Annotated in this window: 126 protein-coding genes and 3 tRNA genes (2 of these 129 running past the window's edge); 118 read left to right on the plus strand and 11 right to left on the minus strand. The window is 57.3% G+C overall.

Translation table 11 applies throughout. The features are described from left to right. The 3 genes from R2R70_RS01970 to R2R70_RS01980 all read left to right on the plus strand — a co-directional run. Positions 1-1,560, plus strand: the 3' portion of a protein-coding gene (locus R2R70_RS01970; protein ID WP_410977066.1) for an EAL domain-containing protein. It extends 792 nt beyond the left edge of the window; the window shows 1,560 of its 2,352 coding nt (coding positions 793-2,352); its start codon lies off the left edge, out of view; it ends in the stop codon at positions 1,558-1,560. 199 nt (positions 1,561-1,759) lie between these two features. After that, positions 1,760-1,818: transfer RNA gene (locus R2R70_RS01975), tRNA-Arg, on the plus strand. A 218-nt stretch (positions 1,819-2,036) separates the two neighbouring features. Further along, positions 2,037-2,113, plus strand: a tRNA-Arg gene (locus tag R2R70_RS01980). Between the two features lie 313 nt (positions 2,114-2,426). Here R2R70_RS01980 and R2R70_RS01985 read toward each other — a convergent pair. After that, the gene (locus R2R70_RS01985) at positions 2,427-2,822 is read right to left on the minus strand and encodes a helix-turn-helix domain-containing protein (protein WP_410977067.1); all 396 of its coding nucleotides are present in this window, start codon (positions 2,820-2,822) and stop codon (positions 2,427-2,429) included. Between the two features lie 364 nt (positions 2,823-3,186). Here R2R70_RS01985 and R2R70_RS01990 point away from each other — a divergent pair, with 364 nt between their 5' ends. The 48 genes from R2R70_RS01990 to R2R70_RS02225 all read left to right on the plus strand — a co-directional run bounded on the left by R2R70_RS01990 (position 3,187) and on the right by R2R70_RS02225 (position 44,204). Next, positions 3,187-3,351 carry a hypothetical protein gene (locus R2R70_RS01990; RefSeq protein WP_410977068.1) on the plus strand — a complete coding sequence of 55 codons (165 nt, stop codon included), beginning with the start codon at positions 3,187-3,189 and terminating at the stop codon, positions 3,349-3,351. Between the two features lie 62 nt (positions 3,352-3,413). Then, positions 3,414-5,852, plus strand: a complete 2,439-nt coding sequence (locus tag R2R70_RS01995) for a cobaltochelatase CobT-related protein (RefSeq protein WP_410977069.1) — start codon at positions 3,414-3,416, stop codon at positions 5,850-5,852. A gap of 100 nt (positions 5,853-5,952) precedes the next feature. Continuing rightward, positions 5,953-7,185: an AAA family ATPase gene (locus tag R2R70_RS02000; protein WP_410977070.1), complete on the plus strand. Its 1,233-nt coding sequence runs from the start codon at positions 5,953-5,955 to the stop codon at positions 7,183-7,185. A 124-nt stretch (positions 7,186-7,309) separates the two neighbouring features. After that, positions 7,310-7,744 (plus strand): hypothetical protein, encoded by a 435-nt coding sequence (locus R2R70_RS02005; protein ID WP_410977071.1) that lies wholly within the window; start codon positions 7,310-7,312, stop codon positions 7,742-7,744. After that, a complete protein-coding gene (gene dnaE / locus R2R70_RS02010; RefSeq protein ID WP_410977072.1) occupies positions 7,741-10,053 on the plus strand; it encodes a DNA polymerase III subunit alpha in 2,313 nt (770 codons plus the stop codon). Before R2R70_RS02005 ends, dnaE begins: the two co-directional genes overlap by 4 nt. Before the next feature lie 26 nt (positions 10,054-10,079). Further along, entirely contained in the window at positions 10,080-10,604 is a 525-nt protein-coding gene (locus R2R70_RS02015) for an NUMOD4 domain-containing protein (RefSeq protein ID WP_410977073.1), read from the plus strand. Between the two features lie 10 nt (positions 10,605-10,614). Further along, complete coding sequence (locus R2R70_RS02020; protein ID WP_410977074.1) at positions 10,615-11,796, plus strand: uracil-DNA glycosylase family protein; 1,182 nt, start codon at positions 10,615-10,617, stop codon at positions 11,794-11,796. Between the two features lie 137 nt (positions 11,797-11,933). Continuing rightward, positions 11,934-12,251 (plus strand): hypothetical protein, encoded by a 318-nt coding sequence (locus R2R70_RS02025; protein WP_410977075.1) that lies wholly within the window; start codon positions 11,934-11,936, stop codon positions 12,249-12,251. 9 nt (positions 12,252-12,260) lie between these two features. Continuing rightward, positions 12,261-12,566: a hypothetical protein gene (locus R2R70_RS02030; protein WP_410977076.1), complete on the plus strand. Its 306-nt coding sequence runs from the start codon at positions 12,261-12,263 to the stop codon at positions 12,564-12,566. 226 nt (positions 12,567-12,792) lie between these two features. Continuing rightward, positions 12,793-13,317 (plus strand): hypothetical protein, encoded by a 525-nt coding sequence (locus R2R70_RS02035; protein WP_410977077.1) that lies wholly within the window; start codon positions 12,793-12,795, stop codon positions 13,315-13,317. Between the two features lie 117 nt (positions 13,318-13,434). Beyond that, positions 13,435-14,517, plus strand: coding sequence for a hypothetical protein (locus tag R2R70_RS02040; RefSeq protein ID WP_410977078.1), 1,083 nt, complete (start codon positions 13,435-13,437; stop codon positions 14,515-14,517). Between the two features lie 59 nt (positions 14,518-14,576). Further along, a complete protein-coding gene (locus R2R70_RS02045; protein ID WP_410977079.1) occupies positions 14,577-15,536 on the plus strand; it encodes a 5'-3' exonuclease H3TH domain-containing protein in 960 nt (319 codons plus the stop codon). Beyond that, positions 15,533-16,579 carry a hypothetical protein gene (locus R2R70_RS02050; protein ID WP_410977080.1) on the plus strand — a complete coding sequence of 349 codons (1,047 nt, stop codon included), beginning with the start codon at positions 15,533-15,535 and terminating at the stop codon, positions 16,577-16,579. The genes R2R70_RS02045 and R2R70_RS02050 overlap by 4 nt, the downstream gene beginning before the upstream one ends. A gap of 37 nt (positions 16,580-16,616) precedes the next feature. Continuing rightward, on the plus strand, positions 16,617-17,231 hold the full coding sequence (locus R2R70_RS02055; protein WP_410977081.1) for a hypothetical protein: 615 nt from the start codon (positions 16,617-16,619) through the stop codon (positions 17,229-17,231). Further along, the gene (locus R2R70_RS02060) at positions 17,188-17,595 is read left to right on the plus strand and encodes a hypothetical protein (protein WP_410977082.1); all 408 of its coding nucleotides are present in this window, start codon (positions 17,188-17,190) and stop codon (positions 17,593-17,595) included. The genes R2R70_RS02055 and R2R70_RS02060 overlap by 44 nt, the downstream gene beginning before the upstream one ends. Before the next feature lie 30 nt (positions 17,596-17,625). Next, entirely contained in the window at positions 17,626-18,015 is a 390-nt protein-coding gene (locus tag R2R70_RS02065; protein ID WP_410977083.1) for a hypothetical protein, read from the plus strand. Between the two features lie 23 nt (positions 18,016-18,038). Then, positions 18,039-19,109: a metallophosphoesterase gene (locus R2R70_RS02070; protein ID WP_410977084.1), complete on the plus strand. Its 1,071-nt coding sequence runs from the start codon at positions 18,039-18,041 to the stop codon at positions 19,107-19,109. Further along, a complete protein-coding gene (locus R2R70_RS02075; RefSeq protein ID WP_410977085.1) occupies positions 19,099-21,012 on the plus strand; it encodes an AAA family ATPase in 1,914 nt (637 codons plus the stop codon). Before R2R70_RS02070 ends, R2R70_RS02075 begins: the two co-directional genes overlap by 11 nt. A 3-nt stretch (positions 21,013-21,015) precedes the next feature. After that, positions 21,016-21,243: a hypothetical protein gene (locus R2R70_RS02080; protein WP_410977086.1), complete on the plus strand. Its 228-nt coding sequence runs from the start codon at positions 21,016-21,018 to the stop codon at positions 21,241-21,243. Positions 21,244-21,347: 104 nt separating this feature from the next. Next, complete coding sequence (locus R2R70_RS02085; protein ID WP_410977087.1) at positions 21,348-22,088, plus strand: hypothetical protein; 741 nt, start codon at positions 21,348-21,350, stop codon at positions 22,086-22,088. Positions 22,089-22,098: 10 nt separating this feature from the next. Continuing rightward, on the plus strand, positions 22,099-22,671 hold the full coding sequence (locus R2R70_RS02090; RefSeq protein ID WP_410977088.1) for a hypothetical protein: 573 nt from the start codon (positions 22,099-22,101) through the stop codon (positions 22,669-22,671). Between the two features lie 127 nt (positions 22,672-22,798). Next, positions 22,799-25,123, plus strand: a complete 2,325-nt coding sequence (gene nrdA / locus R2R70_RS02095) for a class 1a ribonucleoside-diphosphate reductase subunit alpha (protein ID WP_410977089.1) — start codon at positions 22,799-22,801, stop codon at positions 25,121-25,123. A gap of 19 nt (positions 25,124-25,142) precedes the next feature. Next, complete coding sequence (nrdB, locus tag R2R70_RS02100; protein WP_410977090.1) at positions 25,143-26,303, plus strand: class Ia ribonucleoside-diphosphate reductase subunit beta; 1,161 nt, start codon at positions 25,143-25,145, stop codon at positions 26,301-26,303. Positions 26,304-26,434: 131 nt separating this feature from the next. Further along, on the plus strand, positions 26,435-27,274 hold the full coding sequence (locus R2R70_RS02105; protein WP_410977091.1) for a hypothetical protein: 840 nt from the start codon (positions 26,435-26,437) through the stop codon (positions 27,272-27,274). 171 nt (positions 27,275-27,445) lie between these two features. Continuing rightward, a complete protein-coding gene (gene thyA / locus R2R70_RS02110) occupies positions 27,446-28,498 on the plus strand; it encodes a thymidylate synthase (RefSeq protein WP_410977092.1) in 1,053 nt (350 codons plus the stop codon). Between the two features lie 8 nt (positions 28,499-28,506). Next, a complete protein-coding gene (locus tag R2R70_RS02115) occupies positions 28,507-28,905 on the plus strand; it encodes a hypothetical protein (protein ID WP_410977093.1) in 399 nt (132 codons plus the stop codon). A gap of 94 nt (positions 28,906-28,999) precedes the next feature. Beyond that, complete coding sequence (locus R2R70_RS02120; protein WP_410977094.1) at positions 29,000-29,359, plus strand: hypothetical protein; 360 nt, start codon at positions 29,000-29,002, stop codon at positions 29,357-29,359. A 185-nt stretch (positions 29,360-29,544) separates the two neighbouring features. Continuing rightward, positions 29,545-30,051 carry a hypothetical protein gene (locus R2R70_RS02125; RefSeq protein ID WP_410977095.1) on the plus strand — a complete coding sequence of 169 codons (507 nt, stop codon included), beginning with the start codon at positions 29,545-29,547 and terminating at the stop codon, positions 30,049-30,051. 10 nt (positions 30,052-30,061) lie between these two features. Beyond that, positions 30,062-30,271: a hypothetical protein gene (locus R2R70_RS02130; protein WP_410977096.1), complete on the plus strand. Its 210-nt coding sequence runs from the start codon at positions 30,062-30,064 to the stop codon at positions 30,269-30,271. Positions 30,272-30,337: 66 nt separating this feature from the next. Further along, positions 30,338-30,841, plus strand: a complete 504-nt coding sequence (locus tag R2R70_RS02135; RefSeq protein ID WP_410977097.1) for a dihydrofolate reductase — start codon at positions 30,338-30,340, stop codon at positions 30,839-30,841. Between the two features lie 9 nt (positions 30,842-30,850). Next, positions 30,851-31,459 carry an AAA family ATPase gene (locus R2R70_RS02140; RefSeq protein WP_410977098.1) on the plus strand — a complete coding sequence of 203 codons (609 nt, stop codon included), beginning with the start codon at positions 30,851-30,853 and terminating at the stop codon, positions 31,457-31,459. A 10-nt stretch (positions 31,460-31,469) separates the two neighbouring features. After that, entirely contained in the window at positions 31,470-31,787 is a 318-nt protein-coding gene (locus tag R2R70_RS02145) for a hypothetical protein (protein ID WP_410977099.1), read from the plus strand. A 57-nt stretch (positions 31,788-31,844) separates the two neighbouring features. Further along, entirely contained in the window at positions 31,845-32,276 is a 432-nt protein-coding gene (locus R2R70_RS02150; RefSeq protein WP_410977100.1) for a hypothetical protein, read from the plus strand. Next, a complete protein-coding gene (locus R2R70_RS02155) occupies positions 32,273-32,824 on the plus strand; it encodes an exonuclease domain-containing protein (RefSeq protein WP_410977101.1) in 552 nt (183 codons plus the stop codon). Before R2R70_RS02150 ends, R2R70_RS02155 begins: the two co-directional genes overlap by 4 nt. A 10-nt stretch (positions 32,825-32,834) precedes the next feature. Then, positions 32,835-33,152 carry a hypothetical protein gene (locus R2R70_RS02160; RefSeq protein ID WP_410977102.1) on the plus strand — a complete coding sequence of 106 codons (318 nt, stop codon included), beginning with the start codon at positions 32,835-32,837 and terminating at the stop codon, positions 33,150-33,152. Between the two features lie 104 nt (positions 33,153-33,256). Beyond that, the gene (locus R2R70_RS02165; RefSeq protein ID WP_410977103.1) at positions 33,257-34,168 is read left to right on the plus strand and encodes a hypothetical protein; all 912 of its coding nucleotides are present in this window, start codon (positions 33,257-33,259) and stop codon (positions 34,166-34,168) included. A gap of 210 nt (positions 34,169-34,378) precedes the next feature. After that, positions 34,379-34,978, plus strand: coding sequence for a hypothetical protein (locus tag R2R70_RS02170; RefSeq protein WP_410977104.1), 600 nt, complete (start codon positions 34,379-34,381; stop codon positions 34,976-34,978). A gap of 240 nt (positions 34,979-35,218) precedes the next feature. Then, a complete protein-coding gene (locus R2R70_RS02175) occupies positions 35,219-35,629 on the plus strand; it encodes a hypothetical protein (RefSeq protein ID WP_410977105.1) in 411 nt (136 codons plus the stop codon). Between the two features lie 221 nt (positions 35,630-35,850). Beyond that, a complete protein-coding gene (locus R2R70_RS02180) occupies positions 35,851-36,123 on the plus strand; it encodes a hypothetical protein (RefSeq protein WP_410977106.1) in 273 nt (90 codons plus the stop codon). Between the two features lie 2,436 nt (positions 36,124-38,559). Further along, positions 38,560-38,958 carry a hypothetical protein gene (locus tag R2R70_RS02185; RefSeq protein ID WP_410977107.1) on the plus strand — a complete coding sequence of 133 codons (399 nt, stop codon included), beginning with the start codon at positions 38,560-38,562 and terminating at the stop codon, positions 38,956-38,958. Positions 38,959-39,470: 512 nt separating this feature from the next. Continuing rightward, complete coding sequence (locus tag R2R70_RS02190; RefSeq protein ID WP_410977108.1) at positions 39,471-39,815, plus strand: hypothetical protein; 345 nt, start codon at positions 39,471-39,473, stop codon at positions 39,813-39,815. Between the two features lie 3 nt (positions 39,816-39,818). Continuing rightward, entirely contained in the window at positions 39,819-39,992 is a 174-nt protein-coding gene (locus tag R2R70_RS02195) for a hypothetical protein (protein WP_410977109.1), read from the plus strand. 479 nt (positions 39,993-40,471) lie between these two features. Then, positions 40,472-40,744, plus strand: a complete 273-nt coding sequence (locus R2R70_RS02200) for a hypothetical protein (protein ID WP_410977110.1) — start codon at positions 40,472-40,474, stop codon at positions 40,742-40,744. 786 nt (positions 40,745-41,530) lie between these two features. Continuing rightward, a complete protein-coding gene (locus R2R70_RS02205; RefSeq protein WP_410977111.1) occupies positions 41,531-42,169 on the plus strand; it encodes a hypothetical protein in 639 nt (212 codons plus the stop codon). 773 nt (positions 42,170-42,942) lie between these two features. Next, positions 42,943-43,293: a hypothetical protein gene (locus R2R70_RS02210; protein ID WP_410977112.1), complete on the plus strand. Its 351-nt coding sequence runs from the start codon at positions 42,943-42,945 to the stop codon at positions 43,291-43,293. Beyond that, positions 43,280-43,600: a thioredoxin family protein gene (locus tag R2R70_RS02215; protein ID WP_410977113.1), complete on the plus strand. Its 321-nt coding sequence runs from the start codon at positions 43,280-43,282 to the stop codon at positions 43,598-43,600. The genes R2R70_RS02210 and R2R70_RS02215 overlap by 14 nt, the downstream gene beginning before the upstream one ends. Beyond that, entirely contained in the window at positions 43,593-43,958 is a 366-nt protein-coding gene (locus R2R70_RS02220; protein ID WP_410977114.1) for a hypothetical protein, read from the plus strand. Before R2R70_RS02215 ends, R2R70_RS02220 begins: the two co-directional genes overlap by 8 nt. A 3-nt stretch (positions 43,959-43,961) precedes the next feature. Continuing rightward, entirely contained in the window at positions 43,962-44,204 is a 243-nt protein-coding gene (locus R2R70_RS02225; RefSeq protein ID WP_410977115.1) for a hypothetical protein, read from the plus strand. A gap of 56 nt (positions 44,205-44,260) precedes the next feature. On the opposite strand, the gene R2R70_RS02230 is transcribed toward R2R70_RS02225, so the two are convergent. Together R2R70_RS02230 and R2R70_RS02235 are read right to left on the minus strand one after the other, a co-directional pair. Continuing rightward, a complete protein-coding gene (locus R2R70_RS02230) occupies positions 44,261-44,542 on the minus strand; it encodes a hypothetical protein (RefSeq protein WP_410977116.1) in 282 nt (93 codons plus the stop codon). A gap of 38 nt (positions 44,543-44,580) precedes the next feature. Next, the gene (locus R2R70_RS02235) at positions 44,581-47,226 is read right to left on the minus strand and encodes a Hint domain-containing homing endonuclease (protein ID WP_410977117.1); all 2,646 of its coding nucleotides are present in this window, start codon (positions 47,224-47,226) and stop codon (positions 44,581-44,583) included. 107 nt (positions 47,227-47,333) lie between these two features. On the opposite strand from R2R70_RS02235, the gene R2R70_RS02240 reads away from it, so the two are divergent. The 62 genes from R2R70_RS02240 (at position 47,334) to R2R70_RS02545 (ending at position 101,401) form a co-directional block, all read left to right on the plus strand. Further along, a complete protein-coding gene (locus R2R70_RS02240) occupies positions 47,334-47,996 on the plus strand; it encodes a ParB/RepB/Spo0J family partition protein (RefSeq protein ID WP_410977118.1) in 663 nt (220 codons plus the stop codon). Further along, on the plus strand, positions 47,989-48,669 hold the full coding sequence (locus R2R70_RS02245; protein ID WP_410977119.1) for a ParB/Srx family N-terminal domain-containing protein: 681 nt from the start codon (positions 47,989-47,991) through the stop codon (positions 48,667-48,669). Before R2R70_RS02240 ends, R2R70_RS02245 begins: the two co-directional genes overlap by 8 nt. A gap of 3 nt (positions 48,670-48,672) precedes the next feature. Next, positions 48,673-49,332, plus strand: a complete 660-nt coding sequence (locus R2R70_RS02250; protein ID WP_410977120.1) for a hypothetical protein — start codon at positions 48,673-48,675, stop codon at positions 49,330-49,332. Next, complete coding sequence (locus R2R70_RS02255) at positions 49,322-49,756, plus strand: hypothetical protein (RefSeq protein WP_410977121.1); 435 nt, start codon at positions 49,322-49,324, stop codon at positions 49,754-49,756. The genes R2R70_RS02250 and R2R70_RS02255 overlap by 11 nt, the downstream gene beginning before the upstream one ends. Next, the gene (locus tag R2R70_RS02260; RefSeq protein ID WP_410977122.1) at positions 49,749-50,654 is read left to right on the plus strand and encodes a hypothetical protein; all 906 of its coding nucleotides are present in this window, start codon (positions 49,749-49,751) and stop codon (positions 50,652-50,654) included. Before R2R70_RS02255 ends, R2R70_RS02260 begins: the two co-directional genes overlap by 8 nt. Further along, positions 50,651-50,914 (plus strand): hypothetical protein, encoded by a 264-nt coding sequence (locus R2R70_RS02265; RefSeq protein WP_410977123.1) that lies wholly within the window; start codon positions 50,651-50,653, stop codon positions 50,912-50,914. The genes R2R70_RS02260 and R2R70_RS02265 overlap by 4 nt, the downstream gene beginning before the upstream one ends. Before the next feature lie 281 nt (positions 50,915-51,195). Beyond that, positions 51,196-51,819, plus strand: a complete 624-nt coding sequence (locus R2R70_RS02270; RefSeq protein ID WP_410977124.1) for a hypothetical protein — start codon at positions 51,196-51,198, stop codon at positions 51,817-51,819. After that, positions 51,819-53,063, plus strand: a complete 1,245-nt coding sequence (locus R2R70_RS02275; protein WP_410977125.1) for a terminase large subunit domain-containing protein — start codon at positions 51,819-51,821, stop codon at positions 53,061-53,063. Before R2R70_RS02270 ends, R2R70_RS02275 begins: the two co-directional genes overlap by 1 nt. A 66-nt stretch (positions 53,064-53,129) precedes the next feature. After that, positions 53,130-54,665: a hypothetical protein gene (locus R2R70_RS02280; protein ID WP_410977126.1), complete on the plus strand. Its 1,536-nt coding sequence runs from the start codon at positions 53,130-53,132 to the stop codon at positions 54,663-54,665. Positions 54,666-54,719: 54 nt separating this feature from the next. After that, entirely contained in the window at positions 54,720-55,586 is an 867-nt protein-coding gene (locus R2R70_RS02285) for a DUF6651 domain-containing protein (protein WP_410977127.1), read from the plus strand. Positions 55,587-55,602: 16 nt separating this feature from the next. Next, positions 55,603-56,493, plus strand: coding sequence for a major capsid protein (locus tag R2R70_RS02290; RefSeq protein ID WP_410977128.1), 891 nt, complete (start codon positions 55,603-55,605; stop codon positions 56,491-56,493). A gap of 83 nt (positions 56,494-56,576) precedes the next feature. After that, complete coding sequence (locus R2R70_RS02295) at positions 56,577-57,056, plus strand: hypothetical protein (RefSeq protein WP_410977129.1); 480 nt, start codon at positions 56,577-56,579, stop codon at positions 57,054-57,056. A gap of 2 nt (positions 57,057-57,058) precedes the next feature. Next, entirely contained in the window at positions 57,059-57,844 is a 786-nt protein-coding gene (locus R2R70_RS02300; protein ID WP_410977130.1) for a hypothetical protein, read from the plus strand. Next, the gene (locus tag R2R70_RS02305) at positions 57,837-58,547 is read left to right on the plus strand and encodes a hypothetical protein (RefSeq protein WP_410977131.1); all 711 of its coding nucleotides are present in this window, start codon (positions 57,837-57,839) and stop codon (positions 58,545-58,547) included. Before R2R70_RS02300 ends, R2R70_RS02305 begins: the two co-directional genes overlap by 8 nt. Before the next feature lie 369 nt (positions 58,548-58,916). Beyond that, positions 58,917-59,411 carry a hypothetical protein gene (locus R2R70_RS02310; RefSeq protein WP_410977132.1) on the plus strand — a complete coding sequence of 165 codons (495 nt, stop codon included), beginning with the start codon at positions 58,917-58,919 and terminating at the stop codon, positions 59,409-59,411. After that, complete coding sequence (locus R2R70_RS02315; protein ID WP_410977133.1) at positions 59,408-59,791, plus strand: hypothetical protein; 384 nt, start codon at positions 59,408-59,410, stop codon at positions 59,789-59,791. Before R2R70_RS02310 ends, R2R70_RS02315 begins: the two co-directional genes overlap by 4 nt. Before the next feature lie 14 nt (positions 59,792-59,805). Beyond that, entirely contained in the window at positions 59,806-60,288 is a 483-nt protein-coding gene (locus R2R70_RS02320; protein ID WP_410977134.1) for a hypothetical protein, read from the plus strand. A gap of 89 nt (positions 60,289-60,377) precedes the next feature. Continuing rightward, complete coding sequence (locus R2R70_RS02325; RefSeq protein ID WP_410977135.1) at positions 60,378-60,716, plus strand: hypothetical protein; 339 nt, start codon at positions 60,378-60,380, stop codon at positions 60,714-60,716. Between the two features lie 86 nt (positions 60,717-60,802). Continuing rightward, positions 60,803-61,060: a hypothetical protein gene (locus R2R70_RS02330; protein WP_410977136.1), complete on the plus strand. Its 258-nt coding sequence runs from the start codon at positions 60,803-60,805 to the stop codon at positions 61,058-61,060. Beyond that, positions 61,053-64,250, plus strand: a complete 3,198-nt coding sequence (locus R2R70_RS02335) for a tape measure protein (protein ID WP_410977137.1) — start codon at positions 61,053-61,055, stop codon at positions 64,248-64,250. Before R2R70_RS02330 ends, R2R70_RS02335 begins: the two co-directional genes overlap by 8 nt. Beyond that, positions 64,247-64,630 (plus strand): hypothetical protein, encoded by a 384-nt coding sequence (locus R2R70_RS02340; RefSeq protein ID WP_410977138.1) that lies wholly within the window; start codon positions 64,247-64,249, stop codon positions 64,628-64,630. Before R2R70_RS02335 ends, R2R70_RS02340 begins: the two co-directional genes overlap by 4 nt. Continuing rightward, on the plus strand, positions 64,631-65,257 hold the full coding sequence (locus R2R70_RS02345; RefSeq protein ID WP_410977139.1) for a hypothetical protein: 627 nt from the start codon (positions 64,631-64,633) through the stop codon (positions 65,255-65,257). It abuts the gene before it with no gap. 12 nt (positions 65,258-65,269) lie between these two features. After that, positions 65,270-65,722, plus strand: a complete 453-nt coding sequence (locus R2R70_RS02350) for an NlpC/P60 family protein (RefSeq protein WP_410977140.1) — start codon at positions 65,270-65,272, stop codon at positions 65,720-65,722. After that, entirely contained in the window at positions 65,703-70,175 is a 4,473-nt protein-coding gene (locus tag R2R70_RS02355; RefSeq protein ID WP_410977141.1) for a phage tail protein, read from the plus strand. The genes R2R70_RS02350 and R2R70_RS02355 overlap by 20 nt, the downstream gene beginning before the upstream one ends. Before the next feature lie 33 nt (positions 70,176-70,208). After that, on the plus strand, positions 70,209-70,670 hold the full coding sequence (locus R2R70_RS02360; protein ID WP_410977142.1) for a hypothetical protein: 462 nt from the start codon (positions 70,209-70,211) through the stop codon (positions 70,668-70,670). Position 70,671: 1 nt separating this feature from the next. Beyond that, positions 70,672-71,544, plus strand: coding sequence for a tail fiber domain-containing protein (locus R2R70_RS02365; protein WP_410977143.1), 873 nt, complete (start codon positions 70,672-70,674; stop codon positions 71,542-71,544). Beyond that, on the plus strand, positions 71,541-71,789 hold the full coding sequence (locus R2R70_RS02370) for a hypothetical protein (protein WP_410977144.1): 249 nt from the start codon (positions 71,541-71,543) through the stop codon (positions 71,787-71,789). The genes R2R70_RS02365 and R2R70_RS02370 overlap by 4 nt, the downstream gene beginning before the upstream one ends. A gap of 3 nt (positions 71,790-71,792) precedes the next feature. Continuing rightward, entirely contained in the window at positions 71,793-72,749 is a 957-nt protein-coding gene (locus R2R70_RS02375) for a hypothetical protein (RefSeq protein WP_410977145.1), read from the plus strand. Further along, positions 72,742-73,740 carry an SPASM domain-containing protein gene (locus tag R2R70_RS02380; protein WP_410977146.1) on the plus strand — a complete coding sequence of 333 codons (999 nt, stop codon included), beginning with the start codon at positions 72,742-72,744 and terminating at the stop codon, positions 73,738-73,740. Before R2R70_RS02375 ends, R2R70_RS02380 begins: the two co-directional genes overlap by 8 nt. Further along, positions 73,741-74,469 (plus strand): hypothetical protein, encoded by a 729-nt coding sequence (locus R2R70_RS02385; RefSeq protein ID WP_410977147.1) that lies wholly within the window; start codon positions 73,741-73,743, stop codon positions 74,467-74,469. 9 nt (positions 74,470-74,478) lie between these two features. After that, entirely contained in the window at positions 74,479-75,780 is a 1,302-nt protein-coding gene (locus R2R70_RS02390; RefSeq protein ID WP_410977148.1) for a radical SAM protein, read from the plus strand. Next, positions 75,777-76,379, plus strand: coding sequence for a putative 2OG-Fe(II) oxygenase (locus R2R70_RS02395; protein ID WP_410977149.1), 603 nt, complete (start codon positions 75,777-75,779; stop codon positions 76,377-76,379). The genes R2R70_RS02390 and R2R70_RS02395 overlap by 4 nt, the downstream gene beginning before the upstream one ends. A 61-nt stretch (positions 76,380-76,440) precedes the next feature. Further along, complete coding sequence (locus R2R70_RS02400) at positions 76,441-76,785, plus strand: hypothetical protein (protein WP_410977150.1); 345 nt, start codon at positions 76,441-76,443, stop codon at positions 76,783-76,785. 10 nt (positions 76,786-76,795) lie between these two features. After that, positions 76,796-77,275, plus strand: a complete 480-nt coding sequence (locus R2R70_RS02405; protein ID WP_410977151.1) for a D-Ala-D-Ala carboxypeptidase family metallohydrolase — start codon at positions 76,796-76,798, stop codon at positions 77,273-77,275. A 24-nt stretch (positions 77,276-77,299) separates the two neighbouring features. Continuing rightward, the gene (locus R2R70_RS02410) at positions 77,300-77,683 is read left to right on the plus strand and encodes a hypothetical protein (RefSeq protein ID WP_410977152.1); all 384 of its coding nucleotides are present in this window, start codon (positions 77,300-77,302) and stop codon (positions 77,681-77,683) included. Continuing rightward, the gene (locus R2R70_RS02415) at positions 77,680-77,928 is read left to right on the plus strand and encodes a hypothetical protein (protein WP_410977153.1); all 249 of its coding nucleotides are present in this window, start codon (positions 77,680-77,682) and stop codon (positions 77,926-77,928) included. The genes R2R70_RS02410 and R2R70_RS02415 overlap by 4 nt, the downstream gene beginning before the upstream one ends. 3 nt (positions 77,929-77,931) lie before the next feature. Next, on the plus strand, positions 77,932-79,224 hold the full coding sequence (locus tag R2R70_RS02420) for a hypothetical protein (RefSeq protein ID WP_410977154.1): 1,293 nt from the start codon (positions 77,932-77,934) through the stop codon (positions 79,222-79,224). A 55-nt stretch (positions 79,225-79,279) separates the two neighbouring features. Further along, positions 79,280-81,265 carry a hypothetical protein gene (locus tag R2R70_RS02425; RefSeq protein ID WP_410977155.1) on the plus strand — a complete coding sequence of 662 codons (1,986 nt, stop codon included), beginning with the start codon at positions 79,280-79,282 and terminating at the stop codon, positions 81,263-81,265. Position 81,266: 1 nt separating this feature from the next. Next, positions 81,267-83,747, plus strand: coding sequence for a LamG-like jellyroll fold domain-containing protein (locus R2R70_RS02430; protein WP_410977156.1), 2,481 nt, complete (start codon positions 81,267-81,269; stop codon positions 83,745-83,747). Between the two features lie 97 nt (positions 83,748-83,844). Then, positions 83,845-87,438 (plus strand): tail fiber domain-containing protein, encoded by a 3,594-nt coding sequence (locus R2R70_RS02435; protein WP_410977157.1) that lies wholly within the window; start codon positions 83,845-83,847, stop codon positions 87,436-87,438. After that, positions 87,438-87,941 carry a hypothetical protein gene (locus tag R2R70_RS02440; RefSeq protein WP_410977158.1) on the plus strand — a complete coding sequence of 168 codons (504 nt, stop codon included), beginning with the start codon at positions 87,438-87,440 and terminating at the stop codon, positions 87,939-87,941. Before R2R70_RS02435 ends, R2R70_RS02440 begins: the two co-directional genes overlap by 1 nt. A 9-nt stretch (positions 87,942-87,950) precedes the next feature. After that, positions 87,951-88,631: a hypothetical protein gene (locus tag R2R70_RS02445; RefSeq protein ID WP_410977159.1), complete on the plus strand. Its 681-nt coding sequence runs from the start codon at positions 87,951-87,953 to the stop codon at positions 88,629-88,631. Positions 88,632-88,699: 68 nt separating this feature from the next. After that, positions 88,700-88,870, plus strand: a complete 171-nt coding sequence (locus R2R70_RS02450; protein WP_410977160.1) for a hypothetical protein — start codon at positions 88,700-88,702, stop codon at positions 88,868-88,870. 40 nt (positions 88,871-88,910) lie between these two features. Further along, the gene (locus R2R70_RS02455) at positions 88,911-89,723 is read left to right on the plus strand and encodes a PhoH family protein (protein WP_410977161.1); all 813 of its coding nucleotides are present in this window, start codon (positions 88,911-88,913) and stop codon (positions 89,721-89,723) included. A gap of 454 nt (positions 89,724-90,177) precedes the next feature. Continuing rightward, the gene (locus tag R2R70_RS02460; protein WP_410977162.1) at positions 90,178-91,017 is read left to right on the plus strand and encodes a hypothetical protein; all 840 of its coding nucleotides are present in this window, start codon (positions 90,178-90,180) and stop codon (positions 91,015-91,017) included. Between the two features lie 45 nt (positions 91,018-91,062). Further along, positions 91,063-91,371: a hypothetical protein gene (locus tag R2R70_RS02465; protein ID WP_410977163.1), complete on the plus strand. Its 309-nt coding sequence runs from the start codon at positions 91,063-91,065 to the stop codon at positions 91,369-91,371. Positions 91,372-91,373: 2 nt separating this feature from the next. Next, positions 91,374-92,762, plus strand: coding sequence for a DnaB-like helicase C-terminal domain-containing protein (locus R2R70_RS02470; protein ID WP_410977164.1), 1,389 nt, complete (start codon positions 91,374-91,376; stop codon positions 92,760-92,762). A gap of 17 nt (positions 92,763-92,779) precedes the next feature. Further along, a complete protein-coding gene (locus R2R70_RS02475) occupies positions 92,780-92,971 on the plus strand; it encodes a hypothetical protein (protein ID WP_410977165.1) in 192 nt (63 codons plus the stop codon). Positions 92,972-93,068: 97 nt separating this feature from the next. Then, positions 93,069-93,644 carry a hypothetical protein gene (locus tag R2R70_RS02480; RefSeq protein WP_410977166.1) on the plus strand — a complete coding sequence of 192 codons (576 nt, stop codon included), beginning with the start codon at positions 93,069-93,071 and terminating at the stop codon, positions 93,642-93,644. A gap of 57 nt (positions 93,645-93,701) precedes the next feature. Further along, entirely contained in the window at positions 93,702-94,073 is a 372-nt protein-coding gene (locus R2R70_RS02485; protein WP_410977167.1) for a hypothetical protein, read from the plus strand. Next, positions 94,070-94,489 (plus strand): hypothetical protein, encoded by a 420-nt coding sequence (locus tag R2R70_RS02490; protein ID WP_410977168.1) that lies wholly within the window; start codon positions 94,070-94,072, stop codon positions 94,487-94,489. The genes R2R70_RS02485 and R2R70_RS02490 overlap by 4 nt, the downstream gene beginning before the upstream one ends. 43 nt (positions 94,490-94,532) lie before the next feature. Next, a complete protein-coding gene (locus R2R70_RS02495) occupies positions 94,533-95,612 on the plus strand; it encodes a toprim domain-containing protein (RefSeq protein WP_410977169.1) in 1,080 nt (359 codons plus the stop codon). Positions 95,613-95,688: 76 nt separating this feature from the next. Then, positions 95,689-96,483, plus strand: coding sequence for a hypothetical protein (locus tag R2R70_RS02500; protein ID WP_410977170.1), 795 nt, complete (start codon positions 95,689-95,691; stop codon positions 96,481-96,483). Then, positions 96,483-96,980 (plus strand): hypothetical protein, encoded by a 498-nt coding sequence (locus R2R70_RS02505; protein ID WP_410977171.1) that lies wholly within the window; start codon positions 96,483-96,485, stop codon positions 96,978-96,980. The genes R2R70_RS02500 and R2R70_RS02505 overlap by 1 nt, the downstream gene beginning before the upstream one ends. A 73-nt stretch (positions 96,981-97,053) precedes the next feature. After that, on the plus strand, positions 97,054-97,197 hold the full coding sequence (locus tag R2R70_RS02510; protein ID WP_410977172.1) for a hypothetical protein: 144 nt from the start codon (positions 97,054-97,056) through the stop codon (positions 97,195-97,197). A gap of 1 nt (position 97,198) precedes the next feature. After that, the gene (locus R2R70_RS02515; RefSeq protein ID WP_410977173.1) at positions 97,199-97,444 is read left to right on the plus strand and encodes a hypothetical protein; all 246 of its coding nucleotides are present in this window, start codon (positions 97,199-97,201) and stop codon (positions 97,442-97,444) included. 80 nt (positions 97,445-97,524) lie between these two features. Further along, positions 97,525-98,175, plus strand: coding sequence for an Nmad5 family putative nucleotide modification protein (locus R2R70_RS02520; protein ID WP_410977174.1), 651 nt, complete (start codon positions 97,525-97,527; stop codon positions 98,173-98,175). Continuing rightward, complete coding sequence (locus R2R70_RS02525) at positions 98,165-98,347, plus strand: hypothetical protein (RefSeq protein WP_410977175.1); 183 nt, start codon at positions 98,165-98,167, stop codon at positions 98,345-98,347. Before R2R70_RS02520 ends, R2R70_RS02525 begins: the two co-directional genes overlap by 11 nt. Beyond that, the gene (locus R2R70_RS02530) at positions 98,344-99,168 is read left to right on the plus strand and encodes a TAXI family TRAP transporter solute-binding subunit (RefSeq protein WP_410977176.1); all 825 of its coding nucleotides are present in this window, start codon (positions 98,344-98,346) and stop codon (positions 99,166-99,168) included. Before R2R70_RS02525 ends, R2R70_RS02530 begins: the two co-directional genes overlap by 4 nt. Before the next feature lie 69 nt (positions 99,169-99,237). Further along, positions 99,238-99,702, plus strand: coding sequence for a hypothetical protein (locus R2R70_RS02535; RefSeq protein WP_410977177.1), 465 nt, complete (start codon positions 99,238-99,240; stop codon positions 99,700-99,702). Beyond that, complete coding sequence (locus R2R70_RS02540; RefSeq protein WP_410977178.1) at positions 99,699-100,004, plus strand: hypothetical protein; 306 nt, start codon at positions 99,699-99,701, stop codon at positions 100,002-100,004. The genes R2R70_RS02535 and R2R70_RS02540 overlap by 4 nt, the downstream gene beginning before the upstream one ends. 29 nt (positions 100,005-100,033) lie before the next feature. Then, positions 100,034-101,401, plus strand: a complete 1,368-nt coding sequence (locus R2R70_RS02545; protein WP_410977179.1) for a hypothetical protein — start codon at positions 100,034-100,036, stop codon at positions 101,399-101,401. A 126-nt stretch (positions 101,402-101,527) separates the two neighbouring features. Here the strand turns inward: R2R70_RS02545 and R2R70_RS02550 are convergent, their stop codons facing one another. After that, entirely contained in the window at positions 101,528-102,829 is a 1,302-nt protein-coding gene (locus R2R70_RS02550) for a tyrosine-type recombinase/integrase (protein WP_410977180.1), read from the minus strand. Between the two features lie 211 nt (positions 102,830-103,040). On the opposite strand from R2R70_RS02550, the gene R2R70_RS02555 reads away from it, so the two are divergent. Both R2R70_RS02555 and R2R70_RS02560 read left to right on the plus strand, forming a co-directional pair. After that, a tRNA-Arg gene (locus R2R70_RS02555) sits at positions 103,041-103,117 on the plus strand. 161 nt (positions 103,118-103,278) lie between these two features. Then, entirely contained in the window at positions 103,279-104,523 is a 1,245-nt protein-coding gene (locus R2R70_RS02560) for a tyrosine-type recombinase/integrase (protein WP_410977181.1), read from the plus strand. Here R2R70_RS02560 and R2R70_RS02565 read toward each other — a convergent pair. Continuing rightward, positions 104,492-104,725 carry a helix-turn-helix transcriptional regulator gene (locus R2R70_RS02565; protein ID WP_248379218.1) on the minus strand — a complete coding sequence of 78 codons (234 nt, stop codon included), beginning with the start codon at positions 104,723-104,725 and terminating at the stop codon, positions 104,492-104,494. The two genes, R2R70_RS02560 and R2R70_RS02565, sit on opposite strands and share 32 nt — an antisense overlap. A gap of 13 nt (positions 104,726-104,738) precedes the next feature. Further along, the gene (locus tag R2R70_RS02570) at positions 104,739-104,888 is read right to left on the minus strand and encodes a hypothetical protein (protein ID WP_215824070.1); all 150 of its coding nucleotides are present in this window, start codon (positions 104,886-104,888) and stop codon (positions 104,739-104,741) included. A 296-nt stretch (positions 104,889-105,184) separates the two neighbouring features. Between R2R70_RS02570 and gvpU the strand changes: the two genes are divergently transcribed. Then, positions 105,185-105,586: a gas vesicle accessory protein GvpU gene (gene gvpU / locus R2R70_RS02575; RefSeq protein WP_410977182.1), complete on the plus strand. Its 402-nt coding sequence runs from the start codon at positions 105,185-105,187 to the stop codon at positions 105,584-105,586. A 490-nt stretch (positions 105,587-106,076) separates the two neighbouring features. Here gvpU and R2R70_RS02580 read toward each other — a convergent pair whose 3' ends face one another. The 5 genes from R2R70_RS02580 to R2R70_RS02600 form a co-directional block, all read right to left on the minus strand. After that, the gene (locus R2R70_RS02580; RefSeq protein WP_410977183.1) at positions 106,077-106,991 is read right to left on the minus strand and encodes a DNA cytosine methyltransferase; all 915 of its coding nucleotides are present in this window, start codon (positions 106,989-106,991) and stop codon (positions 106,077-106,079) included. After that, positions 106,988-107,575: a hypothetical protein gene (locus R2R70_RS02585; protein ID WP_410977184.1), complete on the minus strand. Its 588-nt coding sequence runs from the start codon at positions 107,573-107,575 to the stop codon at positions 106,988-106,990. Before R2R70_RS02585 ends, R2R70_RS02580 begins: the two co-directional genes overlap by 4 nt. A gap of 947 nt (positions 107,576-108,522) precedes the next feature. Beyond that, entirely contained in the window at positions 108,523-108,798 is a 276-nt protein-coding gene (locus R2R70_RS02590; protein ID WP_410977185.1) for a hypothetical protein, read from the minus strand. Between the two features lie 180 nt (positions 108,799-108,978). After that, entirely contained in the window at positions 108,979-109,443 is a 465-nt protein-coding gene (locus tag R2R70_RS02595; protein ID WP_410977186.1) for a hypothetical protein, read from the minus strand. A gap of 263 nt (positions 109,444-109,706) precedes the next feature. Further along, a complete protein-coding gene (locus tag R2R70_RS02600; protein ID WP_410977187.1) occupies positions 109,707-110,615 on the minus strand; it encodes an XRE family transcriptional regulator in 909 nt (302 codons plus the stop codon). Between R2R70_RS02600 and R2R70_RS02605 the strand changes: the two genes are divergently transcribed. Then, a complete protein-coding gene (locus tag R2R70_RS02605) occupies positions 110,505-110,735 on the plus strand; it encodes a Cro/CI family transcriptional regulator (protein WP_054557097.1) in 231 nt (76 codons plus the stop codon). The two genes, R2R70_RS02600 and R2R70_RS02605, sit on opposite strands and share 111 nt — an antisense overlap. 92 nt (positions 110,736-110,827) lie before the next feature. Continuing rightward, on the plus strand, positions 110,828-110,833 hold the start of the coding sequence (locus R2R70_RS02610; protein ID WP_410977188.1) for a phage regulatory CII family protein. Its footprint extends 459 nt past the window's final position; the window shows 6 of its 465 coding nt (coding positions 1-6); its start codon is at positions 110,828-110,830; its stop codon lies beyond the right edge, outside the window.

A 110,833-nucleotide genomic window follows, 5' to 3' on the forward strand; every position in this document is an offset into this window, starting at 1 on the left:
GATGGCGAGGATAACCCCCTGGGCAGCTTTGCCTTCTATGCCGAGACAGGCGAGGTCTTCGATGCGACTCACCATGGCTTGCTCGAAGTGGCGGTCAAAGTGGCCAGGCTGGCGATCGAACGCTATCGACGTGACCAGCAACTGATGCATCAGGCCTTGCACGATTCGTTGACCGGCTTGCCCAACCGGCGTCTCGTGCGTCGTCATCTCTGTGAGCTGGCGGAGCAGGCCCAGCCCGGCGATATGGGCGCGCTGATGTTCCTGGATCTCGATCACTTCAAGCGTCTCAACGACATCCTCGGACACGATGCCGGTGACCTGGCGCTCAAGCAGGTCGCCTCGCGTCTGGCAGAGATGCTGGGCCCGCAGGACTTCCTCGCGCGCCATGGGGGAGACGAGTTCATCGTGCTGCTGGCACCGAGAGCCGGTGGGCCGCGCGAAGCGGCTAGCCGAGCGCGCCAGGTGGCGGAGCAGATGCTGGAGCGACTGCAGGAGCCGCTGGAGCTTGAAGGGCGAACGCATCAGTTGACCGGCTCGTTGGGCATCACGCTCTATCCGCGTCACGAGGAAGGCTATGGCGCCTGCTCTCAGCAAGTGTTGCCGGCCGGCAAGGTGGAGCACACCGAGATCGAAAGAGAAGAGGGCGATGCCTGGAGTCACCTCCTGCATCAAGCGGATATCGCGCTCTATGAGAGCAAGGGGGCCGGGCGTGCACGGCTGTGTTTCTTCGCGCCCGAGATGCGCCAGCGCATCATCGATGCCGCCCGGATGGAACACGCGTTGCGTGAGGCCGTGTCTCGCCAGCAGCTGAGTGTCCACCTCCAGCCGCAATTTTCCCTGCCCGAAAGTGGTGAGCCGCAATTGTGTGGCGCCGAGGCATTGCTGCGTTGGCATGACCCGCAGCTGGGGATGGTCTCGCCAGCGACCTTCATCCCCATCGCGGAGGAGTCCGGACTGATTCTCGAGCTGGGGCATTGGGTGCTGGAGCAGGTCTGTCGCGAGCTTGCCGCCATGACCGCTCGAGGCTATGCGCTACCGATGGCGGTCAATGTCAGTCAGGTGCAGTTCCGTAGCAGCGAGTTCGTGCCGCAGGTCACCAGGCTGTTGGCGCAACATGACTTCGCGCCTGAGCTCTTGCGTATGGAAATTACCGAGAGCCTGGCGACGGATGATGAAGCGGCAATGCTCGAGAAGATTGACCAGCTGGCAGCCTTGGGCCTGAGCTTCTCGATTGATGATTTCGGCATCGGCTACTCGAATCTGTCGCGTTTGCGTCGTATGCCGCTCAAGGAGCTGAAGATAGATCGCAGCTTCATTAATGACCTGTCTCTTGAGGAATCGCCAGACACGCATAGCACGGGCAATGAGATCGTGCGTGCCATGCTGATGATGGCGAGCGCCCTGTCACTCGATGTCGTGGCGGAAGGCGTGGAAGAGACGGAGCAACTCGAAGTCTTGCGGCGCATGGGTTGCTCGCGAGTTCAGGGCTACCTACTGGGGCGCCCACGCCCGATGGCAGAGGTGATTGGCGACGCGGAGGTCCGATTGTCGAAAGGATAGGGAAGGCATGTTCATGAGGCTGTCTCAGCCAGCCAGGGAGCATGACACCGAAATCAGGCGTGGAGCATGCCTTCAGGTTATTGCTCCAGCGCCTCCAGCATGTGGATGACGACGAAGGGGCGTGAAGCAGGCGGTGCAGCAATTGTCGGGTTTATCTCGCCACTTCAATGGCTTATACTTCCGCTCGCTACGCCCCCTTAGCTCAGCTGGATAGAGCGGCCCCCTCCTAAGGGGCAGGTCGCAGGTTCGACTCCTGCAAAAAGGCAATAGTTTCAGGTAGTTAGGTGAGGTCGTTCATAAGCAAAAGCTGGGTGGAGCTATTTAGCGCCACTTTTAGCGCCACTTAGCTCCACTTTGCCAGAATTAGCGCCACTCGCCGGATGTAGTCGCAAGCCCTTGATTAGAAAAAAAGTGGGTCTAGTCCTACGCAAAATCTGGAGCGTCTGGTAAGGTTCTGTCCCGCAGATTTCAAAACTGTCCCCGTAGCTCAGTTGGATAGAGCGGTCGCCTCCTAAGCGACAGGCCATAGGTTCGATTCCTATCGGGGACGCCATCATCGAAAGCCAGTTTTTCCGTGGCCCTGTCTCCCAGGAACCGCGACCCTCCCCGCAGTCACGTCTCCCCGAGCGCCTTGATATACGAGAAATTAAGTCCCGCGTGCCCTGGTATACGGAAAATTAAGTCCGTGCCCGGCATCTGGTGGTGGGATGAAAATTGATTTTTCGGTGTCCGCAGCTCTCTCACAGCCGTCCAGCAGCTGCCCGAAGCCTCGGAGCGGGGTGTTATACGCAAAATTAAAGGGGCGTCGCATGTGCGAAGCCCCTTCCGATCAACCTAGAAGTTAATTTTCAACAAATGGTTGATTTTTAAGCGTTACTCATCATCGTCTTGAAGCCAGCGTGAAGCCCCTGAATCGCATCTTCAGGGATTTCGGGGTCGTTGTTGTCTGTCGCGTCGCGCCAGATTTCAATGAGAGCCAGTTCGTTTCTGGTGACAGTGCTTCCGAGGCAGGTTTCGATGGCTTTCAGGGTGTCCGGCATGTATTCACGCATCACCATCCGCATCAGCTTTGCCTTGTCTACTGCCAGAGCCTCTGCCATCGCGGGAACCCGCTCAAGAGGTAGCTTGGTGCGCCCCTTCTTGATCATGCTCATGACGTTGCCGTTCGGATATCCCACCAGATCGGCCACTTCCTGATTTGTCATGCCCAACATTGACTGTCGATTGTCAATGAAGGTCGCAACTGATGTCTGACTCGCCATTTCCTCTTACCCCTTCTCTTTGGTGTTTGCATCCTGCACACAAGGAAGAACTTGCGCTTTTGCGCCTCTGCGCTTTTGCGTCCCTGCTCGCTTTTAATTCTTATAGTAAGGACATACTTAGTCAAGCATCGGTGACTTATTTTTGCGAATAATATTGTCAAGTGCTTGGGTATCGACTTTCGGTGACATCAACTGTCAGCTTTTGGAGACGCGGATGTTACTAATGTAAAGTTTTTTTGTCCGAACGGTCACATTTTCGCCACATTTGGGTTGCCAACCTAATGCCCTGGTCTTACTATAAGAGCACTTCAGGAAGCCACCGCTTACTTATCCTAGTAACTAGGGAAATGGAGAAGCCGCCCTAATGAAAACAATAGCCCAGCAGATCGACCACGCCACCTTCTGCCAGCTGATCGACGAAGCCGAATCAGTGGTTGATTTGCCTGATGGTGGACAGATTGCCTTCTTGGGAGAAGGCCGTGTGGCGCACTTCAGCGTCATGTCTGGGGAGGGTTGTATCATTGAGTAATCAACCGCTTGGACGCTCGTAGCGGTGGGAAAATCTAGCAGCACAGAAAAGGACTGAGCGTTTTGCGCCAGTCCTTTTTTGTTATCCTTTCAGTAAGTCAACGATTACTGCTTTTCATAACGGATGGGGAAAAGGAAATGGCAAAAGCAATTGCGAAAGGCAACAACATCAGCGAGTTACGTGATGCCATCGAAATGGTTGTGCGAATGTTAGCCAACAAAGGCATCAAAGTTACACAGTCCGGCATACAAGCGTTCGTATCCTACGACAAGACAACCCTAGAGCCGGAGCGGGTTAACATCCCGATGATCAGCGAGAAGTCGTCGCCGGAACTGGTCATCGCGATCAAGGGCTTCGTAGACCACGAAGTCGGCCACCTGCTGTTCACCGATCCGAAGGTCATCAAGCGTGCGGTGGAGGAGAAAGTCGGTAATCTTCACAACATCTTCGAAGACACCTTCATCGAGGCCCAGATGAAGAAAGCCTTCGCTGGCTCCACTCGCAACATCGACAAGACCGTCGAGTTCGCCATCAAGCACTTCTTCCAGAAGAGCTTCGACGAGGCGCTGAAGGCCAGGCAGAGCAATCCTGAGATGTCGGAAGCCAAGTTCTTCATCGCCGGGCTTGTCGTTCCTGCCATCCGCGCAATGGCCGGTCAGGAGGCCGCTATAGAGTTCATGGCGGACAAGTGGGTGCATATCGAGAACGTCTACGCCGAACTCAAGCTGCTGGAGCCACAGATCGTCGGCATCAACTCGTCCCTGAAGGCGCTACAGATGGCGAACACCTTCCGCGACATTCTCTGCGAGGTGGATCAGCGCGAGCGTGACGAGCGGGCCAAAGCTGCTGAGGAGGCTGCCAGGGCTGACGAGGATGACGAGGATGATGGCAGCGGCTCCTCTTCCTCTTCATCCAGCAGCAGCGGAGCACCGGAAGACAGTCGCAGCATGGGCGATGACATTTTCAATCCAGAGGAAGGTGATGAGAGTCAGGCGTCAGGCGGCTCAAAATCCAAGTCCAAGTCCAGCTCCAAGCCGGAGAAAGACGGGCCGGAAGACGAAGACAAGCCGGATGAGGGCGGTTCGGAAGCGGAAGGTGAGCCGGAAGAAGACGACTCAGATGGCAAGGGTTCGTCCGGTGAAGAAGGTGAAGAGGGCGAGGCTGACCAGGAAGGTGAAGGCGCTGGTGAATCCGAAGGTGACTCGGAAGAGGAGCCTGAAGGTGAAGGTGCCGGCAAGGGGGCAGGCGAAGGCGACTCGGAAGAGGAAGAGGCTGAAGGTGAGAGTGGTGGCACTGGAGGCGAGGAAACTGAGTCTGACAGCAGCGGTGGCGACAAGGAGTCAGAGAAGAGCACCGATTTCGAAGGCGGCGACGGCGGTGAGCGACTGGGTGATGACGGAGACGAGCGCAACCGAGACACGTCGGGATGGCACGGAGGCGCTACGACACGCTCTGCTGGTGAGCGTGAAGACCTCTCACTGTTGAAGGATATTGAAGAGGTCGATACCTACGACAGCGCCTTGGAAAATGCCCTGACGGAAGGCGCCTTGCAGTCTCTCCAAGACCGCTCCTACATGGCCTTCTCGAATGAAAACGACAAGATCGAAACCTACTCGGTGCCAGACAACCGGATGCGTGAGGTGAAGGAGCGCCGGAACAGACTTCGCCAAGAGAACAGTGAGCGAATCGGCGTGATGGCGAAGGCGCTGGAGAGGATCATTGCTGCCCGCAACCGCTCCACCTATGTCCCAGGCTTCAAAAGCGGCCGTCTGCACTCGTCGAGCCTCTACAAGCTCAAGACCGGCGACAATCGTGTCTTCCGCCGCCAGGAAGTCTCGCGCACCAAGGATACAGCGGTGATGCTGCTGGTTGATTGCTCGGGGTCGATGTCCAACCGAAACCGCATCTACAAGGCAGCTGAGGCCGCGTATGCGCTTGCCACCAGTCTTGAACGGATCAACGTGAAGACACAGGTGATGGGCTTCACGACCATCGAGAACTACGCATTCTTCTCGGAGGCCAGAGATCAGCTTGCCGAGCTGGCAGCGACAAGGCCGGACTTCAAGGGCGGGTTTGATCGTGTCTCGCCACTGTTCATGCCCATCTTCAAGACCTTCGATGAGCGCATGACGCCGGAGTGTGAGACGCGCATTGCAGGACTGCCGACAGTGGATATGGCGAACAACGCCGACTCGGAGTCAGTGGAGATCGCCGCAAACATACTGGCAGCCAGGCGAGAAGAGCGGAAGATTCTGGTTGTGCTGTCGGATGGGCAGCCCGCTCAGCAGCGCATCTACACCTATGAGGAGCGGGCTGATCGTGCCAAGCAGCACCTCCACCACGTTGTAGATCGCGTCGAGAAGGCCGGCATCGAGATTCTGGGTATTGGCATCGAGGCTGATGCGGTCAACGAGTATTACCCCAAGAGCATCGTGCTGGACAACGTGGCCGAGCTGCCCACCAAGATCGTTTCTGAAATGACCTCAATGCTTTTGAAGTAAATCCCCGCATCGAGCGTTTATCACCAGCGCTCGATGTCTTATGATGCATCTGTGCTTAGCAGTAAGTCACAGATTACTTATCCCATACAGGAACCAACCAATGTCTGAATCTAACTCTGCCGCCGCCTCTCTGCCTTACGATCTGACTGCTCAAGATGGTCGCGTGATCTGCCAGCTGGACGGCCAGCCGGTTCACGTCATCCAGACTCACCTCAAGAAGAACCACCCGACTGTCTCCGCCAACGACTATCGTGCCCAATTCCCAGGCGCTCCGATGCTGTCCGAGAAGGCTCAAGCGGCTCTGGCAAAGAAGAAGGCCGAGCGCGAGTCTGTCACCGCGAACATGTCCGGTGTTGCTGAGGCCAAGTCGAGCAAGGTTGTCAGCCTGAAGACTTCCAAGGTGCCGGATTACGGTGTCCGCTCTGCTGACTTCATGAAGCTGGCCGAGAACGTGAAGGGTATGGCGGCCGGCATCGCAATTCCGGTATCCGTCTTCGAGCGTCACGACCATCAGGACATGGTGCCGGCGACCGACGACGAATACATCTGGACGCCCGAGACGCTGCGTGACGCCATCGCTGCCCTCGATTACGACATCCCGTCCTACTTCTGGGGTCACGCTGGAACCGGCAAGTCTACCGCCTGGGAACAGTTCTGCGCCTTCACGAACCGTCCGTTCATGCGTGTCCAGCACACCGCGAACACGGAAGAGGCCCATATCGTCGGTCAGATGCTCGCGAACGAGAACGGCACCTACTTCGAGCCTGGCCCGCTGACACTCGCCATGAAATACGGCTGGGTCTATCTGGCTGACGAATACGACTTCGCATTCCCGCAGGTGCTGGGCATCTATCAGCCGGTGCTTGAGGGCAAGGCGCTGATCATCAAGGAGGCTCCTGCAGAATGGCGTCGCATTGAGCCGCACCCTCAGTTCCGCTTCGTTGCAACCGGCAACACGAACGGATCGGGCGATGAGACGGGTCTGTATCAGGGCACCAACCTTCAGAACGCAGCCAACTACTCTCGCTTCGGCATCGTCAGCAAGCTCGGCTACATGGCCCCGAAGGACGAAGCCCAGATTCTTGAGCGCAAAGCCAAGATTTCTGAACAGCAAGCGGCTCAGCTTGTTGATTTCGCCAATCGCATTCGAGGTTCCTATGAGCGAGGTGAAATTACCAACACCATCGGCCCGCGTGAACTCCTGTTCGCCGGAAAACTCGGTGCGCTGTTCGGAGGCGACTTCAAGGCAGGACTGGAGCGAGCCTTCATCAACAAGCTCCCCAGCACATCAGCTGTCGCAGCTGGTGAAGTCGCGTCCCGCATTTTCGTCTGATTCAACAGTAAGAGGTTACTTACAGATGCTCGGTTGCCAGGGTAGTGCCATCGTCTTTTCTCCCGAATCGAGCATCTGCTCTGCCTGCCCCAAGTTCGAGGGGTGTCACAAGGATGCGCTGGACATGACCGTCAGCAAGCGCAAGAACGCCAGCGCAACCTTCCTCTCGACGAAGTTCGCCACTGTCGCAGTTGACCAGGACGACCTTGTTGCCATCGAAGCAGCCAACGTCAGCGAACGCATCAAGACCCACGCAAAACGCCTCGTCATCAAAGGCATCAGCCTGGCCAAAGCCAGAGAAATGATCCGCGCGGGCAAGAATCCCTTCAAGTGTCTCGATAGCCGCTCCAACTCCGCCTTCATTCTGGTTTTCGACGAACTCATCAAGCGCCAGATGATACGCAAGAGCGACGTAGCCGAAATGATCATGAAGGAGAAGAGGTGCGGAAAGGTCAGCGCTTCCAGCCGAGTCTCGGATGCACTGGGCGTCGGTCAGCTGATAGGCGTCGTGACACTCACAAAATACACCGCCGCTCTCACGCTAGAGGAAACCGCATGATTCTGTTTGCCAGAAGCCATTTCAGTATCGGGGAGAGCACGCTGTCCCCCAGAGATATCGTCAACGAGGCCGCCAAGCACGGCTACCAGGCTGCTTGCCTGATGGACACCATGAATATCTCGGGAATGATCGAGTTCAGCCGTGCAGCCAAGCAAGTCGATATCAAGCCGCTGATTGGCGTCCGTGTCCGCTGCGTCCCCGATCCGCTCCATCGCCCACCCAAGAAGGGCGAGACACACGCCGACAAGCCGAACCCGATCAGTTACCACGACATCATCATTCGCAACGACGAAGGCTTGCGAGACGTGTTCGAGCTGCTGTCCCAGGCATACTCTCGGGAATTCTTCTATTACAAGGCCCGCACGGGCTTCGCGCAGCTCGATGAGGTCATCAAGCGTGGCAACGTGGTATCGCTCAATAGCGACGCATACAGCGCGTTTCACGCTCCAGACTATGCAGATGTCATCTCACAGCTCCCAAGCGCTCACAACGCAAATCTGAGCGTTCTAGCGATACAGCCATTCAGCACTCCTTACTACGATCAGCACAATTTGCGCGTGCTGGCTCATGCAGAGAAGACGGGGCAGAAAGTGATCGCCTATCTGCCGAGCTTCTACAAGCAGGGCGAGGGGGAAGCCGACACGCGGGACGTTTATCGGATCATCGCTGACGGCTCCAGTGTCGGAAACACCTTCAACCTCACCCCGTTCCTGCGCGACATGCACCCCAAGAAGATCAAGTCGGTCGCGGAAGAGCTGAAGGCATTCGCGAGTCGCACCGGAGCCAAGATCAGTAGCGATATGCTGCGTGACCATCAGTGGATCATGGATCAGGTGACGTATGAGTGGCACAAGCTCGACATCTGCCTGCCGGTGCTTGCTGAGGACGAGAACGCCGAGCTGATCCGCCTGGCAAAAGAAGGCTGGAAAGAACGCTTCTCGGCGGAGGTGATGGGGCACAAGCCGAAGGGCTCAGAAGTGACCGTCTACCGCGACCGCCTCAAGTATGAGCTTGGCGTCCTGAATGAAATGGGCTTTGCCGGCTACTTCCTGCTGGTGCGTCAGATCGTCATCTGGTCGAAAGAGAACAATATCGCCGTTGGGCCTGGTCGTGGTTCTGTTGGGGGTAGCCTGGTCGCCTATCTGCTTGGCATCACGGACGTTGACCCGATCCGCTTCGGCTTGATCTTCGAGCGATTCATCAACCCCGAGCGTCTTGACCTTCCTGACGCGGACCTCGACTTCATGTCCTCCCGCCGAGAAGAGGTGATCACCTATCTGCGCGATGCTTTCGGCATGGATCGTGTAGCGGGGATCAGCAACTACTCCATGCTGGGTGCTGCATCGGCATTGCGTGATGTGGGGCGTGTTCATGGCATGTCCGGCCTCGACCTGTCTGTCTCCAAGAGCGTCCCCGCGGATACCTCACTGGAGGAAGCGGCAGAGACGGTGGCTGCGATCAAGGCGTATTCCGAGCGGTGTCCTGAATACTGGGCGCACAGTGTCCGCCTTCAGGGGGCAATGCGCTCCTATGGCAAGCACGCAGCGGGTGTGATCGTTGGCGGCCGGCCACTCAAGGAGATGGCTGTCGTGGAGGCGCGAGACGGAGAGCCGGTCATCAACTGGGACAAGCGTGTCTGCGAGGACATGGGCATGGTCAAGCTGGACGTGTTGGGGCTATCGACCCTCGACATCATCCAGCAGACCGTTGATCGCGTGCGGGACACTCATGGCGTCGAGCTTGACCTTCTTCGTGAGCCGCTTGACCAGAAGGACGTGATGGAGGCGTTTTCCCAGGGGCAGACGACCGCCATCTTCCAGTTCGAGTCGCCCGGCATGAAGGGTCTGCTCAAGGGCTTGGCCTATGCCGGAACGCTGACCTTCGAGAACATCGTTGCCGCGACCGCACTGTATCGCCCTGGCCCTATGGAATCGGGGATGCTTGAGCAATACGTCGCTGTCACCAAAGGGTTCGAAGCACCCTCATTCCCCCATGAGGCTGTCAAGGAGACGCTGAACGAGACAAAAGGCGTTTGGGTGTATCAGGAACAGACCATGCAGTCTCTCCGTGACCTCGCCGGATTCTCGATGGCTGACGCAGATTTGGCGCGCAAGGCAATTGGTAAGAAAGACCCGAAGCTCATGGCCAAAGTCGGTGATCAGTTCAAGGTCGGTGCGAAAGCTGGATGGGTGACTGTCGAGCTGGATGATGGCAGCAAGCGCACCTTCCATCGCGCTGAGAAAATAAAGTGCAAGGACGGAAAGTTCCGAACCATCGACGAGATCATCGCCGACGAAGCAGAGTTTTGACCAAATCACACAGTAAGAGGTGACTTATGGCTGAAGAGTGGAGGGACATTCCTGGTTATGCGGGCTATCAAGCGTCTTCGCTTGGTCGAGTCAGGAGTCTTGATCGAGAAGTTGCCTATGCGAGCAAGAACGGGCTTCGATTTACGAGAAAGAGGAAGGGTAAGGTGCTTTCTCCCTGTCGTCATTCAGATAAGCACCCTTATCCGTATGCCCAGCTAGGCAAGGGCAACAGCTTAGGTGTTCATGTGGCGGTATGCCTAGCGTTTCATGGAGAGCGTCCGCCTGGCTGCTATGCCTGTCACCTCGACGGAAATCCTGAGAATAACATCCCGTCCAACGTCTACTGGGGCACACCGAGTCAGAATCAGGAGGATAGGAAGCGACATGGGACTTCCAATCAGGGGCGCGGGCACAAGCTGACCCCCGAAAAAATTGCCGAGATTCGAGCAAGGCTAGTAGACGGCTGCAAACAGAGTTCGATAGCCAAAGAGTTCGGCATCAGTCAGTCAATGGTCAGCGTCATCAAGAGCGGCAAGCGTTGGGCCGCATGAGGAAAACCACATGAAAGTTACACGCGTCATCGAAGAGCAGCCGGGACTGTCGGAAGAGTCCATTGACCAAATCTGGGACGCTCTTGAGAAAAACGGCGGATATCAGTTCAATAAATCCCACTCAGTCGCCTATACCATGCTTTCCTACTGGACAATGCTGCTCAAGGTTCGCTATCCAGCCGAGTTCTTCGCCTCGTGCATGTCCATTCTGGATTCTGACCGTATGCCTGGCCTCGTGGCTGACGCGGCACGTTTCAATCTCCGTGTCGGCCCGCCTGACATCAACACCTCCACCGACAAGTTCGAGGTGCTGACTGATCCGGCGACAGGACATTCCCTGCTGGTGGCTCCGTTCAACTCTGTTGCCAACATCAGCGAGAAGGGTGCAGCGGCTATCGTGTCCGGTCGAGAAGATGCCGGCGGTGCATTCGCTGACCTGACCCAGTTCCAGATGTCAGTGAACCGTCGGATCGTGAACAAGCGCGTGGTGGATCATCTGGAGCGCGTGGGGGCGTTTGCCAGCATCACCCCTGGCTCACCCCCTGCAACAGACAGATCGCGCCTGAAAGACCAGCTGACGCTCATGGCCGGTGTCATGCAGCAAGTCGCCCAGATTGATCGTGACATGACGGTCGGGAAGGGGGCGAAGGCCAAGCTGCTGAATCTGGTCAACGAGTGGGCCGACGATTACGACGACCGCTGGACATGTGCCCCGCGCATCGGAAAGAAGGCCAACAAGATCATGGTCGTCTTCGATGCCCCCAACTGGTCAGACGAGAACGCCGGAAAGCTCGTCTCGGGCAAGCCCTACACCTCATGGGCAGAAGCGATCAAGGAGGCCGGACTGACCAACGAGGACTTCTACTACACCACTCTGATCAAGTTCGTGAAGGACAAAGAGGCTCAGGGCTTCGAAATGGACGACATCACCAAGTGCTCGGGATACCTTGATCGCGAGGTAGCAGAGCTGAACCCTCCGGTGATCCTGACGATGGGGTCGCTGGCGACACGTCACTTCAGCGACGACACCAAGAAGAAGCCCGGCGAGCTGATCGGCAAGTCGATCTACGACAAGGACAATGACCGGACGGTGGTGCATGGGTTCAGTCAAGGCAGAATCTACTTTTCACCCGAGATGATAAACGACCTGAAGAAGTGCCTGAGCATGGCAATTGAGGCCGCTGGAATGTGACCGACTGGTAGACCAAAGAAGCTCCGCTACGGCGGGGCTTTTTTTATGGCCCGATGCCACTGGTGCTATGATGTGCCGATAGACATCAAACAGGGACGTTTATGGCTGTCACAAGGAATGTGGTGGGGTGGGGCGCGATGACCGCCGCCAGGGTGGTAATGGATGCAGGCGACCGCGTGGGTGTAGGGCTGATCATGCTGTCAGCCATCGGCATCTACGTGAAATCCGAGCCGAATGAACTGACCGGCTGGTTTGGGTTGATGGCCTCGGGGTTGGTCTTGGCCTTCTTTGGGGGCTATGCTAAGCACTGGTGTGAGGCATATCTTGAAGAGCAGCAGCGGGAGCTTGATGCCAAGGGTGACAAGAGTAGCCCCCAAAAAAACTTGTCCGCAGAAGAGCTGCTTGAGATCCGCCAAGCTGCCAGAGATCAACAGGCTGGTGGCACGAACCCATAGGAGGTTCACATGATTGACTTTATTGCCAATGCCAATGGATTCGCACCGCTGATCCTGCTGTCGCCGCTCATTCTGGCGATGATAGGGGCCGGCGCCTACCTGGTCAGGCTGAACCATCGCACAAACTCTGCGGCTCCGAGTCCTGCGCCAGCCGAAGATGACCTGTTCATGCGAGTCATGCCCTTCGAGAACGAACTGGAGAGGGAGCTGGAGAGCGAGCCGTTCCGGTTTGTCATCTTGAGAAGGCCGCTGAAAAGGCGCATCTACACGTCCAAGGCAAGAACGCACGACCCCGAAGGTCACACGGCTCGATAGTCGCCGATGTCATGAAGAACCCCGCCACTGAGCGGGGTTTTTTGTGTCTCGTGCCCCACGAAGCGCGGATGTATTCTGTATTTGCTGGATGTGATGAGCGATGTCTACGACCGACAGGGACTCACAAAAAATAGTAAGTAACAGGTGACTTCCCGATTTGCCATGTATAAGATTGCGCAGTCGGAGCAAGACAGCATCCGCCGCGCTCTTTAACAAGGAGAACCCCATGAGTGAGGTCAAGAATCTCATCGACCCTCGCCAGCTCAAAAGCGATGTGGCTTTTGACTCGAACAACCTCGACGGCATGTGGGCAACACAAGCCGGCCTGTATGTTCGATATGGCGTGATTGCTGCCCGCGCAGAACACCAGGCTGTCGCATTCAAGAACCGTCTCGGCGTCATCGAGGCGGGCCTGGGAAAAGAAGCCCGCGACTCCCTGGCTGCCAGCGGACAGAAAGTCACTGAGGGCACGGTGAAAGAGTTCGTTTCCAGCCATCCGAAGATGGTTGAGGCGAACAGCAACTACAACAGCGCCTTGCTGATCCTGAATCTCGCGAAGACTGCCCTTGAGGCACTTCGTCACCGTCGGGACATGATCGTGCAAGCCTCCAAGCATCACCTTGAACAAGCCGTCATGCGTGACAGCTACAAGGGTGGGGCAGCCGGAACAGCCGCAGCTCGCGGTGAGAGCCGGCAGGCAATGATGCAGGCGCTGGCTGAACAGAAGCGCGACGAAGCGGTAGCTGAATAACATTTTTTTTGTGATTCACTACCAGTAAGCGCTGACTTATTATAGTGTCTCCGCTGAGCGGAAAACGTGAACACAAAAGACGAACACCACTGATAACACTGAACTGAGGAAATACCTATGTCTTCACTGGCCGATATGCGTTCCAAACTGAACAAGCGCAAGGTTGAGCAGCAGAAGAAGAAGGCGCAATACATCCGTCCGACCCGCATGCAGGCGGGCAAGAACCGCATCCGCCTCCTGCCGTCCTGGCAGCTGGGCGCTGATGGAAAGCCGGATGTCAGCGGCGATTTCTATCAGGACTTTGGCATGCACTTCGTCAAAGACAAGGAATCCAAGCTGGCTGCGGTCTACATCTGCACCGAGCGCACCTATGATCGCGAGTGCCCTGTCTGCGAGGCGATCCGCGAAGGTATCGGCAAGGCCAAGCAGTCCGGCAACGTCGGTATGGAAAAGCTGCTGGGTCAGGCTCGTGCCGGGCACCGTGTCCTCGTCAATGCGCTTCTGCGTGACGGCGAGACTCCGAACCAGCCTGTCATCCTTGAGCTTCCGGCTTCCGTGTTCGACACGATGGTTGAGCAGATCGGGGCGTTCCTCGACGACGACCTCAACATGCTCGATCCGGCTACTGGTCAGGACTTCATCGTCAACAAGACCGGCACCGGCCTCGACACCGAATACTCCGTCTCTGTTGCTCCGAAGGCCACTGCTGTCACCTATGACCAGTCTGCCGTCACCGATCTTCGTGCCTACGTCGATCAGGAGTCCGAGCAGGGTCTGCTCAAGGCGACTGGTGCCGTCACTGCTGTCACCGGCCTCGCTGCTCCGGCCTCTGTTGCTCGCATCGCAAGCTCTGCTGGTGCTGCGACTGGCACCACTGGTTCCGCGGTTGGTTCCGCTGGCCTCGTGACTCCGCCTGCTGCCGCTGCTGCTGCGACTGCTGCTGCTGCGACTGCCTCCGGCGCTTCTCTCCTGTCCTCTGCCTCTGAGGTTGCGGATGAGGCTGAAGCCGAACTTGACGCGCTCGATGGCGAGCTTGTTGATGACGATGCGCCTTTCGAGACTGACGCTGAGGTCGAGGCTGAGACTCCGGCCCCGACCACTGCGAATCCTGCTGCTGCCGAAGAGATTGACCTGGCCAGCGAGATCGAGGGTGACGCCGATGACCTCGACGACATCCTGAACGACCTCGACGACCTCTAAGAGTCGATCAACTAAGGGGACTCTTCGGAGTCCCCTTTCTTATCTCTGGAGGTTGTGAAATGAGAAACGTGATCTTTGATAGTCATGCGGTGGGCTATGCAGCTCAAAGTGGAATGAAGCTGACCGTAGGCGACCGCGAAGTCCAGTCCATCTTCGGCTCCATCAAGACTGTCCGCCGCTATGTCAACGAGCTGAAGGCTCGTCCGGTGATGCTGTGGGATGGGAAAGCGAAGTGGCGCTACGAACTCTTCCCCGACTACAAGGCCAAGCGCGGAAAGGAACCTGACCCGCAGGTTCAGCACATGCGCGAGTGCTTCCGTGACTGCCGAGAAGACATCAAGCGTGGACTCGGGATGCTGGGGGTGCCCTCGCTGTTTGCTGCTGACTTTGAGGCTGACGATCTTGCCGGCCATCTGGTTCGCAACAACGCAAAGCGTCAACACCAGACCTACATGGTCACTGGCGATCACGACTGGAAGCAGCTGATCAACGACTACACCACTTGGGTCAATCACAAGGATGGCCGGATGGTGCATGGCATCACTTTCGCTGAAGACACCGGCTACCTGACACCCGAAGCCTTCGTTCAGGGCAAGGCGCTTGTTGGCGACAACTCTGACGAGATCCCAGGCGTTGGCCGGATCGGTGAGAAGAGTGCGCCGGAAATCCTGGCTCAATACGGAAGCGTGTCTGCCTTCGTTCGCCGCATCCGTGATGACGTGGAGAACGGGCGCAAGGTGCCGAAAGCCCATCGTGACTTTGCAATGGGTGAGCCTTCTCCGAAAGAGCCTCACATGACCCGAATCGAGGTCTTCAAGCGCAACGTCAAGCTGATGAACCTGCTGACCGGCCCGAAGCCCACCGATGTTCAGGTGCTCTATCGCAATGCCATGAACCTCGATGCCTTCCATGCCTTCTGCGAAGAGTTTGCCTTCCGGTCGATCCTCGAAGACTTCGACAACTTCACCGCTCCCTTCATTGACTACTCCGCCGCTACCCAACTGAGGAAATCCGCATGAGCGATCTGGCACGCGAAATCATGGGCGCTATTGGCTCCAACGATGAGGTCAGCACTGTCAAGCTGTGGCTCGACACTGGCTTCCCTCCCCTCAATCGCATCATCAGCGGTCGCTACGATGGCGGCATGCCGGTGGGTCGTGTTGTTGAACTCTCGGGGGCTGAGTCCTCGGGCAAGACCGCTATTGCCAACGAGGTCATGAAGGCAGCACAGCGCGCTGGAGGTATTGCTGCATTCTGGGATCACGAGCGCAGCTTTGACACTGACATGGCAGAGAAGGGCGGTCTTGATCTGACGCCTGGCCGGTTCGTGTTCAAGCGCGGCCAGACCTACGAGCAGACGGTTGTGGAAACGATCAAGCTGCTGCGTGTGGTGCGCGAGAAGAAGCTGATCAAGAAAGAGGCACCGATCGTGCTGGTCTGGGACTCACTGGCCTCTATGGTGCCTCAGCAGATCGCTGAGAAGAGTGCCGATGCGTTCAACATGAACGACAACACCGCGCTGGCCCGAGCCACCTCCGCCTCCTTCAAGATGATTGCCCAGGCGTGTGATGACTATGGCGCCACGCTGATCATCCTGAACCAGACGCGCACGAAGATTGGCGTGATGTTTGGTGATCCTACGACGACCCCCGGCGGCGACGCGGTGAAGTTCTACTGCTCGGTGCGCATTCGTCTGGGTCGCACGATGCTCAAGAAGTCAGCCAGCGACAGCACGAAGATCGGCCAGCGTATCGGTGCCGAGTGCATCAAGAACAAGGTGTCCGCGCCGTTCCGCAAGTGCAAGTGGGACTTCATGTTCAATGACGACGGCTCCGGCAGCTTCGAAGTGGAAGGCTCCCTGGTCGAATACATGTGCGAGCATGAGCTGATCAAGCCCAACGGCAAGAAGTCCGCCTACTGCTTCTGGGAAGGCAACAAGATCACCAAGACGAAGCTGGCGCGGATGATCCGTGATGACGCGGCAATCCGTAAGCAGGTGATGGACATCCTCGAAGGTTCTGATGTGGATGACCAGAAGGACGACGAGGGGGACGACGCGTAAAAATACTGGATGCCTAATCAGGCAGGAAAGTATAGTCATGGTCGGAATCACTGAAAGGAATCTGGCCATGACTGTCAACCTCAAGCGCTCTCGCTGGGTAAAGCGCACCGAATCTGGACGCTTCACCATTGAAACTGCCGCAGAAAAGAAGCGCGAGGTGTTGCTTTGCGATACCTGCGGCATCAACAGCAAGTGTCCCGTCAAGCAGGTCATGGATAAGGCAGACAGCTTCGTCACCTTGTCGGTTCGTCACTGCGAGAAATACATCCCCTGCATCGGCTTCATGCCACCCATTGTCGGTTTGACCCGGCAGTTCAATACGCTTCGTGTTGGCAAGGGCTGGTATGAGCGTCTGAAGGCAGGGGATACCGTCGCCCTGGTGAACACCAAGACTTCCGAGATCGAGTGTTATGCCGAAGTGGTTCGGCTGGATCACGGACAGTATCGACCCATGCTTGAGAAGCACGCACCGCACAATCACACCGCATGTGAGCGAGGGCCGGATATGTCCTCCATCGAGCATGTCGGCAATGTCATGCAGCGTGCTCACGGTCACTTCCTTAGCGAGAACTCCACGCTGACCGCGATCTATCTGCGGAGAATGGAAAATGGCTTACGAGTTAGGACCAAAGAAGAAGCTGGAGCCCATTAAGAAGGGCAAACGTCTCTACGGTGCCATCGTGACGCTCGACTCTGGCAAGCGCGTCTACATGGCCTACAGGAAACGCAGCGAGATATACCGAGCAGGAGAAGCCCGACTGGGCGAAGCTATCAAGAAGGGCATCGCCGCCTGGGCGATGGATGACGAGACACTGAACATTATGCGCGCCCACTCCATCAAGGTTGTGGGCGTTTTTGTTCGTGACACGGGTGATCGCTACGTCACCCACATCGACAACTACTACGACAAGACCAAGATCAAGGTGCTGAATTACTCGGCACGCGGGGGTTCTCTGCAACGCTTTCTGCCGCTCCAACATTTTACGTTCCGCCGGAATACGTCGCGTAAACTGTAAGCATAAAGCAAACGAAAACAGGAACTTACCATGATCTCGAAGCTCGCTACCCTCACCGGAATTGTCGCACTCTCCGCTGCTACCTACCTCTCCGCCAATGGACTGCATCTCACCGTCACTGACGAGCGGGTCAAGCAGTGCTGGCACATGGCGGATCGCACGTCAGGATTCGGCAGCACGATCAGTTTCGGCAAGGTAGACCAGCACTCCAACCGCTCCGGTGGTGATCGTATCGACATCACCTTCACTGAGACGGACGCCAACGGTCACACCCGCAACCGGAGCATCTTCTGCTCCTACCAGTTTGTCTCCATGCCCAACCTGATGACCGGCCTGGCTGTGAATGGCACCGGCCTTAGCCCCGACGAGCTTCGTCTGGTGCGCGATCACAGTTTCAAGCTGGCCCAGATCAGTAAGTAACCATTGACTTAGAGGTCACACACATGAGCTTTGGCGTTATTTCCGACACGCACTATCACGCCTTTTCCGCCTTCGCGCATCAGGAAGGGCACATCAACAGCCGCCTGCAAATCCTGATCGACGCAACTCGCCAGGCAGCCAAGAGCATGAAGGCGTCGGGCTGCACCGCGATGTTCCACTGCGGCGACATCTTCCATGTTCGGGGTCGGGTCACACCGTCCGTCCTCAATCCGGTGACTGAGCTGTATCGCGAGATCATCGAGGACATTGGCCTTGAGGTGTATCTGCTGGCCGGCAATCACGATCTGGAGTTCGAGGATTCCAACAAGATCGGCAACAGCGGCGAAGCACTGTCCAGCACGGGCGTTCACGTTGTCTCCGAGGGCAGTTACTACAACGAAGAGCACGGCGTCCTGATGGTGCCCTGGCACGCGAAGCAGAAGGAGTTGATCGCCACGATCACCGAGCTGCTGACTCACATGCCCGCTGACAAGATCGCCAAGACCACGCTGATGATCCATGCGCCGGTCAACGAGATCATCCCTGGTCTGCCGGATCACGGCATTGACCCTGACGTTCTCCAAGGCTTCGGCTTCCGCTTCGTGTTCATCGGCCACTACCACAACCACAAGCAGGTTCGCCCGAACGTCTACTCCGTTGGTGCCCTGACGCATCAGACATGGGGTGACGTGAACAGCGTTGCCGGATTCGTGACGGTCACGGATGACGACAGGGTGGGGCAGTGCCCGACCGACGCGCCTCTGTTCCTTGACCTCGAAGAGATCGAGGAAGAGGACATCGACCGCATCTCAGGCAACTACGTCCGTATCCGCATCGAGATCGAGGAAGAGCGGGAAGTGACCGAGTTCCGCGACATGTTGGTCAACGAGATGTGTGCGGCGGCTGCGCTTGTGCTGCCGGTTCGCAAGGACAAGACCGTCACCCGAGCGACCGCTTCGAAGACCAGCCTGGATCGCCTGGAAGACAGCATCACCCACTTCATCAAGGGCAGCGCGACCATCGACACCGCGATGAAGGATGAGGTGAACAACGAAGTGCTCAAGACCCTCGCGGAGATCGACCATGCAATTTAAGAACCTGAACATCGAGAACTTCCTGAGCATCGGCAGTGCCCGCATCGACATCAGCAACCGCGGATTGATGCTGATTCAGGGTCGCAATCTTGAGAATGGCGGGGCGTCATCCAACGGCTCCGGCAAGTCCACGCTGGTCGATAGTCTGTTCTGGTGCCTCTACGGCCGCACAGCACGCGGCGTGACCACTGACGATGTGATCAATGACACGATTGGCAAGGACTGTCGTGTGAGCCTCACAGTCGAGGATGGAGCCGATGCCTATGTGATTGCCCGGCACCGCAAGCACCACGTCAACAAGAACCGCCTGACGCTCAAGCACAACGGCACCGATATCACCTACGGCACCGACAAGCAGACACAGGAGGCGGTGAATCGCATTGTCGGTTCATCCGAGTCCGTGTTCGCCAACTCCGTCTATGCCGGTCAGGAAGCGATGCCCGATCTGCCCAGCAAGACAGACAAGGACTTGAAGGCGTTGGTTGAGGAAGCGGCCGGCATTGATCGTCTCAGTGAGGCGTATCAGGCGCAGCTCAAGAAGGCCAACCTGGTCAAGCGCGAGGTGGAGGCGCATCAGGGCAAGGTCGATACCGCCGACACGGTGCTTGAGCACCAGCGCATTCAGCTCAAGTCGTATCACACGGCAGACGAGCAGTGGGCAGAGAGCAAGGGTGAGAAGATCAAGGCGATCAAGCTGGAAGCGGCGGAGATCAAGAAGCGCTATGCCGCCATGAAGCCTTCTCAGCTGAAGGCTGATCTGGAAGCCGCCAAAGCCCAGCTCAATGACACCCTTGCCCGCATCGCAGCGACAGACGGTGAGCGGGAAGAGCAACGCAAGCTGGCCGTCGAGAAGTCCAAGGCAGAGTCTGCGGTTGCGGTTGCACATTCCGAGGCTAAGCGCCTGGGTGAAGAGGCCAAGAAGGCGAAGACGCTGTTCGATACCGCAGATAGCAGTGTGGGCACCCCCTGCAAGTCATGCGGAAAGCCTTACGAGCAAGCGGATGTGGCGGGGGCGAAAGCGCAGCGCAAGAAGGAGTTGGCAGCAGCAGTCTCCGCGTTCAAGGAAGCGAAGCAGAAACTGCAAGACGCTCGGGATCGAGCTGTGAGCGCGTCTGACGCGTTGGGAGAGTTCGAGCGTGCGATGACTGACGTTAATGCAGAACGCAGCTCAGAGAGCAAAACTCGCAGTCTCATCGGTGATCTGGAGGGCAAAGCGGGGCAAGCAGCAGCGCTCAAGGCCGATTACGACGCCAAAGTGAAGCAGTTCACCACGCTGCGCGATGAAGAAAGCCCCTACGCCAAGATGATCGAGAGCCAGAAGGAAGAGATCGCGAAGGCTGAGGCGTCCCTGGCTGACCTCAACGATGCCCTGGCCAAGATCAAGCATCGTCACGGCGTCTGTGTGAAGGCAGCGGAAGTGCTGTCGGCCGGCGGTGTCCGTGCCCACATTCTTGATCATGTCACGCCGATCCTGAATGACAGAACATCACACTATCTCGGACAGCTATCGGAGGGCGAGATCGACGCATCATGGCAGACGATCAGCCTGACGAAAGCCGGTGAGCTTCGTGAGAAGTTCGCCATCAAGGTCACGAACACGAAGGGCGCGAAGTCATTCGGGGGACTGTCCGGTGGTGAGAAGCGGAAGGTGCGAATTGCGACTGCAATGGCCCTTCAGGATTTGGTAGCCTCAAGAAGTGCTAAGTCCTTGCCGCTATTCATCTTTGATGAGATTGACCACGCACTCGATGCAGATGGACTTGAGCGCCTGATGTCGATCATGAAGGAGAAGGCCACGAAGTCCGGCACTGTCCTCGTGATCAGCCACAACGACCTCAACCACTACATCAGCGATTCCATTACCGTTATCAAAGAAGACGGCTTCAGCCGTGTAGAGGAATGACCCATGAAAACCAAGAAGCTCACTGAACCGCAGAAGAAAGTCCTCACGTCGATGATCGACTTCGACCAGAGCTACCACGACATAGCCCGCGCCGGAGGCAACTCAGCAACAGTCACCTCCCTGGTGCTGAAGGGCTTGGCGATGGAAACGAGCAAGAGCGTCACCAGCCGCAAGTGGTCGATCACTGACAAGGGCCGCCAGGCACTGAAGGACGGCCGATACACCGTGTAACTCCCCGCTAGACCCCCTCTCCAACGCAGCGCGTCTTTCCTCCCTCCCTGACGCGCTGCATACTAAGTCAGTCATTACTACAAAGAATAGCCGAAGGTTCACTTATGAACTCATCCTCACGCGAATGGTTCTTCACGCCCCTGCCCGAGCAATACAGCAAGCGGGACAACTTTGACTGGACGAGGGTGGTTCGCCTGCTGGGCCGGAAGATTCACCCTGCCTTCAGTAAGCTGATCATCGACCGCCTCGACAAGAACATGATCATGATGGCACCCGGCATCCACGACGAGTGCTATTACGCCGACCCTGCCTCTGATGACTTGAGCGTCAAGTCAATGATGGTCGAAACATACTGCCCAGACGACATGATGCAGGTGACTCGCATCATTCCGAATCTGGAAGGTGATGCCGTCAGCCTGGCGTTTGAAATCAGACTCAAGAGCGGAAAGCTGGTCTATCTGGATGAGTATGCGCTGGGCAAGACATTCGACAGCGATTCCAGCGACAACCCCAAAACCGCCCCGTTGCTCGGGGACATCGTTATCCGTATGCAGCGTGACTACTGGAACGAAGACGGAGGCAGCACCTACTTCGGCAGCGACATTCACGTCTCTCCATATTGGAAGAATCGAGCCAAGATGCTGACGCGCATGAACTTGTCGGAGGCGAAGCATCTGGCCATGCACATAGCAAAAGAGAACGGCCTGCCGATGCTAGTGGGTGGCCAGCTGTTTGAGCATGAGCCTGGCGACAAGGACACCGACATGGACGTTCCCGAGCTGGAGATGAGCGAGGAGGCGGAGGCGAAAAAACGAAACCCCCACTATGGGGCACTGTCATTCTGAGGTATCACACATGAAAGAAATCAAGGTCGTCGGGTTTGACCCGTCACTGAACAACTGGGGGATCGCGATTGGCACCCTCAACCTGAGCACCATGAACCTGAAGATCGAGCATCTGGGGCTCACCTCCCCGACATTCGAGGCCGGCAAGAACACACGCAAGAACTCCACCGATGTCGAGCGTGCCGCCCAGCTCTACAAGGCAGCTATTCCGGCCTGTGAGGGCGCGTCAGCAGTGTTCGTCGAAGTCCCCGTTGGCAGTAAGTCTGCGCGTGCGATGGCCTCCTACGGCATCTGTATAGGCGTCCTGGGTAGCATTCGCGGCACGGGCGTTCCGTTCTTCGAGGTCACACCCAACGAGGTGAAGATCGAGACGACAGGAAAGAAGACAGCCACCAAGCAGGAAATGATCAGCTGGGCCATGACACGCCACCCAGAGGCTCCCTGGCCGATGCAGAAGAAGAACGGTGAGATGATCGTGATTGCCGGGCAAGCCGAGCACATGGCCGATGCAGTCGGTGCCATCTATGCCGGACTCCAGAGTGCCGATTTTCAGCGCATGATGGCCTTCCTCAAAGCTGCATGATGTAGCGACCCCTCCCTCACACCCCCACATCTTGTGCTTGGCAGAGCTGAAATGGCTCTGTCAAGCCTAGTAAGTCAGAGCTTACTTACATATCATTGGCCCCTGAACTCCACCACAGGATTTGCCAATGAATCTCATCAAGCGCGACGGTTCCAAGCAACCGTTCGACCTCGAAAAACTCGAACGCATCCTCTTCTACGCCGTCGGTGACTTGAAGGGCGTCAGCGTCAAGCTGATGACCAAGATTATCGAAACCAACGTCTACGACGGCATGCCGACTTCCGAGCTTCACAAAATCGCCACCCAGGCAGCCTCCGAGCTGATCGGCGTGGAAGAAGGTCAGCATCCGAACTACTCACTCGTTGCCGGGCGCCTTGAGATTGCGCGTGCCCGCAAAGAAGCCTATGGCACCTACACCTATCCGAATCTCGCCCAGCACACTCGGCATCTGATCGAGGAGGGCATCTACGACAAGGAGCTGCTGGAGCCGTTCACCGATGCCCAGCTGGAAGAGCTGAACGACCACATCCGTCCCGAGCGTGATGATCTGTTCCACTTCGCTGGCTCCATGCAGATGACCACGAAGTATCTGATCAAGAACCGTGTCACTGACCGCATCTACGACGCCCCGCAGCATGCCGCCATGCTCATCGGTATGGCTGTCCTGCCGACCCACTACTCCGGTGATGAGCTGATCCGCGAGGTGAAGGACTTCTACGATGTCGTCACCACCTTCGAGGGCTCTTTGCCGACTCCGATCTGGGGCGGTGTCCGCACTCCGCTTCGCCAGTTCTCTTCCTGTGTCGTAGTAGAGGCGGGCGACTCACTGGCCGAGATCAATGCGGCATGTGACGTGGCGAGCCTCTACGGGGCAGCACGCGCGGGTCTGGGCGGCAATCTGGGCATGATCCGCGCTGAAGGCTCTGCTGTCCGTGGCGGCCTGGCCTATCACACTGGCGTCGTGCCGTTTGGCAAGAAGTTCGAAGCGTCGGTGAAGGCATGTTCCCAGGGCGGAATCCGTGGGGCATCCGCGAACATGATGTGGCCTCTGTGGCACCTGGAATACGAAAACCTGGTGGTGCTGAAGAACAACAAGGGGCTGGAGCTGAACCGTGTGCGCCGTATGGATCACACCATCCAGCTCAACGGCTATCTGTGGGCACGCCTGCAGGAAGGCGAGGACATTACGCTGTTCTCCCCGCATGAAGTGCCGGGCATGTATACCTCGTTCTTCGCTGACACCGCCAAGTGGATCGAGCTTTACGAGGCAGCCGAGAAAGACCCGACCATTCGCAAGAAGACGCTGAGTGCAGTCGATGTCTTCACCGCGCTGTTCATCGAGCGTGGTGAAACGTCTCGCGTCTACATCATGAATGTTGACCACTGCAACACGCACAGCTCGTTCATCACCGAGATTGCGCCGATTCGGATGACCAACCTTTGTGTTGAGATCACCCTGCCGACCAAGCCGATGCAGACCGTCGATGACCCCAACGGTGAAGTCTCTCTTTGCACCCTGGCGGGCATCAACATGGGTCGTGTCGGGCCGGCTCAGCTGCGTCGTGTGGCGCACGTTCTGGTCAAGTTCCTCGACGCGCTGCTCGACTATCAGGACTACATGGTGCCGGCTGCTCGTAACGCGACCATGAAGTATCGCCCGCTGGGCATTGGCGTGACCAACCTGGCGAACTACCTCGCCAAGAACGGTGTGAAATACAGCGACGGCTCCGCGAACAACCTCGTTCACGAATACATGGAGGCGTTCCAGTTCTACCTCATCGAAGCCTCGATGGAGCTGGCCAAGAAGTTCGGTGCGGCACCGGGCTTCCACTGCACCAAGTATTCGCGCGGCCAGATGCCGATCCACCACTACAAGAAGGCGGTGGATGAGCTGCATTCGGCTGAGTTGAAGCTGGACTGGGAATGGCTCGCTTCTCAGGTTGTCGAGCACGGCATGCGTAACGGCACCCTGTCCGCCCAGATGCCGTGTGAGTCCTCAAGTCAGGTGTCCAACAGCACCAACGGTATCGAGCCGCCCCGTGAGCTGGTGTCCGTGAAGGGCAATGCTGACTTCACCATCACGCAGATCGTGCCGGATTACTTCGAGCTGAAGGATGCCTACGAGACGCTGTGGGAGATGCCAAACAACCGCGGCTACCTGGCGCTTTGCGGGATCATGCAGAAGTTCTTCGACCAGTCGCTGAGCACCAACACGAACTACAACCCGAGCCTCTATGAAGACGGCATGGTGCCGATGCAGGAGATGGTGGCCGACGCGCTGTTCTTCTATCGCATCGGTGGCAAGACGCTCTACTACAGCAACTTCCGCGATGGTCAGGGTGACGAGGAAAAGGCGGAGGCGCTGCTGGCAGCGACCAGCATGAGCCAGGCGAAAGAAGAAGAACCTATCGACTCCAACATGGGCTGCGACAGCGGCGCTTGCTCCCTTTAACCAAATGGATAAGTAACCAATGACTTACAGCACTTTCAACACCAAGCAAGTCGATACCACCCAAGAGCCGATGTTCCTCGGGGAAGGGCTGAACGTTGCCCGCTATGACCGCGTGAAGCACCGCTTCCTCGATAAAGCCGCCGAGAACCAGCTGGCCCAGTTCTGGATGCCGACTGAGGTTGACCTGAGCCGCGACAAGATCGAGTTCTGGAACGTGCTCAACGACGGTCAGCGCTACATCTTCCTGGCGAACCTGAAATACCAGTCGCTGCTCGACTCTGTGCAGGCTCGGGCACCGATGCTGGCCTTTGGCCCGATTGCGTCTCTGCCGGAGCTGGAGTCATGGCTGACGCTGTATCCGGCGTTCGAGAACATCCATGACCGTTCCTACACCCACATCATCCGCAACGTCTTCCCTGACCCTGAAGCCGTCTTCGATTCAATCGTTCTGGATGAGCACATCATCAACCGCGCTCAGTCCGTCACCAAAGCCTATGACGAGCTGATCGAGCTGGGCATGATCTACTCCGTCTATGGCTACGGCTATCACATGGTGCCGTCCCAGGGCGGTCACGCGATGGTCACTCCGCGTGTCATGCGTCGCGCTGTCATCAAGGCACTGGCTGCTGTGAACGCGCTTGAGGGCGTCCGGTTCTATGTGTCGTTCCTGTGCTCGTTTGCCTTTGTCGAGAAGCTGAACGTGATGGCCGGCAACGCCAAGATCATCCGCTTCATCGCCCGTGATGAGGCGCTGCATCGCAAGGCCATCGGGGACATGCTCAAGACCTTCGCCACTGGTCGCGAGGGGGAAGAGTGGAAGGCTGACTTCGAGGCCATGATCCCTGAGATGGAAACCATCTACCGCGAAACCTACGAGCAGGAGTTGGCCTGGTGCCAGCATCTTCTCAGCGAGGATCGTCGTGTGCCGGGCCTCGATGTGGATACTGTCGATGGCTTCCTGAAGAGCTGCGTGAATCAGACGATGGCCGGCAGTGGCCTGAAGCCGATGTTTGAGAAGCTGGAGCCGCACCGCGTCCAGTGGGTCAACAAGTATCTCTACTCCGGCAATGTGCAGGTGGCTCCGCAGGAGGCCGAGCTGAGTTCTTACCTGCTGGGTCGCATCAATCCGTATCTGGACTTGGGCGCGTTGAGAGAGATCGACCTCGACATCCAAGTATAAGTAACGGCATACTTACGCCGTTCTCGGGGCGTGGCTTCGGCTGCGCCCCTTTTGTTTGCGCTGGACGCCAATCTCATTGCGTCATAATGAGTAAGTCAGCGAATACTTACACCACACTGAGAGAGTCACACATGACCGAACAAGTCGCAGTCACCACCACCGTTACCCCCGTCACCACGCAAGAGCTGGTCACTGCCTTCGAGGCGGCCGGCGCGATGGTTCACGAGTTCCATGAGGTCTTCGAGCATCCGATTGGTGCCGAGCTGACTGAATCGCTGGGCGAAGTTCGAGTTATCGAGCGCATGACCTACATCAACGAAGAGCTGCTGGAGGGCTTGAAGGCCGCCCTGGCTCGGGACGCTGTTGAGGTGGTCGATGCAATGGGTGATGCCGTCTACCTGCTGATCGGCAACCTGGTGGAGTGCGGTGCCGTGAAGGAAGACCTGTCAGGTTTGGCTCAGGAGGTCTTCGGGCACCTCAGTGAAGATGAGATGGGCAACTTGGTGGAAGGCGTCCGACTCGATATCGAGGCAGCCGGCTCACTCCATCGCTTCGTCCGCACCAACTTCGTCCGCATGCAGCACTTGGTGCTGGAAGAGATCGAGTCGGTGATGTCTTTCGAGGAACAGGAGGACGTGGCGAAGCTGGCTGTGGCCCCGATGTCTGCTTCCCTGGCACTCACCATCATGACTTTGATGAAGACCTCCATGTCGGCTGACCCGCTGGAAGTCATGACCGCCATCCACCAGTCCAACATGAGCAAGCTGCTCCCGAGTGAGCTGCCGGATGAAGAAGCCTGCCGCGAGTTCATGGCAGCCAACATGAACAGCAAGATGAGCGCCGACGAGCTTTCGTTCAATCGCTCGGCATCAGGCGGCTGGATCGCGAAGTGCAAGGCGACCGGCAAGATCATCAAGAACCCGCTCTACCAGGCGGTAGACCTGGCCCCGCTGGTTCACATCACCCTCTAACACCCAACAGGCACTTGATGGAGCGCCGTCGTGCGCTCCGTCAACATAGTCATCAGTGACTTACTAAGGACATGAAATGATCACCACACTCAAGGGAACCGCTTTCCTGCTCCTGATGCTGATGGCGACTGCCGACTACACACCTCTCATCAATACCTTCTGGAATGCATCATGAACGAAACAGACGCTACCTACCTTGACGCTGCCGCCGACATCACTGTCTCGGGTCATCACAAGGAAGATCGGACTGGCACCGGCACCATGAGCCTCTTCGGTCAGCAAATGCGCTATTCACTGGTAGGCGGGGAACTTCCTCTCCTGACCACCAAGGAACTCAAGCTGCGCTCCATCATCCATGAGCTGATCTGGTTCCTGCGGGGTGAGGGCAACATCGCCTACCTGCAGGAAAATAAGGTCGGAATCTGGGATGCATGGGCAGATGAGAACGGCGACCTGGGGCCGGTATACGGCGTGCAATGGCGTCACTGGAATGACACCCGAGTGGTTGATGCTTGCGAGTGGCCCATCTACGAGGCTCGCGGCTTCGAGAAGATCATGCAGGAGAACGGCAAGGTGACGGTCAATCGCGAGATCGACCAGATTGCCGAGTTGATCCAGCAGCTGAAGACCAGCCCCGACAGCCGACGCCTGATCGTCTCTGCCTGGAATCCTGCGGTTGTGGAAGAGCAAGCCCTGCCGCCGTGCCACTCGTTCGTGCAGTTCTACACCTTCGAGCTGAACAGTGCCTGGCGCCTAAGCATTGCCAGCAAGCGCATCGAGAACAAGGTCATCTCGGGCCAGCCCCTCAGCGTCAACGAGACGATCCTGCGGGAGACACTGCTGGCCGGTCGCAAGGTCACAGAAGAGGTGCTGGGGCGTGTGATGAGTGCTCGCCGCGGACTCAGCTGCCAGCTGTATCAGCGCTCCGGTGATTTCTTCCTCGGGGTGCCGTTCAACATCGCCAGCTACTCGCTGCTGACCCACATGATCGCGAAGTGTGTGGGCATGGAGCCTATCGAGTTCGTCCACACCATCGGGGATGCGCACATCTACTCGAACCACATGGATCAGGTGGATGAGCAGAGCGATCGTGCTGGCTATGACTCGACAGCCTTCGTCGAGCTGGTAGGCGATGTCACCGATCCGAGCGAGTTTTCTTTCGAGGACATCATCGTTCACGGCTATCAGCACGAAAGCGCCATCAAGGCTCCCATCGCTGTATAGGAGGTCACATGAAGGATTCACAGTGGGGTGCGCTGGGCTTCCTGACGACTGAGCGCAAGCCACCTGCTCCAGAAAGCACGGTGGATTCTGACGCTGACGAGGGCATTCGGAAGTTCAACCCGCTGATCAAGCTGTCCGCCGTCGAGAGGGAGAACGTCGAGCATGTGAACTCCCAGTTCGGAAAGGCAGGCAACATCTTCGACACGGGGATTCCGCTCAGGGTGTGGCCTGGCCGGCACCGAAAGGCGGTTCACTTGAAGCGAATGACCAGCTCGCACATCCAGAACACCATCCAGAAGATCAGGCGGGGAGAGATCCCCAATCTGCCTTCCGGCTCCCGATCAGCACGAAGGTGGGTGGAGCTGCTATCTGAAGAGTTGATGAAGCGCGGCGCCACAAGACGATAGCCGCCTTCTCACGGGCCTCAGCACGCGCTGGGGCCCTTTTGTTTGCCTGCATTCAGCATCGGACAATGAGCTACACACTCAAAGGAGAGACGGCATGAGACACATGGGCTGGCTTGGCGCGGAAGGAGTCGCCGGGGATTCACCTCTTCACTACATCGGCCTCGACGGCAAGTCACTGTGTGGTGGCCTGGTGGTAGGGGATGAGGTGCGGGTAACGGATGAGCCTGGCCGAGATCACCGCTGTGAGGGCTGTGAGAGCCGCCTGAGCGCTTACCTGACCGCAAACCGCTATCAAGTCGCAGAAGAGCAGGAAGACGGCTCCCTGCGCCCTCTGGAGGCATTCGCGAACCCCAAGGACGCTGAGATTCGTCTGTGCCACCTCTGCTACGGCGAGGCAGATGCAGACGTTTACCTGATCGACGTGTTCGAGGCGATGGAGGGATTGCTTGCATAAACAGTAAGCGGCTACTTATACTTGCGCCGAAGCGACCAGTTTCAGCCGCGAGCAGGATTTGTGCCACTCGCGGCTTTTTCATAAGAAAAACAGTAAGTAATGAGTTACTGATCGCCTGTGCAGCACATTAGATAATAGCTACATCAACAGCGAAGACACACGACACACACTGAAGGAGAAGGAACATGGCTGACGTATTCGATATTCACGCCGGTGCAGTGAAGGCAAATCCAAAAACAGTCGCGACCCTCATGCGGTTGCAGAGCGAGAACGACATCCTGACCAACAAGGTGATCGACGAGGGCATGCTGCGGGCCAAGCTGGAGCAGCAGGTGGAAGAGCTGGAGAAGAAGGCCGAGCGCCTGGAGGCAATGGAAGAGGCGCTGCGCGAGCACTTTGGCCCGATGGTCCTCGCAGCCCACGTCGGGGTCGGGATGATGTATGCCAGCTTGTCCGAGTGTCGTGACAAGGCAGAAGAGGGCGAGGTGCCGATGATGCCCGTCCTGCCAGGCATGTGTGAGGCGTTCGAGAGACTGTCCGAGCAGATTGGCAATCACGTCGCGGTCATTGACGACGGTGATCGCGAGATCAAGGCGCTGAGCCTGCGACCGATTGATTCCGAGGAAGCCATCGGACATGCAGCGGTGGGATCGCTGGTCGAAGCCATCATCAACAAGCTGACTGGGAAATAAGGAGACGGACATGGACATCAATACACTCGGCATTCGCCTCTATTCCTCAGACTTCGGCTATCACGCCAACAGAGGCCGGCCGACACAGAAAGCCTCTCGCCCCTCAAGTGATGGCGTGTCCATCGTAGCCAAGAAGCACGTTGATCGGCTGAACAAGGTGCTGCTGAGCGCTCGCGAGGCTTTGATAGACGACATGATGGCCGAGCGTGGACTCGGCTGACGCTACGCAAATGACAGGTGCCCCGTGCGCGGGGCATAATAAGTAACAGGTGACTGAGTAACCGCTATGAAGATCACAATGATTGCCCTGGTCGGGAAGAACTGGGAGTTGGGTGCCAGCAATGAGCTTCTGTGGAAGATCCCAGAGGACATGCGCCACTTCCGTGAAACGACCGAAGGCCACTCAGTGCTCATGGGTCGCAAGACCTACCAGTCCATCGGACACGCCCTCCCGAATCGCACGAACTACGTGCTGACCCGCACAGACAGTGACTCCATCTTTGCCGGCACCGATGTTCGCTTGATCGAATCTCCGGTGCTCGCGCTGCACGAAGCGCAGATCAGCGGGGAAGACAGCTTCTTCGTGATCGGCGGGGGTGAGGTCTACCAGCAGTTCCTCAACCTGGCGCTGCCTCACGAAATCCTGTTGACCAGGGTGCCGCATGAAGCAGAGAGCGCCGACACCTTCTTCCCGAACCTTGATCGCAATGGCCTTTACGTCGAAACCAGCGTCGAGAAGCTGACTGACGAGGCTGACATTCACACCTACACCCGCATCGACCTTCTGTAAGGAGAGGACATGAATCGAATCGGCATCACCGGCGCCCACAAGTCGGGCAAGACCACCCTGGCGAAAGCCGTTGCGAAGAAGTGGAACATCGCCTTCGTCGAGACAAGCCTGTCGGACGTGCTGCGCGCCTACGGTGTGACGCCCAATGAAGAGCTTCCCTTTGCCAAGCGCCTTGAGGTGCAGCAGGGCATGATCGGCCATCTGATCAACATCCTGTCGGATGCCGGGGACAACTTCATTGCAGATCGCACCTTCATGGACATTGCCGCCATGACGCTCTCCTTCATGCCTCACAACGTGTCTTCCATCGAGTCGGAGACGGTGCGCCTGATCATCGACCAGTGCTACCGCGCCCAAGAGGCGTTCTTTGACAAGGCCATCATCGTCACCAACTCCTTCGATCCACCTATGGAAGAGGCGGCTGCTGAGAAGGGCATCTTCTGCTGGTCATGGAACTTCCAGATCAGCGCCATCGTGAAGGGCTTGGCCCTCAATCCCATGAATCGTTGCAACACCAGCTTCCTGCCCGAGACAGCCAGCTCACTGCCCCGCCGTATGGAACACATGGAGCGGATGATCGGTGAGATGTATCAGGAAACCGCCGGACAACTCCACTGAGGTGACACACATGAAACGCATTCTGGATGCAGTGCTGAACAGGGGAACTGAAGTGGTGATCGACGGCAAGCATTACTCGGGTCGCAACGTGGTGATCGAAGGCAACGGGAAGGTGTTCGTGGATGGCCAGGTGGTTGACTCCCTGGCTGACCGACTGACCGTCAATGTCCACATCACCGGATCGGTTGAGGCTGTCGAGACGATGGCCGGCGACATCACGGTAGAGGGTGATGTGAAGCGGGCGAAAACCATGTCAGGCGACGTGTTCGTGAAGGGCACTGTCGGCAAGGCTTCCACCATGTCTGGAGATATCAATTCACGGCCCTGATGAGCCCCATCGTGGCAAGTAGGAAAATGCTCTCGTTGACAAGGAATGGAGAGCCACATGATTCACGAAATACCCACTCCCGAAGAAGAGCTTGATCGCAAGTCGATGGATGAGCTGGGGCGCATTCTCCATCTGTTCGAGTCAGGCCGGATCACTCACCGCGAAATGAATCTGATGCTGGACACCCTCTGGGCCTGCATCTCCGGCCTGACGAGTGAGGACTGGCGTGTGCTGATCGAGGAAGCCAGGCAAGTCGAGGATGACCAGAAGGATTGGCGATACGTCGCCTTCCAGCCGGAATCCAGACAGTTTGTGGTGGCCTGGCGAGAGGAGGAAGAGTTTGAAGTGGTTATCCGAGACGATAGCTGGAGGATAATCAAACAGATAAACAAGGTGTTCGGGGAAGAAGAGATGGCCAGTGTAGAAAATCTCAGAGCCTGGAACGCCGTGATTGACGCCCTCACCAAAAAAGGATTCTGCCAACTATGATCGCGACTGGACTGGATATTGAAACCACCGGCCTTTCAGCTGAAAAGGGCCATCGGATCATCGAGATAGCCTGCACACTGCACGACTACAACACCGGCAAAGCGCTGGGTAAGTGGGTGCAGCGGATCAACCCGAAGCGCTCGATTGATGCGAAGGCCCAGGCGGTGCATGGCATCGCGCTGGAGGAGCTGAAGGATGAGCCGGTGTGGGAAGAGGTTGCCCCGAAGCTAATCAAGTTGCTACAGCGCACTGACCTTCTGGTAGCGCACAACGGAGACGGCTTCGACCTGCCGTTCCTGCTGCATGAGGCCGACAGGATCGGGCTTGAGCTGCCGGATGTCGCGACCTTCGACACGATGTTGGAAGGACGCTGGGCTACGCCTGACGGCAAGAACCCGAAGCTGAAGGAGCTGGCTGAGGCGTTGGGCTATGTCTACGACGAGAAGAAGGCTCACTCGGCCCTCTACGACACCCACCTCATGATGACCTGTTTCTTCAAGGCGCGTCGTGAATACCCACAGCTTTTTCGGACTTCACTTGATAAGTAAGAGGTGACTTATGAAACGCGCCACACTCGCATTCACATCGCTACCCAGTGAAATTGGGCCTTGCTACAAGGTGTCGTTCCGGTGCCTGGCAAAGCTCGTGTCCTACCTGCCGCTGACCATCTGCCGGACTCTGATTGCCTCATTCTCGCTGGCCTTCGAGATGACTGCCGACAGTGACAAGCGTATTGATCGAGTGCTGGCCGTTATCGTCATGCCAATCATGGGCCTTTCATCGCTTCTCGCGCTTTTCGCGGAGGCTGTCTACTACGGATTCAAGGGCCGATTGGTGTCTGTTTACTATCGGGACTCTGACGGCAACGTGCAGTAAAAAACATAGAAATAGATGCTAACTGCCGCTATCAAGTCTCTAAAATTGAAAGTGTGGAAAGGAGATGTCCACACAAACTAATCAGAAACCAAGAGGAATCACACATGGCTAACGCAGCTCAGCAGATCGACCAGCTCGACGACCTCGATGCACTGTTCGCAGACACCGAAGATGGCTCCATCGACAGCTTGGACTTTGAGGTTGAAGAGGTCGCGGTAGAAGACGAGTCCGACGCCGCTCTGAAGGCCGCTCAGGAAGAGATGGCAGCGGAAGAGGAAGCAGAGGCAGCGGAAGACCTCGAAGCGCAGGAGGAGGAGGTTGCTGCAGAAGAGGTAGAGGCCGCTGACGAACTGGATGACCTCGACGACATCGACCTCGATGCAGCGCCGGAGACTGCTGAGGATGAAGAAGCCAACCTTGATGATCTGGAAGCCGACCTGAAGGCAGAAGAGCGCCAGGCCAAGCTCGAAGCCGCCACTCTCACGGAAGAGGAAGCCGCCAAGCTCAAGAGCGAAAGCACGACGATGGGCAAGGAGGCTGCCAAGCAGAAGGCCAAGCGCGAGAGCAAGCCCCATGAACCCAAGGATGCCATCAACGTCTCCGAGGCGGTGTCCTCGAAGGTGGGTGCATCCACCGATGATTGGAAGATGTATCCCGCCTGGACTGAGGTGGAAGCCGAAGCCTATCGCGATGACGTGCTGGCCAAGTGCGATCTCCTGCCCAAGAAGACACGCGAGAAGGCACTGAACCTCATCGACTGGCACGTCCGTGGAAGCTCGCTGAGCGTCTATAGCCGGATCGCACTGGATCAGCTCATCACTGCCGGGGAAATCTCCTCAGCGAGCCTCCGTCACCGCTATCTGTCCAATCCCGGCAAGAGCTACACGACCGGAACCTCCAACGCACAGACCGGCCAGCTGATGAAGATCATGACCACCTTCGGTCTGATCGACGACGAGGGCAAGGTCAACGAAGGTCACGCGATGATCGAGAAGTTCAAAGCCACTGGAATGTGATAACGAAAGGAGTTGGGGTGGAGACACCCCGCCTCCTGAATGAGTCTTCCGACGAGGGTTCATTCACGAGGCGTGAGGGCTTCGGTCGTGCTTGGGGGAGTGATACTGCTCCCCGTTTTTTCAAGCAACGCCACTCGAATACAGCGTGAGAGGCTGTGTGTGTGAGGGGACTCTGCGGAGTCCCCATTTTTCGGTCTGAGGAGGAATCTCATGAACGGCTTGAGCTACTACAGCCAGAATGCCATCGACAATCTCACGGTGCCGGCGCGCTTCAAACCCGAGGAGGAGGATCGAGGGGTATTGCGGAGCGCTACCGGCATGTGGGGTGTCATCGACATGAACTGGACGGGCCAGCTGGCAGCACAGATCGGCAACCGTCGATGCCTGGAGGTGTTTGCCGGGCGAGGGTGGCTGTCACAGGCGCTTGCGTCTCACGGTGTGGATATTCAGGCCACCAGTCGTTTCTCGGGCCATGACGGCAGCCAGGCCGGATTGGTGCATGATGTGATCGACATGAGCGCCATGAGTGCCGTCCAGATGTTCGACTTCGAGGTGCTGATAATGAGCTGGCCGCCGGCCAATGGGGATGCGCTCAAGGCAGTATTGGAAGCTCGGCGCCTAGACCGCAGCTTTGACATTGTGTTTATTGGCGAACCTTACTCTGACCTGCCGTATGCACTGTCGGGCACTGCCGATGATGCGTTCTTCGAGGCTTGTGAGGTGGTCAGCGAGCTGAAGGCGTATCGAGACACGCGCGGAAGCCAGGGGGTGGATGTCTGCCAGTGGATGCATCTCAAGGAAGATCAGTAGCTGGAGAGCTTGCCAACTTCGACTGATCGCTCCAGAAGCGCGCAGGAGAGACGGGATCGCTGAGTCCTTGTCATGACATAGCTGGAAAATTGAAGCGCTCACAGACGAAAACTGGAGCGCTTTTTTGGTGACAACCTTCAGTAAATCAGGAGGTTGCGGCACATCACTCACTCGGCATTTGACGAATCATTCCCGACCAAGTATAAGTCACCGCTTACTTCACAGAAGAGAGTCACCGTCATGAATGTCGCCATCGAGTTCGATCAGCTGTTCGTCCGCCGTCCCCGTGCCATCCGCGTGTTCCCGTTCACTGAGGACATGGCCGACAGCAAGCTGCTGAATGAGGACGGAACTGCGGCTATCTGCTACATCCACACCCGAGAGGGCAAGCGGATCATCGACGAGAGCATGATGATGGCGATCAAGAGCGACAGCTACCGCCATCCGATGGACCCGCAGGTGCTTTCCCACGAATACGTGAGCCTGGCGGCTTACGATTCAGCCTTCGCATGTGAACTGAAAGACCAAATTGCTTCACATCTGATCAAGGCGCTGGAGTCTGACGACCTGGCCGGCAACGTCCAGGCTATCGCCGACATGCTCAAGCAGAGTGCCACATCCGCCTCATTGAGCGCCGAGCACAGTGAATGAGTCCGTGGATCGCCACGCTTTTGTTTACTACCCCTTAGCGTGACGCGTATAATGAATCTCATCAAAGCGATGTTTTCTCTTTGATAATTCCGTTTTGCGACCTCTTTTGGGGTCGCTTTTTTTTGCTTGGAAGAAAAGTCGCCTCCGGTGTTGTCAGTAAGCTGTGACTTACTATAAGATGCGGGCACAACCTGTCCTGTCCCAACCTCATGGAGTCCACCATGTCCGAGCAAGCCCAAGTCCAGGCACCAGTCTTCCGCATCACCATGACCGCAGCCGTTCAGGCCAACAACCCGATTGAAGCCGCTCACCTGTTTGCCCGCAATGCCGGCCAGGAAGGCTTCGACAAGTTCAGCGTGACCGATCCGAATGGAGTCAGCCATGTCGTCGATCTGGGTCTGCTGTTCAAGATGGGCCTGCTGAAGGTCGAAGAGGAAGCTGTCGCCCAAGAGCAAGAAGCCGTCGGTGAAGCGGACATCGCCGAAGCAGAGTAAGACCGCAAGAGAGGCTGTCCGTCCCTACCGCCTCCGAGTGCAGCCTATTGGCCCCTCCTGTCCAGAGGGGCTTTTTTGTGCCTGCAGGATAGTAGATGAGACTGGTTCTCATTTAAAAAGTTGACATTTCGAGGCTGCCAGAGGGCTTAGTATAAGAACCAAGTTGACGTTTCAAAATGGCCATTTCCGAGGCACGTCAACATAGCTCCAGCCCAGACGGCACGGGGGTTTGTCATTTTGAGCAAAACCCTCAAAACGGCCAAAACGCACGTCAACGTAACGTCAAGTTTTTTGGGTCTAAATCCAATCCTTACACCAGGCGAAACGCCCTCGAATCTGACCCTCCCGAATCTCGCTCCCGAGAGACAGAAATCCGGTGATCGAGAGACGCATCCCATTCAATCCGTCATTTCCTCCTACAAGCTCCTCTGAGACGTTTTCTGCTCAAGCTATGCGATGACATGGATTTGACGAGAACGTCGCACACGCGAGCTTACAGACGCTCTCCCGACGATCCTGAGACGCACATCCTCGATCAAGCTCCGATACACGATAGGAATCCGGTCTGGAAGCACTCAGAACAGCCCCAGAGACACGATCCGACGATGTGAGTGGGTCAGGACAGACACGGATAGCCCCAGAAGCTCTCAGGAGCGTCCCTGAGCGTCGATAGCAGCTTGGGGAAGGAAACGCGCACGGAAACGCTTAGAAGCGCTCAGGGGAGCTTACAGACGGATTCCGAGCGATATGTGGGGTGCGAGGAGGATGTCAGGAGAGGAACAGGAGCGGGAGAGCAGGCCAGAAGCACAGATCGGCACCGAGCAGTCTCATGTTGACCAGGCTGAGGGTGAGGTCGGCCGCGCGCCAATTTTTCCAGCTCCAACCTCGATCCCGTCCGATATCTGTTTTCTCTGTAGATCTATATCTTCGGATGAAGGTGTTTATTTAGAGGGAATGAGGCACTCGATGCAAAAACTCCGCCTCAGCCATCCAGCAGATCCAGAACCCTCGGAATCCGAGGTTCAGCCTCAGACCTCAAGCTCCTCGGATCAAGGCTTCAGCCGTCCGATATCTGTTTCTCTGTATTCTTCGGAGAGGGGTTTTATTTAGAGGGAATGAGGCACTCGATGCAAAAACTCTGACGAACCTCGGATCAGCGGTTTCCGAGACACCAAGGAACCTCGGATGAGCAACCTCCGCCGGCTCCGTTTCTCCCGTCCGATATCTATAGATTCTATATCCTCGGATGATGTGTATTTAGAGGGAATGAGGCACTCGATGCAAAAACTCTGACGAACTGAACCCTCGGATGTGGGGTTTCCCCAGAACCAGGCTACCAAGCAGTCCTGCAAACCTCGGATTCCGCAGTTTCCGCCTTTCCCGAACACCACAGAATCCAGTCTCTCTTCTCCAAGGCTCAGACCCTCGGAACCTGACCTTTCCCGTTTCCCGAACACCATGAAAAACAGACAAACTTTTCCAAGGCTCAGCATCCCCCAGAAATCCTCCACAAGAGACGAAAACTCGACAGACACACGAAGCAAAGGGGGAGAAACAGAAAACGTCACAGAGAGCTTCCCTGACAGTCTCAGAGAGCACCACGAACACAACACTCGGATGAGAACTGGTCTGCAAAAAATGCAACAAATCCAGACTGACCAATCCTCTACAGACCGCATGACAGCTGCTCCAGAGGGGAATCAGACCAAGGAGTCCAGTATAGGGACAGAATAGAGAGATACAGGGGGGTAGGAATGCCTGTAGGAGAGAGTCACGGGAGTAGGTGCTTGAGGGTGTAGGGAAGGAGAGAAACAGGGATGTGGGGGAGGTAGGGAGAGAGGGAAACAGGGAAGCAGAGAGATCAGGGAGAGAGGGTGGTGGTGTGAGTGAGTAGAGGAAAACAGGGAGGTGGGGAGGGAGGGGAAATGTGGGCGCATTGCCGCCTCTGCCAAAGCCTTCCCCATTTCACCGAACCTTACGCAACACTCGGGACTGGGAAAGGGGCGCTATACATATCGACGGACTGCCAAGGGTCTGCCTCCCCACGGTTCACTCTGTCTCGGGATACGGGTGGCTCTGCCATTCTGGGGAAGGCGCCATTTGCCGTTCTCTCTGGAAGCCAAGGGATTTTTGCCGACAGGGAGAGGGGACTTGCCGTGGCTCGCCATTCCCTTGCCATCTGACCGCTCAACCGTTCAACCAGTCATCTGACCATCCTCGGCAAGAGAAATGGTTTGCCGCGGCGTCTGTCGAACCGGATTTCCCAATCCGTGATTTGGCAGATTGCGTCCCAGGAAGGCGTGTGTCATCCAGGCTGTCGATCTGGTCTGCAAGTCACCGTGGCAATGCTGGCTCCTGATCTGTGTGCTGGGTGTGATGAGCCCCAGTCCTGCGCATCAGACAATAGCGACTCACACACAGCAGGAGTCCTATCACATGAACCTCATTTCCATCACCGGCATCTGCACGATCACTCGCAACAAGCTCTCTGTCGGCTTCAGCAGTGAGATTGATGTGCCGGGCTACCTGAATTGCGAGTTCAAGACAGCCAGGGCCAGCGATCAGCTGGAAGCCATCGTGGATACGCACAATCTGGAGGTCTACGTGATCTGCCATGACGCGAAGTCTGAGGCGCTGGATGTTGTCTGTTTTGCCGAGGATACGTGCGAGGAACTGATGAGGGTCACGATCAAGGGCCGTCACTACCATCAAGCCGTGAGCGACCTGGAGGCGACAGTCGGGGTGATTTCCACTGACCGCCTGATGTCGATCATCTGGGGTGTCACGCAGCTGGCGCAGATTCGTGAGGACAACCGGATCACCGCAGTGGCCTGAAGAGGTTTCCTGAACGCCAGGCATAAAAATACCCCGACAGTGACAAGTCCGTCGGGGTGTAGGAAGGAGTCAAACGATGGAGGGGGGATGGCGAACCCTGAATCCATGAACACAGGCTACTGCCGGCCTAACTATAAGTCAACACTTACTGACTCGCCATCCCCTAAAATTGCCCGGAGGTAGTAACCAGCGGTCGTTCCTTGACCGCTAGGCGCTATGCTCCAGGCATCACACTGAACTGTTGCCGACGCTTTTCACGACTGTCATGTCCCTACTGGGCCATCGACGTGTCCTAGTATAAGAAGTCCCTTCAGGAATGCAAATGCAGGGGAGGGTGTCAAACGGTCTATTGACGACCAGGCACCGAACGCTTCAACGTAACCGTGGTTAGAATCAGTCACCAACAACTTACCCTGATGGCAAAAGACCGCTTTCAGGAAAACGATCTCTGTGATTCTATGCCGTTGATCTCCAGCTGATACTAGAAGTCGGAATCAACAAGGAGCAAACACATGTCTCTCGCCGCACAGTTCTTCACCTCCCGCAACTTCAACATGAAGCATGCCGACATGGAAACCGTCGAAATGATGGCGCAGCTGATGGGCGTCGATCTTGAGGCTGTCAAGGCACGCATCGCCGAGCGTGAGCAGCTGTCTCGGATCGCCTGGGAGCAGAAAGAAGACCCCAACTGGAAAACCACGTCGGCCTTCCATCGTTTCGAGGAGGTGTTCGCCTACCAGGGTCGTCAGGTCTTCCACAATGACTGGCAGGGTGTCTACGCGGTCTGTGGACTGCCAGGGGGCATGCGGGACGTGCCTACCCTGGATGACGCCATCCGCCTTGTCTACGAGGGGTGAGCCATGCCCATCTCCCAGCTGATCGAGCAACTTGAAGCTCTCAAGGCCGAGCACGGCGATATCCGCGTCTTCCTCAGTGCCGGCGATTACCCTGGCCCACTGGACTCTCTTCGCTATGTCACCCCCGAACAGGGAGACGGATACGTCTGGGGCGACAGTATCGTGCTCAGGACGTAGCCAGAGACGCGAAAACACGTCTACCCACCCCAAGACACGCCCAGACAGCTAACGCCCCGTGTGCAAGCTCTCTGGGCGTTTCTGTGTGCGGGAGGGAAAGGCTGGACTTTGATATTGCGAGAGTGCCAAGGGGACAGGGAAAGGCGAGCGTTTGATATGCCGATGACTGCCTCGGGATGCAGAAATCCCCGTGGCGATAGAAAATTGCCGAGAAATCCGTCGCCGTGGCAGAAACTCCGGTTTGTCTCCCGAGCACAACCACAGGAAATTGCCCAGGCTCAGGCTTTTGCGCAATGAGTCCGGCAGTCAAACCCCCGTGGCAAAGCACGCACCATCCCCGGCAACGGGTCTACGGTCTTCAGGCTCCCAGGCAACGGGTCTTTTTTCGCCAGGCTTCCGTGTGTGAGCGCCAGTAAGCAGTGACTTATGATAGACACGCTCTCAAGGAGCAAACGTCTCTCACACACCAGGAGCACCACATGACCGCCATCACGACCGAGCTGAACGACTCCATGTTCGAGGTGCTGACCTCCGAGGACGAGGTGTTCGTCGCCCATGCCCCCGATGAATACGATCCCGCGATGGTCGAGTGCATTGCCGACAGTGAGTGCTACAAGAAGATCCTCTGCCAGAGCTACCCCCACGCCATCAAGATCGCGGTGGACCTCGGATTGAAGTATGAGTCCCTGGATGCCGACGCCTTTGCTCACTGGATCGAAGCCACCTATCCCAAGAACAAGAATTACACCTAGGCCAGACAGAAGAGAGAGCGCCCCAAGAGGGCGCTTTTTCGTTTCTGCAGAAAGCCTCGGGACAGGGAAAGGCTCGCGGTAGGTAGAGGAAACGATGCCAAGGGAATCGGGAAAGGGGCTGTATTGATTGCCACGGCCCTGACCACGGGATTTTGGGAAAGGCTCGCGGTAGGTAGAGGGCGGGTCACCACGGCAACCCTCACCCGCGGGGCGCCCACAAATGCGGGGCAACCTCAACCGTGGGGCACCCTCATCTGCGGGTCAGCCTCAATTGAGGGCAGCCCTCAACCGTGGGGTTCCCTCATCTGCGATCAACCTCAACCGTGGGGACTCTCAATTGCGGGATTCCCTCATCTGCGGTCAGCCTTATTTGCGGGGATTCTCGGTTGCGGGGTTCCCTCATCTGCACTTTCCCTCAATTGCGGGATTCCCTCATCTGCGGGGCTTCTCGGTTGCGGGGTTCCCTCATCTGGACAGAACACGGGATTCTCGGTCGTCAACAAAAAAATCTGGGTTTATTTTCCGCGATTTTCTTGATCACCCTGACGGGCAATGCTAGACGCGTGCGCGTTCCTTATTCACGTAAGCACGAAAAAAATTAGAAAAAAATTGCTTGTGTGTGTTGCAAAGCGTGACGCGTCACACTACACTGTGATTGTCAGCTGAGAGACACAACGACTTCAACTGACTGTTCTTTAACAATATGTCCGCAGCAGCGCTAGCTTTAATATAAAAGCAGCGAATAACTAAATAAGCGCGTAAGCGCAAACTAACGGAATTAATATCATGAAAAACATCGCTAAAACTATCGAAGCAGCTAAGTCCATCGTTTCCGCTATGAATCCGAAGAAAGAATATTTGAAGGAGGAAAGCGCGAAGCTGAATGAATCCGTCGCAACGCTGAAAGTCAAAAGCAAAAACGAAAATCATCGCGAAACAGAACAGCGCATTATTGAAGCGTCAAAGCAGCGCTTAGAGAACTACGCTCACAAGTCCGAAAAGCAGGAGATTGATTATCGCGATTTGAGCGTGGAGATTACGCACGCTAAATACAACGCTGCACTGTTGGAGCTGGACGCAAAGACTGTTCAGTATATCATCCGTCGAGAAGTCGATTTAGCGAGCGCTGTCAATAAGTCTCGTGAATACAAAAAACGCATCAAGTGCTTCCTGACAGCATGCGCTCACAAGGACGCAAGCAAGCTGGACAAAGCGCTAAACGCGCTCCAGACAAGCATGAAGACGAACAGCAAGACGACGTATAGCAAAGCAGACATCCAGCGCATCATGGATCATAAGACCGCGACACAAGCTGGATACTTCTGCACGTTCGGAAAGGAATTGAAAATGCTTTCCGCGCTGGACAAAGACACTGTTCAAATCAACAAAGAAAGTGATCTTTACAAAGACTTCATTGCAATCTAAATAACATTAAATAGCGCGCTCCAATTGAGCGCGCTTTTATTTACAAGGATTAGAATAATGATTACTTGTGTTATTAAGCGTCGCGTTTGGAATATGTCTTTCGATCAAGTCACAGTGTCGATTGATCCTGCAAATAACATGCGCTTTTATCTGTCCGATGATCTTGTGTCATGCAGCACTGTTAAAAGAACACGCGTCCAAGCGCTAACGCTTGCGCGTGACATCCTGCTAAGCACGCACAACGCAAGCGAGGAAGAAATAGAACGCTTGTTGATCCAGCATGACGACATGATGCATAGAACGCGCTCAGCAAGCGCGTAAGCAACGAAACAGCGCGCGTTGTGTCTTCGGATAGGACGCGCGTTATCGTTGCTTAGAATGGATTCTGGAGCGTTTTAGGATAGATCGAAAATTGAACGGAAAGTAAATTAGAAAAAACGAAAGTCCTAGATTTTTTTTATAATGCTTCTGGGTATAGCCGCCTATTTCCCACACTCCCGAAGCCCCTCCCTTATACTGGCCCCTGTGCCCCCATATCGTCCCCCTTATACTGGCATTTCCCGCCCCCTGTGCCCCCATAGCCCCTCTGGTTGCAGTGCCTCCCCCGAACGCTCGAACGCCCTGATCCCTGCCACGCCTGGCACCCCGCAGTCCTCGAACCTTATAGAGCCGTGTCGGCGGCGCTCCGCGCAGCCTGACGGCCACTTATGGTTGCCAACAACGACGCCTCGCTCTAGCATGTGTAAGTCACCACTTACTTAGAGAGCCAGCGCATGAACCTTCTTTCCAGCAAGCCCAAGCACCAGACCTGTGAACTCTACGCCGAGCAGTCCGTCCAGATGGCGGAAGATGCTCTGACCCGCATGAACGACGCGAGTGACCGCATGGCTGAAGCCATCGGCACCACGCAAGACCAGATCGACGTTCTTCTGGAGCGTGTGGCACGTCTTGAGCAGCGCAAGCACCACCTCGACGAGAAGATTGCCGGCATCAGCCAGGCGCTTTTCCAAGAGGATGTCGTCGAGTTCCCGCTGGGGCCTATCGGTGAGCTGGAAGACCTCGTGGTTCATGCAGATGGCAGCAAGAGCTTCACTGATGGGAAGAGCGACGATGCTACTAGCTGACAACTCCCCACTGTCCGAGTTCGTCGAGGCGAACCCTGATGGAGTCATCGTGATGCTCACCGCTGAATGGTGTGGTCGTCCCTGTGACTCCCTGGTGCCTATCCTTGAACGACTCGAATCCGAACATCCTCACCTGACCTTCGTGATCGCCGATTATGAAGCGCAGGGTGACTTCATGGCCGAGCACGATATCACCGCAGTTCCGACCGTCATGGCGTTCGTGGATGGTGAGCTGCGTGGGGCCACAATGTTTGCGCGTAACGAGGCCATGATTCGCCTCGAATTGTCTGAGGTGCTGAATGCATAAGTCTTTTCTGACCTTCATCTTCACTGTGGTCATGATCGGCGTATTCGCCTCTCTGGCTCATGGCGCCATGCGCGAGTCTGCTTATCAGAACGAGTGGTGTGGCGAGCGAGAAGGGCAGGTTGAATATGTCCTTCAGGATCGCGCTCGGGTGGACTGCCTGCTGCCGGAGTATGCCGTTGAGGTGGATTTCGACAACAAGTGGGCTGAGGCCATCGGCCAGGCGCTCTACTACGCAGCGATGACCGGCAAGAAGCCGGCGGTTCTGCTGATCGTGGGTCACAACCAAGAGCGTTATCTGGCGCGGTTCCAGCGTGCTGCCGCTGGTCTGGGCATCACCCTGTTCTTGATCGAGGAGTGAGGCATGATCCGACTGATTCTGGTTGTGCTGTTCGGTAGCACCGGGGCGATGTGTCTGCTGGGGGCAGCTTCCGTTGTGCTGTGGGGGCCAGTGCTGATCCTGTCGAAAGGCTACGGCCTGGAAGTGCAAAGTAACCTCTGGGCCTACTTCGGGGTGCCGCTGGTGATGATCTGCTCGTCGGTCATGTTCTACGTCTACTGGGTCTGCCTGCTGGGGTTCCGACAGGCGCTACACAACACCCGATAGGCTGACAGACAGGCATAGAAAAGGGGCGCTCATTGCGCCCCTTGTTCGTTCCTGAATCAGTCTTCGTTCTTGTGAAGCATCTTCAGGATTTCCTTTACCCGCTCGGGGCTCATGGAGCCGACTTCGCGTTTCAGGTTGATCCGATTCTGCTTCTCGCTCTGCTTCTCTTCGACCTTGGATGAGAGAAGTTCCTCGGCTTGGGCTTCGGTCAAACCTTCCAGAAGCCCCTCGATCACTTCCCTGTTAGTCAGTCCGGTCTTCCTTGCCAGCTTGCGCATCTTTCCGTGCGCGTCGCAGTTCATGGTTAGGTTGGCAGTAACGACCTTTTTCTCGCTCACAATTCAATTCCCTTCTTAGTTATTCGCAGATGTATGGGTCAAAGGCCAAGACCGGCAAAGTCGTAGTCTTGAGGGGCGTAGATCACGTTCTCGCTAAAGCCAGGCGTGTTCTGGACGATAGCCAGTCTTTCCATCGAATGACCCTTCAGGTGACCGTTGCCGCGATCAATGAAGTCGATAATGAATGCCACGTTCGGGCCATGCTTCTTTGCCCGAAGTCCTCGGCCGATACGCTGCCTCAAGGCGACCTCAGCCTTACCCCCACCCGCCAGGATTACGCATCCCACAGCGGGCACATCCACACCTACATCCATGATGGTAGACCCGATGAGCACTTGGGTCTTCCCATCACGCAAGTCATCGAGCGCTTTTTGCCTTTGTTCACGATTGGACTCGCCAAAGACAAAGCTCGCCTTGATGCCTGCGGCAGAAAGACGCTTCTCAAGAAGCCTTCCGTGATTCTTCTGCAACACCAGAATCATCACCGGCATTCCCCGTTCTGCGGCTCTTGCTGCCTCATGCACGATCAGGTTGTTCCTGATCTTATTGTAAATCACCCCTAACTTATATGCCTTTTGCCAAGGAGTAGACCTGCCCAGGCGAGTGTTTAATATGCTCTTTTCCTTCATTAGATCGAGTCCGTCCCGATCAACCTCGTAATCCACCGTGTGATAGCGGAAGTGAGGGGTTGCCAACACACCGCGCTCGATCAGCATCTTTTCCGTCACACGAATGAGCACAGGGCCGGTGCAGGCCAGCAGTCGCATGTTGGACTCCTGGTCATCCCGCATGAAGGGCGTTGCCGTCAGCGCCATGCGGTAACGAGCATTCTTGCACGCTTGCATGACGTTGTAGTAACTGTCCCCGCCGACCTCGTGAGCCTCTTCCAGCACCACGAACTCGACCATCTGCAAGAAGCGCAGGGTCTGATCCCGAACCTTCTGCTGACGCTCCTGCTCAGCCTTTGGCTTTGAGCGATCCGGCCCCTTCAGTCGAGCCACGAGGGTCTGCACCATGCCGACGGTGATTGCCCGGCGAGGATTCCATTCTCCATCCCCAACGACACCGACGCTCTTGCCTTTCCAGTAGTGATCGCCCTGCTGAATCTGATAGGCAAGGGACTCCTCGAAGGCCGACTTCATCTGATACATCAGCACCGAGCGAGTCGTCAGGAACAGGGTAGGGCGACGGATGCGGGAGACGGCGATATTGGCGATCCGAGACTTGCCGCTGTTGTGCGTGATGGTGAAGTCATCCAGCAGATACAGATTGTCGTCGTCCACCTGGAAGCCGTAGTAGTCGTCCTCGCCAAGCGCCTCGACGCTGAATCCAGTCAGGCACACGTCCTTCTTTTGGCGACGCGGATCGATCTTCTTGCGCTCGATCAGGACGGGGATTTTGGATACATCGCCGCAGATCGACAATCGATAGTAGACGTTACCTGCATACTTGCCCGAAGAGATGGTCTTGACGCTCGCATGCACCGCCATACCCAAGCTGCGAGCCACGAAGGCAATGTCGTCCGTCAGCCGCTCTGACTTGCTCACATAGTCGTAGCAGCCGTTGTGAACAGAGCCGTCGGTATCGATCAGTCCCGCTAGCAGCTTCAGTCGATCCGTCTCTGAAGCCACCTTGTAGGCGTGCGGGATGAATTTGTCGTGACTGCCGCATCCCCACAGCTCAAGGGCCTTTAGCTGGTCGGTGAGAGGGTTGCTGACGCAGCCGCCTCGCTTGCCGGCAGTCAGACGATACGTCTTGGCAGACCTCTCTTCCTTGTGGGATGTAGTGACCCTCATCGACTCGTAGGTTGCAGCCGCAGCCTCAAGATACTCTAAGACCTCCCTGTCTTCTGTAGTGACCGCCGGAGTCCCTTTCTTGATCGACCCGTCACCAAGCAGCGCCCCCAGCAAATACGGCTCTATGGTCAGGTCGTCGCTCTCAAATTCAATCCCGCGACTGCGATGCAGCTTGTGAATGTGCTTGAACGTCTTGCTCTCGGCCAAATACTCGTTGACGGTCAGCTCACGCCACACGCCGTTGTAGATGCTTTCCGGTCGCCTCTCTGGAAGCGTCGTCTGCTCAAGTGACAAAATGTGCTCACCGTTCACGACGAATGGCTTACCTGTGCGATTGGGAGTGATCCGATACATCTGATCCCTGCCGCGACAGAGCCTCATCACGTTCCTTGGGCGACTGTCCGGCCCCATCATCATGTCTCCGACCTCTACGTCCTCCACCGCCTTCATCGAGCCGTCAAACATCAATACTAACTGACCCTTCGCATGACAGCCGGTAGCACACTGAAAAATCCCCTGTCCTTCCTTGATCAGAACATCCACGGCCTTCGGCTGATAGCTATAAGCCTCAGTGTAGCCGAACGCGTCAATCTCGGGACGCTCGGGGCCAAGCGGTGCCGGAATTGCTTTCTGGACGAGCTGTGCCTGGTAGCCACGCTTGTTCAGCTCCGTGACGACAGGCTTGGCAAATCCTGCGGGAAATCGGCCTGGCCCCCACTCGAAGAAGGTGCTGGTGCCATCCCAGGTTCCGTCCTTCGCCGCTCTGGAATACTCCGCGCCGGCCGCCTGATACGACATCAGCGACTGCAAGATTGACTTCACTTCGGCACCACCGTCGATCAGCTGCGCCACTTTGGCGTTGCGGGCGATGCGAATAACAGAACTCATGGGCTGTTCCTCGCTTACGTTTTGCCTTATATTTCTGGTAAGTAATCGCTTACTTATGATATCGCGTAAAACACGCGTCCTTAATACTTACTCCAGAGTTTATCACAATGAGCGAAGTTATAAAGATTGATCCGCGAAAATTGCGAAAGAACGCGTTCAATACCAACAAGATGTCGGCAGAAAACGTCGAGAAGCTGCGAAATAGCATCCGCCGCAATGGTTTGATCGGCGCCATCGTCGCCCGAGAGAACGATCTGGGCGAGCTGGAAATCATCGGGGGCGAGCACCGCGTCCAGATCGCCATCGAGGAAGGGCTGACGGACGTGGCCGTCCACAACATCGGCTACATCTCCGATGACCGTGCCAAGGAGCTGATGCTGCTGGACAACGGGCGCTACGGTCAGGACGACGCATTCGAGCTGGCGAACTTGATGGACGAGCTGGCTGCCTCCGGCGAGGTCGATCTTGCCTCCTTCATGCCGTATTCCAGCGAAGACCTCGACAAGCTGATGTCGGTGACGGACATCGACCTCGACTCCCTCGATGACGACCCCGAGGACGAGATCGGTGATGTCGAGCGCACGACTGAGAAGCGCGAAGCCCCGCTACAGACCCACCAAGTGCTGCGTTTCCGTGTCGCGATGGACGATGTGGCCCGTGTGCAGGCTGTCGTGGGTCGCGTGATGGCCGAGCAGGGGTTCAATGACGAAGATTCAATGACCAACGCAGGTGACGCCCTGGTTCACCTGGTAGGAGCCTTCGATGAGTAAGCCGGAACAGGAAATCGTCTACCTCAATCCGAAAGACCTCGTGCCCTACGAGATGAACGTCAAGAAGCACCCGCAGAGTCACATCGAGACGCTGAAGACCCTGATGCAGCGCTACGGCTTCTCCAAGGGCAATGCCATCCAGGTCGACAAGAACATGGTCATCATTGCCGGGCACGGTCGTCGCGAAGCGGCCTGTCAGCTGGGCCTTGAGCGAGTGCCGGTCATCATCCGCGCTGACCTCAATGACGATGAGGTGAAGCGCTGGCGCATCGAAGAGAACAAGTCGGTCGGGCTGGACTACGACGTGGTGATGATGAAGGAAGAAATCTCCCACCTTCTCGACATCGACGAAGACCCGCTGATCGGCTTTGACCAGAAGGAATGGTCGGTGCTGACCGAAGACCTCACGGCCAACTTCAACTCCGAGCAGATGCTGACCGATCTGGACGAGGAAATGGCGGAATCCAGTCGCAAGCACGATGAAGCGGTTGAGGCGGCCAAGAACGCAGAGGTCGCGATCACCGATCTGCTGGGCTTCCGCAAGGTGCCGGCTCGTCACCAGCGCAGCATCGTTGCCTTCATGGCAGATGTCGAAGAGAGAACCGGCAAGTCGGGCATGGAGGCATTCATCGCCTTTGCCGAGACTCATTTATTTGGCCAAGAGGGTAAGTAAGCGATGACTGACAACATCGAACGCATGGTGATCGACAAGCGCTTCAGCTCGAAGGTCGAGCAGACCGATCGTGTGCTTGAGGTCGCTGAGGCATTTGGCCTGGGTCTGGAAGACCGTGACTTCGTGATCTACGACAACCTCGAAATCGAGGCCCAGGCGGGCGATGTCATCTACATCAACGGCCAGTCAGGCTCCGGCAAGTCGCTTGTGCTGCGCGAGCTGGCGTCCCAGATGATGAGTCGCGGCTACAAGGTCGCCAACCTCGACGATATCCAGTTCGAGGATGTCCCGCTGGTCGACCAGATCGGCAAGGACACGAACGACGCCATCCGTCTGCTGTCCCTGGCGGGCCTGAATGATGCCTACCTGCTGGTGCGCAAGCCGAATCAGCTGTCGGACGGCCAGCGCTACCGCTTCCGTCTGGCGAAGGTCATCGAATCCAACGCGGATGTCTGGGTGGCTGATGAGTTCTGCGCCGTGCTGGATCGCGATACCGCCAAGGTCGTCTCCTTCAACGTCCAGCGCACTGCCCGCAAGGTCGGCGCAATGGTCATCGTCGCGACGACTCACACCGATCTGGTCGCTGACCTGAAGCCGAGCCTGGTCATCGAGAAGGACTACAAGGCGAAGGTGAGCCTGGAGAGGACTGCTGATGAGCAATGACCGCCGCTATCACGATTCCGTCTACCGCAAGGCCAAGCGTGCCGGGGCAAAGGTGATCACCATCGAGCCGTTCGGTGCCGAGGTCTTCCTGTTCCGTGGCGTCTCTGCCTTCTGTAGCCAGTTCGAGAAGATTTTCGGTGTCACCCCCAACCCGCCCGATGCTCGCTACGTCATGGGCTTCTATGGCGCAGAAGACCTTGGAGGCGGTGAGGGCGTCCATGTCATCTGCGTGGGCGACGAGCACGGCGTGGACTACCCCGAGGATGTGATCTGGCATGAGGCGCTGCACTGCACCGTCTGTGTGCTCGATCAGTTCGGTGTGCGGTTCGATGTCGAGAACCACGAACTCTATGCCTACACCCAGGGCTTCATTGCCAGAAGTGTGCGGGAGCTGCTGTTCCCAGAGGAGGGCATGAATGTCTGAGTTCACCACGACCGTCACTCGCAAGACCGCGGCGGATTACCCCAAGCACTTCTCGCTGCTGGAGCGAATGGTGGTGGAGCCTGGCACCCGAGAGGATTGGCTGTCGCTTCATGACCTGCACTACAAGACCGAGGCCGACAGCTTCGGGCAGACCTACTACCGCTGCACGCTCGACGGGAAGCTGATCGGGGTGGTCGTCACGGCCTATCCGAAGCTGCTGCTGGAACCCCGGCACCGCATGTTCCCCAAGATCAAGCCGACAGGTGGAAGCCGGCTGACCAACACCGCACGCGGCAAGTTCGTGAATGACCTGTTCGCGATCATCAACCGCTCCGTGGTGGACACGAAGTATCGCGGCATTGGTGTCAGCTACCGGATGCTGAATCTGGCTTCACGTATGCACCCGCGTCAGGTCATGGAAATCCAGTCGGCCATGTCCAAGTTCTCTCCGTTCGCCATGAAGGCTGGCTTCAAGTTCGCCAAGCCGATCCAGAACAAGAACTACCAGAAGGGCGTGTCGATCATGGCTCGCTACCTCGACAACCACCCCTACAACACCGAAGGGCTGATTGAAGAGCTTGAGAGTATGCCGCCGGCACTGTTCCGAAAGGCCATGCGCGACCTCACGAGCTTCTACTACGCCTGTTCCTCCTTGGAGAAGACCGGCCGCAATCTCGGGCGAAGTCTGGATGACCTGGATTACACGCCGAGAGAGCTGATCGCCAAGATTCAGGGGCTCATTTTCACCAACCCCCTCTACGGCGCCTACAAGAATCCCGACTACGGGACTGAGCTGCCGAAGCGCATTCCGCTGGTTGCGTTCGACCTGCAATCCACCGAAGACCCTTTGAACATTGAGAAGCTGGCCCAGATTGCCGGCATGGAAGATATCGCATGAGCATCCATCGACTGACCGAAAAGCAGATTCAGATCATTTCCACCATCCGTGCCCATGCCGAGGTCTACGGAGTCGATATCGACATGAACCAGTTGATTGAGTCTCTGCCTTACAAGACCACCAAGGAATCCCTGCAATTCAGCATCCGAGCATTGATCAAGAAGGGGATGGTGGAGAAGGGGGAAACCCAGACGCGGCGGGGCCGCCGTCGCCGGACATTCATCATCACAGCCTTCGGAAAAACCATGCTCGGGATGTGAGGCAGAGTTTTTGCATCGAGTGCCTCACTCCCTCTATATAAAACCCCTTTCCGAGTAATACAGATAAACAGAAGAAGTAGATATCGGACGCGTCCAAGAGGGAAAACCCTCGGATGAAAAATGGACGCGCCCGGCACGACCTCCCAAACAATTGTGCTGCTGCTCCTGCCAACGCGAACAAAGCGTTCTGAGACGCGATAAGCGGAAAGACGAGTGTTTATTCGTCTGGATGCAGAAAACGTCGTCAGCGCGCTCCCTGAGCGATATGGAGCACATCACGCATGACTGAACAGATCAAAAAGCGAATGACCCCTGCGCAGTGGACGGAAGCACGCGCAATGTGGGCATCCGGCGAGTTCACCCTTGAGCAAATCTCGGAAAAGTTTGCCGTCACCCGCGAAACCCTGTCGCGGCGATTCAAGAAGGACGGCGTGGTCAAGGGCCAGAGCCAGGTCGATAAGCGGGTAGAGGAAGAGATCGTCCAGCAGGTCGTCAGCAATCAGGACAAGTGGGCAGAACGGGCCGAGCACGTCCGCGAAACCTACTACAAGACCGCCGAGACGATCCGCAACATGAACCTGAAGGTCATCGGCGATGCCATGAAGGGGCCAGGTGCCTTTTCCGCACAGCCAGACCTCAAGGCACTCGGGATGCTCATCAGCAACCTCGAAAAGCTGCGCGTCGGTCAGTTCGCCATCACCGGACTCGACAAAGAGCTTGCCGAGGATGACGAAATCCCCGAACTGCTGGTTCGCAGCCTGACCGACTCGGAAATCCAGTCGATTCGCGATGCCCAGTCGGCACCGCAGGAAGACGATGAGATCGAGCTGGGTGACGTGACGCCTTACCTCGAAGACCTGGCCGAAGAGGAAGAAGGCTTGGTCGTTGAGGGGGAGGAAGACTGATGGCTGCCATCGTTGACCTCTCGCTTCACAAGAAGCAGATGGAGGTCTATTCCTCTCGGCACCGATTCAAGGTTGTGGTCGCCGGCCGACGCTGGGGAAAGACCGCACTGTCCCGAACGATGATCCTTCGGGCTGCCATGAAGCCGCGTGCCCGCGTCTGGTATATCGCGCCGACATTCCGCATGGCGAAGCAGATCATGTGGGATGAAATGCTCGACTCGATCCCGAAGAAGTGGATCAGCAAGGTCAACCACTCATCCCTGACCGTCACGCTGAAGAACCGCACCGAGGTGTCACTGAAAGGCGCTGACCGCCCCGACACCCTCCGTGGTGTTGCCCTGGATTTCGTGGTGCTCGATGAGTTCCAGGATATGAAGGCGGATGTGTGGGTGAAGGTCATTCGACCGACGCTTTCCTCCACCCGAGGCGGTGCCATGATCATCGGCACACCTAAAGCGTTCAACTACCTCTACGAGCTGTGGAAGATCGGCCAGCGGCCTGAAATGCAGGCCCAGGGCCAGTGGAAGTCGTGGCAGTTCAAAACCTCAACCTCGCCGTTCATTCCGGTGGAGGAAATCGAAGCCGCTCGTGCCGATATGGACCCTAAGTCCTACGAGCAAGAGTATGAGGCATCGTTTAATACTATGTCAGGACGGGTCTACTACCCGTTTGACCGAACAATTCATACCGGCAAGTTCGAGTTCAATCCCGAGCTGCCTATCTGGATCGGGCAGGATTTCAACATCGACCCCATGTCATCGGTGGTCATGCAGCCCCAGCCCAACGGAGAGGTCTGGATCGTGGACGAGATCGTGCTTCCCTCGTCCAACACGGCAGAGGTCTGTGACGCACTGGAGCGCAAGTTCTGGCGCTGGCAGCACAACATCACGATCTATCCCGATCCTGCAGGCGGACAGCGACAGCACGCACGAGGGGAAACCGACCTCGATATCTTCCGTGATCGCGGCTTCAAGAAGATCAAGCACAAGCGCAAACATCCGCCAATTGCGGATCGCGTGAACTCGGTCAACTCCATGCTGATGACCACGACCGGCAAGATTCGACTCAGGGTCAACGAGTCCTGTCGGGAGACGATTGCGGCCTTCGAGCAGACGCTTTACAAGCCCGGCAGCCGTGACGTGGACAAGGCGGCAGGGGTCGAGCACGCGGCGGATGCGTTGGGATATTGCATCGAAATAGAGCATCCCCTGAAGAAACGCCGCGCTATGGGTATGTCTTATTGATTACATAGTAAGTAAGTGTTTACTTATCTCGATGCCTATGGTTGAATATTTGCCTATGGCTACAGGGTGGAACGCATGAATCTAAAGAAGGTAATTGAGCGGCGTCACCCCGAATACGACGGGCTGGTGAAGCACTGGAACTTCCTTGAGGCGACCTACAACGGTGGCCGGTCTTGGTTTGATGAAAATCTCTTCCAATACCACAAGGAAGGCTCCAATGAGCACAAAGACCGTCTGACTCGGGCCTACCGCTTCAATCACACTCGCGAGATCGTGAACCTCGTCAACAAGTATACCTTCCGCGGCGAAGTGAAACGCCAGGAAGAGCCGTCCAAGGAACTCGGTGAGTTCTGGAAGAAGGCAACTCGTGACGGGCGCACGATTGAGCAATTCATGCAGCAGGCGGACATCAAGTCCTCCACCTTTGGCCGCATCTGGATAGTCGTTGATTCCAATCTGGGACAGGAAGGCGCGATCTCGGTCGCTGACCAGAAAGCCTCCGGCGCACAGGTCTACGCCTACATCGTTCCCCCGACTCACATGCTCGACATGGGCTTTGATGACGACGGTGAAATGCTGTGGGCACTGATCTACGAGCCGAAGCGTGACGATGACGACCCCTTCACCTCATCCGGCAGCGTTCAGAAGCGTTGGCGCATTTGGACCAAAGAGAAATGGTTCCTGATCGCCGAGGAAGCTGAAGGCACGAAGATGAAATACGTGATGAAGGAAGAGGGCGACAATGCTCTCGGCGTCGTTCCTATCGTTCCGCTTGATGCACTGGGCAACCACGAGTCGGCCTACGCCTCTCCTGCATTGATCAACGACATCGCCTATCTCGACCGAGCGGTAGCTAACTACCTCTCGAATCTGGACGCCATCATCCAAGACCAGACCTTCTCGCAGCTGGCGATCCCGGCTCAGAACCTGGCCCCTGGTGAAGACGATTATCAGAAGATGGTCGAGATGGGCACCAAGCGTGTGTTCGTCTACGACGGCGAGGGTGGCGGTGGCCCGTTCTATCTGTCTCCTGACGTGAAGCAGGCCCACCTCATCGTCGATGTGATCTCCAAGATCATCAACGAGATTTACCACTCAGTCGGCGTTGCCGGCGAACGCACCAAGGCAGACAACAGCCAGGGAATCGACAATAGCTCGGGTGTGGCGAAAGCCTACGACTTCGAGCGGGTCAATTCCCTGCTGGCTGCCAAGTCCCGCGCTCTTCAGAAGGCCGAGAACGAGATTGCACGACTGGTGCAGCTTTACGCTGGCCTAGATGTCGCAGTAAGCGGTGACTTACAGCTGGTCAAGTATCCCGAGTCCTATGACGTTCGTGGCTTGACCGAAGAGTTCTCCATCAGTGAGCGCCTGATGCTGATCGAAGCGCCAGACGTGGTGCGTCGTGAGCAGATGCGAGCGCTGATCGACAAGCTCTTCCCGCACCTCAAGGCGGATATCCGTCGCGAGATCGAGAAAGAGCTGGAGAGCTACCCAGCAGCACCCGAGCCGGTCGGACTCAGCCCCTCCTTCGCCCTCCAGAGCGAAGAGCAGGAGCCAGAGGAAGACGACTCAAGCAGTGCCCAACAGTGGGTGAGCAAGTGACCGTCTCACCACACAAACCCCGACAGGCCAAGAGATAGGCCGTAGGAGATCGCAATGCCCTGGTTCATGAAGTTTCTCAACAACAGCCTGATGGATGCCGCTACCAGCGAAGGTTCCGCAGGTGGCACGGCCGGTTCCCAGGAAGCCCCCGAAGGCAAGCCTGCAATCGGTGACAGCGCGGAAAACGGCGGTGCCGGTGACGACAAGTCCGGTGAGAAGGCGGAGGACAAGTCCGAAGCTGACAAGCCGACAGATCGCGAAGCGCAGCTGCTCAAGGAAGTCATGGCGAAGAAGCAACTCGCCAAAGACCTCGAAGCAAAGCTGAAAGCCTTCGGTGATGTCACTCCTGAGCGTATCCAGTCCCTCATTACCGCTGAGCAAGAGCGTCAAGCCCAAGAGGCTGAGCGCGAAAAGCAGGACATGGAGAAGCGCGGTGAGTGGGATCGCCTGAAGGAAACCATCGTCGGTGAGCACCAGAAGGTGTTGGGCGAGAAGGACAACCAGATTTCTGAGCTTCTGGAGAAGCAGTCGGCCCTGTCCAAGCAGATCGAGGACATGACCATCGGCTCCGACTTCAGCAACTCACAGTTCATTACGAACGAGCTGCTGCTGACCCCGAGCAAGGCTCGTGTCGTCTACGGAAGCCACTTCGAGGTGAAGGACGGTCAGGTCGTGGCCTACGACAAGCCTGCCGGAGCCAAGGATCGCACGATGCTGGTCGATGGACGTGGCGAAGCTCTGAACTTCGACGCTGCCATCAAAAAGCTGGTCGATGCCGATCCTGAGCGAGATTCACTGATTCGTGCAAAGGCAAAGCCTGGCGTCGGATCAAACAAGCCCGAAGCGGGTGCCCCGAGTAAGTCTGTCGCCGCTGGCGTCAGTCGAATCTCTGCCGGCCTCGCCTCAACTTTATCCAAGTGATTGAGAGGTAAGAGTTATGCCTTTGCTGGTCGAAGAAGCTGCGAAACTGTCCGAAACGGATCTTCAGCGCGGTATTATCGAAGAGATCATCGACAAGGAAGACCTGCTGGCAGTGCTGCCGTTCGTCGGCACCTCCGGCAAGTCCTACGACTACATCCGTGAAGGCGGCCTGAGCGAAGCGACCTTCCTCAGCCCGTATGATGTTGTGCCGGAAGGCGCGTCTACCTTCGAGGAAGTCAGCACCAAGCTGCGCATCCTCGCGGGCGACGTGGATATCGACAAGTTCACCGCTGAAACTCAAAGCGACCTGAACGACCAGATCGCCATCCAGTTGCAGGGCAAGGCGAAAGGCATCACTCGCAAGTTCCGTCGTGCTCTGGCTCAGGGCGACTCCACCGTGGACACCAAGTCCTTCGATGGCGTCCTGAAGCTGGTCGATCCGAGCCAGGTGATTGCCGGTGGCGAAGCCGCTATGTCCTTCACCATGCTGGATGAGCTGCTGGACGCCGTGCCGAATGGTGCAGATGCCATCATGATGACCTCTGCTCACATCCGCGCTCTGCGTGCCCTGCTGCGTGCTACCGGCGGCCTGGAGCCGGCCCACGTCATGATGGAGAACTTCGGTCGCCCGATGCTGACCCATAACGGCGTGCCGATCCTGGTCAACGACTTCCTGCCGGTGACTGACAATGCTGGCAAGAAGTCTTCCACCATCGTCGCTGCTCGCCTGAACGAGTCTGACGGCCTGCACGGTATCTTCGGTGGCGCTTCTGCTGGTGTCCGTATGGAAGAAATCGGCACCCTCCAGAACAAGGATGCCATCCGCTACCGCGTGAAGTGGTATGCCGGTCTGGCTCTGAAGTCCACCAAGTCCCTGGCTACTGTCGATCAGGTCTTGGTCGGCTAATTTTTGAGCCGATAGAGTAAGTAAGTAGTGACTTAGGGGCAGCGAGGAAACTCACTGCCCCTTCTTACCATCAGGAGAGTGCTATGAAGGTGCGTATCGTAGAGCCGGCGCTGAGCAACTACACCGGCAAGATGTATGAGATTGGGTTCACTGATGGCGTCAGTGATCGCGACCTGTCCGCGCGTGAGGTGGAAATCATCGGTGCCTCCATGAAGGTCGAAGACCTCGAAGGGCAACAGGTTGGCGCGGGCGTCAAGCACATCCAGAACCGCCGCGTGATCCTGGGCGATGCCGTGAAGATCAACTTGGATATCTCCGAGAGCGTCAACGAGACGGTCGGCTTAGAAACGCTCGGTGAATTGCCGTTCGGGGAGGGCATCGTTCTGGCGGATGGCCCCAGCTATACCCGAGAGCAGCTGGAGTCCATCGCGGATGACCAGGGCATCGCCGGCCTGCGTGAAATTGCTGAGCCGATGGGTGTCACCGGCCGCTCCATCGTTGAGCTGATTGACCGCATCCTCGAAACCCAAAGCCTGATCCTCAGCGACAGCCCGAGCAGCTGATCATGAAGATCTATGACGCCGGAGAGTCGTTTGCACTGAAGGTGAACATCGAGGATGTCGGCATTCCTCAAGAGGGCACCTATCGCATCGTCGATCACGCTGGCGTCGTTGTTGTCCCCGAGAGCAGGTTGGAGGTTTTCGGGGATGACACGCACGCCGAGATCGACATTTCTCACACCATCACCACCCTGGCAGAAGGCGAGCGCCGCAAGATGCTCACCGTCGAGCTTGTGGTGTTCGGTCAGGATCAGGAGCGGTTCAAGTTCTTCGAATCCGTCCTGATTCAGAAGTCCAGCCAGCTTGAGGTGCCCACCGATTCCTTCATGACGGTGAACGAGGCCGTATTGGTGTCGATGGATATCTTCGGGGTGGATGACTGGTCAGCCGCGGATTCAGATGATCGTCGCCGGGCACTGATTGAAGCCACCCACCGCCTCAAGCAGCTGCGCTACAAGCTGTTCACCGAAGAGCCCTTCGATCACGTCGAGTTCGAAGCCATTGCCGACATCATTCCCTATGGCTTCGAGGGAATGACCAAGGAGCAGTTCGATGACCTTCCGCCGCGCTTCCTGCGTGACGTGAAGCTCGCGCTGGTCGTGGAGGCAAATGAGGTGCTGAGTGGTGATTCGGCACAGGAGAAGCGCAAGAGCGGCGTGCTGTCGGATACGGTCGGTGAGACAAGTCAGATGTTCCGCTCAGGCCGGCCGATGGACACCATCATCAGCAATCGCGCCATGTCTCACGTCAAGCGCTGGGTAGACACGGCATGGAGGGTTCGCCGTGGATGAAGACTTCAGCTACCTCGACGCCCTGGCAGCGCGTGCGGCCGACATAGACCACACGTTTTCCCAGGCACTCATTGGCTCCAAGGAAGGGGCCATTCAGACCACGAGAACGAGAGGACTGATCGGCAGCATGATCGGCAGTGCCTCAACCGAGTTTGAGCGTGCCAATCAGGCCCGAGCAGCGGCCATTCAGGACATTGCCGTCCAGATCACCCAACTGTCTATCGCTCATGCCGAGCATATTGTTGGTCTGGTGGCCGGCAGTGACATTCGCGATGTGGCCGAGCGTCACCTGAAGTTCACCCTAGACCGGCTCGATGCAGATGCCCGGCGCCGCGTCGAAACCCAGAATCTCAACATGCGCAGGATTTCCCTGCTCGCACGATCCATGCGCGACGCTAACGACTGGGACATGTCCTCATCGCTCCTGAGAGCGCGTGAGAGCGTCGATAGCAACAAATCCTTGTCGATGGACTCCAGAGGATATAAATCGCAGTCAGAGCGCTTCACGAAGCTGCACATCAGAGGACTCGGCGTCACGGTGCTGATCGACCTGATCATCATGATGTCCGATGCTCAGCAGTTCACGGTTTACGGCTTCGACGGCGAGATTCAGGGCGTCATGGAGCGTGACGAATACGAGGTGAACAGAGAGCAGCACTTCCACCCACAGGCACGTAGATATTTGGCTCCTGTTCGTAAGTAAGTGCTTACTTTTAATGGCGATGTAGGTAGAATGAATCATGTTCCGACCAAATACGTTCTGTTTTGTCAAGGAAAGAACCGGATTCGATGCCTGGGGAAAGGAAAAGCATGGCAACTCTCGCCGCGTCAGGTGCAGCGTTGTCCGGCTGAAGAACTCTCGGGTGAAGACTTCGGTTCGAGCGGATAGTTCGGCGTCACGCGGTAGGGGCCAGGAGGTCGAGTCCGACTCCATTGTGCTACTGCCGCCCAGTGTCGAGATCAATACCGGCGATCTGATTGAGATCATGGGCATGACCCTCGAAGTGGTCGGTATCGAACCTCGACTCAACATCATGGGTAGGCACGATCACAACGAAGTGAGCTTGAGCGCATGGGCCTCGAAGTAAAGGGAATCAAGAGCACCACTGTCCGGCTCGAAAACATCTTGGAGCGCAGCAACCGCAAGTCATACGACATCCTCAAGAAAGCCGCCGAGGAAGCCAAAAAGCGGATTGAGCTTCAGATGCACCGAGACACCGGATCAATGGAGAAAGCCTTGAGGATCAAGAAGGTTCTGGGTGCTGGCATCAATGGCCGAACCACCTACGAAATCTTCCTGAACCCAGAGGCCAGGCGTCGCCGTCCCAAGCGCGGAGGCGGGGTGTCTCGTCAGCGAGTCGTGACCTACGCCAAGCACCTTGAGTCGGGTGAATACAAGGGGCTGGGCAAGGGATCTAAGGCGAAGCAGGCGTCCATCACCGGCATTGATCAGACGCTCAGGGTCGGCCCAGGCTTCTTTGCCAGAAGCGTCAACTTCATTGAGGCGGTCTACGGCGAGAAGCTGCGTCGGGCGCTACAGGAAGAGAACAGGAAGCGACGGCCATGATCGAGCAGGCAATCATCGCAGCACTTCGGGAGAGCAGATTCGGTTTCGATGCCATCCCGATCTTCTTCAACCACATCCCCGAAGATGTCGAAGTCGGGGCAATGATCGACACGCCAATCCCAGGCTACGAGATTGATCCCGATTGGCCTGGCTACTTCAACGACATGACTGAGCTGGTCATCCGGCACCACGATCCCGAAGAGGGATTCAAGCTGTGTCGGGAGGCCATGAAGATTTTGACAGTGAGAAGCCAGACGTTCGACGGCTATCACTTCAATCACATTCGACCAGTGACCGAGCCTACGGCTTACCCCACTTCAACAAGTGGAACCCGTGAGTTCGCGATCAGGTTCGATTTTAGCTGTTACCGAATCGACTGAATCAGGAGGCCATAATGGCTCGCGAGAACATCAAGCTCGGCGCTTGTAACGTCACTTTCAAAGGCACTGCTCTGGGTCTGACCAAGGGCGGCGTGGAGGTCAGTGTCGAAACCACCACTTATCCGATCACCGTCGATCAGCACGGCGAGACTGTGATTGACGAGTTCATCACCAAGCGCACCTTCAAGGTGACGGTGCCGATGGCTGAAACCACCATCGCGCTGCTGGGTCTGGCACTGCCGGGATCGTCTGTGGATAGCGGCCAGCTGGTCGTGAAGGATGCGGTCGGCCTGTCCCTGATCGACACCGCAGGTGCGCTTGAGCTGATTCCGACTGGCGGTGGCGGCTCCGATGAGCCTGTCAGCTTCCCGAAGGCGAACACTGCCGGCAACTTCAGCTTCGCCTACCGCCACAACGAAGAGCGTATCTACAGCGTCGAGTTCATGATCTACCCCGAAGACGACGGCACCCTGGGCCGCTTCGGCACATCTGCTTGATAATTTTGGCTGGCATGTAAGTCAGCACTTACTTATCATAGAGGGGGCCAACTGGCTCCCTCTTTTTTTGCCATCAGTAAGGATCACCTATGACCGACATTCTGAATCTCGACGAGCTGAGCAACGTAGTGAAGCAGTTCACCTACAAGGGTGAAACCTACGACATCTGCGAGATCAGCCTGGGTGACTTCATTCAGCTGACTGCCGAGCAGAAGAAGCTCGAAGCCAGCGAAAAGAAGGGCACCATCACCGAACACGAAATGGCTGCCAGCTACCGCACCAACATCCGTCGCATGGTGCCTGGCATCACCGATGAGGTCATCAACACGATGACGATGCGCCAGCTGAAAGCGCTTCTGGACTTCATCAACACCGCTGCCATTGATCAGCAGGTCGTGAACGAAGCAGAAGAACAGGCAAAAAAGTAAGCGGGGCAGGTGAATCAGACGAACAGCCGGGGATTGAGAGCATCGACCTCGGCTTTTTTATCTCTCGCGTCATGCGGTTCTACTCGATGAGTCACGAGAGCGTCTATGCCCTGCCCCTGACGACGTTCTGGATGCTCGACAGAAACATCTCCCGTATCAAGGCCGAAGAAGATCAGCGCCAACTCCGACTCTCCCTCGTTGCTCAAGCAGGCGACCAAGAAGCGATCAAGGACTACATGACCGAGCTGTCCACGGCGGTCGGGAATCCTGTGATTCAAAAGGCCGCTATGGAACAGGGCGCTATGAACCGCCTGAAGGTTCTCATGGGAGTGCAAGATGAGTAGTGATATCACCTTTGTCCTGTCGCTAGACGACCAGGACTTCAGGGTTGGTCTGAAGAACGCCGAGAAGCTGGTGAAGAACTTCGGCAACCGCGCGGGAGGTGCAGGGGGTGCATCAGGTCAGGTAGACAAGCTCACCTTCTCCATCGACAGCTTCGCGGCCAAGACACGCGACCTAACCGTTATCCTCGCCACTGCCCAGGCGGCCATGCAGACCCTCTTCAATGCCACGTTCGGCTGGCAGAAGGTCATCATGGATGCGGCCGGCGAGATCGAGAAGTTGCAGGTCATGATGCGCGGTATGTCCGAGGAATCAGGGACAGCCGCACGCGAACTTGATGCCCTGGCGGCGTCCAAGTTCATCACCGATTTCGCGCAGAACGCCCCCTTCAGAATGGAGGCGCTGACCGATACCTTCGTCAAGCTCAAGACGGTCGGTATCGACCCCACCGACGGCACCATGCGTGCCCTGACAGACTCCGTTTCCCAGTTCGGCGGAAGCTCCGAAATCCTCAAGCGTGCCTCTATTGCCATCCAACAGATGATGGGTAAAGGGGTAATCTCGATGGAGGAGCTTCGTCAGCAATTGGGAGAGGCGGTTCCTGATGCCATGCAGATCATGGCGCGCTCCATGAACCTGACGATGGCCGAACTCGTCGGCAAGATTGAGTCGGGCACTGTGGAGTCCAAGACAGCCATCGAGAAGATGATGGCGGAAATGGCGCTCTACTACGACGGTGCCGGCACTCGAATGATGAGCACCTGGCAGGGTGTCCTTCAGTCGATGGAAACCCGCTGGAAGCTGTTCTTGGGCGTGATCGCAGGCGACACGAATGACGGCAGCAGCTACTTCAGCACCGTCAAGGAAATGGCGGATGAGCTGTCACAGTGGTTCGTCAGCTCCGAGGCCAAGGTCTTTGCGACCCAGATCAGTGACGCGATGGCGACGATGGCGAAGTCCTTCCGTGACGCCACCGTCCTCGTCTACCAGAACCGCGACGCACTCCTGGCTATCGGCAAGGTGATGGCTGTCTGGTTCCTCAGCTCTCGGATTTCGGCTGGCTTGGCCTCCATGATGGCTGGCCTGAATGGCATCGCTGGCTCTACCACCATGCTCGGCGTGGCCACGGCCAACTACACCCGCCACAAGGTCGCTGCCACTGCCGCAATGGCAAACTTCACCTCTGTCAGCGCTGCGATGCGTGCTGCGATCACCGGCAACACTGCCGCCATGACAGCTCTGTCCGCAGCCAGCGGCCGCATGGGTCTGGCCTTCGCATCCCTGGCAGGCCCAATCGGCATGGCCGTTGCCCTGATCGGCACCGCCGCCTACGCCATCTTCTCTCTGCGCACCGATATCGACGACCTGCGGGACTCGATCATCAAGACGCAGGGCATGATGAACAACACCGATGACCTCAAGACGCTGCGTGATGAGCGGGTGTCACTGCAAAAAGAGCTTGATGCCATCGAGAAGCGCATGAATGCGCCTGTGAACCCGCGTCGAGTGGTGGGTCGCGGCGATATTGTGACTGGCCGTCAGCAGGAGCTTGAAGACAAGAAGCGTCTTGATGAGGTCAAGAAGGAGCTTGCCGAGACAGAAAAGGCTATCGAGACACTGAGCGATGGGCTGTATACCCGAGCGGTAGAGGGTGCGACGGCCAGCGTGAACCGCAAGCTCGAAGTCGCCTTCACGCCCATCAATGCCCAGATGAAGAAGTTCCGCATGAGCATGGATGAGGAGCTGAAGGCTGCTGCCGGCGACAATGCGGCGGTCGATGAGGTGACTCGCAAGACCCTGGAGGCGAACACTCGCTTCTACGAGCAGAAGATGGCGAAGATCACGGAGATGCGTGCCGAGCTGAATGCCGAGCGTGCGTCCCTCGCCAAAGACGAATCGGACGAAAGCCGTAACCGCCTGGCTGAGATCGACGCTTCACTGGCCGCACTTGTGGATCGCGAGGCTCGCGTCAACCAGACACACAACGACTTCGCGAACGCCTACTCGAAGGCCAACGCCTACATCATCAAGCCGACCGATGAGCGTGATTCCAAGCGAGCCCTTGCCTCTATCGAGAAGATGTATGACGCGCTGCGCATCAAGCAGGCCAACCTCGGTGCCAAGATTGCCAACGCCAACCCCGAGCTGTCCAAGCTCAATGAGCGCATCAGCCAGATTCGCTCGAACCTGAAGCCGGAAGAGATCAACGCTTTCGACCGCATCGCCGCGTCTGCCCGTAGCGTCGCAGCCGAGATTGATCGCGTGAAGCGTCTGGAGAAGGCACGCAATGACGGCGAGCGGGCCTACACCCGACTGCTCAATGACACCGCCTCCAGCATCGACAACAACGCTCGGTCACGCGCCCTGGCGGCCAAGGCAAGCACGCTGGCTCTGGAGAACGAGCACAAGGCTTACAAGGAGCTGATCGAAGAGATGAAGGCGGCAGGTGCGCCGGAAGCTCAGATCGCCCAGATGCAGGCCGCTGTCGCTGAGAACTACGAGGCCAACATCGAGAAGATCCGCCGCGACTCTCTGTCCAGCTGGGACAAGATGCTCGAAGACATGGGCGACTTCTCGGCAGATTGGGTGAACGTCTGGGATGACGCCATGAGCCAGGCGACCGACAGCCTCGCGTCGTTCGTCAAGGAGGGCAAGCTGAACTTCGCTGACCTGGCCTCCAGCATCATCGAGCAAATCCTGAAGATCAGCCTCCAGAAAGCCATCGTGGAGCCGGCAGCCGGTCTACTGGATATCGGCGCCAGCATGGCGAGCGCCTATTTCGGTGGCCCGACGAGCTATGCAGACGGCGGCGGATTCGGCTCACAGATCATGACCGGCCCAACCACCGGCAGTGCCAACGGCAACGTCATGACAGAACTCGGCCCTGCAAAGCTGAACATGTATGCCAACGGCGGGATTGCACGCTCACCGCAGGTATCCGTGTTTGGAGAGGGCGCACGACCCGAAGCCTACGTGCCGCTGCCAGACGGCCGCACCATCCCCGTCACCATGCAGGGCGGCAACTCGGCACCCAACGTCCAGTTCAACTTGATCAACCAATCCGGCCAACAGGTAGAGGCCCAGCAGACAGGCAGCAGCTTCGATGGTGAGAAGTTCGTCCTCGATGTCGTGCTGACGGCAGTGAACCGGCCAGGCACCTTCCGTGACGGTATGAAAGGAGCGATGAAATGACCGCTTACGCCACGATGCCGAACTTCGGCAGCAACTCCAATCTGACCAAGGAGGACTCATCGAAGTATTCCGAGTCCTCCGAGAGCAATGCCATCAGCGAGAAGACGGAGAGCGGATACACCATCACCCGCGCCCGCTTCAAACAGCCGCGGCGTCGCACCTTTGAAACCGCCTTCACCAATCTGAGGGAGTCCGAGAAGCTGGAGCTACAGGATTTCGAGGAAGAGGTGGGCGGGATCATCACGCCGTTCTACTGGCGCAACCCGCAGAGCCTTGAGCTGATCCTTGTGCAGTTCATGGAGCCGCTGAAGTTCTCATACTCCGGCACCGGGGTTTCCCGTCGCTGGAACGTGTCTGGCATCAAACTGAGGGAGGTGTAAATGGCCCGTCATCACTCCGTCGCCACCGTCATCGACAAGAACAAGATCGCCTCCCTGGAGGCGTTCATTCCGATGCTGGAGATCGAGGTCATCGACCACAAGACCGGCAATCTGGTCGAGACACTGCGCATCTGTCGGAATGGCAATCACGACATCACCTATCAGGGGAAGCTCTATGCCACCACCGACTTCAACCTGACCTACAAGACCGAGATCGACCAGCCAGGCGAAGTCTCGCTGTCGTTCTTCGACCGCACAGGGGTCATCACCCGCTACATGCAGATTTATCGTGGCGGTGTCGGGTTCGGCGTCACGCTGTTCTTCGTCAACACGGGCAACATGAGTCAGCCGCCGGAGTTCAAGGAACGCTACTCAGTCCGCACGGCCTCGGCCAAGAGCAGCGACTACACCGTGTCCTTCACGCTGGGCATGGAGAACCCTCTGGCGATGCGTATCCCGCGCCGGACTCAGCGCAAGGATCGTTGTCAGTGGCGCTACAAGGGCGATCAGTGTCGGTATTCCGGCTCACTGCCTTCGTGTGACTACTCGCTACAGGGTGCCAACGGCTGTGCCGTCCACAATAACCAGGCCAACTTCGGAGCATTCCCTGGGATCAACTCCCAGTGATATGATAAGTAAATGGTTACTTACGCTGATCTTCTGAACGCACGCTTTGAATACAACGGACGCGGTGAGAACGGAACCTACGATTGCTACGGCCTCTGCATGGAGGTCGGGCGTCGGATGGGGAAGGAATTGCCTGAGATTCTGACACCCCGCGGCTTCATGAAGATGCAGGACTTGTTGGTCGATGAGACGGAAAACGGGGTGCGCTGGCGCCCCGTTCCTGCATCAGAAGGAACGTGGGGAACAATCGAGGGCACTCCAAGGAGCGGCCCGCCGATCACTTACGGGATCAAGGAAGGGGCAATCGTCTACTTCCGCGTGAAGGGGCTTCTGGCCCACGTTGGCATCATCATCGGCCCCGACAGGTTCATTCATGCCTGGGAGCAGGCCGGCGGTGTTGCGGTAGAGCGGTTATCAATGTGGAAAACCCGTCTGGTGGGCATCTATGAGCACAAAACTGATTGAAGCCGAGCAGGTGGACGACAAGTTCGTCAATCTGGTTGTGATCTATAACGCACTCGATATGCGAGACAGGCAGGAGGCCAAGCTGGCCTATGCCGAAGGCAAGACGCTCGCGGACTACATGCAAGGGCTGCCTGACCCTGAACAGTGGTCAGTGTCAGTCAACGCCGAGCCGTATGCTGCCGAGGACTGGGCCAGCGTGACGCCCTCGGCAGACGACTACATCACGGTTGTCCCGATTCCTCATGGTGGCGGCGACAGCAAGGGCATTCTGCGCATGGTGGCGATGATCGCGATCACCATCGTTGCGCCGTATGCAGGTGCCGCCATGATGGGCACGACAGTGGGTGCGATGGGTGTCGGTGGCGCTGCCCTGGCTGCCGGTATCACCGCTGTTGGTGGCGTCCTGGTGAACTCGCTGTTGCCACCGGCCACACCCTCTACCAACTCGCCTTCTGATCAGTCCGAGACGCCGACTTACGGTATCGACGGGGCCAAGAACACGCAGACGGAAGACACGGTGATTCCGCTGGTCTACGGCGAGTTCCGAGTGGCCGGCAACTTCGTCAACGTCAAGACCGAGAACGTCGATGACACCCAGATCGTCTATGCGCAAGCAGTGGTGTCAGAGGGCGAGATCGAGAGCATCACGGACTTCCAGATCGAAGAGCAGCCCATCTCGAACTATGAGGATGTCGAGACGGTGGTTCGCCTGGGCGAGACGGATCAGTCCGTGGTGGGCTGGTTTGCCGATAGCGTCTCGATGGTCAACAAGAGCAACACCCTGACGACCGACTGGACAGTCCACACCACTGTCGGTGAGGTCGATGGCCTGCGCATGGACGTAGTGTTCCCGCAGGGGCTGTCCAATATCGACGACAAGGATGGCGAGCGGAAAAACCGATCTGTCAGCCTTCAGATGCAGTATCGCAAGACTGGCACCTCCAGCTGGACGACGGTGGAGGCCCAGCAGTATCGCCAGCTGACCAACACCACGATTCCGAAGAAGTCTGGCCGACTGCGTGTCGAATACAGCCAGAGCTTTACCGGAGACACGAACGTCACCGTCTCGGGGTCAATCTTCATCCGTCGCAAGGGCACGAGCGCCTGGTCAAAGCAGGACACTCAGACCAAGACCATCCTGATGCACACGGGCCGCGGATTCCTCGATGGCGTGTTCTATGTGGCGATGCCCTCAGATGCCTACTCCAATGAGTATGAATACAAGCTGGAGTGGCAGGGCGCTGATCCTGACATCACCGCGTCGGCCTACTACGAAGTGTCCCCGACGATCACAGCCAAGACGAGCCAGCCGCTTCGTCGCTCATTCATGACCGGCATCTTGCCCGAGGCTCGCTACGACATCCGCATCCGCCGCACCAATGATGAGGCCGAGTCTGACTATGCCTATGATCAGGTGGTGTTGTCTGATGTCGCCGAGATCATCAATGAGCGCGTTCGCTACAACCACACGGCCTTCTATGGCATCAAGGTTCGCCTGACCGATCAGCTCAACGGCCTGCCTCAGATGACCGCCCTGGTGCGCGGCATTAAGCTCAATGAGTATGACCGCAGCGGCAAGTGGCTTCGCAAGCGCTGGTCGGCCAATCCGGCGTGGATCACGCTCGACATGATCACCAACCCTGTCTACGGCGCGGCAATGGACATCTCTCGCGTGGACATGCCGATGTTCGTCGAGTGGGCAGAGTTCTGTGAAGAGAATGACCTGACCTTCAATGCCACGCTCGACACCTTCTCGAACGTCTGGGATGCCGCACAGATGGTCTTGCGTGTCGGCCATGCCCGATTTACCACCATCGGCAACGTCATCAGCCTGTCGCTGTATCGCAAGAGTGACCCGGTGATGATGTTCGGCACCGGCAACATCCTCGAAGGCACGCTGAGCCTCAGCTGGCAGTCCCTGGAAGAGCGCTCCAACGAGTTCGAGGTCGAGTATTACGACCGCGAGGACGGCAACCGCCAGAACACCGTGCGTGTCGTCAATGAAGACGCCCTGGCGCGGGGTGAAGTGCAGCGCATCTCCACCACCCGCATGATCGGCATCGACAATCAGGCCCAGGCGCTCAAGGAGGCTCACTTCCAGAAGGCGCTCAACGAGGCACTGGTCATGTCCGGCTCCTTCGAGGCGTCCGTCGAGTCCCTGGCGTGTGGCGTGGGTGACGTGGTGCTGCTTCAGCACGACATGCCGGAGTGGGGCGAGTCCGGTCGCACCAAGCCTGGCTCCACCAAGACCAACATCGTCGTGGATCGTCCGCTGACCATCGGCGCGACCCCGAAAAGCAGCTCGCTTCTCATCATTCATCCGGCGATCAAGCGTGCGACCGGCACGATCAGCATCCACACCTCAAACACCAACACGATCTACATCACGGGCGTCTCGACCTCTCTGAAGGCCAAGCGCGTGAAAAAGGGCTCGCTCGACCTGCTGATCCGCAACATCTCGTCCAATGGCGGCTATCTGGAGGTCACGCTTGAGGACAGTTCGGGCCTGAAGGTGAATGACAGTGTTGAGTTGTGGGATACCGATGTCATCGAGTCCCGCACGATCTCGTCCTATGTCAGCTCAACCAACACCGTGAAGCTGTCGGGGCCGCTGTCTGTCGTTCCCGAAGACTTCTCGAACTACATGGTCGGCACCACGAATGCCGTCGCCAAGCCGGTGTCCATCACCAGCATCTCCGGCGATGCCGAGCACAAGCGCACAGTCGGCTTCATCGAATACAACGAAACGGTCTTCGATCCCGAGAACGTCACCGAGACGCCGATCTATACCCGTCCGGTCACGGCAGTGGGGCAGGTTCGCGACCTCACGGTGACGGAAGAACTGACGCTCCAGTCCGGCACCCTGATTACTGATGTGATCGTGATGTGGACGCAGCCGGAAGATGGCAACTATGCGGGGGCGAAGGTCTATGCCTCTCGTAACTCCGGCGAGATGCGTCAGATCGGAACAGCCAGTGCAGGCTCCACGCGCTATTCAACTCAGGCGACCATCGGTGAGTCGATCCGCTTCAAGGTGGTAGCTTTCGATGGCGGCGGCCGCTCAGCCAACTACGCCAATGCGCCGACCTGGCTGCATACCGTAGAGGGCGCATCTGCACCACCTGCTGCTGTCGAAGATTTCACTGTCGAGAAGGGGCTGGGCGGTGTCGAGTTCACCTGGAAGGCATCTCCAGAGATCGACGTGACCGGCTACGAGATTCGCGAGGGCGGCACCTGGGAGACAGGCACTCCGCTGATCGAGGACTACGCAGGGAACCGCTTCTTCACCACGAAGAAGAAGGGCGGGTTCTACACCTATCACATCAAGGCCATCGACATGCTGCGGGTGCAGTCGGAAGAGCCGACGACCGCTGTGCTGTCACTGCCGGCACCGTCCATCGTGACAGGCTTCACGTCTGTTCAGAACGGCGATCAGGTCATCCTTCAGTGGCGCATCAACCCAGAGATCGACGTGACGGGCTATGAGATTCGTCAGGGGAGCAGCTGGGCGAACTCGAAGCACGTCGCTCACGTCTCGGGAACGTCGCTCACGGTGCCTGCTGGGGCGTCTGAGTCGCAGTCGTATTTGATCAAGGCATACGACTCAGCAGGCGTCGAGTCCACGTCAGCGGCTCGCGTAAGCCAGATCGTCACCCGCAGCCAGAGCTACAACGCCATCTACGAGGTGGACGCAACAGCAGCGGGCTACGGTGGTGACACAGTGGGCATGGATCGCGTGTCGGGTCGTCTGGAGTCGGATGGCGGCGAATATAGCGAATACACCCAGAAGCTGCTCTTGCCAAAGCGATATAACGCGATGGTTGTCACCAAGGAGATCGTCGCACTCAAGTCAGCCGACAAGCGCACTTGGGCCGACATGACCTTCACTTGGAGATCGACCAGCGCCAAGACGCCCTGGTTCCCGACTGAAGAGGGCGATGACCTGTCACTGAGCAAGGAAATCACCACCTACATCGGGCCGGAGGCGAACGACGTGGCGGCCTGGACGCTCGACACCAAGAACTCGGCTCCTGACTACGGAAGCGGCTCGCTGCATGAAAAGAACTCAGGGACGAATACAGGCGGGCGATTCGGCTACGGCATCTACGTGAACAACACCACGTCGGAGCTTCAGGCGAACTTCGATGGCAACGGAGATACCGCGACCTGGTGGATGTCCTACAGGGGTGCCGGCAACCAGATCGGCCGACTCATTGGCTCCAATGGCGAGATCACGATTTCCATCTGGGGTGGCCGCCTGAGATTTTCGGGAGCATCGGGCAAGACGATCACAACCCAGCTGACGCTCAAGCACCTCTACAACTACTTCATCTTCGCAGCCAATATCGGCGGCAAAGTGAAGGTGTTTGTGGGCTGTCTGGAGACGCAGGACACGGCTGAGCTTGAGGCGACGGTGGATATCGGCACCTTGAGCGCTATCAAATTGGCCTGATATACTAAGTAAACACTTACTTATGAGGATGTCATGAATCTCAAGGGCATTTTTTCTGATCTGAAGATCATGACATCCGGCTCAATGCCCAGCTCGAACTCGATTCAGAACCTGTTCGAGTCAAGCGCACCGCCGGGGTATGACGGGTTTCGGCCTTTCATCCCCGGCTACTACGACTTCCAGAAGGCCATCTTTAAGCACTCTGTGAGAGCGAAATCGGGCACGCCGATCCTGTCGGGCCTGGTTTACACCGTAGACATGCCGGATGTCGTGGATCGGGGCCAGGCGACTGTAGCTGCCGGTCAATTCAAGCAGGTCAACTTCTCGAAGCGATACACCGTCCCGCCTGAGATCGGCCATTCAATCATCTCGATCAGCGAATATTCCATCGTGAAGGTTGAGTCGATCACCGAGACAGGATTCGTGTTCAGCCTGCTCAACGCCGCCAACGAGAAGGTTGCCGGCACAATCTCTTGGACTTCTACGGGCTACTGATATGCAGCGCTTTACCGACATCAGCGAGAACACGAACATCGAGGACAGCCGACAGCTGCTTCTCGATAACGACCAATCGGGCATCTCGAACAACTCCGGCGTCAGCTTCCCCTCCTATGGAGAGGTTGGCACGGCGTGCTATCGGACAGACCAGGATCGCCTCTACATCAAGCGCACCAACGGCAACTGGCAAATGATCGCCGACGCCACCGAGACGGCCTTGTCGCGTCAGGATGCTGACGCACGCTATTCCCGCACCACGCACAATCACGACTCGGATTATGCACCGCGAGTCAGCAACAACCGCCCAGGTGTTGACCGCCTCTATCGCAGCGACAGCGACAACGGCTACAACGTCCAGATCAACTACACCGGCACCTACTGGCGTCTGCACGGTTACAACGGCAACACCGAGCATTCAGGTGTGCTGGTAGAGCGCGCTTCCAGTGCTTCTACCGCTGATAACGCCACCAAGCTCAACAACCTGAGTGCCAGTAGCTACCTGCGCTCGAATGCCAATGACACCTTCAATGGCACGCTCACCGTCACCGGCAACCTCAAGGTCAACAGCACTCTGACCGTCACCGGAGACATCACGTCCGCTTCTGACGCCCGCATCAAGACCGACATCGAGACGCTGGAAGGCGCACTGGAGAAGGTCAGACAGCTGCGCGGCGTGAGCTACCGACACAAGAAGACCGGAAAGGACAGCATCGGCTTCATCGCTCAGGAAATGCGAGAGGTGCTGCCGTGCCTGGTGCATGCCGATGAGGATGAAAAGCTGTCTGTTGCCTACGGCAACGTCACGGCGCTTCTGGTCGAGGCCATCAAAGACCTGACTGATCGTATCGACAAGATGGAGACTGCCGCATGAGCTTCAAAGTTGGCTCGCTGACTGTGATCGACAACAACGGCGACATTGACTGGGATCGCATCAAGAACCCGAACGTCGTCACCTCTTCGGCCCCGAGCTACACCTACACGCACGGTTCCGGTGACACCGTGAAGAAGACCGAAACCTACATCGAGCGGGTGGGGGATGCAGTGCGTCTCAGGACGGATCGCTACCTTCAGAACTGCAACTGCAATTGCAACTGCAACTGCCAGTGCCGGGATTAAGCCATGATCAACGCCAAGTTTCTTCAACAGCAGAATCCCGAGCGCGACACGCTTCAGCATTATCTCCAGATCACCGGCACCAATGCGGTCTATGCGGTCTTCGATGAGTATCAGGAGGAGTCTCACGCCTCACTGCTCTCCAACGAAATCCGCGATGTGGCGACATGGGATGTCATGGAGCCGCAGATTCGTGACCTGCGAACCGACCGACCCGATCAAGTATTCGGCCCGAGCGATCTGGGCCTTCAGTTGATCGAGGGGCTGCCGGCGGATGACTACGGGCGCGGCGACAAGCGCTTCATCTTCATGGGAGCTATCGCCATCAACCTCGCATCCGAGCTGTGGGGTGAGGACGAGCTGGTTGACTGCTCCCTGTTCGACATCCTCGGGGACTCTAAGTCAGCCCCTATCGGCTTCAACAACCGCCTTGAGCACACGCGCTCGAACAAGATTGCCTACTCGGCCCGATTCCGCAGTCACCGTGATCAGACCCGCACCCTGGTCAATGTGTTCTTCCCGTATGCCCCGAGCAGCTTCGAGGACGCATGCCACATCGGGATCAGTCACGGGATTCACCAGCCGATCAGCAATCTGGTGAACGACGCGGGTGAGGGCATCCCCGGCACCAAGCTGGTAGATAGCATTTACAAGCTGGTGCCCGAGCAAGAGACGTATCAGGTGCCAGAGAACGGCACTGTCACGCTGACATTCTCGGCGGTATGGCCTGCCTCCTTCGATTACGACAAGGAGGGCGGCGAGCTACTGCTGGAGCCGATTGATGTCGTTGCCGATACCCGTGCTGGATATGTGCCGCGCCGTCTGAAGCGAACGCAGGAAGGCACCGTGTCCTTCGAGTTCATGGCGCTGGGGCTGACGGCCGGTGAAACAGTGAAGTTCAAGGTCGGCGCAGGCTATGTGACCAAGCTCGGATCAGCGGTCGTGGAGGTCATCAGTGCTTAACGTCTTCTTGGGTTATGCCTGCAACTTCAATTGCGGGTATTGCCTTCAGGAGCCAGAGGACCAGCGGGGGCCGCCAAGGGCTCCCCGCCTGGATACCTTCTTCGAGAAGGTCATTCCCTGGATGAAGGCAAACGACATTCGCGAGATCGCCTATTGGGGCGGTGAGCCGGTCGTCTACTGGCAGGCCATCGAGCAGATTCATGAGCGACTGTTGGCTGAGGGCTTCGAGTTCGACATGGTGAAGTTCGCCACCAACGGCTCGCTCTTCAAGGATCACCACATCCAGAAGCTCAACGAGTGGGGCGCCTACGTCATCGTCTCGATGCATGAAGACTTCGGTGAGCCTAACTGGGGCCAGGTCGCCAAGCTCAATAACTCAAGCCTCTCCTACCTGTTCCGCAAGAACTGTCTGTCACCGATGGACTGGCTGGAGAAAGTGCGCGATCTGGAGGCCAAGTATCAGCGACCCTTCTTCCCCTACATGCACTGGATTCGCTCGACAGACGGTGCAGCCGAGAAGTGGTGGATCGACCACGAGGATGTAGAAGAGCACGTTGCCGAGCTGTGGGAGTTGGCCCGCATGCGCATCGAGGGTGACAAGCACGCACACGGCATGTGGGAAGCTCACCTGCAGGATTGGCGCGAGAAGCTGAAGCCTGGGGAAGAGGCAGTGCCGATGTGCTTCGGCAAGCATCAGATCGACATCGACCTGGACGGCAACCTCTACGGCTGCCACCACACCGTCAATGACTCCATGAAGGTCGGCACGCTGGAAGAAGGCCCGAAGGACATCATGGTCATGAGTCGCATCCGTCGATTCGTGGACACCAGGGACTGCCAGACCTGTCCGATCAAGACGTGGTGTCGGGGCAACTGCCACCTCAGCAACACCCACGACGTTGATTGCCGGCTGTCGAAGGAGAAGCACCGGATTCTGAGCTGGTTGGATGCGAACGAGCGCGGCATCGACGCCATTACCGTAGAGGTTTGAATGGAAATCCCAACCCACACCGAACTGACCACGATCTTCCCGTCCTTTGTGATGCACAAACACTGGGACATGCCGGAGGGGTTCAATGAGCGCCTGACGGAGCTTGCCATCGAGGACGCCTTGAAGAACCGGATCACGGAAGAGGCGGGCGAGCGCAACATTGGCGACACCTCGAATCACCTGGGGCATCTGCGCCACAACTTCCTGACCGATTGCCGGGCACCGGAAGTCGCCATGCTGACTCGGATGGTGGATTCGGCGGTTCGCGAATACCTGATGCTGGCCTATGGCTATCAGCATGAGGGTGAGATTCGGATGATGGGGGATGCGCTGTGGCAGCGTCGCAGTCATGGCGAGAACATCGGGGTCAGCACGCACACCCACCTCAAGGCCGACATCGTTGTCACCTACTACCCGCGTGTCGATCTGGATGGCGAAAGCGAGAACGCTCTGCGTCGGGGTGGCGTGCGCTTCTACGATCCGGCCAACGTGGGCAAGCGCTTCTGGCCGTGCAACAACCCGAGCTACTACACGGGCGGCTGGTTCCAGGTCGAGCCTCGCGTCGGGTCAATGACGGTCTTCGAGGGTCACATTCCTCACGACAGCACCTTCTTCGAGGGCGAGGGGCGAATGTGCATCCCGATCATGGTCGATGTGGACACCCCCAAGAAGCACTGCAAGGTCACAACCTCCGACATCCTGTCTTTTCAGGGCCAAATCAGTAAGTAAGGAATGACTATGTTCACCATCACCCTGCGACGTGAAAGCGGCGAAACCTTCCAGTTGCTCTACGACCAGCGCACCAACGCCCTGACGACACCGGACGGCCAAGATGCACTGCCGGTCTACAACGATGGCCTGGGCAATTGGCGCGAGAGCAAGACCTTCAGCCCCGAGAATCCGCCGGGCAAGACAGGTGACGTGACCAACCTCAAGATTCAGCTGGGCCTCAAGTGCAACTACAGCTGTTCCTACTGCAACCAGGCAATCCATGTCGGCACCGAGATTCACACGGGCCTCGATGACGTGCATGAGTTTCTGGATGGCCTCGATTCCTGGCTGACCTCATCCCCCAAGCGCATCGAGTTCTGGGGCGGCGAGCCGCTGGTCTACTGGAAGAAGCTCAAGGTGCTGGTGCCGGAGCTGCGTCGCCGCTTTCCTGAAGCCACCTTCACGATGATCACCAACGGCTCCCTGTTGAACACAGAGAAGTTCGACTTCATCACCGAATACGACATCAACATCGCCATGTCACACGATGGCCCTGGTCAGTCTCTGCGCGGGCCTGATCCGCTGGAAGACCCGCAGGTGGTCGAGATCGTGAAGCGCTTCATCGAAGAGCGGCAGTTCTCCTTCTCGATCAACTCGGTGATCACCACCGCCAATGCCGATGTGAACGAGATCGTGAACTGGTTCAAGGAGCATCTGCACCCCAATCCCCCGATCAACTTCGAGGGTGTCGTGAATCACTACGAAGAGAACGGTCTGGGGCACACACAGCGCTTCTCTCGCGACGATTACGCGAAACTCGTCTCATCTATCAGGGACAATCTTAAAAGCGCTCAGGGGCGCTCACAGGGGCTTGAGCAGCGTGTCTATCAGTTCATCCAAGGAATCGCTGATCGTCGTCCCGACACAGCAACAGGACAGAAGTGCGGGATGGAGCGCGAGGACAAGATTGCGGTCGATCTGAAGGGCAATGTCATGACCTGCCAGAACGTCGGTGCGACCGGCGAACATGGGCTGGGCAGCGTGTTCCAGATGGATGAGGTCAAGCTGGACACCTCCTGGCACTGGCGTGAACGCCCTGACTGCGCCGGATGCCCTTACCTGCAAATCTGCGGCGGCGGATGCATGTATCTCAAGGGCGATAACTGGGTGGATACCTGCGAGAACGAATACCACTACGCCAAAGGCATCTTCGAAGGCGCCATGCGGATGCTGACCGGCGCGGATGTCATTGCCTTCGAGGGAGAGCACAGCCGTCCTAGCCGTGCGCCTTCCAATCCCAACCTCATTGCAGCGGTGAATGTCGCATGAACCATGAACTCGGATTCGTAGGGGAAGTCAGCACGTTCTACACCGGCCCTCTGACTGCCGACGAGCGTGCCTTCATAGATCGCATCACCCAGAAGCAACAGGAGCGTGACGGAGATAGCAAAAGGGTATCTGAGGTGGTCGTTTCTAAAGACGGTCATCGCGAAGATGTCTTTGGCGATAGCCCAGAGCTAAAGCGACTGTCTGATCTGGCTGATTTTGCCCTCTACCAGTATGTGACGAAGGCATTCCCCGAGATGGAACGTATGGACATCGAGATTCGTCGGGTCGGCTGCTGGCTGAACATCGGCAAGGTCGGGAAAGAGCTGCACACCCACGACTCGGATTTCTCGGTGGTCTTCTATCTGGATGACACGGAAGGGGAGGACGGGCATACGGTCATGACCAATCCGGTAAACCCGCACCTGAACTGCGGCTCGGGCCTGATACAGCAACACTTTCGGAGGGGGCTGAGGATCAAGCCGGTCGAGGGTAACGTCCTGATCTTCCCAGGGTATATGGAGCATGCCGTCGAACCCTACACCGGAAACACGCCCCGGCGGACATTCGGCATTGATTATACGGCCTTCGATAGTAAGTAATCGCTGACTTATGTGGTATATTCGCCTCTGTGAACTTACAACTTGCAGGGGCGATCCTTTTATGAATGACCAGACATTCACCTCGGTCAGAGAGTCACCATCTCTGAACCCCTCCGAGGAGCAGATGGTGAACTGGGCAGACAAGAGCCTTTGGATCGTGATCGGCATGATCCTTCTGGGGCACCTGGCCCGCAATCTTGTCTCGGATGAGCCATTCAACCTCAAGAAGTTCATCGGAGAGATGGTTCTGGCCGGCATTGGAGCCGTCGTCATCTACCTACTGGGCGTCCTGCAGGGCATGCCACCTATCCAGATCATCCTCGTGGGTTGTCTTACGAGTCTGGGCGGCGTGAGAGTTCTCGTATGGACGGCGAAAATCTACCGACTTTCCAAGAACCTCCAATGAGGAAGCCAACATGAAGTTTGCACCAAACTTCCCGAAGCACGAGTTCGAGGCGTCACAGACGGCCGCTCGCAAGGGGCTGGATAACGAGCTGAAGGGTGAGGCACTGGAAAATGCCTCCAAGCTCTCTTGGTGGCTGCAAGAGCTGCGCAACAAGATCAACCGTCACCACCGTCGCGAGAGCGAATCCCGCGAACTCCCTGTGATCATCACCTCCGGCTATCGAGGCCCGGCACTCAACGAAGCCATCGGCGGATCGAAGACCTCTCAGCACATGAAGGGCCAGGCGGTCGATATCCATGTGCCAGGCATGACCGCGCGTGAGCTTGTGGATTTCATCGTCAAGCACATGACCGGCTATGACCAGATGATCGAAGAGTTCGCCAGCTGGACGCATGTGAGTGTGACACCCAATCCGCGTGGTGAAGTGCTGATCGCGCGAAAGCGCGGCGGCAAAGTCACCTATTCCCATTTGGCCCAGAACGATAAGTAAGCACATACTTACAGGAGCGAGGTCATGTCTGCTGGCGTCTACAACGTCATTTGTGAACAGGGGGCGAGTTTCCGACTCGACCTCACCTACACCAACGACGACGGCTCCCCCATCCATCTCGCAGGGTTCAGCGCGCAGATGGATATCCGGCGCTCTCACACCACCAACAGCCGCTTGATCTCGCAACTGTCCACGGACAACGGGCGCATTCAGACGCCCACTCCCGAGACGGGCGAGATTCTGCTGGCTATCCCTTCCGAGGACACCTCTGAGCTGCCCACAGGAGAGTTCTTCTACGACCTGTTCGTCTGGCAGAACATCCCTGATGGCGAGGGCGGTTTCTACAAGGAAAGCCGGAAGGTCATCGAGGGCAAGTTCGTCGTCAGAGCGGGGGTAACTGTCTTGTGAGCAAGGTCAACGTGAAGGTCACGGTGACTCCTGACAACACGGTCGTAAACGTTGCCGAGAGTCACATCAAGGTCGTCAGTGTCGGCACTCAGGGTGTCCCTGGGCCACACATTCTGCACGGCGCGGTGGATGCCAATCTGGAGGATCGCAAGGACGGCTCTGTCATGGAGTTTTCCGAAGAGACGCAGAAATGGGAATCCACCAATGAACTCAGACACATCAAGATCAACTGCGGGAGCTTTTAAGGCATGAGCAATCTGATTCAGATCAAGCGTTCTCACACGACGAACGCACCGGCCAACCTCGGGGATGGTGAACTCGCCATCTCGCACCTGTCCCGAATCCTCTATGCAGGTGACGGCAGCAGCGTCCGTGCTATCGGCGGTGAAGGTGCGTTCATCCGTAAGTCTGGCGATACCATCAACGGCGACCTGGTGATCACCGGCAACCTGATCGTCAAGGGTTCTCAGTCCACCGTCGAATCCAACAACGTCGCTATCGGTGACGCCATCCTTGAGCTGAACCAGGACATGGATTCTGGTGACGCTCCGTCCGAGAACGCGGGCTTCGAGGTCAATCGTGGCGCTGAAGCTCCGGTCAAGTGGATCTGGGATGAGGCGAACGACGTGTTCACCGGCAAGGTGGGCACTGCACCGGCTTCCATCGCCGGCATGAAGGATGTCGCGCTGTCCGGCACCCTGTCTGCCTTCGATGCGGCCCTCGATGACACTCTGAACGTCGGCACCGACCTGACTGTCGGCGGGAACTCCGTGTTCTCCGGCACTGGTCGCTTCAATGGCCGTCTGACCACCACTGGTGGCATCACCAACACCGGCTCTTCCAGCTTCAACGGCACCTTCACCCAGACAGGCGGCACCTTCACCACTCGTGGTGTCCGTGATACCGCCACGACTCGCCAGCTGGACATCAACAACACCACCTCCACGATGAACAACAACTTCGACCTCAAGGGCACCATGAAGGTGGCCGAGAGCTTCGAGTTCCTGTCGGGTGGTAGCGTCGCGGGTGCGCTTGACCTCAACAACACCGTTGACCTGATGAACCTGCGTGTGGACAGCAACACGCTCAGCTCCATCAACACCAACGGCAACATCAACATCACCCCGAACGGTTCCGGTCGTGTCGTGATCGGGGCAATCGACGTGAACGGCGGCAACATCGACGGCACTGTGATCGGCGCATCTACGCCGGCCGCACTGACTGCCACTCGCATGACTGCCACCGACATCTTCGAGACGCGCGGCATCATCGACAACGCGACCGCTCGCAAGGTCACCATCGGCAACGCGCTGACCTCCATCTCCAACAACCTGAGCGTGGGCGGTGACACCTCTGTGACCGGCGAGCTGTCTGTTGCGCAGGACACCACGCTCTCCAAGAACCTGAGTGTCGGTATGGCGCTGTCTGTTTCCGCCACCTCCACTCTGACTGGCCGCGTCACCCTGGGTGAAAACCTGGTCGGCGCGGGCATCTCCACGTCTGCCATTCAGGGCTTCACCATCGACGGCGGCTCCTTCTAAGAGCACTGAGGTCAACGAGGGGGCTTCGGCCCCCTTTCTTGCATAAGGGTTTCGCATGAACAAGATCATCATCAAGCACTCGTCGGTGCCTGGCGTCATCCCAGCCGCAAGCGATCTGACGCTTGGGGAGCTGGCGATCAACGTCGCGGACGGGCTGGTGTTTGCGAAGCAGACAGACGGCAGCGTGAAGACGTTGGCCGAGGCCATCGAGATCAAGAGCTACGCCCATGTGGCCGGTGATGTGGGCAGCATTACCGCAACGGAAGCCGGTCAAGGGCTCACCATGACGGGCGGGGCGGGCCTCAAGGTCACTGCCACGAACGCCACCAACACGCTCAAGATCGACCTCGAAAACGCAGACGCCACCACGCTCGGCGGTCACGCACCTTCCTACTTCGCCACTGCCGATCATCTTCACGATGACCGCTACCTCAAGCTGCAATCCGAGGGTGGGGATTACTACACCCAGGCGGAAGTGAACAACAACATCCAGCAGGCCATCGACGACCTGATGGGTGGCGCTTCTTCAGCCTACGACACGCTCAAGGAGCTGGAAGAGGCGCTGAAGGACAATGACAGCGACATCGCCGGCATCAATGCGGCTATCGCGACCAAGCTGGCTGCGGCGGACTACACCGCATCCGACGTTCTCGCCAAGATCAAGACGGTCGATGGCAGCGGCTCCAATCTCGATGCGGATCGCCTGGACGGTCAGCATGGCGCCTATTACCGCAATGCCAGCAATCTGAATGCCGGGACTGTGCCGACCGCGCGTCTCAGCGGCATCTACAACATCGGCATCTCGGGCAATGCCGCCACGACCACCAAGCTCGCTGCCCCCGTGAACATCACGCTGTCAGGGGATGCTTCCGGCACCGTGAGCTTCGACGGATCGGCCAATGCCAACATCGACGTGACGGTTGGCAACGACTCTCACACTCACGACACCCGCTACTACCAGAAAGGCGAGTCTGACGGTCGATTTGCGCGACTCGCCGGAAACAACACGTTCACCGCGGACCTCACGGTCAACGGCAAGCTCACTGCTGGAAGCGCAGGCTTCAAGGTGGGCGAGGGGCTTGAGATTCTTGGGGAGGACGGGTATTTCCCGAACTCGTCCTACGCCGACGCTCGCATTCTCCGCATGCTGGACAACAACAGCTCGGATGGCCTTGTGGATGGCGGGCTGGTCATCGAGGGCTACACGGCAAGTGACGACGGCCGCAAGGAAGTCATGACCCTTCGCACGAACGGCGAATTCACAGCCTTCGGCAACACGGTCTGGCATGCGGGGAATCACGGGGAAGACTCTGGTCTTAACGCTGACCTGCTGGATGGACTTCATGGCAGTCAGTTCGCTCGCATCGACGCCCCAATCACAGACCTGATGCACATTGATCGGTCAGGTGAGGCGCTGAGTATTGGCGACAGCAGCCTGGACAGTGCCGATGCGTGGATTCGGATCGGTAACGGCTCCTATGACTGGCAGATTCGCTATCACGGCTCCACGTCAGGCGACGGGGGCAATGAACTCCAGCTCGTCAGCCAAACCCAGGGCAACGGCCTCCAGCTCGACCATGACGGCAACATCGAAGCGCTGATCGGCGGCAGCAAATACAAAATCTGGCACTCCGGCAATCACGGTGACGGCAGTGGTCTGGATGCCGACAGCATTGACGGGATTGGAAGCGGTGATCTGGCGAAGCTGAACGTCAAGCAGAACTTCACCAAGTCGTTCGGCCTTGGAGCGGTGCCCGGCAACTTATTCGAGAACGGCTATGCCATCGCGCTCAACGACAATGACTCGGGGATTCGTGGCAACGGCGACGGCACCATTGAAATCTGGGGCAACAACAAGGAAGTCGCGCAGTTCAGAACGACCGGCGTGACGATGTATATGAAGGGTTACGCGACCAAAGGCCTTGAAGTCACCGAGACGCTGAACGCCAAGGACGACATTCAGGTGGGTGGCGACTCAGGCTTCCAGATGAGCTTCAACACCGCCACCCAATCACTCGACTTCAACTTCCTGGGGGCGTGACATGGGCCTGATTGCACACTATCCCCTGAACGGTAACGCAAACGACGCTCACGGCCTCAATCATGGGGCCGCTTATGTGAACACCTGGGAGCCTGCAAAGGTCAACAGCGCGCTTGGCCTGACTCGCACAGAAGGCAGCCGCGTCGAGATTCCCCATGACCCCGAAGTCTCCCGCAAGGTGTTCGGGGTCGGGAAAGTCTTCTCGTTCTCGGTCTGGATCAATCTGGACGGCTACTACAGTCACGGCATCATCGTCGGCAAGCAGTCGGATGGCTCATACAGCAACACCACTTCCGCGCTCTGGGTCGATGGGAACGGCGTGCGGATGATGATGGGCTGCAACACCGCCGGCAATCCCAGCGGTGGCTCGATCACGGCAGCCTACAAGCCCAGTGCCGGGGAATGGCATCACATCGCAGGTGTGGCCGACGGCGAGTTCATCAAGCTCTACGTAGGAGGTGTTCTGAGGGCTTCCAGGCCGATATCCGAGCTGACACAGCCCCGAAGCGAGAACACGTCTCCTATCCGCATTGGCGGGCGCACATCGAGCAGTGCGGATGGTCTGGCTGGTAGCGTCCGCGATCTTCGCATCTACGATCACGCGCTCTCCCAGCTTGAGGTCCGCGATCTGAGCCTCGACCTGGCCCTGCACCTGAAGATGCTCGATGGCACCGATGCATCGAACACCTCGAAGGACATCAGCCTGGTCAATGATCCCCTGCAGGATGGCGCACTGGTCAACTCGGACGACGGCGGCCGCAAGGTCATCGTCAATGATCCGCCGGTCATCACGGGCAGTGCCAGCTATGCCTTCTGGATCAAGCCGGCCAATCGTGATCGCCGCATGACCTTCTGGAACATGTCATACGCAGGCGAGGGCACGATCAATCAGGAAACCACCGGCAAGTTGCGCATCTATGCAGGCCCGCAGGGTGAGGATGCCTACATCTCGCACGACTCCGCCGACATTCCGATTGGGGAGTGGACGCATGCAGTGGCAGTGCGTGATCTGGAGGCGGGTGAGATTCGCTGGTATCTGAACGGCAAGCTCAGCACGACCCGCACGCACACGATGGGGCAGACCAAGATCACCGGCAATCCGCTGACGTTGGGTTCTGGCTACACCAGCGACTTCATGGGCGATCTCAGGGATGTCCGGTATTACGCCTCTGTCCTGTCAGAAGACGCCATCCTTGAGCTGTATCAGCGCCGCGCTTCCCTCGATGACAAGGGAAACCTGCATGCCAACCAGATCATCGAGCATCTGGGCGACAAGCCAGGCTTGGACATCGTGGTGCGAAGCTCCGGCTATGAGGACGGCAACGTATCGGACATCCTGATCGGCGGCGAGCAGTATTCGTATGCCCTTCGCGGGTTCAACCTCGTGCTGATGTCCCCTAGCGGACATGTCGTCTCACAGGGTGGCTTCGATACACATGACCACGCAGGGCACACGGTCGATGGCGTCTACGACGCTGAAGGCGATGCAGAGCTTGCGATGGTCGATTATCTGCGGTCGGTCAGGGATGGCGACTACATTCTCATCTCGACCCGAGATCAGCCCCGCACCGGCTCTGCTGAACTGGCTGCCGAGCTTGCCAAGATCGAGGTTGATCTGAGCGCCATCGGCAACCGCGATGGCTACGCGGCCATTATCAGAAAAGGCGGGGGAATGATTGGCGAGATGCTGGCTCCACGAGCTGACGGCGTGGTGGCCGAGGTCACACATACGGTCGCCGCGTCTCCGTCAGCGAAGGAGTGGTTCGAGGCTCCATCGTTCAGCGAGATCGGCATTTCAAGGAATCTCGTCGGCTGGTATCCGCTTCAGGTCGATCCCAATGACCTTGCTGGAGCCAGCGATGGCCTGGTGGAAGGCCCGGCATTGGATCGGGACGGCTACGAGTGGTCTACCGAGAGTCAGGTCATCAGGGTGGAGGGTCAGCCGGCCGACATGATCACCGGCAGCTTCACCCTGGCGGCCCGCGTCTATCTCGACTCAACCATCCTGGCTGCCTACCCAGAAGAGAGCCGAAACATCGTTGCTCGGCACAACAACTCCGCCTTCCGTTGGCGTGTTCGAGAAGGTCAGAACACCTGGCTGCTGATCAATGACGGAGACGCCTATCAGATTCACCAGCTGGACTATCCGTTCCCGACCGACACCTGGGTCAACCACATGGTCGTGGCCGATCTGAAGGCCGGCGTGGTCAAGTTCTACCTCGATGGCGTGAAGATTGGTGAGGTGGCCAGTAGTAAGCTGTCAGTGGCCGAAACGGATGAGCGCACCATGCTGGGTGGCTACAACGGAGTAGGGGAGAGCTGGGCCGGCCGCATTCAAGACATCCGCATCTACAACGATGCCTTGAGTGACGGAGAAATTGCCAAGCTGAACCACTACATGACGCCCGACACGCAGACTCGCGCATCGTTTGATCGTGATGCCGTGACGCTCAAGGGGCAGATTCGAGAAGTCATCTCCTAAAGCCTTACCCCAGAGTTATGCCTGACGGATTGCTCTGGGGTATCATGTAAGTCACTGCTTACTTAATGGCATTCCATCAGCATTTAGAGGGCTGCGCATGGCCGATTTAGTCTCAACCCGTGTATTCGGGACACTCACGATCTCTGACAAGCTGCACGTCAAACGGGATTCGAGCATCCAAGGCGGCCTGTCCGTCACGGGAAGTATCGGTAACAATCCCGGCACCTACGGCGTCAACATGGGCTTGTCAGGTGGCGGCGACCCGCAACTTCAGCTTCAGGGCGACGGCGACACCAACACCTCTCCACACATCGACTTCAGCACCGGCCTGAGCAGTGACTATGACGTGCGCCTGCTGCTGAACGGAACGGACAGACTGAGCCTTCTGGGCGTCGATGACACCAACGGCTTCCTCGTCAATGGCTACAAGGTCTTCCATGCGGGCAACGGCGGCGCAGGCTCCGGCCTGGATGCCGACAAGCTCGATGGTGTGCAGGGGTCACAGTTCCTCCGCTCGGACACCACCGATGCCTTCACTGGCGAGATCACCGGCAACATCCTGATCCTCGGCGGGGGTCAGATTCAGAACTCTGGTGCCGCGCTTCAGGTGAACGGCTTCTCGCGCATGGGCAGCATCTGGCTCCACGAAGGCGATACGCCGGAAGCCACACCTGGCAAGAAGCTGACCAACACGGATGGCGATCTGATCTGGTCAGGCTCGCAAGTCTGGACGGACGCCAATGCGACAGCCAAAGCCCTGACCCAGATGCAAAAGTATGGGCTGGGCGGAAGCGGCATCAGCACTTCGGATGTGAATCTGGACGGCCTGGTTGCCTCCGGCTTCTACGGCATGTATCAGTCCACCCAGAACGCATGGGCAGGCCAAGCGTCCGGCGACACCATGATCCATGCTCGTTGGGGCAGCAATCACGCCTCTCAGATCGGCATGGGTCAGACTGGTGAACTTCATTTCCGCACCCAGAACGACGGGACGTGGACTGCCTGGCACGAGGTCTGGCACACAGGCAATGACGGAGCCGGTTCTGGTCTGGACGCTGACAAGCTCGACGGCCAGCACGCAAGTCACTTCGCTCCTGTCACCAATGCCAACCTGATCACGCCTGACATCAACGACTCACAGGTGCGAACGCTGGTCTTCGACAATCTCGAAGCCACAAACGTCGCGGCGAAGGGCGACGGCGGCCTGGGGTTTGATTCCTCTCAAGGGCTCCTCATCCATCGCACGCAGTCAATCGGGACGGCGGTGGGTGCCGGTGTCTACAAGGTGCTCGATGCCTCCAACGTCGCTGCCGGCGACAACATCGAGTTCGGCAACATTGGGCCTGATCTGCTTGGCACCGAGCCGTTCATCATTTCCGTGAAGCAGGGTGCTGGCTCTGGTCTGGATGCAGACAAGCTCGATGGGCTGCAAGCGACAGATTTCACTCGTTCCGTCTATGACGGAAGTTACTACGGTCTGGCTGCCCCAGGTGCCAATGCAAGCAATTGGATCAGAACCACCGTGAACGGCTTCATTCCGGCCACGTCCGGCGGTGCCAGTAAGCTCGGAACAAGCTCTTGGCCCTTCCTTGAGGCTCACGTCAACACTGTCTACGAAGGCGGCGCTACGCTCGCCTCTCGCTATCTCGGGAAAACCGCAAAGGCGGCAGATGCCGACAAGCTCGATGGCGTTCAGGGTAGCAACTACGCACGCCTGGATGGCTCGGGCAGTCAGACATCCACCAAGGCGCTCAATCTCGACCTGCAAGGGCACGTAGGCGATGGCGGCAATGACTATGGCCTGATCGTCCAAGCCTTCGAGCCTGCTGTCTCGCTGATCGACAAGTCCACCAATGCCCATAGCGGCCAGCTGCTCTTCAGCGGCAGCGCCTTCTTCCTGCGCCACCAGAGCGCTAACGACGGCACGATCGGTCACAGCGATGCGACGGTAGCTCATCAGACACTCATGAAAGTATCCACCACGCAGCTTTTGTGGATGGGCAATGATGTCTGGCATGCCGGAAACGCCCCGATTGCTTCGTCAAACGTGAGCAACGCTGTCGTCAAGCGCGACAGCAGCGGGGACATCAATGCTCGCCTGTTCCGGTCTGAGTTCAACAACTCCAACTCAAGCATCGGCTACATCATGACGCAGGTGGATACGGCCGGTAACAACTACATCCGCCCATCTACTCCTGCGCATTTCCGAGCTGCCGTAACTGACGGCCAATACATCGACAAAGCGAACGGCACGGCTACCGGCCAGCTGTCGTTCTCTGGTGAAGGCGACAGCACTGGCATCCGATTCCATTCTGGAAATGACTCATGCGGTGTTCGTCTGCGCAACCCAGGCGGAAACTCGGGGGAGATGGAGTTCTGGACTGCCGATGACGATCTTGAGCCGTTCGTCTTCCGCTCCTACGCGTCAGGTCACACCGGAACCGGTGCCTATACCGAGTGGGCGAAGATCAGTGCTGCGGGCCTTGAGATCAAGAGTGGTGACATCCACAGCAACAACGGCGCATTTGTCGCGCACGGCAACGTGTCCTCCAACGCCAACATCGACCACATGTGGCACTCGGATGGCGAGAATGCCTGGCACTTCGTCTCTGACGGCACATACGGAGCGAGAGGCAACTCCACGCTGATTGCCAAAACGCTGGTCGCTGATAGTGCCTCGGGCATCACTGCTGAGGGCATGGTGTCGAGGTCGAACGCCAACACGGTGCTCGACCTCTCCTACGACGCCATCGCATCCAACGCCATTGGTATGCACACCAACAATTCCATCGCGATCATGTTCGACACGAACAACAACAGCACCGATGGAAATCTGAACTTCACCGTCGGTCACAACGGCGGCTTTGGTGGCACAAACTACGAAGAGCTGATGAAGATTGACGGCATCGGCTCCTACTTCAGCAAGCCGATCTATGAGCAAGGTCGCCGTGTGTTGTCGGAAGGCGGAATCGGCCAGTTCGAGTTCAGCAATCAGGACTTCAAGGGTCGCGGCAAGCGCATTGCGGTGGCAACGACTGGCGATCTGATCCTGAACTACGCCAACGACTTCACCCAGGTCAAAGTCCAGAGCGACATGACGCTGGATGCCGGCACCAACACGTCGCTGACCATCCTCTCGGATGATGGCGGCATCTCGACACTAAACCTCTACGGCGCGGATCAGGGGTCAGGCATGGTCTATGTCGGCCAGTCAGCGACTCACGGCGGCGGTATCGAATACAACGGCGACAACACACCTACGACTACAGGTGCGGGGTCGGATTACATCTCACTGTTCCGTCGCAACGCGAGCACCGATTCTTGGACAGCCCGCAACAAATACAACTCGAACGACTGGCAGTTCCGAGGCAACGTCACGGCCTATGCCTCCGATGCTCGCCTGAAGGAGAACGTCGAGGTCATCCCTGATGCACTGAGCAAGCTGCATGAGGTGCGCGGTGTGACCTATGACTGGCGTGAAGAGTGCGAGTCACTGGGCTTCATGCCGACTCAGCGTCATGAGCACGGTGTGATCGCCCAGGAAGTGCAGAAAGTCGTTCCTGATGCGGTTGTCCCGGCACCCTTCGATAACGACTACCTGACCGTTCAGCACGAGCGCCTGATTCCGCTGCTCATTGAGGCGGTGAAGGAGTTGAGCAACAAGTTCGACCAACTGGAGGCACGCATCTAATGGCACTCCCCAGCAGTGGTTCCATCAGCATGTATCAGGTGAATCAGGAGCTGGGGAGGTCTGCAACGGCCTCCCTGTCGCTCAACGATTCGGCTGTCAGGGGACTGGCAGGCAAGTCATCCGGCGCTATTGGCATGAGCGACCTACGTGGCAAGTCCTCATGGGTGCTACAGACGACGATCACGATTGGCAGCAGTGGCTCCAACTACGGCTTCTCAAACACGGTGTTTGGCTCCATTGCCAACCGTAACTTCCACGGAAGGACGATTACGTATTTGGCAAGAGCGGGCTTCTTTAACGGCAGTGGCTTCGAGGTTGATGGCAGCCATACGGGGTCGTGGTGGGACAAGTTTGAGGTGGGCGGCAATACCGTATCCGAGCGGACTGACACTGGCGTCGTGACAAATGGCGATACGGCTTGGAATACCTGGGCAGGCGGTCTATCCAACACACAAGCTCTCGGCGGCCGCACCTCCGGCACTCATTCACTCAAGATGATTTAAGGAAACCCCATGAACTACACCTACCTGATTGACAACTACAACACCGTCGATGATCTGCTGGGCGTCGTTTACACGCCAGATGACGAATCGCTCAGCCCGACCTTCCTGCGAGTTCGCCCAGGCGATACGGCAGAGGAAACCATTCGCAATATCAAGGCAATGGCCCCCGTGGAGGTCTGGGAGCTGGAGCTGGAGCGCATTCAGAGCCGCAATGAACAGGTTGCAGCACTGATTGGCACGGCAGGGCAGGGCGAGAAAGTTGAGACTGAAGCCGGACGAGCCGAGATCACCGAGGTCAACAGGCTGAGCCGAACACTGGAAGAGGCAAAGGCGTCGGCTCTGTCTCGAATCAACCGCGGCTACCAGGAGGCCATGAACCAGATTCTCTCCAGCTACCCGATTGAGGAGACGATCACCTTCGACAAGCAAGAGCGTGAAGCTCGGGCGTGGATCGAATCGTCCTCCCTGAATCGACCGGAGACGCCGTATCTGGACGCGCTGCTGTCTACCCGCCCGATGGACAAGGGAGAGCTGGTATCGCGCGTGATCGCGAAAGCAGACGCCTTCGTCGCCCTCAGCGGAGCCATGACCGGAAAGCGTCAAGCCTATGAAGACCAGATCGAGCTTGTGACCACACTGGATGAAGCCGACGCGATTGTCTGGGAGCACGAAGCGGTGAATAACGGGTAACGCTTATATGGCACCTCACACATTTGCCTGATATAGTAAGTCAACGCTTACTTACAAGGGGAAGCGAAATGGTTAACGTAGCACTCGCACTGCTGGTAGGGACGCTCAAGACGTTCCTGACCCAGAAGTTCGTAACCAAGGTTGTGATCCTGCTGGCCGAATACCTGGCCGGTCACACCAAGAGCAAGTTCGACGACCAACTGGTAGCTGCCATGAAGGAAGCTGCCGGCCAGAAGTGATATTGGCGGCCTCGTGCCGCCTTTTTCATAGGACGACTACATGCCCCGATCTAACCGCAAGCAAATGAAAGGCTCAGGCCGCAATGAGCGTCGTGCTCAAGGTCAGCGAGGCCGTCGTAGCACGGATCGAGCACCGGAGAATCGTCGTGTCGAGGAAGGCGCGGCAGTGACGAGTGACGTTGCACGTTTCCTGGCTACCGCCAATACCCGACGGGTGAAGACGCCCATTGAGGCAATGACCGAGGCCCAGGGTCACTACATCCTTTCCATCACCTCCAACGACGTGAGCTTCGGCACCGGCCCTGCTGGCACCGGCAAAACCTTCGTTGCGACAGCCCTGGCATGCGATGCACTGCTGGCCGGCGAGGTGGACAAGATCGTTGTGACTCGTCCGGTGATTGAGGCGGAAGAGAATATGGGCTTCCTGCCAGGCGAGGTAGCCGACAAGTTCGCGCCTTACTTCGTTCCGGTGCGTGAGGTGCTGGAAGAGCGGTTGGGCCAATCCTTCGTCAAATACCTGATCGAGAACGGCAAGATTGAAATCGCGCCCTTCGCTTACATGCGGGGCCGGACATTCAAGCGTGCCTTCATCATTCTCGATGAGGCCCAGAACACTACGCCCAAGCAGATGAAGATGTTCCTCACTCGCTTGGGTGAAGACGTGACTGTCGTGATCAACGGCGACAGCTCACAGCAAGACATTCGTGCCGCACGTAATGGCCTCGATGATGCTCATCAACGGTTCAGCCGCGCCCCTGGCTTTGGGGCAGTCGCCTTCGAGAAGAGCGATGTCCGTCGCTCGGCCCTCGTTCAGCGAATTGTGGACAACTACGAGACGCATCCCGAGCTATGACGTGCAGTGTGATGTGAGAGCGCGTCCATAGATAGCGCTAGATCGAGCAGAGAGCGTCCCTGAGCGCGTTACTATCTCCACAACGTGAAAACATACTGAAGAGAAGAGAACGGAGCTTACACGCGAAAACTGACGATCACCCCAGCCCCGACCTTGTGTTGGGGCTTTTTCGTTTCTGCAGGGTGAGGCAGGCGCCGGGCGCGCTCCATTTTTTCTGTCCGATATCTACTGTTCTGTTTATCTATATATCTTCGGAAAGGGGGTTATATATAGATGGAGTGAGGCACTCGATGCAAAAACTCTGCCTCATCCTGAGACACCTCGGAACAGGGGTTTCGTCGTTTCCTAGACACCTCGGATGAACGATCTTTCCGCTTCCTCTACCGAGATTTTCTTTGTTAGTGTAAGCTCCTATGCAGTAAGTCACAGGTTACTTACGGATGAGGAAGGAACGATGGTCAAGCCAGTAGTGAAGAGTCGAGTAACGCATGAGCTTGGCGGCAAGCCGATCAAGCATGTGCCGCTCGCTGAGCTGCCGGAGAACCTGATGGAGAGGTTCAAGGGGCGCAGAGGTATCGAGCTATACGAAGGGTTCTCGACCAAGGAGCTTGATGCGGTGGCGATGGATGCCATACCGCGCCCGCTGCTTCAGGAAGAGTCGGCCCTGATGTCCTCGAAGTGGTTCGACTACCGCACCCTTCACCCCTGGCAGGCCACCGCAGTCTTCCTCGAAGCCTACCGCTCGGAACACGCATGGGTCATGCGTAAGCGGGAGGATGTGAAGTCTCACTGGTTCCACAAGGGGATCAAGGTCGCGAAGCTGCACAACGCAGGCTCCCAACAGCTTGTGTCCATCTGGAAAGCGCGTCAGGCCGCGGATCGTGTCGGCTGTCCTTACGACTTCTACTGTCGCGAGCTGCTGGACTGGGCCGAGAAGCGCAACTGGACACATCTGCCTCGGATCAACCAGGTCTACTCCGAGGATCACATCGAGGTCGTCAAGGAATTGTGGGAACGGGGCAAGCGTGATCGCCTGCGTGTCGCCACAGAGCCTTGCTTCGAGCGTGAGGCCGGAGACGACTGGTATCAGCGCGACTACCGAGACTTCCTGATTGAGCAGGTCAAGATGAGGGCACACAGAGAGTTCAGCCTGGCTGCCCTGATCTACAAGCACGGCCACCTGTCGGAGTTCGATGGCATGCAGAACTTCGGGCAAGACATGGTGGAGAAAGCACGAAAGGTTGCCGGCCAGCTTTATGCCGAGCATTTATCCGATTCACCCAGTAAGCACTGACTTACAATAGCGTAGCAAGCAACGTCCACTGTCCAAGGAAAACCAATGAACAAGCACACTGCCGCTGTCACCTCTTCCAGCATCCGTCCGCGTCCGCGTCCCGAGTCAAAGGACACGCGTGCAAAGCCAGCCCGTCAGCAGAACCGTCGCCAGCTTGAGCAGCACGAAGCCTCACTGCTTCCGATGATCCGCTCACGCTCCGGCATCACGCTCCAGCTGATCGACGGAAGCCGCCTGGTCAATGTGGTGCCCATCGCGTTCGACCGCTACTCCATCGCCATCGAGTATGACGGCTTCCGCGAAACCATCTTCAAGTCTGCCATCGCGCGCATCATCACACCTGTCGAGGTCTGATCATGAGTTCCGCTGCATTGATCAGTGCCATCGGGACAGCAACGGCGGCAGCAAGCGCAGACCCGTCACCCTTTGGCAGCGAGTTTGAAATCAAGGTGGTCAGCCATGTGCTGCGTGACACCACGTTCATGCAGCAGTGCGACGATCTGGTCAGCAAGGACTACTTCTCGGATGCGGCTTCTCGCTTCCTCGTGTCCCTGGCGAAGAACCACTACAAAAAATACGAGAGTGCTCCCAGTCTTCGATCCATGACGAGCTATATCCAGTCAGCGGTGAAGACTGGCCGGCTCAAGAAGGCGTCGATACCCGACATCAAGGCGGTGCTCAAGGAGGTCTATGACGAGCCGCTGAGCGACTACAACTACGTGGTTGAGCGCGTCACGACCTTTGCCCGGCACCGAGCGTTGCAGGCAGCGCTTGAGAAGGTCGTCGAGGACATGGAACGCTCGGAATCGACTGGCATCGAGCTGGATTACGGTGCCATCGAGCAGACCATGCAGAACGTCATGATGATCGGGGCCAATGATGCTGGGTCTGGATACGATTACTTTGCTAATATTGAGTCGAGAACCGAAGCGCGAGAAGACAAAGCGGCGGGTGCTGCGGGGCCAGGCGTCAACGCAATCACCACCGGCTACTCCGCTCTCGATTCTCTCCTGTATCATGGCGGCTGGGGTCGCCGAGAGCTGTATGTGTTCATGGGTGCGCCGAAGTCGGGCAAATCCACAGCACTCGGGCAGTTCAGCATCAACGCTTGTCAGGCAGGTCACGATGTTCTCTACGTGACACTTGAGGTGAGTGATCTGGTTATGTCGGATCGTATGGATGCCAACATGTCCAGCGTTCCGATGGCGGAGCTGACCGATCGCTCTGGGGAGATCAAAAAGGAGATTGATAAGCTCGCCGGCAAGTGCGGAAAGTTTATGATCCATCAATACCCCACCGGATCATTTACCTGCAAAGACCTGTCTCGATTGATCGAGCACTACCGATCAAGGGGTGTGACGTTCGATGTCATCGCGGTGGACTATGGGGACATTATGGCCCCTGACTTCCGCACCTCCGATCCCATCGAGAACAGCAAGTCGATTTACGTTGGATTGCGGGCAATCGCACAAAAGTATGATGCCGTGATGTTGACAGCAACTCAGACGAATCGAGAGGGTGCAAGAAGCTCGGTGGCCACAATGACCGATGTGGCTGAGGATTTTAACAAGATACGCATTGCCGACCTCGTGATCTCTATTAACAAAACCGAGGAAGAGCGCGCCAATCAAGAAGCCAGGCTCTACTTCGCCGCCTCTCGTAACCAGCGAAGCGATATTTGTTTGCGAGTGAAGCAAGACCTTGAACGAATGCAGTTCTTGAACAAGGTCTTGGATGTAACCTGACGCAATGAGGTAAAACGATGACCGATGAAACCCAACGGGAGCGCAACAGAGAACGCCAGCGCCGAGTCAGGGCAAATAAGCCCACCGTGTCTTTTGTCACAGACCGGCAGACCAAGGAAGACCTGTTGAGTATGGCCCAAGATAATGGGTATCCTTCGATCAAAGCCTTCATGGAAGCTCTAGTGAAGGGTTATCGGGAGATGGAGTAGCGTCAACCCAGTCAAATGAGATCAGGGGAGGGGGAGCGCCAACCCCCTCTCCTTTTTTTGCGCCAATTTAGTAAGTAATAGGTGACTTATGGCTCAAATGAAGCACGCGCCGATCATTTCCGGCATCGCCTTTTCCCTGGCTCTTGCACTGCCGGCCATCCCTTCAATATCGGAAGCAGCGACCGGCTCCTACCGCAGCGCCAGCTCACGCGTCTCAAGCTCGAAGCTGAGCCTGCGCAAGTTGCCAAGCCGTATCACCCGCACCGTGAAGCCCAAGACGCGCACGATCTACCGCACGAAGCGTGTCACGAAGACAGACACTGGCATCGGAGCGGGGCAGGCGGCCATTGGAGGGGCATCGGCTGCCATTATCGCAGCGGAGGTCATCGACGAGCTTGGAGACATGCAGGAAGTGGCTCACAGGGTCGATCAAGCGACGTTCCCAGTCTCGGAAGGGAAACAGGCAGGGGTGTTGGTTTGCGAGCGTCTGGAGGGCAATGAGTGCTGGCAGCGGGGTGAGGGATTCTTTGCACCACGCAAGGCGATTGACCTGCAGGATTGGGTGAAGGAGCGATCAGGCAAGGACGACGCTCGGGTCATCGGCATTCAGCCATTTCCTCACCCGAGTGACGAGAGTGCGGTCAGGGGCTACATCCACTACGAATATCAATGATCGCCGTCCAAACGAGTGAGAAAATGACTGTGTAATCAACAAGGAGTCTCCCGAACGATGGACATTATCTCCCAGACCTACCGGATCAAGCGCCCCTGCGCAGACTGCCCCTTTCGCAGCGATGGCAATGGCATTGACCTGATGCCTGGCCGACTGAGCCAGATCGCTCACGACATCACGCAAGGCGACGGCAAGACGTTCTACTGCCACAAGACGCTGAGCGGCGAGCGCTTCGAAGAGCTGGAAGAAGAGGATGTGGGCTATGAGCCAGGTAGAAAGGACGCGGCCTGTGCCGGCGCTCTGATCTTCCAGTTCAAGCATGGCCGTCTGCCTATCGAGGCGAGATTCGGGGTGATGCAGAAGGCCATCGACCTGAAGGCCATCGAGGCCCAGTTTGGTGATGTGGTAGAGCCGGAGGACGTGCTATGAACCCCTCCCTTCTCACTCACCTGCTCAAGCCGCTGGATGGTGCTCGCCTCGAATGCGACGGGATGAGTAGTGTCATTTCATGGGGACTCCATGAGCAAGGCGTCACCCACCGCGTGAAGTCCGGCATGATCCATCGAGGTGACGTGTCGATCTGCCATGTCTGGATCGAGCTGTTCACCGGGCACGTTATCGACCTGAGAGCGAGGATGTGGCTCGGGGATCGCCTGGATGTCCCGCACGGCGTCTTCCGACCCGAGGATTACCCGCATGTGACCTACATCGAGCACCCAGATAAGGAAAGGATGGGGGTGATGGATGGTTGGCTGGTAATGGCCTTGAGCGATGGCCTGGCGGGCAAGGTGAGGTGGTCGGATCTCGCTCGCGAAGCAAAGAGTGAACCCCGCGTCGCGCAGTAGCATAGTTGTATCTGAATCAGTAAGTCAGAGGTGACATACACACATGGCAAATCTCAAGCAACTTCTCGATGATCTGGACATGCGGGATTATCTCGATGTTCAGGGGATCACCTACAAGACCAGTCGCTCGCGCAAGGGCACCCAGCTGATCGTCAAGGACTGTCCGGTATGCGGGAGCGAAAGCTGGAAGGTCTATCTGAACGAAGGCACGGGGCTAGGCTGCTGTTTTGCCGGTGATCATCCGCCTGGCGAGAACTTCAACAAGTGGTCGTTCATCAAGGCCAACATCGGAGCGGGCAGCGGCAAGCAGGTTGTCGATCACATCGAGCAGCACATGGACGCCGCCGGATTCGTGATCGAGCGTGAGCGGGTAGAGACGAGCTACAAGGCACTCGACAGTCTCCCGAAGCCCGCGCTGAAGCTCCCCACCGCCAATGGTGAAATCCTCCAGTATCTGCTCGACAGGGGCATCACCGAGCGGACGTGCAAATACTTCCACCTCCAATACAGCGCGGAGGGCTCATTCGAGTTCATGTTGAACGGCGACAAGCGCTATCAGGACTTCTCGGGGCGAGTGATCATCCCTGTGCTTGATCTGATGGGGTCGCTGAAGACATTTCAAGGGCGCGACATCACCGGCACGGCGGAAGACAAGTATCGCTTTGCGACAGGCATGCCGGCCTCCGGTGCGTATCTCTACAACGGGCACAACGCACTGGGGAAGAAGCATCTGATCGTGTGCGAAGGCGCCTTCGACGTGTGGTCAGTCCAGCAATTCCTCTGGGAAAGGGGCATGGATGACGTAGAGGCAGTCGGCACGTTCGGCAAGCATCTGTCTCAGGTCAGCGATGACGGTGACGACCAGCTGTCGGCCTTCCTGATCCTCAAGGACGCGGGTCTCGAATCCGTGACCTTCATGTGGGACTCGGAGCCTGCCGCCATCCGTGATGCCCTCAAGTTCTGTGACCTGCTCCAGCAACACGGTCTGAGCACTCGGATTGCGATGTTGCCGGAAGGACTCGACCCGAACGACGCCACGCCAGGCGAGATCGGCAAGGCTGTCGCGTCCGCCAAACCCTTCTCGAAGGCACTCAAGATGAAAATGCGTTTGAAGATGCTATGACAGCCAGTCTTCTTATAGTTAGAATGAGTAAGTAACAAGTTACTTCTAAGACCCACACAACACGCCGGAGATAGAGATGGAAAACGACCAGCCCAGCATCGCAAGCGATAACAGCCACTTCGTTATCCCTTACGTGAACGGTGTGGTTCTGGCCCACGTCACAGACGACGCGGAAGAGGGCGAGTGCGACCTGTTCGGTGCCATCGAGATTCACAACGAGGTCGCCAACAGCAAGTCGGTCTTGATGCCGGTCACACTCGACCATCGCGCTCGGACGGCAAGCGTGATCTGCGACCCGGCGCTGAAGCCTGAATCATCACCCTCGTGGTTCGCTGAGATCACAAAAGACCCCGCAGCCGGCATCAAGAAGCGCGAGTGCAAGAAGGCCATGCATGAGGTCGCAGAGGACATCGAGAGCGAGGGAATCCCCTTCGTTCGCATGGAGTTCGAGATCGACATTCTGGTGCCGAAGGACAAGGCCCGTAACGTGCTGCTGGCAAACGGCAACGACAAGCTGAATCACCTGAGCTACCAGATTCGCGAAGTCGGCGGGGGCAAGTCGCTGGTGATCGGCGAGAAGGAAATGAAGAGCTACATGCAGAACGGCCACGTCTTCGAGCTGATCATGGAGAAGCTGCTAGGCCAGTTCTGGGAATACCAGGAGGTCGATATGCCGTATTCCATGTGCCGGAGCATTCGCTGGCTGTCGGCAAGCTATCTGACCAAGAGCACTCGCGGAAACCTCATGCCTCAGATCATGCCGATCATCGAAGGCATGCTGAAGGATGTGGAAATGCAGGAGATGCGCGAGGGCAATTCCGAGTGGGGTGCGCTGTCAGCCCTCACAATGGCCATTGGAGGATCGAAGTGATGCCCAAGTTCAAGATGCCCCCGTCAATGAACGGCGACAACATGTTCTCGTTCAAGTGCGAATCGACCAACCGGATTTGCAGCTACTCCATCTGCCAGCACACGGTCTACGCCTACAAGGAGAAGCGGCTGACAGGCTTCGATGACTGCCGGAAGGTCATCGACAAGCGCGAGTGCAAAGCCATCAAGATGATGATCGAGGAGAAGAATGCCGGCAAGGCGCTCTACTTCGATTCCTACAAGAAGGCCCGAGAGGCGAGGGCTGACATCATCGCTCGCAACAAGGCACTGCATGCCCCTCTTCCGCGTCGTTCAGGGCCGTCCATCATTGCCTCAAGTCGTGCCTCGTCCAACGAGGAGCGGATCAGCCGGAAGCAGGTAGCGCAGCGGCCTACAAGACCGCCCCAGGCACCGAAAGTTGAGAAGCCAGCCGCCGAGCAGGATACCGGCAACATGTTTGCCGATGTGGTCAACGCACTGGCCAAAGGGGAGGCGTGAGCCAGGCAGCAGCTTCCAGCCCTGTCAGGATGAGCGATAATGAATCATCAATGACGGATTGGAGGCTGCTGCTATGTCCCTCAAGAAACTTGAGACGTGCGAGCGGGTGATCGTGAAGCTCGACCAACTGCTGCACTCGGGAATGCTGATCGCCATCGCGATGCTGGTGCTGTATCCAGTGGGATACACACTGTTCCTGTTGATCCAACGAGGCTGAAATGACGTATCTGAATCTGATCAAGAAAATCTGGCTGACGAAGAAGGCTCGGCGCATGACCGCGCGCTTGAACAAGAAGGTCAAGGCGTATCCCTACCACATCTCTGTCGCCATCAAGATGAATCCGACCATCCTGGCTGACGCTCGCAAGATCGACATGGTGCTGGATCGCGTAGACGAGCTGAGCGGCGATCCGCGCAACTACACCGTCGTCGGCATGATCAGAAATCTCGCAGCAGAAACATGATGCACACCAGCTGCGTGTGTCTTATATTTGCTCTGACGATACAATAAGCACTGACTTACAACGCAAACGAAGGTTCTCCCATGAAAAGCATCCGACTGAACAAAGAAAGCCGCGAACGCATCATCAACAACATGGCTGAGCAAGAGCTTTGGCCGACCTACAAGAAGCTGCTTGAGACGAATGCCGAGCTGACCGAGCAGGCCCGTCAGTTTTGCTATGGCGGCAAGGTGAAGCAGGCAGAAGAGGCGGCCAAAGACATTCGCCGTCTCAACGAGTCAGTCGCCGGCAGCTACAGCCTCTTCACCATCATGAACGGCCCCGAGCAAAGATCCATGAAGGTCAATCTGGGTGGCTATGTGCTCAAGCTGGCATTCGAAACCAACTTCAAGTTCGTGGTCGTCTCGCCAACTATCGGCATCGAGTATCAGTGCATCGCCGAAGCTCGTTGTGCTCAGCGCGAAACGGTAGTCGTCAAGGACGAGGCGCTTTGCAAGAAGCTGATCGCCAACGATACAGCGATTCGCAACTTCAAGGCTGAGGCCAAAGCGGTCATTGCCGGTGCCCAGGCTGTCGTCAAGCAATCCAGAACCGTCGAATCCCTCCTCGAAGTTTGGCCCGAGTCCAAGAAGTTCATCCCCGAGGACATCGGGTCAGCAAAAGCGACGGCCAACCTGCCGCTCGCCATCGGCCAACTCAATGAGTCATTGAAGAAGCTATCCAATGTTGCCTAAGCGCTCGATATGGGTGTTCGTGCTGATCGTCCTGATGACGTTGGTGCTGACATTCGTTGCCATCCAGATCACGAAGATTGCCGTTGTGGGGCTCGTCGTCCTGATGCTCTTCGCGTTCTACAAGTGCCTGGTCATCAAGGCCAGGCTCAACAACCAGGAAGCCAAGAAATGAAGAAGTCTGTTCTCGCACTGACCGCATCCCTCGCTTTCGCCGCAGGCTCCGTCTCTGCTCAGGAAGTGATCATCACCACCGGCAAGTCAGGTGGCGGGTATCACGGTGTCTTCGGCACCAACCTCGCCCGAGTCCTCAAGGAACAAGGCCATGATGCCTCTGTCGTGACTTCTCTCGGGTCGATTCAGAACCTTGATCGCGTCAACTCTGGGGAGGCGCATATCGGCTTCACACAGGGCGATGCGTTCGCGGCTTGGTCAAAGAAGCACCCCAACAGCAACGTCGAGGAAATCGGCTCTCTGGGCGAGGAATGCGTGTTCGTGGCAACGCGTGAAGATGGTATCGACGATGAAGACGATATCGGGGAAGGCACCAAGATCGCTGTCGGTGAGAAGGGCACCGGATCGGCGGTGAGCTGGGACTACCTTCGCACGCTGGAAGACGACTACGCCGAAGCGTCCACCTTCTACCAGGGTGGCATCCGCTCCCTCGCCAAAGTCGCATCCGGCCAGTTCGATGCATTCCTGTGGGTCACGGCGCCCGGCAACCTGAATCACTCCTATCTGGAAGCCGTGAACGCCAATGACGACCTGCGTGTGATCAGCCTGAACGACTACTCGCTGAACGAGAAGCTGCCGTCAGGCGAAACGGTCTATGAGTTCCATGACGTTGTGGTGCGTGAAGGACGCTTCTCTGACACCGAAGTCGAGACGCCCTGCACCTCAGTCCTGGCGGTCGCCAACACCGAGATGGGGGCCGAAGCGCTGGAGTCCGCAGCCGCCGCCATCATGATGAACGCGAACCGAATCCGCGGTCTGTAATTCCCAAGCCGGCAGCACACAGGGCCGCCGCAAAGGCGGCTCTCTTCATATAACGAGTAGGAAGTCCCAATGGCCACAGCACAATCTCATCCCCGCAAAGAACTCAAGCACGCCTCAGACAAGATGGTCGGCATGATGCGCGACCTCGATCTGATCGTGAACATCCTCGACACCATGCAGCACCGCGACTTCATTCCGGCAAGTCGCAAGAGTGATATCGCCAAGCGCGAGCACGCCCTTCTGATGGAGCGCACGCGCTATGCCCGAGAGGTGCTGGAGTTCTGGGTGATGAAAGGCGATGTGTCTCGGTTCCCTGAAGTGCGCATGCGCCTGGTCATGATGCTCAAGATTCCCGACGCCAAGTTCCTCGCAACAGTCGATGAGTTGGCACACGTATATCAGCGGCGATACCACGAGCTTGCACAGGGGGCTATCGCCAAAGAAAAGGAGTGGAAGGCACGAGATCGCAACGACCTCATGTCGCGCTTCACCAAGAAACAGTTTCCAGCCTCAGCGCTAAGGATGTCCGCATGAAATGGGTATTTCTCTTCTTCTGCCTATGGAGCATTGTTCAGGTCAAGTTCTTCGATATTGACAACCCGATAGACCTACAGCTGACAGCGATCTATCTCGGATTGGTGGGGATGGCATCAATGCACTTCGTCTACCGAGTATTTCTGCCCAAGCGCTTCGAGAACCCCGACGACCCGCACGAAAGAAACCGCTTCGTGCTGAGCAGTGCAGTGGTAGTTGGAAGTGCATTCGGATCAGGATTGCCCGTCGTTATCAAATCGACTGCCGCTCTGATCGTCATCATAATCACTCATGTGTTTTAAGAAAATTGAACAGTAACAGGTGACTTACCATGAACAACGAAGCAGCCTCCCGCGTTATCAACCTTCTCCGCGACTGCAAGGTCAACAACAAGGCCAACAAGAAGGTGCTGATTGAGACAGCCTTGCAGCAAGAGGGTGAGCTTTGCCCGAACGCTCACGAGATCATGAGCATGCTGTTTTCCCCGCTGCGCGTGTTCAACGTGAAGCCGAAGAAGGACTGGAAGATCGGCACCGACAACCCGCTGATTGAGTGGGGCACAGCACACCTTGTCCTGTTGAAGCTGGAATCGCGAGAATTGTCCGGCAATCACGCCAAGGAAGCCGCTGAGAAGATGTTAGCCGCACTGTCCTATGATCATGCCGATCTGCTGCTGCGCATCCTCAAGAAGCGTCCTGACGCCGGTATGACGGCCAACACCATCAACTCCGTGTTCCCCAAATACATTCCGCAGTTCAAAGCCTCAAAGGCCGAAATGTATGACCAGGCATACGCAGAGTGGCCGATGCTCGCCCAGCCCAAGATGGATGGCGTGCGCTCGCTGGTTCACGTCGATTGGGATATCAACGACGTGACCTACTACAGCTACGAGGGGCGCAAGTTCACGGCCTTCGGGCATCTGACTCGGGAGGCGCTTGAGCTTGCCCAGGTGATGCGCAAGCGAATCGACAGCTTGGCAGAAGAGAAAGGGGTCGTATTGGATACGGAAGCCTTCGGTAAGGACTTCAAGGCGTCTGTCGGCTCCGCCAAGCGCAAGGAGTCGGATGGGAACAATGACCTTCACATCTTCGACTACATCCCTGCCAGCGTCTTCTTTGAGGCCGATCCGAAGGCAGACACAACACCTCAGCTGACACGCACCAAGAACCTGCGTGACGCCATGCAGGAGCACTTCGCAGTCAACCGCCTCAACAGTGCTGCCGGGGGCGATGGCGAATCAAAACTGTTCTTCGTGCCGACGCTTGTAGTGAAGAGCCATGAGGAAGCCAAGAAGGCATTCACCAAGTTCCAGGCAGAGGGCCACGAAGGCGCTGTCCTCAAGAACCCGAACTCACCGTATGCCTATCGCAAGAGTCGCGATTGGCTGAAGATGAAGTCCGAGGATGCCGAAGACCTGATCATCGTCGGCTATGAAGAAGGCACAGGAAAATACGAGGGGATGCTGGGTGCGATTGTCGTGGACTACAAGGGCACACTGGTGTCGGTAGGCTCGGGTCTGACTGACAAGCTCAGGAAGGAAATGTGGGGCAAGCATGACGAATGGATCGGGCGTATCGTCGAGGTTGAGTATATGGAAGTCACGCCGGATGGATCACTTCGTCACCCGCGCTTCTCGGTAAACTCACTCGGGGAATTGCAATATCGTGATATGCCGGATCAGCCTGGCGTCAAGGTCTGACAGGTAAGTAAGCACTTGCTTACAAGTTGCATAGGCGATATATTGTAGGTTAAGCAACGCGGGGCGCAGTCGCGCGGTTGTATGGGAGAAGGGGACACATGAACGTGTCCCCTATTTTTTTGCCTGTTATTCGAGAACGCCGTCGTAAAGCTCTCCAATCCCATTCCAAACTTCAATCTGTTTGTTCCACTGCTTTCCCTTCTGATAGATCAGCACTAAGCGATCCTCTGGAAGCTGCCCAAGCGTTTTCTTGATCAGTTCCTGCGGATACTCTAAATGCTCTCCAGCGAGCGTAGCGAACGTTCTACGCACGTCATGTGGGGAGAAGTGCTTGATCGTCATCCCCAAGTCCTTCCGCTTGAGTATCCGGCCAAGCGCACGATTCAGGGCGTCAGGTCGCCGCGTCTCCTCACTCACATATCGGCCGGTATCAAAGACAAAGCCTGTGCCGGATTCCCCAAGGATCATTGCCCGCTTGAGCACTTCAATGGCCGTGTCGTTGAGATGAATCTGGTGCTCGCGACGTGACTTGAACTGCTCAGCCGGAATCGTCCATAGGCGATTCTTGAAGTCGATATCGCGCCATCTCACCGAGTAGACATCGGCTCGGCGCTGACCTGTATAGAAGGCAAAAATCAGACAGAGGCACATGATTTCGCTGGTGCGTGTCGGGGCTGCATGCGGATCATTGCCCTTGATGCCGGTGTGACGCAGAAGGTAATTGAGAACAGCCCCAACCTCCTTCAATGACAGGAATCGCTCGGCGGGTTTCGAGCTTGTCGCACCAAGCCTGGCTGCTCGAATGCCGATAGTAGGGCGGTCGTCGATCAGGCCAATTTCCTCGCCATACTCGAACATCATGTTGATGTTGGTGAAGAGCTTCCGGCTTTCCTCGGGGGATCGCTTCGCTGCGGCAGAGATCATCTTGTTCACGTCATGCCGAGCCGTGTTGGAGGGAGTCTGGCGCTTGAACTCGCGGCTGACGTATCTATCCCACCGATACTGGGTTCGGGCCACTGTCTTCGCTGTCGGCGGCCTACGCGTCTTCTCCGAGGGTCTGTGCGTGTAGGAGACGAGCCAGTCAGCAAAGAGGTCTTCGTTTGTCATGGTGCCCAGGCGCTCCTTCTTCGCCTGGCGCTCCACCTTCACCTTCTCCTGCTTCTGTATAGCCAACACATCAAGTCCGCCCTTCACCTGCTCAGCGAGCTTGCCGTGCTGCATCTGGGCGTCAAAGAGGGACATTTCGGGATACTGACCAATCAACATCTGATTCCTCCTGCCGTTCAGCTGATAGCGATAGAACCACTGCTTGCCGCCGGCAGCCTTCAGTCGCAGATAAAGCCCGGTGCCATGCGGGCTGTAGACGGTCTTCCACTGTTGGAGGCCAGAGGCGCGCAGCGCCTCTATGGCGTTCTCTGTTGCGATCATGGGAGCCTCGTGGGGCTATGGGGAAATGTTCTTAACGGCCAAGGGGAATGATCTTTTGGCTCGTTATATTAGTAGCTCCAGATGTGGAGCTACTAGCTCCACTTTAGCGCCACTTTTAGCCCCTAAATGGTGAATCTGTTACCAATCGGAGACAAGCAGAAAATTGATTTTTCTCAGAAATCCCAATAAATACAGTAGCTTGGCTCGCTACGCCCCCTTAGCTCAGCTGGATAGAGCGGCCCCCTCCTAAGGGGCAGGTCGCAGGTTCGACTCCTGCAGGGGGCGCCAAGCCCCTCTTTTTCCCTGCTTTACCCTCCTCTTATATTCTCGTAACTCATTGTTTTACCTATCTTGTGTCCGTAATACTGTATATACATACATGTATTCACTCTAGAGGCCCGTGTATGGTGTGGTGTATGGTGAGGGTCCACCATACATGGGCACCATACATGAAGCGTGATGCTATCAAGCGGCGACCGCTTGCAGACACCGTGTTGTCTACCCTCGAGCCAGAAGCGCGTGAGTATCGCGAGGCCTATGGCCTGGACCGTCTCTACTTCGTCGTGTCGCCATCTGGCCGCAAGCGCTGGGAGGTTCGTTACAAACACCCGATCACGCAAAAGTGGTCGTTCATGGGAGTGGGGGGTTACCCGGACACCAAGGCCAAGAAAGCGCGAGCCCAAGCTATCCAGATTGCCGAATTGGTAGCCGACGGCATTGATCCCCGGGAGCACCTCAGAGGGGGCGGTGGTGTCCGGACCTTTGGGGTTGTCGCGGAGCAGTGGTACGAGCACAAGCAGATGCAGGGGAGGTCAGCCAAGACGCTGACCAAGATGAGGCATTGGCTCGATAATGATGCGTTGCCTGCATTGGGAGATATGGCAGTTGCTGATGTGTCCCGAGCTGACTGCGTGCGCGTTCAGAAAGGTATTGAGGCCCGCAAGGCTTTCAATATCGCCGAGAAGTCCCGGGCTTTTCTGCGCCGGATCTTCGACTTCGCCATTGCTCACGGCTACTGCGAGAATAATCCAGCTTCCAATCTGCTGGATGTAGCAGCGCCGGCACCAGCTTCCAAACCTCGCCCTCATCTTCTGGAAGAAGATCTACCAGACTTTTTGCGTGCACTGCGTATGACGACCAGCCGCCGGTCTACTCGCTTGGCTGCTTGGATGGTTGTGTGGACGTCATCGCGGCCAGGCATGGTTCGATGGATGGAGTGGGGAGAGATCAAAGGCAAGTCGTGGCATATCCCTGCGGAGAAAATGAAGATGCGCCGCGATCATGTCGTGCCATTGTGCCGTCAAGCACTGCAAGCGCTTGAAGAGATGCGTCCTCTTTCTGGACGATCGAGGTATGTATTCACTGGGGAGGGGGCAAAGCTACCTGTCCTGTCGGATGCTGCGATCAATCGCTGCTTCTCGAATGCAGGGTATAAGGAGAGGATGACGGGGCATGGAGCCCGTCACACGGCCAAGACGCTGCTGAGTGAGCATGGGTGGCCGTTACAGTGGACGGAGATGCAGCTTGCGCACAAGCCGATCGGGTTGGAGGGCGTGTACAACCAGGCGTCGTACCTTGAGCAGAGGCGGAAGATGATGCAGTGGTATGCCGACTACCTTGAAGCATTGGAAGTCGGCATGACCAAGGCTAAGCGGGACAAGTTCAAGCGTCGTCAGCGGGACGTAACTGCATAGCCCATTGGCTCATCCATGCTTCTATCTCATGTTCGTACCAATAGTTGGTCGATGCTCGGCCAATGCCATCTTTGATGGGGCGCGGGAAGTCGGGGTCTTTTACCAGCAGCTTCTCGAGTGATGAGCGGCTGCGACCTATCTTCTCGCAGACTTCACGGGTGCGGAGGAAGCGCAGCGGTTGGTGAGTGGCTGTGTCTGTCATGGTCATCTCCTGTCTAGTCACCTTGATAACGGCCCGAGCTGTAGCCCAAGGCCTGCTCTTCTTGCGCGGTGGCATGATTGGCCATCGCGTCTTGCACACCGGGCACCTGCATCATCAATGTGTACTTGCGGCGCCAGTGATCTCGTCGTTTGCTGATCATCACGATCAGGTCTTCCAGTGGCAGTGCTTCACCATCCTCTGCGGCGTACCCGGTGCCGTGACAGTGGGCACAAGGTGAGCGATGGAAGACGCCATGGAATGTGCCGCTGCCACCACACTGGGGGCATGGGCTATGCGCTGGCGGCTCCCACGTTGCTTGCGATACTTGTTGCATCTGTCTCCCTCTAGGAAAAAAACACTTATTTATAGGTGGCTGCTGAATGGTCTGCTATATTTTTTACGCAAGTCTAATAAGTGTAATTGGCTTACTTCTAAGCTATCGAATCCAAGAGGGATCTTATGTCTACTCAGCTAGAAAAGAATGATGTTTTGCTTAATCTGTTAGTCAAAATGGCTGAGGCTAATGTTACGATGAGCGTAACACTCAATGTTAATGGTATTGTTATTACCGGTAATTTGGTTTCTCAAAAGAGATATTATGAGGAGGTTATAAGTGATCTTCGAAAGCCTTTTAATAGCACTTTCAAAGAGGAGGCTTCTGGTATACTGGACTCGCTGAGTATGCTTGGAGATCTTCCAAATGGTTCATCAAGTGAAGAAGATGAATCTGCCGGCTATGAGTTCGTTCATTTAAGTGGCGCCCGATACTTTATAGGGGACAGCTCCATCCCCGTAGGCGGAGTTCCTTGGCGTGGTAAGATGGCCGCGATCGATGGTTTTACTCTCGGCCGAATGTCGTGAACCAAAAGTGATCAAGTCCTTCCAAGGCTCGCCTCTTGCGCGAGCCTTGGTGCCGAACATGGGACAGCTGATGGGATGGCAACAAGATTTAGTCGATTTTACTGCCACCATTCCTAGCGCCTTCGCGTGAAATCGGTCCTTCTGCTCGTTCGAGATCAACGGCATGCTATGTAGTACGGCCGCTTATTATTGGCCGACACCAGCTTGATACGCTTTTATGGGCCACAACCCTTTAAGTCATCTAGGCATCTTGATAGTTGTAGACATCGACCTCATCAATCTTTGCCGTATGCTCGCGGCTAGATGAGCGCTGTCAGAGCTGGTGCTTGATAGTTCAGATGCGGAAATTCTCGAATCGGTTGAGCTTCTCGGGGTGACACTGCATGTTTTGCTGCGCCAGTGATCCTTCAATTCCTGCTTCCATATGCCTTGCGTGCCGACTCCCACCAAGACCTGGTGCTAGTGCTTGGTGGGGTGTCTCTGGAGGTATTCATGCTGCTTGTTGCAGCGCCTTGATGATGTGACTGACCGGCGTGGGACATACCGCGTTGCCAAGCAGGTGCACGGCGAGACGGTGGTTATCCGGCAGCTGGTAGGTATCAGGAAAGCTCATGGCCGATCGACATTCCCACCGGCTGAGCATGCGCATGCGGTCGCCATCAACGATGGCCCATCGATCACGGGTGGTGATGGTGCCAATGGGGCGATCCAGTGAACGCCCTGTCTTGGTGTTCCCGTAGTAGCTGATCAGGAAGCGGTCACCGTGAGTGGCACGGCCCGCGCGCACGCGCTCCAGGGTGGCGGCGGCTCGCCCGGGCTTCTCGATGGGCTGCCAGCGGCCTGCCTCGAAGTCGATGAAGCTGGCGGCCGGCAGGTGATCGAGTGTCGGCAGGTTCAGCTTGAGCGGCTGGGCGGACTGGGTGAGTACCAGGAACATGCGGATGCGGTTCTGTGGGGCGCCGAGGTCAGCGGCATCTACTACATACGGGCTCACGGCATAACCCAGTGCCTGCATGGCCAGCACCCAAGGGCGGTAGAGCTGCCAATCGAGGAACTCGGGAACGTTCTCCACGAGGATGGCTGGCGGCCGGTGATACTCGGCAGCTGATACCACTGCCCAGGCAGTCGAGCGGCTGGCATCGTGCTGAGGGTTGCCGCTGGCCTTGCCTCGCGCCTTGCTGTGGCCCTGGCAGCAGGGCGACGCCAGCATCAGGTCATGCGTGGGCACCTGACTCCAATCCGCCTGATGCAGGTCCTGGCAGATGTGCGCTGCGTGTGGATGGTTGCGGCTGTGCCATTCGACAGCATCTGGCCAGTGGTTGGCAGCCCAGGCCACGTTGCAGCCGGCCATGCTGGCGCCGGTGCTGAATCCACCGGCACCGGCGAAGAGGTCGATGACGTTCATGACTTCACCTTGCGATGGCCTGCGTCGTAGAGCGCTCCCAGCAGGTACTCTTCCGACAGTGCCCCGTGAAGCTCGCGCTTATGAGCGTCAGCCGCGGCCTTGGTTATCTGCTTCATGTCCCCAATCGCCTTCTCTCGATCGGAGCGGATGGGGCGTAGCTCAGACCGAGCGCACACTTCAACGCCACGTCGCTTCCCTTCGACCACGACATTGCCGCCGCGCAGTGTATGGCCGATCACCCTGACTTCTGCGTATCCATCGTGATCTGAATCGAGCGTCACTATGCTCCCCACCGGTGGCAGGCCTTCGCCATTCCAAGCCTTTGGATCGACTGCATCGCTGACTGGTCGCTCGAGATGTTGGACGTGTGCCAGCAGCGCCTCTTCCCATTGTTCCCGGGTGATGACGATGCGGCGCTCATGGGCGCCGATCCATGTGTAGTGCCATTCGTTATTGTTCGGGCCCTTGATCCAACCCTCGAGATCGCCGTGAGCGTTCTCGGTCGGCAGGTTGCACTCGGTCTCAGGGCGTGGCCACGGGTGGGGGAGGTGCAGCAGGCTTTCCATCAGTTGATCGCGGGTCATATCAGTCATCCTTGGTGAGCAATGTGTCGAGCCAGCCACCGGTGAGCAGGAAAAAAAAGCCGCCAGGCAAGTGGCGGCGATGAGTAGCGGGTGAATCATGGTGATGCCTGTTTGAGTGAGGCGTAATCGCCCAGTCGTTTGGCTGTTGCCAACAGGCCGGCAGGCCTTCGCCTTAGCGTTTTGACAGCCTCTGCCAAGCATTGGGGCTTCGCCGGCTTGCGGGATTTGGTGACTGGCTCAAGCAGTAGTATCGGGTCATGACGACCCAAGCGCGTCATGCGGGACAAGAGTGTTCCTTCCCCGATACCGAGACGCTCAGCGTGTTCCGCCATCGTCGCGGTAATGCCATCGACGGTGACCCGAGATCGAAGAAAGAGCGTCATACTGACCTCCTCGAGTGGTTGAGCGCACAGGTCAGCCCCCAGAAGAGACTGGCGTGTGAGCACAAAAAGGCCCACCGGTTGGGGTGGGTAAGATGCGCCGAGAGACACGATGAAAAGGGGAGTACCAAAAGGCCCCGCCATGGACGTGACGGGGAAGCACAGGCACTGCAGGGAAAGAGCAACGGGAAGCCATCGCGCTGTGTGATGGCTTGCCAGTGCACTCTCGGGTGGGCTCTGCCATTGGCAAAGCCCCGTACCATTCCCAGTATTTCGACAGCCCTGGGCGGCGTACTCCCAGCGGCCTCTCACGTCTCAAACGCTACGGGCGGGCTGGGCATATCTGATTGTTAAAGAGCAGAGCATTTCCCGGCGGTTCGGGGCTCATCAGGCGATACCGGTAGCACCGATGCCCTCTGATAAGCGCTGTCTCTCCAGCTGTCACACCACTCGCCCAGGTGTCGGGGGTAAGGCCGCCAGTGAAGGGTTGGCGCCGGCGCCTTACCTGCGGGTGGTTATGCTCGCAATACCACTGGCACCACCTGCTGGCCGTGGGGCGAGGTCCGATCAGCGACTGGCAAGCTGCTGACCATGCGTAATCTGAGGGGAGCAGAGGCTGGCGGCATTGCCATGGAAGTCCGGCCAGCCGCGGCGCTGGGATTCGACGAAACCGGCTTTGGCGTCTTCCTGCCACATGGCGGTCATTTCGCAGTATTCGGCTTCACTGGCGGACAGCTGGTGGGTGCCATCATTCTGCTGAGTGAGGCTGGCGAGCGTGACCAGGCCGCCGACGATGACGGCGAGTGTGATGGCTGAGCGATGCTTGCGGGCGGTGTCGGTCATGGGTTGCTCCAATCCACTCGGTGACGATGGCGGTGTGCCCTGTCGATGTGAATTATTATGGGTAAGCCCGTATTAACGGTCAAGAGTTTGCCCGTATTTTTTCAGATTGAGGGATTTCCGCCCATGTCGTAGGCAATAAAAAACCCGCCACTGTGGGCGGGTCAGATGGCCTGCGAGGGCTTAGTGGTCGGCGTTCTCGATCCGCCGTTTGTACGCCTCGGCGGCCTGAGTGTCCGTGCCCCCATGTTCTGCGTAATCGAAGCTACCGGCCGGTATGGGGGCTGGTTCTCGCATTTGTGGCTGGGGTGTAGCTGAGGGTTTCACACCACGCGCGGGCGTGCTGGCGGTCAGAGCGCTATTGCGGCCACAGTGATGGCAGATGGTGGCCTGCTTGGGGATCAGTGAGAGGCAGTGCGGGCATTCCTTGTCTGTGGCCTTGGCGCTCCGCATGCGGCGGCGCTTGAGCTTTACTGGGTCTGCCGGCATGGCGATAACATAGAGGATGCCCATCAACGGTGTGCCGAAGAAACCCACCGCGCCGGCCGAGGGGACATCCACGCCCTTGTAGTATGCGGCATGCATTACGGCTAGCCAGGGCAAAAGGAAGACGGAAAGTGTTAAGAAAACGATTAGTGCAGTAGACATGAGTTCGCCTCCTTGCGAGTCATGCAAAGTGATGAGGTTTGCTAAGACTAGCACTGCCGGCAGACGGTGGAAGCAAAAAACGCCCGATATGCGGGCGACTTTATTGTAAAGGTTGGTTGTCTAGCAAAAATAAGGGGGAGGATGACATCAGTGTCAGGGGGGGAGGGTGACACCAGTGTCGGGGGGAGGGGGACACCAGTGTCGTACCTAGAACCTACCTATTAGAACCACTCTCTCTGGTTACGCGTGCGTGCGAGGATTTCTTAGGCAAAGGTTTCCCACCAGAAGACACGGCCGATGATCTTCGGGGCATCCGGATCACCCAGAGTGTAGATCTCTTCCGGGTACTCTATGTGGTTATCACTGACCACGCGCATACGCCCCGGGGGTAATCGGTATAGGCGCTTTACACGCAGCATGCCGCAATGGTCCAGCGCGTAGACCTTCCCGTCCAGAATCTGTCGGCATCCCTTGTCGATGCCGATCGGTGAGCCATCCACGATCACCGGCTCCATCGAGTCGCCAGAAACGGTGGCGCATGCAGCAAGCGATGGATCTACTCCGGCCTTCATCAAGCGCGGCAGGCTGAAGCGCATGTAAGCGCCGTGGTTCTCGATGACTTGAGTGCGACCATCGCCTGCCGCCATCTCTACCTCGCGGAAATACGGGATCTCTACCTCGTCATCTCTGAGAGGCTCATCACCGTCCACGACCTCAGTTTCATGAAGCACCAGCTCGCTGGCATCGCTACGGGGGGCAGTCCCTGGCTCAAGCATCTCGCCTTCGCCAGTCGTGAGCCATCTCGCACTCACGCCAAGTACATGAGCAATTTCAGCCGCATACCCAGTCTTGCGGGACTTGCCCCGTTCAAGGTCGGAAACGCTGGTCTGATCTATGCCCACGCGCTCAGCAAGCTGCACTTGGGTGAGCTTGGCGTATTTTCGGGCGGCCTTGAGGCGATCTTTGAATTCCATGGGGTAATTATCATGGGTGCGCCCATACTCTTGCAAATGGGCATCCCCGTATTTATGATTACGGGTATTCCCGTATGGAGCGGCATGATGAAAAACATATTCGAGCGTTTGGTCGATCACTTTGGGACTCAGGCCAAGGCTGCTGATGCGCTTGGGGTCTACCAGGGCACAGTTTCTGGATGGGTTCGCGGAAAGCATGGGATGTCTCCAGTTTTAGCACTCCGTGCAGAGCGATTGACGATGGGCAAGTTCAAGGCTGAGAAGCTATGCCCGCCGCTGGCCCAAGGCTTACGGACCGCCAACAAGAACACCGCCTGACAGCCACAGAATAGCCGGCCGCCCATATCGGCTTAAACGGAACGAACACGGAGAGATTCACCATGGACAGTCATACAGCCCCCGAACGTGACATGGAT

Source organism: Cobetia sp. SIMBA_158 (assembly GCF_046566945.1).
GTDB classification, from domain to species: Bacteria; Pseudomonadota; Gammaproteobacteria; order Pseudomonadales; family Halomonadaceae; genus Cobetia; species Cobetia amphilecti.

What these genes read in the sequence shown, in the direction of transcription:
- R2R70_RS02255 (WP_410977121.1), top strand. Translation starts at nt 49,322, where the DNA reads ATGAGCAATGACCGCCGCTATCACGATTCCGTCTACCGCAAGGCCAAG.
- R2R70_RS02600 (WP_410977187.1), bottom strand. Translation starts at nt 110,615, where the DNA reads ATGCTTTCCGCGAACCCATCCAGAAACTGTGCCCTGGTAGACCCCAAG.
- R2R70_RS02130 (WP_410977096.1), top strand. Translation starts at nt 30,062, where the DNA reads ATGGACATCAATACACTCGGCATTCGCCTCTATTCCTCAGACTTCGGC.
- R2R70_RS02080 (WP_410977086.1), top strand. Translation starts at nt 21,016, where the DNA reads ATGAAAACCAAGAAGCTCACTGAACCGCAGAAGAAAGTCCTCACGTCG.
- R2R70_RS02425 (WP_410977155.1), top strand. Translation starts at nt 79,280, where the DNA reads ATGAACAAGATCATCATCAAGCACTCGTCGGTGCCTGGCGTCATCCCA.
- nrdB (WP_410977090.1), top strand. Translation starts at nt 25,143, where the DNA reads ATGACTTACAGCACTTTCAACACCAAGCAAGTCGATACCACCCAAGAG.
- R2R70_RS02190 (WP_410977108.1), top strand. Translation starts at nt 39,471, where the DNA reads ATGTCTCTCGCCGCACAGTTCTTCACCTCCCGCAACTTCAACATGAAG.
- R2R70_RS02185 (WP_410977107.1), top strand. Translation starts at nt 38,560, where the DNA reads ATGAACCTCATTTCCATCACCGGCATCTGCACGATCACTCGCAACAAG.
- R2R70_RS02535 (WP_410977177.1), top strand. Translation starts at nt 99,238, where the DNA reads ATGGCCACAGCACAATCTCATCCCCGCAAAGAACTCAAGCACGCCTCA.
- gvpU (WP_410977182.1), top strand. Translation starts at nt 105,185, where the DNA reads ATGTCTACTCAGCTAGAAAAGAATGATGTTTTGCTTAATCTGTTAGTC.
- R2R70_RS02000 (WP_410977070.1), top strand. Translation starts at nt 5,953, where the DNA reads ATGTCTGAATCTAACTCTGCCGCCGCCTCTCTGCCTTACGATCTGACT.
- R2R70_RS02045 (WP_410977079.1), top strand. Translation starts at nt 14,577, where the DNA reads ATGAGAAACGTGATCTTTGATAGTCATGCGGTGGGCTATGCAGCTCAA.
- R2R70_RS02465 (WP_410977163.1), top strand. Translation starts at nt 91,063, where the DNA reads ATGAACAAGCACACTGCCGCTGTCACCTCTTCCAGCATCCGTCCGCGT.
- R2R70_RS02325 (WP_410977135.1), top strand. Translation starts at nt 60,378, where the DNA reads ATGACCGACATTCTGAATCTCGACGAGCTGAGCAACGTAGTGAAGCAG.
- R2R70_RS02355 (WP_410977141.1), top strand. Translation starts at nt 65,703, where the DNA reads ATGAGCACAAAACTGATTGAAGCCGAGCAGGTGGACGACAAGTTCGTC.
- R2R70_RS02360 (WP_410977142.1), top strand. Translation starts at nt 70,209, where the DNA reads ATGAATCTCAAGGGCATTTTTTCTGATCTGAAGATCATGACATCCGGC.
- R2R70_RS02180 (WP_410977106.1), top strand. Translation starts at nt 35,851, where the DNA reads ATGTCCGAGCAAGCCCAAGTCCAGGCACCAGTCTTCCGCATCACCATG.
- R2R70_RS02350 (WP_410977140.1), top strand. Translation starts at nt 65,270, where the DNA reads ATGGTTACTTACGCTGATCTTCTGAACGCACGCTTTGAATACAACGGA.
- R2R70_RS02495 (WP_410977169.1), top strand. Translation starts at nt 94,533, where the DNA reads ATGGCAAATCTCAAGCAACTTCTCGATGATCTGGACATGCGGGATTAT.
- R2R70_RS02205 (WP_410977111.1), top strand. Translation starts at nt 41,531, where the DNA reads ATGAAAAACATCGCTAAAACTATCGAAGCAGCTAAGTCCATCGTTTCC.
- R2R70_RS02125 (WP_410977095.1), top strand. Translation starts at nt 29,545, where the DNA reads ATGGCTGACGTATTCGATATTCACGCCGGTGCAGTGAAGGCAAATCCA.
- R2R70_RS02585 (WP_410977184.1), bottom strand. Translation starts at nt 107,575, where the DNA reads ATGACCCGCGATCAACTGATGGAAAGCCTGCTGCACCTCCCCCACCCG.
- R2R70_RS02560 (WP_410977181.1), top strand. Translation starts at nt 103,279, where the DNA reads ATGAAGCGTGATGCTATCAAGCGGCGACCGCTTGCAGACACCGTGTTG.
- R2R70_RS02510 (WP_410977172.1), top strand. Translation starts at nt 97,054, where the DNA reads ATGTCCCTCAAGAAACTTGAGACGTGCGAGCGGGTGATCGTGAAGCTC.
- R2R70_RS02375 (WP_410977145.1), top strand. Translation starts at nt 71,793, where the DNA reads ATGATCAACGCCAAGTTTCTTCAACAGCAGAATCCCGAGCGCGACACG.
- R2R70_RS02500 (WP_410977170.1), top strand. Translation starts at nt 95,689, where the DNA reads ATGGAAAACGACCAGCCCAGCATCGCAAGCGATAACAGCCACTTCGTT.
- R2R70_RS02285 (WP_410977127.1), top strand. Translation starts at nt 54,720, where the DNA reads ATGCCCTGGTTCATGAAGTTTCTCAACAACAGCCTGATGGATGCCGCT.
- R2R70_RS02385 (WP_410977147.1), top strand. Translation starts at nt 73,741, where the DNA reads ATGGAAATCCCAACCCACACCGAACTGACCACGATCTTCCCGTCCTTT.
- R2R70_RS02420 (WP_410977154.1), top strand. Translation starts at nt 77,932, where the DNA reads ATGAGCAATCTGATTCAGATCAAGCGTTCTCACACGACGAACGCACCG.
- R2R70_RS02055 (WP_410977081.1), top strand. Translation starts at nt 16,617, where the DNA reads ATGGTCGGAATCACTGAAAGGAATCTGGCCATGACTGTCAACCTCAAG.
- R2R70_RS02170 (WP_410977104.1), top strand. Translation starts at nt 34,379, where the DNA reads ATGAACGGCTTGAGCTACTACAGCCAGAATGCCATCGACAATCTCACG.
- R2R70_RS02590 (WP_410977185.1), bottom strand. Translation starts at nt 108,798, where the DNA reads ATGACCGACACCGCCCGCAAGCATCGCTCAGCCATCACACTCGCCGTC.
- R2R70_RS02525 (WP_410977175.1), top strand. Translation starts at nt 98,165, where the DNA reads ATGTTGCCTAAGCGCTCGATATGGGTGTTCGTGCTGATCGTCCTGATG.
- R2R70_RS02060 (WP_410977082.1), top strand. Translation starts at nt 17,188, where the DNA reads ATGGCTTACGAGTTAGGACCAAAGAAGAAGCTGGAGCCCATTAAGAAG.
- R2R70_RS02175 (WP_410977105.1), top strand. Translation starts at nt 35,219, where the DNA reads ATGAATGTCGCCATCGAGTTCGATCAGCTGTTCGTCCGCCGTCCCCGT.
- R2R70_RS02315 (WP_410977133.1), top strand. Translation starts at nt 59,408, where the DNA reads ATGATCGAGCAGGCAATCATCGCAGCACTTCGGGAGAGCAGATTCGGT.
- R2R70_RS02410 (WP_410977152.1), top strand. Translation starts at nt 77,300, where the DNA reads ATGTCTGCTGGCGTCTACAACGTCATTTGTGAACAGGGGGCGAGTTTC.
- R2R70_RS02270 (WP_410977124.1), top strand. Translation starts at nt 51,196, where the DNA reads ATGACTGAACAGATCAAAAAGCGAATGACCCCTGCGCAGTGGACGGAA.
- R2R70_RS02085 (WP_410977087.1), top strand. Translation starts at nt 21,348, where the DNA reads ATGAACTCATCCTCACGCGAATGGTTCTTCACGCCCCTGCCCGAGCAA.
- R2R70_RS02310 (WP_410977132.1), top strand. Translation starts at nt 58,917, where the DNA reads ATGGGCCTCGAAGTAAAGGGAATCAAGAGCACCACTGTCCGGCTCGAA.
- R2R70_RS02065 (WP_410977083.1), top strand. Translation starts at nt 17,626, where the DNA reads ATGATCTCGAAGCTCGCTACCCTCACCGGAATTGTCGCACTCTCCGCT.
- R2R70_RS02210 (WP_410977112.1), top strand. Translation starts at nt 42,943, where the DNA reads ATGAACCTTCTTTCCAGCAAGCCCAAGCACCAGACCTGTGAACTCTAC.
- R2R70_RS02440 (WP_410977158.1), top strand. Translation starts at nt 87,438, where the DNA reads ATGGCACTCCCCAGCAGTGGTTCCATCAGCATGTATCAGGTGAATCAG.
- R2R70_RS02605 (WP_054557097.1), top strand. Translation starts at nt 110,505, where the DNA reads ATGAAAAACATATTCGAGCGTTTGGTCGATCACTTTGGGACTCAGGCC.
- R2R70_RS02505 (WP_410977171.1), top strand. Translation starts at nt 96,483, where the DNA reads ATGCCCAAGTTCAAGATGCCCCCGTCAATGAACGGCGACAACATGTTC.
- R2R70_RS02595 (WP_410977186.1), bottom strand. Translation starts at nt 109,443, where the DNA reads ATGTCTACTGCACTAATCGTTTTCTTAACACTTTCCGTCTTCCTTTTG.
- R2R70_RS02075 (WP_410977085.1), top strand. Translation starts at nt 19,099, where the DNA reads ATGCAATTTAAGAACCTGAACATCGAGAACTTCCTGAGCATCGGCAGT.
- thyA (WP_410977092.1), top strand. Translation starts at nt 27,446, where the DNA reads ATGAACGAAACAGACGCTACCTACCTTGACGCTGCCGCCGACATCACT.
- R2R70_RS01985 (WP_410977067.1), bottom strand. Translation starts at nt 2,822, where the DNA reads ATGGCGAGTCAGACATCAGTTGCGACCTTCATTGACAATCGACAGTCA.
- R2R70_RS02155 (WP_410977101.1), top strand. Translation starts at nt 32,273, where the DNA reads ATGATCGCGACTGGACTGGATATTGAAACCACCGGCCTTTCAGCTGAA.
- R2R70_RS02515 (WP_410977173.1), top strand. Translation starts at nt 97,199, where the DNA reads ATGACGTATCTGAATCTGATCAAGAAAATCTGGCTGACGAAGAAGGCT.
- R2R70_RS02545 (WP_410977179.1), top strand. Translation starts at nt 100,034, where the DNA reads ATGAACAACGAAGCAGCCTCCCGCGTTATCAACCTTCTCCGCGACTGC.
- R2R70_RS02115 (WP_410977093.1), top strand. Translation starts at nt 28,507, where the DNA reads ATGAAGGATTCACAGTGGGGTGCGCTGGGCTTCCTGACGACTGAGCGC.
- R2R70_RS02070 (WP_410977084.1), top strand. Translation starts at nt 18,039, where the DNA reads ATGAGCTTTGGCGTTATTTCCGACACGCACTATCACGCCTTTTCCGCC.
- R2R70_RS02435 (WP_410977157.1), top strand. Translation starts at nt 83,845, where the DNA reads ATGGCCGATTTAGTCTCAACCCGTGTATTCGGGACACTCACGATCTCT.
- R2R70_RS02145 (WP_410977099.1), top strand. Translation starts at nt 31,470, where the DNA reads ATGAAACGCATTCTGGATGCAGTGCTGAACAGGGGAACTGAAGTGGTG.
- R2R70_RS02160 (WP_410977102.1), top strand. Translation starts at nt 32,835, where the DNA reads ATGAAACGCGCCACACTCGCATTCACATCGCTACCCAGTGAAATTGGG.
- R2R70_RS02520 (WP_410977174.1), top strand. Translation starts at nt 97,525, where the DNA reads ATGAAAAGCATCCGACTGAACAAAGAAAGCCGCGAACGCATCATCAAC.
- R2R70_RS02530 (WP_410977176.1), top strand. Translation starts at nt 98,344, where the DNA reads ATGAAGAAGTCTGTTCTCGCACTGACCGCATCCCTCGCTTTCGCCGCA.
- R2R70_RS02015 (WP_410977073.1), top strand. Translation starts at nt 10,080, where the DNA reads ATGGCTGAAGAGTGGAGGGACATTCCTGGTTATGCGGGCTATCAAGCG.
- R2R70_RS02430 (WP_410977156.1), top strand. Translation starts at nt 81,267, where the DNA reads ATGGGCCTGATTGCACACTATCCCCTGAACGGTAACGCAAACGACGCT.
- nrdA (WP_410977089.1), top strand. Translation starts at nt 22,799, where the DNA reads ATGAATCTCATCAAGCGCGACGGTTCCAAGCAACCGTTCGACCTCGAA.
- R2R70_RS02020 (WP_410977074.1), top strand. Translation starts at nt 10,615, where the DNA reads ATGAAAGTTACACGCGTCATCGAAGAGCAGCCGGGACTGTCGGAAGAG.
- R2R70_RS02445 (WP_410977159.1), top strand. Translation starts at nt 87,951, where the DNA reads ATGAACTACACCTACCTGATTGACAACTACAACACCGTCGATGATCTG.
- R2R70_RS02090 (WP_410977088.1), top strand. Translation starts at nt 22,099, where the DNA reads ATGAAAGAAATCAAGGTCGTCGGGTTTGACCCGTCACTGAACAACTGG.
- R2R70_RS02240 (WP_410977118.1), top strand. Translation starts at nt 47,334, where the DNA reads ATGAGCGAAGTTATAAAGATTGATCCGCGAAAATTGCGAAAGAACGCG.
- R2R70_RS02540 (WP_410977178.1), top strand. Translation starts at nt 99,699, where the DNA reads ATGAAATGGGTATTTCTCTTCTTCTGCCTATGGAGCATTGTTCAGGTC.
- R2R70_RS02025 (WP_410977075.1), top strand. Translation starts at nt 11,934, where the DNA reads ATGACCGCCGCCAGGGTGGTAATGGATGCAGGCGACCGCGTGGGTGTA.
- R2R70_RS02275 (WP_410977125.1), top strand. Translation starts at nt 51,819, where the DNA reads ATGGCTGCCATCGTTGACCTCTCGCTTCACAAGAAGCAGATGGAGGTC.
- R2R70_RS02250 (WP_410977120.1), top strand. Translation starts at nt 48,673, where the DNA reads ATGACTGACAACATCGAACGCATGGTGATCGACAAGCGCTTCAGCTCG.
- dnaE (WP_410977072.1), top strand. Translation starts at nt 7,741, where the DNA reads ATGATTCTGTTTGCCAGAAGCCATTTCAGTATCGGGGAGAGCACGCTG.
- R2R70_RS02050 (WP_410977080.1), top strand. Translation starts at nt 15,533, where the DNA reads ATGAGCGATCTGGCACGCGAAATCATGGGCGCTATTGGCTCCAACGAT.
- R2R70_RS02165 (WP_410977103.1), top strand. Translation starts at nt 33,257, where the DNA reads ATGGCTAACGCAGCTCAGCAGATCGACCAGCTCGACGACCTCGATGCA.
- R2R70_RS02245 (WP_410977119.1), top strand. Translation starts at nt 47,989, where the DNA reads ATGAGTAAGCCGGAACAGGAAATCGTCTACCTCAATCCGAAAGACCTC.
- R2R70_RS02140 (WP_410977098.1), top strand. Translation starts at nt 30,851, where the DNA reads ATGAATCGAATCGGCATCACCGGCGCCCACAAGTCGGGCAAGACCACC.
- R2R70_RS02220 (WP_410977114.1), top strand. Translation starts at nt 43,593, where the DNA reads ATGCATAAGTCTTTTCTGACCTTCATCTTCACTGTGGTCATGATCGGC.
- R2R70_RS02225 (WP_410977115.1), top strand. Translation starts at nt 43,962, where the DNA reads ATGATCCGACTGATTCTGGTTGTGCTGTTCGGTAGCACCGGGGCGATG.
- R2R70_RS02470 (WP_410977164.1), top strand. Translation starts at nt 91,374, where the DNA reads ATGAGTTCCGCTGCATTGATCAGTGCCATCGGGACAGCAACGGCGGCA.
- R2R70_RS02480 (WP_410977166.1), top strand. Translation starts at nt 93,069, where the DNA reads ATGAAGCACGCGCCGATCATTTCCGGCATCGCCTTTTCCCTGGCTCTT.
- R2R70_RS02455 (WP_410977161.1), top strand. Translation starts at nt 88,911, where the DNA reads ATGCCCCGATCTAACCGCAAGCAAATGAAAGGCTCAGGCCGCAATGAG.
- R2R70_RS02235 (WP_410977117.1), bottom strand. Translation starts at nt 47,226, where the DNA reads ATGAGTTCTGTTATTCGCATCGCCCGCAACGCCAAAGTGGCGCAGCTG.
- R2R70_RS02040 (WP_410977078.1), top strand. Translation starts at nt 13,435, where the DNA reads ATGTCTTCACTGGCCGATATGCGTTCCAAACTGAACAAGCGCAAGGTT.
- R2R70_RS01990 (WP_410977068.1), top strand. Translation starts at nt 3,187, where the DNA reads ATGAAAACAATAGCCCAGCAGATCGACCACGCCACCTTCTGCCAGCTG.
- R2R70_RS02475 (WP_410977165.1), top strand. Translation starts at nt 92,780, where the DNA reads ATGACCGATGAAACCCAACGGGAGCGCAACAGAGAACGCCAGCGCCGA.
- R2R70_RS02300 (WP_410977130.1), top strand. Translation starts at nt 57,059, where the DNA reads ATGAAGATCTATGACGCCGGAGAGTCGTTTGCACTGAAGGTGAACATC.
- R2R70_RS02295 (WP_410977129.1), top strand. Translation starts at nt 56,577, where the DNA reads ATGAAGGTGCGTATCGTAGAGCCGGCGCTGAGCAACTACACCGGCAAG.
- R2R70_RS02005 (WP_410977071.1), top strand. Translation starts at nt 7,310, where the DNA reads ATGACCGTCAGCAAGCGCAAGAACGCCAGCGCAACCTTCCTCTCGACG.
- R2R70_RS02490 (WP_410977168.1), top strand. Translation starts at nt 94,070, where the DNA reads ATGAACCCCTCCCTTCTCACTCACCTGCTCAAGCCGCTGGATGGTGCT.
- R2R70_RS02565 (WP_248379218.1), bottom strand. Translation starts at nt 104,725, where the DNA reads ATGACAGACACAGCCACTCACCAACCGCTGCGCTTCCTCCGCACCCGT.
- R2R70_RS02195 (WP_410977109.1), top strand. Translation starts at nt 39,819, where the DNA reads ATGCCCATCTCCCAGCTGATCGAGCAACTTGAAGCTCTCAAGGCCGAG.
- R2R70_RS02370 (WP_410977144.1), top strand. Translation starts at nt 71,541, where the DNA reads ATGAGCTTCAAAGTTGGCTCGCTGACTGTGATCGACAACAACGGCGAC.
- R2R70_RS02580 (WP_410977183.1), bottom strand. Translation starts at nt 106,991, where the DNA reads ATGAACGTCATCGACCTCTTCGCCGGTGCCGGTGGATTCAGCACCGGC.
- R2R70_RS02215 (WP_410977113.1), top strand. Translation starts at nt 43,280, where the DNA reads ATGCTACTAGCTGACAACTCCCCACTGTCCGAGTTCGTCGAGGCGAAC.
- R2R70_RS02330 (WP_410977136.1), top strand. Translation starts at nt 60,803, where the DNA reads ATGAGTCACGAGAGCGTCTATGCCCTGCCCCTGACGACGTTCTGGATG.
- R2R70_RS02365 (WP_410977143.1), top strand. Translation starts at nt 70,672, where the DNA reads ATGCAGCGCTTTACCGACATCAGCGAGAACACGAACATCGAGGACAGC.
- R2R70_RS02485 (WP_410977167.1), top strand. Translation starts at nt 93,702, where the DNA reads ATGGACATTATCTCCCAGACCTACCGGATCAAGCGCCCCTGCGCAGAC.
- R2R70_RS02135 (WP_410977097.1), top strand. Translation starts at nt 30,338, where the DNA reads ATGAAGATCACAATGATTGCCCTGGTCGGGAAGAACTGGGAGTTGGGT.
- R2R70_RS02035 (WP_410977077.1), top strand. Translation starts at nt 12,793, where the DNA reads ATGAGTGAGGTCAAGAATCTCATCGACCCTCGCCAGCTCAAAAGCGAT.
- R2R70_RS02405 (WP_410977151.1), top strand. Translation starts at nt 76,796, where the DNA reads ATGAAGTTTGCACCAAACTTCCCGAAGCACGAGTTCGAGGCGTCACAG.
- R2R70_RS02400 (WP_410977150.1), top strand. Translation starts at nt 76,441, where the DNA reads ATGAATGACCAGACATTCACCTCGGTCAGAGAGTCACCATCTCTGAAC.
- R2R70_RS02030 (WP_410977076.1), top strand. Translation starts at nt 12,261, where the DNA reads ATGATTGACTTTATTGCCAATGCCAATGGATTCGCACCGCTGATCCTG.
- R2R70_RS02290 (WP_410977128.1), top strand. Translation starts at nt 55,603, where the DNA reads ATGCCTTTGCTGGTCGAAGAAGCTGCGAAACTGTCCGAAACGGATCTT.
- R2R70_RS02105 (WP_410977091.1), top strand. Translation starts at nt 26,435, where the DNA reads ATGACCGAACAAGTCGCAGTCACCACCACCGTTACCCCCGTCACCACG.
- R2R70_RS02550 (WP_410977180.1), bottom strand. Translation starts at nt 102,829, where the DNA reads ATGATCGCAACAGAGAACGCCATAGAGGCGCTGCGCGCCTCTGGCCTC.
- R2R70_RS02150 (WP_410977100.1), top strand. Translation starts at nt 31,845, where the DNA reads ATGATTCACGAAATACCCACTCCCGAAGAAGAGCTTGATCGCAAGTCG.
- R2R70_RS02265 (WP_410977123.1), top strand. Translation starts at nt 50,651, where the DNA reads ATGAGCATCCATCGACTGACCGAAAAGCAGATTCAGATCATTTCCACC.
- R2R70_RS02345 (WP_410977139.1), top strand. Translation starts at nt 64,631, where the DNA reads ATGGCCCGTCATCACTCCGTCGCCACCGTCATCGACAAGAACAAGATC.
- R2R70_RS02335 (WP_410977137.1), top strand. Translation starts at nt 61,053, where the DNA reads ATGAGTAGTGATATCACCTTTGTCCTGTCGCTAGACGACCAGGACTTC.
- R2R70_RS02450 (WP_410977160.1), top strand. Translation starts at nt 88,700, where the DNA reads ATGGTTAACGTAGCACTCGCACTGCTGGTAGGGACGCTCAAGACGTTC.
- R2R70_RS02320 (WP_410977134.1), top strand. Translation starts at nt 59,806, where the DNA reads ATGGCTCGCGAGAACATCAAGCTCGGCGCTTGTAACGTCACTTTCAAA.
- R2R70_RS02395 (WP_410977149.1), top strand. Translation starts at nt 75,777, where the DNA reads ATGAACCATGAACTCGGATTCGTAGGGGAAGTCAGCACGTTCTACACC.
- R2R70_RS02390 (WP_410977148.1), top strand. Translation starts at nt 74,479, where the DNA reads ATGTTCACCATCACCCTGCGACGTGAAAGCGGCGAAACCTTCCAGTTG.
- R2R70_RS02120 (WP_410977094.1), top strand. Translation starts at nt 29,000, where the DNA reads ATGAGACACATGGGCTGGCTTGGCGCGGAAGGAGTCGCCGGGGATTCA.
- R2R70_RS02460 (WP_410977162.1), top strand. Translation starts at nt 90,178, where the DNA reads ATGGTCAAGCCAGTAGTGAAGAGTCGAGTAACGCATGAGCTTGGCGGC.
- R2R70_RS02260 (WP_410977122.1), top strand. Translation starts at nt 49,749, where the DNA reads ATGTCTGAGTTCACCACGACCGTCACTCGCAAGACCGCGGCGGATTAC.
- R2R70_RS02200 (WP_410977110.1), top strand. Translation starts at nt 40,472, where the DNA reads ATGACCGCCATCACGACCGAGCTGAACGACTCCATGTTCGAGGTGCTG.
- R2R70_RS02340 (WP_410977138.1), top strand. Translation starts at nt 64,247, where the DNA reads ATGACCGCTTACGCCACGATGCCGAACTTCGGCAGCAACTCCAATCTG.